Consider the following 115,343-nt stretch of genomic DNA (forward strand, 5'->3'; position numbering starts at 1 on the left):
CCGGCGGGAGCACGAGCACCGCCACGGGCACGGGCCTCGTGCCGTCGCCGCGCGTGACGGCCGGTGGCGGGCTGTTCTCCATGCCGCAGTAAGCTGTCAGAAAGACGACGAAAGAATCACCATGATGAAGATTGCGATTGCTGGCGCCTCTGGCCGTATGGGCCGGATGCTGATCGAAACCGTGCTTGCCGCCGACGACGCCAAACTGGTTGGCGCGCTCGACCGTGCGCAAAGCCCGGCGCTGGGCCACGATGCCGGAGCATTCCTCGGCCGCGAAACCGGGGTGAAGATCACGGACGATCTGGACGCCGCGCTCGCCAACGCCGAGTATCTGATCGACTTCACGCGCCCTGAAGGGACGCTCGCCCACCTGGCGGCCGCCGAGAAGCATGGCGTGAAGATGATCATCGGCACGACCGGTTTCTCCGAGGCGGACAAGGCGCGTCTGGCCAAGGCGGCTGAGCGCGTCGCCGTGGTGTTCGCGCCGAACATGAGCGTGGGCGTGAACGCGACGTTCAAGCTGCTCGAAGTGGCCGCGAAGATTCTGAACACCGGCTACGACATCGAAATCATCGAGGCACACCACCGCTACAAGGTCGATGCGCCTTCGGGTACGGCGTTGCGCATGGGCGAAGTGGTTGCCGAGGCGCTGGGGCGCGATCTGAAGGAGTGCGCGATCTACGGCCGTGAGGGGGTGACCGGGGAGCGCGATCCGTCGACGATCGGTTTCGCGACCGTGCGCGGCGGTGACATCGTGGGCGATCACACGGTGCTGTTCGCCGGTATCGGCGAGCGCATCGAGATCACGCACAAGTCGTCGAGCCGGTTGTCCTATGCCCAGGGCTCGCTGCGCGCGGCCCGCTTCCTCGCGAAACACAAGACCGGCCTGTTCGACATGCAGGACGTGCTGGGTCTGCGCTGATCCCATCGGACCCGCCGGCCCTGCCGGGGCGGCCAGTGCGCCGCACCGCTCGCACGGGTCGCCGCACGTCCGGGTGCCTTCACGGCGGGGAGTACTCCGCGCCCCGCCATCGAGACGGCGCCTCCCGCGCCGGGCGCCATGGTGCTTCCTTCGCGCCTCCCTCGCCGCCGTGACGCCGAATCGGCTCCCGGCGGCGTTATAATCATCGTTTTCCCCGGATTCACCCCGAAACACCTGCATGCCGCGCCTCGATCGCCGCGCGCCGGGCGGGAGCGAAGCCGAGCCGAATCCTATCCGCCGACCCATCATGCAAGAAAAATACGTTCCCGCCGACGTCGAAGCCTCCGCCCAGTCGCACTGGCAGGCGATCGACGCCTACAAGACCACCGAGCGCGAGGACAAACAGAAATTCTATTGCGTCTCGATGCTGCCGTATCCGTCGGGCAAGCTGCATATGGGGCACGTGCGCAATTACACCATCAACGATGTGATGTACCGCCAGATGCGCATGCGCGGGTACAACGTGCTGATGCCGATGGGCTGGGACGCTTTCGGCATGCCGGCGGAAAACGCGGCCATGGCCAACGGCGTGCCGCCGGCCAAGTGGACGTACGACAACATCGAGTACATGAAGAAGCAGATGCAGGCGATGGGCCTGGCGATCGACTGGTCGCGCGAAGTCGCCACCTGCAAGCCCGAGTACTACCGCTGGAACCAGTGGCTGTTCCTGAAGATGCTCGAGAAGGGCGTCGTCTACCTGAAGACCGGGACCGTGAACTGGGATCCAGTCGATCAGACCGTGCTCGCCAACGAGCAGGTGATCGACGGCCGCGGCTGGCGCTCGGGGGCGCTCGTCGAAAAGCGCGAAATCCCGATGTACTACATGCGTATCACCGAGTACGCCGACGAATTGCTCGGCGACCTGGACGACCTCGGCTGGCCCGAGCGCGTGAAGGTGATGCAGCAGAACTGGATCGGCAAGAGCTTCGGCGTGAACTTCGGCTTCCCGTACGAGCTCGACGGCGAGCGGAAGCTCCTGCGCGTGTTCACCACGCGTGCCGACACGATCATGGGCGTGACCTTCTGCGCCGTCGCGGCCGAGCATCCGCTTGCCACGCGTCTGGCCGAAGGCCGTGCCGATCTGCAGGCGTTCATCGCCGAGTGCAAGCAGGGCGGCGTGGCCGAGGCGGACATCGCCACGATGGAAAAGAAGGGCATGCCGACGGGCTTCTTCGTCACGCATCCGCTCACTGGCGACAAGGTCGAAGTGTGGATCGGCAACTACGTGCTGATGGGCTACGGCGAAGGCGCCGTGATGGGCGTGCCGGCGCACGACGAACGTGACTTCGCATTCGCGCGCAAGTACAACCTGCCGATCAGGCAGGTCGTCGCCGTCGAGGGCGAGACGTATTCGACCGAAGCGTGGCAAGCCTGGTACGGCGAGAAGGATGGCACGCTGATCAACAGCGGCAAGTACGATGGCCTGGGCTTCGCGGCCGCCGTCGACGCCATCGCGGCGGATCTGAAAGCACAGGGCGCGGGCGACAAGCAGGTCACGTTCCGCCTGCGCGACTGGGGGATCTCGCGCCAGCGTTACTGGGGTACGCCGATCCCGATCATCCATTGCGAATCGTGCGGTGCCGTGCCGGTGCCCGAGAAGGACCTGCCGGTGGTGCTGCCCGAAGACCTCGTGCCGGACGGCACCGGCAATCCGCTGGCCAAGTCCGAAGCGTTCCTGAAGTGCGATTGCCCGAAGTGCGGCAAGCCGGCGCGCCGCGAGACCGACACGATGGACACGTTCGTCGATTCGTCCTGGTACTTCTCGCGCTACGCCTGCCCGGACGCCGACACCATGGTCGACGCCCGCACCGATTACTGGATGCCGATGGACCAATACATCGGCGGTATCGAGCACGCGATCCTGCACTTGCTGTACTCGCGCTTCTGGACCAAGGTCATGCGCGACCTGGGCCTGGTGAGCTTCAAGGAACCGGCGCAGAACCTGCTCACGCAGGGCATGGTGCTCAACGAGACGTTCTATCGCGAAGACGCCACCGGCAAGAAGACGTGGTTCAACCCGCTCGACGTGCAGGTGCAGTTCGACGACAAGGGACGCCCGGTCGGCGCCACGTCGAAGGCAGACGGCGCCGATGTGGCGCTCGGCGGCATCGAGAAGATGTCGAAGTCGAAGAACAACGGGGTGGATCCGCAGTCGCTCATCGATCAGTACGGTGCCGACACCGCACGCCTGTTCGTGATGTTCGCGGCGCCGCCCGAGCAGCAGCTCGAATGGTCGGGGGCGGGGGTGGAGGGCGCAAGCCGCTTCCTGCGTCGCCTGTGGGGATTCGGCCAATCGCAGGCGGCGTTGCTGCGCCAGGCCGATGCGGTGATCGACACGTCGAGCGCAGCCGCGAAGGCGCTGCGTCTCGAGATCCACGGCGTGCTCAAGCAGGCCAATTACGACTATCAGCGTGTGCAGTACAACACGGTCGTGTCGGCGGCGATGAAGATGCTCAACGCCATCGAAAGCGACAAGGGTGCCGCTGGCGCCGGCGCGGTGCGCGAATGCTACGGAATTTTGCTGCGCGTGCTCTACCCGGTGGTGCCGCACGTCACGCACGGCCTGTGGGACGCATTGGGTTACGCCGCGCAGATGGGCGACCTGCTCGACGCACCGTGGCCGGAAGTCGACGAGGCGGCACTGGTGCAGGACGAGATCGAACTCGTACTCCAGGTGGCGGGCAAGGTGCGTGGTGCGGTACGCGTGGCGAAGGATGCATCGCGCGAAGCCATCGAGCAGGCCGCACTGGCGCATGAAATGACCGCCAAGTTCGGCGAAGGCAAGCCGGTGAAGAAAGTCATCGTCGTGCCGGGTCGACTGGTGAACGTGGTGGTGTGAGGCGGCGTGGATTGCCGCCGCTCGACGAATTGATGACGTTTGGTGACAAGAGGGCACATCACGTGCAAATGACATCCGGGCAACGAGGCGTCGGCATGACGCGCAGGATCTTCGGTTGGATGGCCTTGCTGGGCTGCGCGCTGGCATTGTCCGCCTGCGGGTTCCAGCTGCGCGGCGCCAGCGAATACGCGTTCAAGCGGCTGTACATCTCGGGCGGTGGCCTGATGGCCATCGACATCTCGCGTTACGTGCGCTACGGGAGCAAGGGCACCGTGGTGGTGACCGAACCCAAGGATGCCGACGCTCGCCTCGAGATTCTGAACACGACCTCGTCACGTACGGCGGTCAGTCTCGATGCCAACGGCCAGGCGCGCGAATACGAGATTCGCAACTCCTACACGTTCCAGCTGGTCACGCCTGACGGCCGGCCGATCATTCCGCTGAGCACCATTCGTCTGACGCGCAATCTGCCCTATAGCGACAGCGAAGCGACGGCGCGCGACACGGAAGCGGCACTGCTGGCCCGCGACATGCAGAAGGATGCGGTCGATCAGATCATCCGGCGCATGGAAGCGGTGAAGTCCATGCCGGCCCCGAAGCCGGAAGAATAACGCCCCCCGAATCCCGTTCATGCAACTGCGTCCCGACGCGCTCGACGCGCACCTTGCCAAGTCGCTCTCGCCGATCTATACGATCCACGGCGACGAGGGCCTGCTCGTGCAGGAGGCGGTCGATCGCGTGCGGGCAGCGGCGCGTGCGGGCGGTTTCACCGAACGCGACGTGCTCAGCGTTGAACGCAGCTTCGATTGGGGGGCGCTCGCGAACGCCGGCCAATCGATGTCGCTGTTCGGCGATCGCAAGCTCATCGAATTGCGCATTCCGGGCGGCAAGCCGGGCAAGGAGGGCGGCGCGGCGCTCAAGGCGCATGCCGAAGCCGCGAACGGCGACGTGCTGACCATCATCACGCTGCCCCGGCTCGATGCCGCGGCCGGCAAGTCCGACTGGTTCACGGCGCTCGATCGCGCCGGTGTGACTGTCAAGGTCGACCCGGTCGATCGGGCGCGTCTGCCGGACTGGATCGCCCAGCGTCTGGCTGCGCAGGGCCAGCGCGTCGAAGCCGGCGAGCCGGGTCGGCGCGTGCTCCAGTTCATTGCCGATCGCGTCGAGGGCAACCTGCTCGCCGCGCATCAGGAAATTCAGAAGCTCGGTCTGTTGTACCCCGAAGGTGTGCTCACCTTCGAACAGGTGCAGGATGCCGTGCTCAACGTGGCGCGCTACGACGTCTTCAAACTGAGCGAAGCCGTTCTCGCGGGCGATGCCGCCCGACTGGTCCGCATGCTCGACGGCTTGCGCGGCGAGGGTGAAGCGGCGCCGCTCGTGCTCTGGGCACTGACCGAGGAAGTCCGCACGCTCGCGAAGATCACGCGAGGCATGGCGGCGGGCAAGCCGCTTGCCGTGTTGCTGCGTGAGTTCCGCGTGTGGGGGCCGCGTGAGCGCTTGATGGAGCAGGCTGCGGGCCGCGCCACGCCGGCCATGCTGGCGCAGGCGCTGCAACTGGCCGCACGTCTGGACCGACAGGTCAAGGGCTTGCGCGCCGAAGGCCTGCCCGGCGATCCGTGGGACGGCATGCTGCAACTTGGCCTGCTGCTCGCGGGCGAGCGACCGCCGGGGGCGCGCTCCGCCCGCGCACCACGCCCGGTGCCCGCGTAGACCGCGCCCGACGCCGCTCAAGCCACGAACACCACGAAAGCCGCCAATGCCGGTATTGCGCCTCCCGGGGAACGGGAGCCGCAGCAGCAAGATCCCCGCAATTAACGGACAATCTGTCACATGACCGGCGAGCCTTCGCGGCAGCCAACCCGAATTCAAGGGCAACACAGCCGCCCATCGAAACCGCCGAACGACGATATGGATATCAAAGCCTACATGCAATCGCTGGGTCAGCGCGCCCGCGAGGCATCGCGCGCCATGGCGCGTGCCGACACCGCCGCCAAGAATCGCGCGCTGCTCACGATCGCCGACGCCATCGAGCGCCAGGGCGCGACGCTGCAGGACGTGAATCGCCGTGATCTTGAGCGCGCGCGCACCAACGGCCAGGATGCCGCGTTCATCGACCGGCTCACGCTGTCCGACAAGGCGTTGCGAACCATGATCGAAGGGTTGCGCCAGATTGCGGGGCTGTCCGATCCTATCGGGGAGATCAGCAACGTGCGCGTGCAGCCGAGTGGTATTCAGGTCGGCCAGATGCGCGTGCCGCTGGGCGTGATCGGCATCATTTACGAGTCGCGCCCGAACGTGACGATCGACGCGGCGGCGCTTTGCCTGAAGTCGGGAAATGCGACGATCCTGCGCGGCGGTTCGGAGGCTATCGAGAGCAACACGGCATTGGCGGCGCTGATCGCGGACGCGCTGGCGGCCAGCGGCTTGCCCGGCGATGCCGTTCAGGTCGTGAACACGCCTGATCGCGCCGCCGTGGGAGAACTCATCACGATGACCGACTATGTCGACGTGATCGTGCCGCGCGGTGGGAAGAGCCTGATCGCACGTCTGATGCAGGACGCGCGCGTCCCGATGATCAAGCATCTGGATGGCATCTGCCATGTCTACGTCGACGCTCGCGCAGACGCGTCGAAAGCGCTGGCGATTTGCGAGAACGCCAAGACGCACCGCTACGGCACCTGCAACACGATGGAGACGCTGCTCGTCGATCAGCGGGCCATCGATCAGTTGCCTGCCATCGCGCGCATGTTCCAGAGCAGGCAGGTCGAGCTGCGCGGCTGCGAACGTACGCTTGCGGCACTCGCCGAAGCCGGCGTTGACGGCGCCATCGCGGCGACCGAGGAAGACTGGTCGACAGAGTATCTGGCGCCCGTGCTGGCCGTGAAAGTCGTGGACGGCCTTGCGCCCGCCATCGCGCACATCAATCGATACGGTTCGCATCACACCGACGCCATCGTGACCGAGGACTACACCGCCGCCATGCAATTCCTGCGCGAGGTGGACTCGGCAAGTGTGATGATCAACGCGAGCACGCGATTCGCCGACGGCTTCGAATTCGGCCTGGGCGCGGAAATCGGTATCTCGAACGACAAGCTTCACGCGCGCGGTCCGGTGGGACTCGAGGGGCTGACGAGTCTGAAGTACGTCGTGTTCGGTCACGGCGAAGTTCGCAAGTAACGCCGCATTCCGATCGATCCTGCATTTTCGCCAACGTCTCACTCGCCTCGACAGTGCTCATGCAATTGCAAGTCCTCGGCCCGGCCGATTTCGTGAAGATGCCGTGGAAAAACGGTCAGGGTGTGACGACCGAACTCGCCGTGGCGCGACGCCCTGGCGAGGACGGATTCGATTGGCGCATTAGCACCGCGACGGTGGCGAACCCGGGGCCGTTTTCGGTCTTTGCCGGCATCGATCGGTCGTTGGCTATCGTGAGGGGCGGCGCGTTGACGCTCAATGTCGAAGGGCGTCCTGACGTGACGCTCACCCCGCGCACGCCCCCCTATGCCTTTGGCGGCGAACTGGCCGTGAGCTGCACGCCCGCGTTGGACGCGGCCAACGTGCCCATCGACGACTTCAACGTCATGACGCGCCGCGTCGGTTGGCAACACGCGCTCACGCAGCATCGTCTCGAGAGCGCGCCGTTGAGGTGGTCCCTGCCGGCGAACGATGGCGCGATCGGTTTTCTCTACTGCGCCGAGGGGCAAGTGACGACCGCCTTGCACGATGGCCAGACCGTGACGGTGCCGGCGGGCCATGCCCTGCGCATCGAAGGAATGGACGGAAAAGAGGGGGCCGACGGCGCGATGGCCAGCGTGATGTGTGAATTGCGCGCGAATGGCGGTCCGGCGGACGTGTTCCTGGCGTCGATCTCGCGTCGCTGATCGTCGAGGTTCCCGCCCGCCGAACCCTGGCCCTCGACGTCGTCAGGACCTCCACGCCGGCCTGCATTTCTGTCTGCACTTCGGCCGTATACCGAGTGTTTCGCGCCCGTCCCACCCACCGCCTCCCGGTATTTTCCCTAAGCGGAAGTCGATTCTTTTCCAGCCTGCGAAACGGCATACTGTGAATATTCATAGATAAATCGACGTTTCACATATGGAACATTTGCCGAGTTACGTCGAACCGGGCAGGGCGCCGTGGATCCGCTGAGCGATGTGCTTGGCGATCTGCGCGCGGACGCGGTCGTCACCGGACGATTCACCTTCGGTGCCCCATGGTCGCTGCGCAAGCCGGCGCTCGACGGCGCGCCCTTTCGCACGGCGATGGGGGAACCGTTCTGGCTCGTTGTGGCGGGCATGGCGCCGGTGCGCATCGAGCCCGGCGACTGCGTGCTGCTGCCGCACGGGCACGAGCATGTGATGTGCTCGTCACTGGACGAACCGCCGGTGTTGTTCGAGGACATGATGTCCGCGCAGGGCATCGAGCCCAAGCTGGATACACCACTCGCGTTTCGCGCGGGTGGGCCCGGCGCCGTAAGCGATCTCTACACCGGCGTGGTGATGTTCCGCGAGCGGGCGCGTAATCCGCTGCTCGCTGCGCTGCCGCCACTGATCCATATCCGCGCCGGCGACCCGGCCGTGCCGGCCTTGCTCACGACCACCATCGCGGGGTTCATCGAAGAGTCGATGCAGCGCGGCTCGGGATGGCGCGTGGCGGTGGCGCGTCTGGCCGACGTGCTGTTCGTGCAGATTCTGCGCGCGTATCTCGGCGCGCACGGCGGCGCGAGCACGCACTGGCTGCGCGGCATGTCGGACCCGCAACTGGGGCGTGCCATCGCGTCGATGCACGAAATGCCACAACGCGCGTGGACGGTCGAGCAACTGGCCGACATCGCCGGCATGTCCCGCTCGAAGTTCTGCCTGCGCTTTCGCGAACTGGTCGGCGAGTCGCCGATGTCGTATCTCACCGCGCATCGCATGTACCTCGCGGCCGACCGGCTCGCGGGCGCGGGCGCACGCGTCTCCGATGTGGCCGACGCCGTCGGCTACGCCTCGGAGAAGGCGTTCACGCGCGCCTTCCGTCGTTGTTACGGCCTGCCGCCGCGCGAATACCTCCGAAGCTGCGAGCCGGGCAACTGACGCCCGCCCCTCGCTCCCCTCGCTCGTCCAATCCTTCCTGAGGGTTTTCCCGTCTCTGGACGAACGGCATCCTTTTCGGGCCGCCCGGCCGTTGTTCGCCAATTTTCTCGTGGTGAGAATTCAATCGCCATCTGCCGGCCACCGTGAAGGTGTTCGCGCAGAGGGCAGCCAGTCACAACGGGAGAGTCAATGGAATTCCAACTCAACGGGCGCCCCTTCGTCTTCGACGGCGATGACGACACGCCTTTGCTGTGGGTCATCCGCGATGCGGCGGGACTGACCGGGACCAAGTACGGCTGCGGCATCGGGGCGTGCGGCGCCTGCACGGTGCACGTCGACGGCGAGGCCACGCGTACCTGCGTTCTGCCGGTTTCGGCCGTGGCAGGCAAGCGCATCACCACCGTGGAGGCGCTCTCGCCCACGCGCTCGCATCCGATTCAGCAAGCCTGGATCGCGAAGGACGTGCCGCAGTGCGGCTACTGCCAGTCCGGCATGGTCATGGCGGCGGCAGCGCTGCTGCGCAAGCATCCGCGGCCGACCGACGCCCAGATCGACGAGGCCATGACCAACCTGTGCCGTTGCGCGACCTATCACCGCATCCGGGAGGCGATCCATGACGCAGCAAAACGCTGAGCCGACGGTGCGTCCGGCGCATCCGCAAGATCCCGCCTGCGGCACCGCACCGCACGCGAACGCGCCGACCTCGCCCGCGCGACGCCACTGGCTCAAGGGCATGTCGCTTGCGGCGGGCAGCCTGCTGATTCCGGTCACGGCGACGTGGGTGGGCAGCCCGTCGGCGCGCGCGGCCGGCGCGAATCTCGTCGAGATCAACGACTGGATCCGTATCGACGCCGACGGCACCACGGTGCTCGGCCTGTCGCAATGCGAGGTGGGGCAGGGGGTGTACACCGGCCTGCCGCAGGTACTGGCCGACGAACTCGATGCCGACTGGCGCCGGGTGCGCGTCGAGTTCGTGACCGCTCGCGACGCCTATCGCACCGCCGCCGCCAACGAAGCCCTGCAGCAGTTCGTGGGCGCATCGATGTCGGCGACACTGTTCTACGAACGGCTTCGCGTCGCGGGGGCGCAGGCGCGTGAGGCGCTCGTCGCGGTCGGGGCAAAGCGACTCGGCGTGCGTACGTCGAATTGCGTGACGCGCGACGGCCGTGTCATCCACCCGCAGTCGGGCCGCTCGATCGGTTACGGCGAGCTGGTCGCCGACGCCGCGAAGCAACCGCTCAATCCGCATCCGCATCTGAAGAACGACGCGGCACACCGCCTGATCGGACAATCGCTGGCGCGTCTCGACACGCCTTCGAAGGTCGACGGCTCTGCCATCTTCGGCATCGACGTGAAGGTGCCCGACATGCTCGTGGGCGCCGTGCGCATGGCGCCCACGTCGGGCGGCGCGCCGCGCTCGGTGCGCAATCGCGACGCGATCAGGGCGCGCAAGGGCGTGCACGACGTCGTGCTGGCGAAAGACGCCGTGATCGTCGTGGCCGACGATTACTGGCGCGCGAAAACCGCGTGCGACGCGCTCGACGTCGAATGGAAGGCGGGTCCGGCCGCCGACAGCGCGACGATCCTCGCCGAGCGTCGCGCGGCCCTCGTCGGCGGCAAGGCGGGCGTGGCCACCGATATCGGCGACGCCACCGGGGTCATTGCCGCCGGGGGCAAGGTCGTCACGAGCGAGTATCACACCCCGTACATCGTCCACGCGACGATGGAGCCGGTGAACGCCACCGTGCACGTGCGCAAGGACAAGGGGGAAATCGAGGTCTGGGGACCGATTCAGGGGCAGGACAAGGTGCGTTGGGCGCTCGGTGGCATCTTCAAGCTGCCGCCCGAGAAGGTCACGGTGCACACGACGTTCCTTGGTGGCAGCTTCGGCCGCAAGTACGTGCCTGATTTCGTGATTCACGCGGCGGTGGCCTCGGCGGCCGTGGGGCGTCCCGTGAAAGTGATCCGCTCGCGCGAAGACGATATCCGTCATGGGTTCTACCGTCCGTGCGCCTCCGCGCGCTTCCAGGCCGCGCTGGGCAGCGACGGATTGCCGGTCGCCCTGCACATGCGGGTGGCGGGACAGTCGCTGTACAACGTCATCAAGAAGGATCACTTCGAGAAAGCGGGCTACGACGAGACGATGCTCGACGGGCTTTACGATCTGGCGTACGCGGTGCCGAACCTGCGCGTGGAAGGCGTCGATGTGCCACAGCCGAATATTCCCGTGAGCTTCATGCGCTCGGTCGGCTCGACATCAAGCGTATTTTTCCTCGAAAGCTTCATCGACGAGATGGCCGAGGTCGCGGGCATCGATCCGGTGGACTATCGCAAGCGCATGCTCCGGCACGACCCGCTCGCCACGCGCGTGATCGAGACGACGTTCGCCTCGGCCGGCTGGCAGCGCAAGGCGAAGCCCGACGTGCATCGCGGCTTCGGCTATTGCACGTACACGGGACGAGGCACGGCGTTTTCGACGTACGTGGCCGTGGCGGTGGAGCTGCGGGTCGTGAACGATCGCTTCAAGATCGAGCGCGTCGTCTGCGGCGTCGATTGCGGCCGCGCGATCAACCCGAACCTCATTCGCGCCAACATCGAGGGCGGAATCGGGTTCGCGCTCACCAACACGTTCAAGAGCCGCATCACCTTCGCCGACGGCGGCGTGGCGCAGAGCAACTTCGGTGACTATCCGCTGTTGTATCTGGTCGAGATGCCGAAGATCGAAACGGTGATCCTGCCGAGCGATCGTCCGCCACAGGGCTGCGGTGAAGTGTCGTTGCCACCGATGGCGCCGGCCGTGGCGCAGGCCATCCGGCGTGCGACGGGCGTGCGTGCGCGCACGATGCCGCTGCCGCAGACGGTCGCAGAGGCGCGTGCGCTGGTGCACGCCGGGACGCCGGGCGCAACGCCGGTGCCGGGAGCCGCTTGATGGACGGGGTCGACGCCGAAGTGCTCGAAGCGGTTGCGCGCTGGCAGGCACAGGGCGACGAAGTGTTGCTCGCCACGGTCGCCCGCACCTGGGGCTCGGCGCCGCGCCCCGTGGGCGCGATGATGGCGCTGGCGTCGCGCGGACGCGTTGCCGGCTCCGTGTCGGGGGGCTGTATCGAGGACGACCTGCTCGCCAAGGTCGCCGCGGGCTTTCGCCCCGGTTTGCGCCCGCATGTGCAGGTCTACGGTTTGAGCGCCGACGAGGCGCACCGTTTCGGCCTGCCGTGCGGCGGCACGCTGGAACTGGTCATCGAGCGCGTGACGCCACGCAGCGCGCTCGATGCCATGCGCGACGCCATCGACGGCGGCAGGCTCGGGGTGCGAGAACTCAACTTGCGTACCGGACTCGCCCGCGTGCGCACGGTGCGCCAACCCGAGGCGTTCGCCTATTCGCCGACACGCCTGGCGGTGCCTTTCGGGCCGCGCTGGCGAATCGTCGTGATCGGCGATGGCCAGCTCACGCGCCACCTCGTGAGCATGGCGGTGCCGCTGGGCTACCGGGTCGTGATCTGCGATCCGCGCGACATTCACGACAGCATGCACGACGGCGATCTCGCCGCGCACATCACCCGCACAAAGGAAATGCCCGACGACCTGATCGCGCGGCTGCGTCCCGACGGCAACACCGCCATCGTGGCGCTCACGCACGATCCGAAGCTCGACGACATGGCATTGCTCGAGGCGCTCAAGTCGGATGCCTTCTATGTCGGCGCGATCGGCTCGCACCGCAATCAGGCGGCCCGGCGCGAGCGGCTCGCCATGTTCGACCTGAGCGCCGCGCAGATCGGGCGTCTGCATGGCCCCGTGGGGCTCCCGCTGGGCGCGCGCACGCCGCCGGAAATCGCGCTGGCGATCCTCGCGGAGATGACCGCATTGCGCAATGGCGCGATGCCAGGCCTGACATCGGCGCGACCTTGTACTCCCCCGGGGGCGGCACCTCCCGCCATCCCGGGCGCCTCGCGCGCCGCCTGAGGAAGCGAGCGCACAGAACCTCCACGAAACACCGGTGGGCGGGTCGCTCGCATCGCCTCGGTGCGTGCGCATGCGCGACCCAAAACCACAATTAGTTTGTAGTCCAATATAAAATGGGGAATGTCATGAAACACAAGGTTTGGATGGCAATGGCGCTCACGGTGGCCGCAGGTTGCGCAAAGGCCGACGGGGTGCAGATTTACGGCATCGTGGACAACAGTCTGGAATACCTGAGCAATGCAGGCGCAGGCGCGAACGGCAGCAAGGCATCGCTCTTTCGCGTGAGCAACGGTTCACAGGCGCCCAATCGCTTCGGCTTCAAGGGATCGGAAGACCTTGGCGGCGGACTCAAGGCGATCATGCAGCTCGAAGCCGGCTTCAATCTGGATTCCGGCCAGTTGCAGCAGAACGGCCGGATGTTTGGTCGTCAGGCTTACGTGGGCCTGCAGAACGCCTGGGGTGCGGTGACCATCGGCCGTCAGAAGAACCTGATCTATGATGCGTTCCTCGAACTCGATCCGTTGTCGTACTACAGTTACTCGCTGCCGGCGCTGGATCCGCAGTTCGTCGGCAAGGCGGACAACTCGATCAAGTACGCCGGTAATTTCAGTGGCTTCAAGGTTGCCGGACTGTTCTCGACGGGCTACGACGCCACCATCGCCAACGGCGCGCAGGTGCCGGGGCAGTGGCGTGTGGGCAAGGAGTACAGCGTGTCGGTCGGATATGCGAACGGGCCGCTCAATGTGTCGCTCGTCTACGATCAGCAGCGCGGCACGGCCGTCGCGACTCAGGGCAACACGTCGCAGCGGGTTGCGGCCGGCGCAAGCTACGCACTTGGCAACTTCAAGCCATTCGTGGGCTATCAGTGGTATCTGAGCGATGTCCCGGGCGTGGCCGGCCGCAACGAACTGTATTTCGCCGGATTGCAGTATCGGCCCGTCACGGAGGTCATTCTGTCGGGCGCGATCTATTACAACAACATCACGTCGGCGAACCAGCATCCGTATCTGCTCGCGGCCAACGCGGCTTACCTGCTCTCGAAGCGCACGCAGTTGTTCGCGCAAGTCGGCTTTTCGCGCAACCAGAATCAGTCGAACCTGGGTGTCACGGGCTACGGCATGACCATCGCGCCGGGCAGCAATCAGTTGGGTGTGGCCGTGGGCTTCGCGCACTACTTCTGAAGCTCGCGGCTCGCGACGCGGGCGCCGGGCAAAAAGAAAGGACACCGTCGAGTGTCCTTTCGCGCTTTCATGCGGTCGCGCGGTCGCGCATTCACGACGCGCGCCGATGGCCCACCGGGCCATCGCGCCAGTCGGCTTAGTGACGGAAGTGACGCGTACCCGTCATCAGCATGGCGACATTGCGCTCGTCGGCCGCGGCAATGACTTCGTCATCGCGCATCGAGCCGCCCGGATGAATCACGCAGGTCGCACCGGCGTCGACGACCACGTCCAGGCCGTCGCGGAACGGGAAGAAGGCGTCCGATGCCACGGCCGAGCCGTTGAGCGACAGGCCGGCGTTCTGGGCCTTGATGCTGGCGATACGGGCCGAATCGACACGGCTCATCTGACCCGCGCCCACGCCGAGCGTCATGCCGCCGGCGCAGAACACGATCGCGTTCGACTTCACGTACTTGGCCACGCGCCAGGCGAAGAGCAGGTCTTCCATTTCCTTGGGCGTCGGATGACGCTTGGTCACCACGCGCAGTTCGTGCGGCGCCACGTTCTTGGCATCCGGCGACTGCACGAGCAGGCCGCCGCCCACGCGCTTGAAGTCATACTGGTTCACGCCGTTGCCCAGCGGCACTTCGAGCAGACGCACGTTCTGCTTGGCGGCGAAGACCTGCTTGGCGCCTTCGGTGAACGACGGTGCGAGCAGCACTTCCACGAACTGCTTGGCAACCGCTTGCGCGGCCGTCTCGTCGACTTCGCGGTTGAACGCGATGATGCCGCCGAAGGCCGACGTCGGATCGGTCTGGAAGGCCTTGGCGTAGGCCTCGGACGGCGACGCCGCCACGGCCACGCCGCACGGGTTGGCGTGCTTGATGATGACGCAGGCGGGCGCGTCGAACGTCTTCACGCACTCCCACGCCGCATCGGCGTCGGCGATGTTGTTGTACGACAGTTCCTTGCCCTGGAGCTGGCGATAGTTCGCGAGCGAACCCTCGGGCGTAACGATATCGCGATAGAACGCGGCGCTCTGATGCGGATTCTCGCCGTAGCGCATGTCCTGCACCTTCGTGTAAGCGAGATTCAGCGTGGCCGGGTACGGCGAGCGCTCGTCGTGGCGCAGCGACTCGCCCAGGCTCGTGAGGTAGTTCGTGATGGCGCCGTCGTACTGCGCCGTGTGGGCGAACACCTTCGTGGCCAGGCGGAAGTTCGTGGCGTAGCCCACGGTGTTGCCATTCGCCTTCATTTCGTCGAGCACCACGGCGTAGTCGGCCGGATCGACGATGACGGTGACGTCACGATGGTTCTTCGCGGCGGAGCGAAGCATCGTCGGGCCGCCGATGTCGATGTTCTCGATGGCGTCCTCGAGCGAGCACTGGTCCTTGGAAATCGTCTGCACGAACGGGTACAGGTTCACCACGAGCAGGTCGATGGTCGGAATGCCGTGCTGTTCGAGCGCGGCCATGTGCTCGGGCAGGTCGCGGCGGGCCAGGATGCCGCCGTGAACCTTCGGATGCAGCGTCTTCACGCGGCCGTCGAGCATTTCCGGGAAACCGGTGTAGTCGGCGACTTCGGTCACCTTCAGCCCGGCATCGGCCAGCAGCTTGGCGGTGCCGCCGGTGGAGAGGATCGACACGCCTTGCGCAGCGAGCGACTTGGCGAAGTCGACGATGCCGGTCTTGTCGGAGACGGAAATGAGAGCTTGCTTGATCATGACGGACGAAAGTGAAGCGGCAAAAACGGACGGATCGAACGAAGGGGGCGAACCTGACGGGCGCGCCGGCGTTTACAGCAGGCCGTGCTGCTGCAGTTTCTTGCGCAGCGTGTTGCGGTTGATCCCCAGATATTCGGCGGCGAGCGACTGGTTGCCGTCGGCCTTGCCGAGCACGAACTCGAGCAGCGGCTTTTCAACGACGGAGACGACCATATCGTAGACATCGTGTGGACGTGCGCCATCCAGATCGCGGAAATACGAATCCAGACTGTCGCGCACGGATTGTTCTATGTTTGCTTTGCTCATGCGGCTAATAGCTCCCTCGGAGATTCTTGTTCATAGCAGAGACGGTCCGAGTGCGCCTTCTGCTGTTCGAAAAACTCGTTGACCGCGGCCAACTGTTCCTGCGTGGTGTCGAGCGTATTCATACGCTGTCGGAACGTGGCTGCCCCCGGCAACCCCCGTGAATACCACGCGATATGCTTGCGTGCGGTCCGCACACCCGTGTATTCCCCGTAGAACTCGTAGTGGTCCACGAGGTGTTCGTTCATGATCTGCTGGATTTCGTCGACGCGCGGCGCCAGGGCGATCTCGCCCGTCGCGAGATACAGCTCGATGTCGCGGAACAGCCAGGGCCGTCCCTGCGCGGCGCGGCCGATCATGATGGCGTCGGCGCCGGTGACTTCCAGCACGTGCTTTGCCTTCGGCGCCGAATCGATGTCGCCGTTGGCGACGACCGGAATACGCGCCGCGGCCTTGACGGCGGCGATCGTTTCGTACTCGGCATCGCCGTGATACAGATCGGCGCGCGTGCGGCCGTGCACCGTGAGCATGCTGATGCCGCAGTCCTCGGCGATGCGCGCCACGGTGAGCGCGTTCTTGTGCTCGCGATCCCAGCCCGTGCGAATCTTGAGCGTGACCGGCACGACATCGCCGACCGCGCCGACGACGGCCGACACGATGCGCGCGACCAGCGGCTCGTTCTGCAGCAGCGCCGAGCCGGCCGCGACGTTGCAGACCTTCTTGGCCGGGCAACCCATGTTGATGTCGATGATCTGCGCGCCGCGCTCGACGTTGTAGCGGGCGGCCTCGGCCATCATGGCCGGATCCGCGCCCGCGATCTGCACCGAGATGGGCGCGACCTCGCCGGCATGGTTGGCGCGGCGCATCGTTTTTTCGCTCTTCCAGAGTTGGGCGTTCGACGCCACCATCTCTGAGACGGCGTAGCCCGCCCCCAGTCGTTTGCACAGCTGGCGGAACGGCCGATCCGTCACACCCGCCATGGGGGCGACGAACAGGTTATTGCGGAGTTCGTGGGGACCAATACGCACGATGAAGGGAAAAGCCGGGAAAAAGTTTGTATTTTACTGCGAAAACCCGTCCCCGTCGCCTAAAAAATGTGCAAATTGTCCGGCGGCCCAGCGGCCGGGCCCCGCCCTCAGCCGCGCTGGCCGAACATCATCTGACGCGCGAAGGCGGTTTTGAGTGGCGGCACGAGGTCGAGGCCCGCCAGGGCCATGCCGCGCAACAGGGCGACCGGCGTGGCGTCGATGCCGAACACGCGCGGGAGAAGGTCGGTGATGCGGATGGTGAGGCCACGGTCGGCGCGGCGACGGCGCGCAAAGGCCATGAGCGCAGCCGGACCGGGCGTGCCGTGGCGTGCGTCGCGCACCAGGGTCTCGGCCAGATCGAAGGCGTCTCTCAGGCCGAGATTCAGGCCTTGCCCGGCCACCGGGTGTAGGGTCTGCGCCGCGTTGCCGATGGCCGCGACGCGGCCGTCGACGACATGGCTTGCCGCATTCAGGCCCAGCGGGAAGCCGGCGCGTCCGGTGATCGCGGTGAAGCGTCCCATGCGATCGCCGAATGCGGCATGCAGCTCCGCGAGGAAGGCAACGTCGCCGAGCTCGCGGCGACGCCTGGCCTCGTCATGCGAGCAGCACCACACCAGCGCATACCCGTGTTCCTGCGGTAGCAGCGCGAGGGGGCCGTCCGGCGTGAACCGTTCCCAGGCCCAGCCGGCACGCGGCCGTTCGCAGGTCACGAAGCCGACCAGCGCGGTTTGCCCGTAATCGCGTGAGCGCGCACGGGCCGTCTGGCCCTCGAACAAGCCGCCTTCGGCATTGACGGCGAGCGTGGCGTGCAGCGTCTGGGCGTGATCGTCGATCGAGGTGCCGAGCGTGAGCGTGACCTCTCCGGCGTCCTGCCGCAGGGCGATCGCCCGGTAGGGGCGGAAATGATGCAGCCCTGCGGAGTCGTCGGCTTCCAACGATTCACGGGGCTCGTCGGTATGGCCGATCTCGCCGGGCGGCGCGTGCGCGATGCGAGACGGCAAGCGCGACATCGCGGCGTCGAGCGCGCGCATGAGCGCGCCGTATCGCACCACGTAGCCGAGCGCCGGCACCTGGTGATCGAGATAGTCGATTTCGGTGCTGCCGAAGCGGCGCGCCTGCGAGACGTGGATATGCCGGATCGGCGTGCAGTCCAGTCCTGCGCCCTGATGTGGCCAGGCGCCGGCACGGGCGAGAATCTCGCGGCTACCGTGCGAGAGCGCCAGCGTGCGCGGATCGTCGTAGCCGGCCTGCGGCCCGCGCCCATCGACCAACGCAATGCGCAATTGCGGAGCGCGCTGGGCCAGCAGCAATGCGAGCGCCGTGCCCACCGGGCCGGCACCAACAATGGCCACGTCGAAGCGCCGCGCAGTGCGAGGCGTTCCCTCGAGACGCGATCCCAGGATCGCGGCCGGCACGGCGGTGGGAGTGACTTGCGGCCCGGTCATCAGCCGCGCATCAAGGCTTCGATCTCGTCGGCATCGACGGGCACGTCGCGTGTGAGCAACGTGCAGCCGGTGGGCGTGACGACGGCGTCGTCCTCGATGCGAATGCCGATGTTCCAATAGCGCTCGTCGATGTCGGGGGCCGGCCGCACGTAAATGCCGGGCTCGATCGTCGTGACCATGTTGGCGCCGAGCGTGCGCCACGGGCGCTCGCCGTTCGGACCGTCCTCGCGGTATTCGCCGCAGTCGTGCACGTCCATGCCGATCCAGTGGCCGGTGCGGTGCATGTAGAAGCGGCTGAACGACTTGTTGGCGATCACGTCGTCGAGGCTCCCCACGGTGTCTCGCTTGAGCAGGCCGGTATCGAGCATGCCCTGCGCAAGCACACGTACGGCAGCGTTGTGCGGCGCGTCGAACGGCACCCCGGCGCGCGTGGCGTCGATGGCGGCTTGCTGCGAGGCGAGCACGATGTCGTACAGCTCGCGTTGCGCGGCGGTGAACTTGCCGTTGGCCGGGAACGTACGGGTGATGTCCGAAGCGTAGCCGTCGAGCTCGCACGCGGCGTCGATGAGCACCAGATCGCCGTCGCGCAGTTCGGCGTCGCCGGCACGGTAGTGCAACACGGTAGCGTTCGCCCCGGTGGCGACGATGGAGCCGTAGGCCGGGAACTGCGACCCGTGGCGACGGAATTCGTACAGCAGCTCCGCTTCGAGATGGTATTCGCGCAGTCCCGGACGCGACGCCTTCATCGCGCGCACGTGGGCATCGGCCGAAATCTTGCCGGCGCGGGCCATGATCGCCAGTTCGGTGCTGTCCTTGACCAGACGCATCTCGTCGAGCATCGCGCGGATGTCGTGCGCGGCGCTGGGTGCCGAGACGCCCGTGCGGCTTTGCGCACGCACGGCGCTGAGCCAGTGGCGCACCTGCCGGTCCTGCTGCGCGGACGCGCCGAGCGCATAAAAGAGGGCGGGCGCGTCGGCCAGCAACTGCGGCATGCGCGTATCGATTTCGTCGATGGCGTAGGCGGCGTCGAAGCCGAACGTCTCGCGCGCGGCTTCCGGGCCATAGCGATAGCCGTCCCAGATCTCGCGCTCTTCGTTCTTGGCGCGGCAGAACAGGATCGACTGGCCCGTGCGGCTGTCGAGCACCACGACGGCTTCGGGCTCCGTGAAGCCCGAGAGGTAATAGAAGTAGCTGTCGTGGCGATACGGGAAGTCGCTGTCGCGGTTGCGCGGCACTTCGGGGGCCGTGGGCACGACGGCGACGCCGCCACCGGCCTTGCGCATCTGTTCGATGACTCGCTCTCGGCGGGCACGGTACGGGGAATCAGACATCGCGGGCTCCATTTCGGGGATTCGGTGGGTGAGGGGCGTATTCAGGCGATTCTACTGCCGGGGACGCTGCCGTGCCCGGCGCGGATCTCGGCATCGAGCGCAGCCAGTTGCGCCGGCGTACCGACGTTTTCCCAGACGCCGTCGAAGCGCTCGCCGGTCGCGCGGCCGGCGGCGATCGATTCACGGTACATCGGCGTGAGCGCCATGCGCGTGCCGGGAGCGATCCCGTCGAACAGGCGCAGGTCGTAGAGCGCGATGCTGCCGAACGTCAACGCGGTGGCGCCGGCCGGCGCGCGATCGGGCAGGTGCAGTGCGCCCGCGGCGTCGAGCGAGAAATCGCCTTTCGGATGAAACGTCGGATTCGGCACCATCACAAGGTGCATGCCGGGCGCGGATTGCGCACGCATGCGCTCGGCGTGCGGGCGAAGGCTGGCGTAATCGAACGCGGTGAAGATGTCGCCCGCGATCGCCAGAAACAGGTTGCCGGCACCTTCGAGCAGGTCGCGCGCATAGGCGATGCCGCCGGCCGTCTCCAGCGCGTCCGTCTCGGACGAGTAGGCGAGCCGCACGCCGAACGCGCTGCCGTCGCCGAGCGCGGCCTCGATCCGCGCGCCCAGCCAGGCGTGATTGATGACGATGTCGGTGAAGCCCGCGCGCGCGAGCGCCTCGATCTGCCAGACGATGATGGGCTTGCCGCCCACGGGGAGCATCGGCTTGGGGGTCGTGTCCGTGAGCGGACGCATGCGCTCGCCGCGTCCGGCGGCGAAGATCATCGCCTTCATTCGGCTCATGCGGTGGACCTCAGAACGTGTAGCCGACGTCGACCTGCTGCCCGGTCAGCTCGTCGAGCAACTTCGCCAGCGGGCGCAGCGGCGCGTAGCGATCGGCCACCTTGCGGGCATAGCGGATGAAGCGCGGCGTGTCGGCAAGATAGCGCGGTTTGCCATCACGATAATTGATGCGCGCGAAGATGCCGAGGACCTTCAGATGCCGTTGCAGCCCCATCCATTCCGCCTGGCGGTAGAACTCGCCGAAGTCGGCGTCGACCGGCAGGCCGGCCTTGCGGGCCCGTTCCCAGTAGTACGCCAGCCAGTCGAGCTCGCGTTCTTCGTCCCAGCTCAGGAAGGCGTCGCGCATCAGGCAGATGACGTCGTAGGTGAGCGGGCCGTGGACGGCGTCCTGGAAGTCCAGAATGCCGGGGCCGGTCGTGCCGGGTTGGCCGGGCATCAGGTTGCGCGGCATGTAATCGCGGTGTACGAACACTTTCGGCTGCGCGAGGGCGTTGTCGATCAGCAACCGATTGATGCCCTCGAGCGTTGCCCGCTGATCCTCGCTCAACTCGACTTTCAGATGCTTGCCGACGTACCAGTCGGGGAAGAGATCGAGCTCGCGCCGCAGCAGCGCCGTGTCGTATTCGGGCAGCACGCCGGGCCGGGAGCTCTTTTGCCACACGATCAGCGCGTCGAGCGCATCGCGCATGAGGGCGCGGGCGTTGTCGTCGTTGAGGACGTCGAGGTACGTTTCGCGCCCCAGATCCGTGAGCAGCAAAAAGCCCTGGGTCAGGTCTTCGGCCAGCACCTTCGGGGCATGCAGACCCGCTTCGTCGAGCAGCTGCGCCACGTGCACGAACGGGCGGCAATCTTCCTGTGGCGGCGGGGCGTCCATCACGATGAGACTCGGATGCGCGGGATCGTGGCTGCCGATACGGAAGTAGCGCCGGAAGCTCGCGTCCGCCGAAGCGGGTGCCCACTGTGCGAGGTCGAGCGAGAACGGCTCTGCAACGCTGGCGAGCCATTCGCCGAGGGCCTGGAGGCGCGGATCGGCGGCGTTGGAGAGGGCGCCGGAAGCGCCGGAAATATGCGCGGAGGCGGTGGGTTGTGCGGTCATGATGGGGGCCGTAAACGTCTTGCCATATAATACCCGATCATGTTTTCCCGACGCCCTGTTTCTCGACCTCGATCGACCGTCCCGAATGTCCCGGCAATGCCTGGCAGACGTACGGGATTGGCTGCCCGCAAGCGGCGCCACGATTGTCTCGCTGTTTGCGTACATGCCGGATAAACAAGTCCATACGAATGATGTTTCGTCGCTGCGCCGCCTGATGCGCACGCGGCGCAAGCCGCTGGCCCTGCTGCTCTCCCTGCCGGGAGTGTGGTGCTCGCTCGCGGCCGCTCAGGAAGCTCCCCCACCCGATATTGCGAAGAGCGAAGGTCTCGAGCTGCGCACGGTGCCCGCGCTGGTCGACAACCCGCTGGCCGCCGGCGAAGACGTGCCGATGTACGTGCGCGGCATGCATCTCACCGGACGCACCAATGTCGACGCGACGGTCGACGGCGATGCCGAGGCGCGCAAGTACCGGTCGTTCGTGAAAGGCGATCGGCTGACTTACGATCAGGACACGGACGAAGTCGTGGCGCGCGGCAACGCGCGCCTGTCGCAGGGCGGCAATCTGTTCATCGGCCCCGAGGCGCATATGTATACGGGGGCGGGCGACGGTTACATGCTCACGCCCACGTACAAGCTCGTGTCGGGCGGCGGCGGCAAGTCGGAACGCGCGGACGTCGAGGCGAGCAACCTCGTGACCCTGAAGCGCGGCACGTACTCCGCCTGCGCGTGTACCGAGGACGGCAAGACGCCCGCCTGGTACATCAAGGCGTCGGAGTTCGAGTTCGATCAGGACCAGCAGGAGGGCACGGCCTACAACGGCGTGCTGTTCTTCCAGAATGTGCCGATCCTGGCCAGCCCGTACCTGTCGTTCCCGACGTCGAACGAGCGTCGTTCGGGCTTTCTCGCACCGACCTTCACGCAGTCGAGCCGTACCGGTTTCGAACTGGCCACACCGTACTATTTCAACATCGCGCCGAACCGCGATCTGACGATCACGCCCCGCTTCATGACCAAGCGCGGCGTGATGCTCATGGGCGACTTCCGCTACCTCGAGCCGACGTACGCGGGCCTGTTCCACCTCGAATATCTGCCGAAGGATCGTGTGACGGGCGACGCCCGGTACACGTTCACGTTCCAGCACAGCCAGTCGCTCGGCTACGGCGTGAACGCGTACGTCAACTTCACGAAGGTCTCGGACGACACCTATCCGGATGATTTCGGATCGGGAACCAACTTCCAGACCGGCGTGCAGCGTGTCTACAACCGCGAAGCCGGATTGACGTGGAATTACGGCGACTGGTCGTTCCTTGCCCGCGTACTGAAGTATCAGACGCTTGCGCCAAGTACGCCCCAGTACGAGTCGGTGCCCGAGCTGTCGGCAACGTACAACAAGTTCGATTTCCACGGCTTCGACTTCTCGATGCCGATCCGGTACAACCGGTTCCAGATCGCCAGCTCCACCGGCCAGCCGAACGGCGAGCGCCTCTATGCGCAGCCCACGTTGAGTTACCCGATTCTCACGCCGGGTTACTTCGTCGTTCCGAAGGTCATGTTCAACGCGGCTGCGTACAACGTCGACTATCCGAACGGATCGATGATGCAGTCGTCGATCACCCGCACGGTGCCGACCGTCAGTCTCGACACCGGGCTGACCTTCGAGCGCCCGGTGAACCTGTTCGGCACGTCCATGAAGCAGACGCTGGAGCCGCGCCTGTTCTACGTCTACACGCCGTACCGGAACCAGAGTTCGATCCCGATCTTCGACAGCGCCGTGTCGGACTTCAACCTCGCCGAAATCTTCAGCGAGAACTCGTTCATCGGGGAAGACCGCATTCAGGACGCCAACCGCGTCACCATGGCCCTGACGTCGCGCCTCATCGATGCGGAATCGGGCATCGAGCGCGCACGCATCTGGTACGCGCAGCGTTACAACATCACGCAATCGCGTGTGACGATGCCCGGTGGCGTGCCGGAAGATGCCGGCGTGTCCGACTTCCTCGTTGGCGGATCGGCGCTGCTGTACCAGAACATCACGTTCAGCACGGCTGTCCAGTACAGTCCGAGCACGTCGCAGTTCAACCGCTCGGACGTCGGCGTCACGTGGCGTCCCGGCGAGCGGCGCGTGTTCAACCTGTACTACCGCTACTTGCGTAACCCGCCGCCCGTCGTGGGGCAAACGACGCTAACCACGACGCCGATCAATCAGATCGAACTTTCGGGGCAATGGCCGATCACACCGCGGTTCGGGGTTGTCGGGCGCCTGAACTACAGCATCACGGACAAGACGTTCGTCGATGCCCTTGCGGGTTTCGAGTATGATGCCGACTGCTGGGCCTTCCGGGTCGGGCTGCAGCGCTACGCCACTAACGCCACGACGACAACTTCGCGTATCTTCGCGCAACTGGAGTTGAAGGGGCTGACCAAGTCCGGCAATAGCGCCACAGAAGCCTTCAAGGTCGGGGTACCGGGATATCAACCGCCACCGACGAACCAGATTCCTTCTCGATTCAGCAACTATGAATGACATGTTTGTGAAGCGTGCCTCGCTGCTGGCGAGCCTGTGTCTTGCTGCCGGGGTGGCGGTGGCGCAGCCCGCGCCGGTCGGCGCCAGGGCCGCGGGAGCGCCTGCGTCGTCCGTGCGTCCGGTGGATTCGATCGTTGCCGTGGTCAACGACAGCGTCATCACCCGCAAGGAGCTCGACACGCGCATCGAGGAGGCAAAGCATCAACTGACGCTCGCCAAGCGCCCGATTCCGGATGCCGACATGCTCCAGCGCCAGGTGCTCGAGCAGATGATCGTCACGCAGGTCCAGCTCCAGCGCGCCAAGGAAGACGGCATCGTCGTGAAGGACGCCGACGTCGAACAGGCATTGCAGCGCATTGCCGCCGACAATCGCCTGAGCGTCGACCAGTACAAGGCCCGTCTTTCGCAGGCCGGCGTGCCCTGGGATGCCTTCCGCAAGGAAGTGCGCGAGCAGATCATCATGGCGCGCCTGCGAGACCGCGAAGTCGACAGCCAGATTCAGGTGAGCGATTCGGAAATCAACACGTTCCTCGCCGCGCAGCGCGGCGCGTCGGCCACGCCGTCGGAGCCGGAATACCGCCTGAGCGAGATCATCGTGAAGCTGCCGGAAGGTGCCACGCCCGACCAGGTGAGCGCCGCGCAGAAGAAGGCGACCGAGGCGCTCGACAAGGCGAAGGCGGGCGGTGATTTCGCGGCCCTCGCCAAGGAATATTCGGACGCGTCGGACGCAGCGAACGGCGGCGACATGGGCTTTCGCATTCCCGAACGCATCCCCGACCTGTACCTCACGCAAATTCAGAAGCTTCAGCCGGGTACGGTCGTGCCGCAGGTGCTTCGCAGCAACAACGGCTTCCACGTCATCAAGCTGGTCGAAACCCGCAAGCAGGGCGGCGAGCAGGGCATGACGGTGCCGCAGATCCACGCGCGTCACATCCTCATTCGTGTGGGCGACGGTGTGTCGGAAGCCCAGGCACGCCAGAAGCTGCTCGACATCAAGGCACAGATCGAGGCAGGCAAGGGCGACTTCGCCGACTTCGCGCGTCAGTACTCTGTGGACGGTTCGGCGTCGCAAGGCGGCGATCTGGGCTGGATTTCCCCGGGGGAAACCGTGCCCGCGTTCGAGCGTGCCATGTCCGAACTCAAGGACGGCCAGATCAGCGATCCGGTGCGCTCCGAGTATGGCTATCACCTGATTCAGGTGCTGGGACATCGCGAGTCGCAGGTCTCCGGCGACCAGGAGCGCAACCTCGCCATGCAGGAACTGCGCGGCCGCAAGGCGGAGCAGCAGTATCGCGACTGGCTGCAACAACTGCGCGACAGCGCCTACGTCGACTATCGTCTGAACAACGCGCAGCAGTAAGCGCCGCGTGAGACGCATTCCGACACGACATTCTCTGCACGCATGACTACCGACCGGCCCTTCGTCCTCGCCATCACCACCGGTGAACCGGCGGGCGTTGGGCCGGAGTTGACGGTGCAGGCGCTCGTGAAGTGCCTGGCGCCGGCGACCACCGGCGGCATCGGCGCCGCCGCGGCGCTTCCCGAAGTCGACGCCTCCCTCCGCCCGCTCTCCCGATGTCGATTTGCCGTGATCGGCGACGCCTCGCTGTTGGCCTCGCGTGCGCAGGCCGTGGGTCTCGGCGACGCCTGGCAGGCGTTGCTCGCGGGCGATCGGGTACGTGTCGTGCACCATCCGCTGGCCGTCGCCGCGCAGGCGGGGCAGCTCGATGCCGCCAACGGTCGCTACGTGCTGGCGCTGCTCGACGATGCCATCGACGGCGCACTGGCGGGCACGTACGATGCCATCGTCACCGCGCCACTCCAAAAGAGCACCATCAACGATTGCGGCGTGGCTTTCACCGGGCATACCGAGTATCTCGCCGAGCGCACCGGCACACCCCGTGTCGTGATGATGCTCGCGGGCGGGGGGCTGCGCGTGGCGCTTGCCACGACGCACCTGCCGCTGGCGCAGGTGCCCGGTGCCATCCGTCGCGGCGATCTGCTCGAAACGCTGGTGATCCTCAACGCGGATCTGATGCGGCATTTCGGCGTGGCGCGACCGCGCATTCTCGTCACCGGCCTCAATCCGCACGCCGGTGAGTCGGGCTATCTGGGCCGCGAGGAAATCGATGTCATCACGCCGGCGCTCGACGATGCCCGCGCGGTCGGCATCGACGCCCGGGGGCCCTATCCGGCAGACACGCTGTTTCAGCCGAGACACCTCGAAGGCGCCGACGCCGTGCTGGCGATGTATCACGACCAGGGCCTGCCGGTGCTCAAGTACGCGAGCTTTGGCGCGGGCGTGAACATCACCCTGGGGCTGCCGATCATCCGGACATCCGTCGACCACGGCACGGCGCTCGACCTCGCGGGTACGGGCCGCGCCGAGAGCGGCAGTCTGCTCGAAGCCCTGCGTACCGCCGCGGCCATGGCGGGCAACGCCGCCGCACACGCAACATTGATCGCGGGCGTGGCCGGCGCACCGGGCGCATCGCAACCGCGTTCATAAGGAATTTCACATGAGTAGCGCATCCAAGCGCACGGGCGTCCAACAGGGCCACGTGGCGCGCAAACGTTTCGGCCAGAACTTTCTCGTCGACATGGGCGTGATCGACGCGATCATCAGCGCCATTTCTCCGCGCACCGACGACCTGATGGTGGAAATCGGGCCGGGGCTGGGTGCGCTGACGACGCCGCTGACCGAGTGGCTCGCGCATTTGCACGTGGTCGAACTCGACCGCGATCTGGTGGCGCGCCTGACGCGCAAGTTCGGCGATCGTGTGAGCGTGCATGCGGGCGATGCGCTGGACTTCGACTTCGGGTCGCTGGTGCCTGCCGATCGCCGCGACGAGGCCCCGCTGCGCATTGTCGGCAACCTGCCGTACAACATCTCCAGCCCGCTGCTCTTTCACCTCATGCGCTACGCGGCCCAGGTGCGCGATCAGCACTTCATGCTGCAGAACGAGGTCGTGGAGCGCATGGTGGCCCCGGCGGGGTCGAGCAACTACAGCCGTCTTTCCGTCATGCTCCAGTACCGCTACTGGATGGACAAGGTGCTCGACGTGCCGCCGCAGGCGTTCAATCCGCCGCCGAAGGTCGACTCGGCCGTGGTGCGCATGATCCCGCGCGCGGTGGCCGATCTGCCGGAGGTCGATCTGGACGTGTTCGAAGCGGTCGTCGCGCAGGCATTCTCGCAACGGCGCAAAATGCTGCGCAACACGTTGCACAGCTACCGTGACCGCGTGGACTTCGAGGCGATCGGCTTCGATCTCACGCGTCGCGCGGAAGATGTGCCGGTCGACGAATACGTTGCCCTGGCGCGCGCGATCAGCGCCGGCGGTTCACGAGGCTGATGCCCGCGAACACGAGCGCCACTGCGCCTGCAAAGCGCCAGCCGACCGATTCGCCCAGAATCAGCACGCCGAACGTCACGCCGAACAGCGGACTCAGGAACGAGAACGACGCGAGGCGGGCGGCGCTGTAGCGGGTCAGCATCCAGAACCAGATCAGATAGCTCGCGAACGCCACGCCCACGGATTGGTAAACGAGGCCGATCCATGCCGTGGCCGTCATCGCGCCGACGTGCGCGTGCCCCGTAAGCAGCGCCAGCGGGCACAGCAATACCGCCGACACCGCCAACTGATACAGCAGCGTCTTGGCCGGCGCGGCCGTCGCCAGACGCGAGGCGCGAACGATCACGGTCGTCATTCCCCAGAAAAATCCCGCGAGAATGCCGAGCAGGTCGCCCGGCCACGTCGTGGAGAGGTTGGCGCTGCTGCCGTCGGAAAACGCCACGACGATGCCGCAGAAGGCAACGGCCATGCCGAGCCATTGCAGCGGCCGAAGCCGCTCGCTCGGCACGGCCCAGTGCAGACCGATGGCGGTGAAGCACGGCGCCGAGTAGAGGAAGACCGCCATGCGCGAGGCCGTGGTGTACGTCAGTCCGACGAAGATGCAGTAGAACTCGACCGAGAACAACAGCCCGGTGAGAAGGCCGGCCGGCAACGTACCGTCGCCCGTGATCAGCTTCTGGCGGCGCCACAGCATCCACGCCCCCACGAGAATGGAGGCGATGAGCGAGCGCAGGCCCGCCTGAAGTACCGCCGGCACGGCCGGGATCGCGAGCTTGACGGCGACCTGCTGGCCACCCCAGACCATGCACAGGCCCAGCATGATGGCGAGCGCACCGGCGTCGATCGGGCGAGGTGTGGTTTTCATGAAATTGGTTCGGATGACGATGCATCGTGGACATCGGCGCACGACGCGCATTGGCGCCTATTGTCCCCGATCCTGACACGTCGGGCGGGATTCCGGTGCGGGCAGCGTGGGTAATGTGACGGACATTGTTGCGTCATGCGGCACAATGTGTCCCCGTTTCGCGGGTTTATTGCGTGCATGCGCGCCGATACAATGCTCCGCGCGGGGGCTTCGTCTCCGCACTTCCCCGCGACGACACGCCCCGGCACGCCGGTCAACGTGGGCGATTCGCATTCGCTTCGAACACCGCAGTATTCCGTATGTACAAGAAAGGCTCCGCCGTCGAATTGCAGTTTTCCCCGTCGCGACTCAACGATGGGGCGGGCGATCCCTACTGGGTCGATCTCACCCGGGAGGAAGCGCAGGCGTTGCTCGCCGCGCTGCAAACGCACCTCGAACGACCGCGGCAAGACGCCTCGGGCACCGAGTCGCCGTTGGTTTTCACGCTGCCCGACCCGGCGGGGGAGCACGCCCGCCCGCCCGCGAGCACGCCTGCGCCCGCGGCGCCGGCGCCGATGGCGTCACGCCAGTGGGTGTGTGTGATTTGCGGATGGATCTACGACGAGGCCGTCGGTTATCCGGAAGATGGCATTGCGCCGGGAACGCCTTGGGAAGACGTGCCGCAGGACTGGCGATGCCCGTTGTGCGACGTGGGCAAGGAAGACTTCGCGATGGTCGAGTTCTGAGGGCTGCGGCCCTTGGAACGGCCCGGCCCGTGATGGGCCGGGCGACGTCTTACAGATCGCCCTTCGACGAGTGCTTCTGGATCAATTCGATCTTGTAGCCGTCCGGATCTTCCACGAAGGCGATCACCGTTGTGCCGCCCTTGACGGGGCCGGCCTCGCGCGTGACCTTGCCGCCCGCGGCGCGGATCGTGTCGCAAGCCTGATAGGCATCGTCCACTTCGACGGCCAGATGCCCGAAGGCCGTGCCCATCTCGTACTTGTCCACGCCCCAGTTGTAGGTCAGCTCGAGCACGGTATTGCCCGACTCGGCGCCATAACCGACGAACGCCAGCGTGTACTTGTATTCGGGGTTCTCGCTCTGACGCAGCAGTTGCATGCCGAGCACGCGCGTGTAGAAGTCGATCGAGCGCTGCAGGTCGCCGACGCGCAGCATGGTATGGAGCATTCGCATGGTGTTTTCAGTGTGGGGACAACGAAAACCCGATTGTACCCGCGCTCACGGAAATGAGCAGGGTTCATGCTGCGTTGAGCCATTCTGACGGCCAGGCTATCCCAGCCATCCTGGTGACCCGGGGTATCCCGGTGATCCGGTGCGTCCCGCCGGTCAGAATTCGGGCAGCCACTCCGGGGCGTGCGATTTGAGCGTGTCGCGCGCGGCCTCGAATTCCGGGAAGATCGACGCCACGGCTTGCCAGAAGCGCGGGCCATGGTTCATTTCCTTCAGGTGCGCGAGTTCGTGCGCGACCACGTAGTCGATCACGCCGAGCGGGAAGTGGATCAGGCGCCAGTTCAGGCGAATGCGTCCGTCGGCGCTGCAACTGCCCCAACGCGTTGCGGCAGACGACAGGCCCAGTGCCGAGTGCCGCACACCCAGGCGCTCGCCATAGACTTCCAGGCGTGTGGTGAAGAGCTTGCGGGCTTCCTGCTGCAACCAGCCCTGCACGCGATCGCGCATCTGTTCGGCGGCGGCCTGGGGGGGCAGGTCGAGCCACAGGGTATGCGTGTGGATGTCGTACTGCGCGATACCGGCGCCTGCGCTCAGGCGCACTGTCAGCGTATGGCCGAGATACGGCAGCGTGGCGCCGTCGATCCAGTTCACACGCGGGATCACGCGGCGCGCCGCGCGTTCACGAAACTCGGCGATCTTGCTGAAGATCCAGCGTTTCTTCTCGACGATGGCGGCTTCCACGTCGGCGAGCGTGACCCATCGCGGCGCGGTCACCGCCAGTCCCGATTCGTCGATCATGAAGCCGATGGTGCGCCGCGACGAGCGTTTGAACCGATAGTAGAGCGCGTGACCGTCGAGCACGATCACGCGCTCGCCGTTGGCCGGTGTGCGGCGCGGCATCGTGGGTTGCAGGCCGTCGGTGTCGGTGGTGGCCTGATTCAGGGCTGCAGAGGCGCCCGGCACATCCGTGGCAACGCCGGTGACTTCCGCGGCGGGGCTGCCGAAAAGGTCGAGTTCCATCTGGGGAGCAGGCGTCTCATGCCGGGAGCGGATGTCGCGGGTGGCGGGTTGGACTTTCGACATGAGACGGTCTCGGCGTATGGTTCAGGCCCGTGGCGTGGCGTCGGGCGTGGCGCTTGCCTTCGGCCTCGACGTGTAGGCCGCCGGGTCGATGCGCACCATTTCCCGCTCGATCCATTCGGCCACGTCGGCGTTGACGGCCTCGGCCGTGCGTCCCGCCGTCTCGATCACGGGGCCGATCGAGACGACCACTTCCCCGGGGTATTTCACAAACGAATTGCGCGGCCACACGCGTCCGGCGTTGTGCGCGACCGGCACCACCGGCGTGCCCGTCGTTGCCGCCAGCCGGGCGCCGCCGGACTTGTACTTGTTGCGCGAACCGGTCCGGGTGCGCGTACCTTCCGGGAACATGATGATCCATGCGCCCTCGGCCAGGCGTTCACGGCCCTGTGCCACGACCGACTGGAACGCGTCGGTGCCTTTGCTGCGATTGATGTGGATCATGCTCAGCAGACCCAGCGCCCAACCGAAGAACGGCACGTACAGCAACTCGCGCTTGAACACGTAGCACAAAGGCTTCGGCATGAGGGCGGGCAGCGCGACCGTCTCCCATGCGGACTGATGCTTCGACAGGACGATCGCCGGCGTGTCGGGCAGATTCTCCCGTCCGATGACCCGGTAGCGAATGCCGCACAGCTTGTCGGCCACGCGAATCACGACGCGGCACCAGCCCACCGCGAACCAGTAGCGTTGCTCGCGCTTGAGGAACGGGAACGACACGATGCACGCGATGGCGTACGGGACCGTCCAGACGATCTGGAAGAGGAAAAAGAGAATCGAACGAAATTGCAGCATCGGGTCTTGGTGAAATGAGGGTGGCCGGAGCGATTGTCCTACAGGCATCGACGCGCGTCGCGCTGCGTGCATCGGAATGCACGGCGGGGCGGATGTCGCTCACGCATGTCGGCCGTCCTCGTCGGCGAGCAGGTCGTTGACGAACGCCTGCAGGCTGTCGTGGACCCGCGTGCCGTCGGGCAGGTCGCCGGCCGCGAGTGTCTTCCGACCCTTGCCGGTGAGTACCAGATGCGGGTGCGCGCCCACGGCGACTGCCGCCTGCAGATCGCGCAGCGAGTCGCCCACGGCCGGCACGCCGGTCAGGTCGATTTCGTAGCGCCGCGCGATTTCCTGAAACAGGCCGGGCTTCGGCTTGCGGCAGTCGCAGCCGTCGGCCGCCGTGTGCGGGCAGAAGAAAACCGCATCGACGCGCCCGCCGACGGCCGCGGCCAGCTTCGACAGCTTCGCGTGCATGGCACCGAGCGTGGCCATGTCGAACAGCCCGCGCCCCACTCCCGATTGATTGGTCGCCACGACGACGCGATACCCGGCCTGATTCAGGCGGCCAATGGCCTCCAGGCTACCGGGCAGCGGCACCCACTCGTCCGTCGACTTGATGAACTGGTCCGAGTCGGCGTTGATCACGCCGTCCCGATCCAGAATCACCAGCTTGCGGGCGGCGGGGCCGGGCGCGCGGTCCTTGCGCGAATCCAGGGGGGACGTGAGGGACTTGGGCAACTCAGTTCACCTTTCTCGGAACACCGCCGTCAGGCGGCGAGCTTGGACAGATCGGCCACGCGGTTCATCTGCACGTGCAGGCGCGTGAGCAGCGCGAGGCGGTTGTTGCGCAGTGCCTCGTCGTCGGCCATCACCATCACGTCGTTGAAGAAGGCGTCGACCGCATCGCGCAGCTGCGCCAGGGCCGAGAGCGCCTGCGCGTATTCGCGCGCCTCGAACTTGTGCTGCACCACCGGGGCCACCTGGTCGAGTTCGGCGGCCAGCGCCTTCTCGGCAGGCTCCATCAGCAGTTCGGCGCGCACCACGCTGTCCGCGGGCGCCGAGGTCTTCTTCAGGATGTTGCCGATACGCTTGTTGGCGGCGGCCAGCGCCTCGGCCTGCGGCAGCGCCGAGAACGCGCGCACCGCTTCCAGGCGCTCGATCAGGTCGCCCAGATATTTCGGCTGATCGGCCAGCACGGCTTCGATCTCATTCGCGGCGAAACCGCGCTCGCGCAGGTAGCCGCGCAGGCGATCGAGCACGAACAGGTAGACGTCGTTCAGGTAGGCGCTGTCGGCCACGCCCGAGGTGAAGCCGTCGTAGGCCGCGCGCAGCAGGTCGGGCAGCATGACCGGCAGGCGCTTCTCGATGAGCATGCGCACGATGCCCAGCGCGTGGCGGCGCAGTGCGAACGGGTCCTTCTCGCCGGTCGGCTGCAGACCGATGCCCCAGATGCCCACAAGCGTCTCGACCTTGTCGGCCAGCGCGACCGCCGTGCCGGTGGGGCTCGCGGGCAGGGCGTCGCCCGCGAAGCGCGGCTGATAGTGCTCCGAGCAGGCGAGGGCGACGTCGTTGGCCTCGTTGTCGTGGCGGGCGTAATACGTGCCCATCGTGCCTTGGAGTTCCGGGAATTCGCCGACCATGTCGGTCAGCAGGTCGGCCTTCGCGAGCAGGGCGCCGCGCTCGGCGAGCGCCACGTCCGCGCCGGTCATCTTCGCGATGGCACCGGCGAGTTTCACCAGACGCTGCGTGCGCTCGAGTTGCGAACCCAGTTTGTTGTGGTAGACCACGTTCGCGAGCAGTGGCACGCGATCGGCAAGCGCTTTCTTCTTGTCCTGCTCGAAGAAGAACTTCGCGTCGGCCAGACGCGGGCGCACCACACGCTCGTTACCCGTCACGATTTGCTCCGGCTTGCCGGTCTCGATGTTGGAGACGATCAGGAAGCGGTTCGTGAGGCGCCCGCCCTCGGCGAGCGGCTTGTCGGTCAGCGCGAAATACTTCTGGTTGGTCTGCATCGTGAGAATCAGACATTCCTGCGGCACCGACAGGAATTCCTTCTCGAAGTGGCAGGCGTAGATCGCGGGCCATTCCACGAGCGCGCTCACTTCGTCGAGCAGCGAATCGGGCATCACGACATGGTCGTCGCCGGCGGCGGCGAGCAGTCGCGCGCGAATCGCCTCGCGGCGGCCGGTGAAGCTGGCCAGCACCTTGCCTTCGGTCTCGAGCGTGGCGGCGTAGGCGTCGGCATTGGCGACAGTGACTTCCCCCTTCGAGAGGAAACGGTGACCCAGCGTCTTGTTGCACGACGCCAGGCCGATTGCCGTGGCGGGCACCAGCGTGTCGCCGTGCAGTGCGATCAGGCCGTGCACCGGGCGCACGAACTGCACCGTCTCGCCGTCCGGGCGCTGATAGCTCATGACCTTCGGAATCGGCAGCTTGCCGAGCGTCTCGTCGAGCGAGGCCTGCAATGCGTCGGCGAGTTGCGCGCCTGCGGCGGTGTAGGTGTGGAAGAAGGCTTCGGCCTTGCCGTCCATCGCGCGTTCGAGGCTGGCGACCGGCAGGTCGGCGAAGCCCATGGCGGCGAGCTTCTTGGCCAACGGGGGCGTGGGGTTGCCGTTCGCGTCGAGCGCGACGGACACCGGCAGCACCTTCGCACGGATGGTGGCGTCAGGCGCGCGCTCGAGCACGTGCGAGATCGTGACCGCCAGTCGGCGCGGTGTGGCATACGGCGTGACGACGCTCGCGTCGGTGGTCAGGCCGCGCGTGCGCAGGCCGTTGGCAATGCCGTCGGCGAACGCGTCGCCCAGACGCGCCAGTGCCTTCGGCGGCAATTCTTCGGTCAGCAGTTCGACCAGCAGGGTGCGTTGTGCGGTGCTCATCATGCGGCTTGCGTTGGGTGTTGGGCGGCGGAGGCGTTCAGCATCGGGAAGCCGAGCTTCTCGCGCGAGGCGTAGTAGGCCTGTGCGACCAGGCGCGACAGCGCACGGATGCGGCCGATGTACGCCGCGCGCTCGGTCACCGAGATGGCGCCGCGCGCGTCGAGCAGGTTGAAGGTGTGCGCGGCCTTGAGAATCATCTCGTAGGCAGGCAGTGCCAGCTCGGCTTCGATGAGGCGCTTCGCCTCGCTCTCGTAGTTGTCGAAGAAGCCGAACAGCATCGGCTGGTTCGAATGCTCGAAGTTGTACGTCGACTGTTCGACTTCGTTCTGATGGAACACGTCGCCGTAGGTCAGGCGACGCTTGACCGGACCGTCGGCGGTTTGCTCTTCCCACTCCGTCCACACCAGGTCGTAGACATTCTCGACCTGCTGCAGGTACATGGCCAGACGCTCGATACCGTAGGTGATCTCGCCGAGCACCGGCTTGCAGTCCAGACCGCCGACCTGCTGGAAGTAAGTGAACTGGGTCACTTCCATGCCGTTGAGCCACACTTCCCAGCCCAGGCCCCAGGCGCCGAGCGTGGGGTTCTCCCAGTCGTCCTCGACGAAGCGCACGTCGTTTTCGGTCAGATCCAGGCCGAGCGCGCGCAGCGAACCCAGGTACAGGTCGAGAATGTTCTCCGGCGCCGGCTTGAGCACCACCTGGTACTGGTAGTAGTGCTGCATGCGGTTCGGATTCTCGCCATAACGGCCATCCTTGGGACGTCGCGACGGCTGCACATAGGCGGCACGCCACGGCTCCGGGCCGATCGCGCGCAGGAACGTGGCGGTGTGCGAGGTACCGGCGCCGACCTCCATGTCGTAAGGCTGGAGCAACGCACAGCCTTGCTTGTCCCAGTAATCCTGCAACGTCAGGATGACTTGTTGAAAGGTAAGCATGATGAATTCGCGCGGACGAACAGGAAAAAATGCGGATTTTGCGCAGTCTCTCGGCCCGGCCGCGAGCGCGCCCGAAAGACTAAAACATTGAATTTTAGCGGGAATTCGACCCGAATGGGGCGCCGATGGCCAACGGTGGTGGCATGGGGGGATTTTCGCGTCCCCCCGCGCGTCACGTTCCTGCCGACGAGTTGCCGGCGCGGGTCTGGCCGATCAGCGTGCGCGGCGCGTCATGAGCAGTCCGAGACCCAGCGCCGCGAGCGCCAGCAGCAGCGCGGGCGCGTTGCCGAAGCGGATGTACGGCGTGAGTCCCGCGTACGGCTGCACGGTGCCGGTGAGCACGCCCGTCGTCATGGCCGGCAGACGGGCCTGCACACGGCCCTGTGCGTCGATGATCGCCGTGGTGCCCGTGTTCGTGGCGCGCAGCATCGGGCGTCCGGTCTCCAGCGAGCGCATGCGGGCGATCTGCAAATGCTGGTCGAGCGCAATGGTGTCGCCGAACCAGGCCAGGTTCGTCGAGTTCGCCAGCACGGTGGCGGGCTCCGGCATGCTGCGAAGCGTCTGCGCGATCTCTTCCCCGAACAAGTCCTCGTAGCAGATATCGAACGCCACCCGCTGGTCGCGCACCACGAACCCGGCGGGGGTGGCCGTGCCGCGCAGAAAGTCGCCCAGCGGAATGTGCATCATGTCGACGAACCAGCGAAAGCCCCACGGCACGAACTCGCCGAAAGGCACCAGATGGTGCTTGTCGTATCGGTAGAGCGTGCGATCGCGCGGCGTCACGCCGAACAGGCTGTTGGTCAGGTCCGTCGGCCCCCGGTCGGTGAGCGTGGCCCCCACGGCGCCGAGCGCCACGTGCGAGCCGGTGCGGTCCGCGAATTCGCGGATCGACGTGGCGATGTCGGGCGGAATGCCTTGCAGCAGCACCGGGAAGGCCGTCTCCGGCGTCATGATGAAGTCGGCCGGCGCCGCCACGATCATGTCGCGGTACAGCGTCATGGCGTGGTCGATCCCGGCGCGCTCGAACTTCATGTCCTGCGCGACATTGCCTTGCAGCAGGCGCACGGTGATCGGCTTGCCCGAAGGTGCGGTCCATGCGTGGCGCGATAGCCCCGCACCCGCGCCCAGCAGGGCGAGCACGCCGATGACCATGGCCAGACGCCGCCCGGGCCGCACGGTCGCGACGGCGGGCAGCACGGCCTGCGCGACGCCCGCGGCCGCCAGTGCGGCCAGACCGCCGATGCCATACACGCCGACGAGCGGTGCAAAGCCCGCGAGCGGGCCGTCGACATGGGCGTAGCCGGGCGAGAGCCACGGAAAGCCGGTGAAGACGGTGCCGCGCAGCCATTCCGCGAGGGTCCAGGCGCCGGCGAACGCCAGTGCGCGCCATGGGCCCGCCGGCCCCACCCAGCGGGTGGCCCAGGCAGCGAGCGCGGGGTACAGCGCGAGATAGATCGAGAACAGCACGACGGCGGCGCCGGCCATGATGCCGGGCATGCCGCCGTAAGTGTGCATGCTGATATAGAGCCACCAGATGCCGCAGACGAAAGACGCGACGCCGAAGCAGCCGCCGAGCCACGCGGCGTCGCGCCGCGAGGCGCTGCGCGCCACGAGCGCGAACAGGCCCGCCATGGCAAGCAGTTGCAGCCACCAGACGTCGCGCGGCGCGAAGGCCAGCATTTGCGCGATTCCGGCCAGACCGGCGAGCGCGCGCGCACGCCAGGCCGGCCACGTGCGCCGCTCGGGCGCGTGGACGGTCATTTCCTGCATGGATCGATCAAGGGGTTAATCGGGAGTCGGTCCAGGCCGGCTATTCGGCCTGAACGGCGGGCGCCGGTTCCACGCGCCGCAGGAGCAGCATGTGGACCTGACGGCCGTCGGCGCGCTGCACCTCGAACACGAGATTGCCGATACGCATGCGCTCGCCCCGGCGCGGCACGCGGCCGAACTGGTGCGTGATCATACCGCCGATCGTGTCGTTCTCGTCATCGTGGAACTGGGTGCCGAACGCTTCGTTGAATTGCTCGATCTCGGTGAGCGCACGAATGCGGTAAGTGCCATCCGGCGCCGCGATGATGTTGTCTTCCTCTTCATCGAAGTCGTATTCGTCCTCGATGTCACCGACGATCTGTTCGAGCACGTCCTCGATGGTGATGAGGCCCGCCACGCCGCCGTACTCGTCCACGACGATGGCGATGTGGTTGCGATTCACGCGAAAGTCGTGCAGCAGCACGTTGAGACGCTTCGACTCGGGAATGAACACCGCGGGGCGCAGCATGTCGCGCACGTCGAAGTCGTGATTGGCGTAGTAACGCAGCAGATCCTTCGCGAGCAGAATGCCGATGATGTTGTCGCGATTGCCTTCGTACACCGGATAGCGCGAGTGCGCCTGTTCCAATACGAAGGGCATGAATTCTTCAGGCGTCTGCTCGATATTGACGGCGTCCATTTGCGCGCGCGGCACCATGATGTCGCGTGCGCACAGATCGGCCACCTGGAATACGCCCTCGATCATCGCCAGCGAATCGGCGTCCATCAGGTTGCGGGCGTGAGCGTCTTGCAGAATTTCGAGCAACTCCGCACGCGACTCCGGTTCCGGGGAAATCAGATCGGTCAGGCGTTCGAGCAGAGAGCGAGGTTTGTCGGTGTTTTTTCGACCGGGTCGACTGGGATAAGGGTCGTTCATGACGGCGCGTCCAAGTTGGGCGGACGCCGAGCTGTTACAGGAACCCCAAGGATACACCAGATGTGTGGCAACGCCGCGTGAGCCGCGTGCGGCTGGCCTGCGCGAGATCGGGGCACCACCAGCGGCCATCCCGCGCGACGCCGGAGGAAAGGCGTGACGGGACGCTCAGTCGCCGTGATGCGCACCGCATCGGTGCAGTATTGCTTCGAGTGCGGGGTCGGCCATGCCTGCTTCGCGCAGCGCCTTGACGGTACGGGCGACGTAGTCGCGCGTAGTGCCGTAACGGCCCTGCGCGCAGTCGAACACCTCGCGGATGATGGCGTCGGGCAATCGGCCTGCGTAGCTTTTTACGTCGCGCCGCATCACGAATGCGAGCGCCGGCTGCGTGCGGCCGTCGGCGAGACGGCAGTTCAGCCATGCCGGGCGATACGACCCCATGGCCATCTCGCGATACCAGAGCGTTTCGAATTCCTCTCTAACCCTGGCCGCCGCGAGCCGCAGCGCGACCCCGGCGCAGGAGCCGCCCCGATCGAGCGCCAGCACGAGGCCCGGCTTTTCGGGGGTGCCGCGGTTCACGCGCGACCACAGGTATAGCCCGCGATGGTAGCCGTGCACGCGGGCATGAAGGCTTTCCTCGACCGGCATGCCGGGGTTCCAGATGAGCGAGCCGTAGGCAAAGATCCAGAGATCCTGGCGACCGTCCCAACCCTCGAGCGCGGCATCGAGCGAGCCGAGGAGTTCGTCGCGGCTCAGATGCCGCGACACGCCGAGATCCGGCGGGTAGCGGTCGCAGGCCGGCCCGCCCGTTGCGCCGGACATCGGGGCGTCCGGAGGTGTCGAGGCGTCGGGAGTGCGATCCATGGGCGAAGAAGGTTCGGGGATTCGGATGCGGGCTCAGGCGCGGCGCGGCCGCGCCGGGGCGGAGCGTGCTGTGCGTGGGGATTTCGGCGAAGCGGCTGCCCCGGCCGTGGCAGACGCCTTCGGCGTCCTGGTGGACTTCTCGGCGGCATAGGGATCCGCGTAACCCAGTCCGGCGAGAATTTCCGTCTCAAGGCTTTCCATTTCCACCGCCTCGTCGTCTTCCTCGTGGTCGTAGCCCTGCGCATGGAGCACGCCGTGCACGATCAGGTGCGCGTAGTGCGCTTCGAGCGCGATTCCCTGTTCGTTCGCTTCGCGCTCGACCACCGGGCAGCACAGCACGATGTCGCCCGACACCGGATCGCTCTCGTCCTGCGCGTAGGCAAACGTGAGTACGTTGGTCGCGTAGTCCTTACCGCGATAGCCGCGGTTAAGCGCCTGACCTTCCTCGGCGTCGACGAAACGCAACGTGAGTTCGGCATCGGCCAGCAGCGCGGCTTGCACCCAGCGGCGCAGGGCCGCGCGCGAGAGCAGCGCCTTGTGCGCGGCGAACGCCGGTCCCGCGACGAACTGACTCGTGAGCGTGAGCGCGTGGCGCGCGGTGCTCATGCGTTGCCTCGCGAGGACCGCGCGGCCGGCGCTTCAGGCAGGTCGAGACCGGCCTCGGCGTGCTGGGCGTGCGCGTCGTACGCCTCGACGATGCGCGCGACCAGCGGGTGACGCACCACGTCCACGCTCGTGAAGCGGGTCACGGCAATGCCGCGCACATTCTTCAGGATCACCTGGGCTTCCATCAGCCCGCTCTTCTGCCCGCGCGGCAGATCGACCTGCGTCGTGTCGCCGGTCACGACGGCCTTGCTGCCGAAGCCGATACGGGTGAGGAACATCTTCATCTGCTCGGGCGTGGTGTTCTGCGCCTCGTCCAGAATGATGAAGGCATGGTTGAGCGTACGCCCGCGCATGTACGCGAGCGGTGCGATCTCGATCATCTGCTTCTCGAAATACTTCTGGGTCTTGTCGAAACCCAGCAGGTCGTAGAGCGCATCGTAAAGCGGACGCAGGTACGGATCGACCTTCTGCGCCAGGTCGCCGGGCAAAAAGCCCAGTCGCTCGCCCGCCTCGACGGCCGGGCGCGTGAGCACGATGCGCTTGACGGCGTCGCGCTCGAGCGCATCCACGGCGCAGGCGACCGCCAGATAGGTCTTGCCCGTGCCCGCCGGGCCGATGCCGAACGTCACGTCGTGCGAGAGGATCTGCTTGAGGTACTCGCGCTGGGCGGGCGTGCGGCCATGCAGGTCGCTGCGGCGCGTGTGCAGCACGGGCGAGCCGTCCTGCGTTTCGCCCGCGGCGAAGGGGTTGTCGTCGCCATGGCGCACGGTCGGGGCCAGGCCCTGGCGCGTTTCCACAAGGCCGAGCTGGATGTCGTCGACGGACAGGGGTTCGGTCGCGCGGTTGTAAAAGCTCTCGAGGGCCTGCGCGGCGATCACGGCGCTCTTGCCGCGAACGGAGAAGCGATGCCCGCGGCGGGAAATCGCCACGTCGAGCGCCTGTTCGATCTGGCGCAGGTTTTCGTCGAGCGGGCCGCAAAGGTTGGCCAGACGGCGATTGTCGTCGCGCGGGGCGGTGAATTCTTGGACGGGTGCTTTCAAGATGATCCGGTCGGGTGCCTGTTCAGGTCGTTCGATGGTGTCGCCGGCGTGCGGCATCGGGCAGGCACCGCGTTTGGGTGGCGTGTCCGATGCGGCCGGGTCCGGTCATGGTCGCAAATTTCGCTCAGTGCGTGGTGACGAGTTCGCCGCGCAGCGAGTGCGGGTAGGCGAAGGTGATCACAACGTCGGTCATCTGGCCGATCAGGGCCGCGCGCTGCGCTTCCGGTACGGGGAAGTTCACCACGCGGTTGTTCTCCGTGCGGCCTTGCAGCTCGTTCGGGTCCTTGCGCGACACGCCTTCGACCAGAATGCGCTGGCGCGAACCGACCATGCGCTGGCTGATGCGCGCGGCGTTCTCCTCGATGACCGCCTGCAGGTGTTGCAGGCGCCGCAGCTTGACCTCGCGCGGCGTGTCGTCGGGCAGGTTGGCCGCCGGGGTACCGGGGCGCGGGCTGTAGATGAACGAGAAGCTCGTGTCGTAGCCGATCTCGTGAATCATCGCCATGAGCTTGTCGAAGTCTTCCTCCGTCTCGCCCGGGAAGCCGACGATGAAGTCTGACGACATCGACATGTCCGGTCGCACCTGGCGCAGGCGGCGAATGATCGACTTGTACTCGAGCACCGTGTAGCCACGCTTCATGGCCGACAGCACGCGGTCGGCGCCGTGCTGCACGGGCAGGTGCAAATGGCTCACGAGCTTGGGCACCCTGGCGTAGGTGTCGATCAGGCGCTGCGTGAATTCCTTCGGGTGGCTGGTCGTGTAGCGGATGCGTTCGATGCCCGGCACTTCCGCCACGTATTCGATGAGCAGCGCGAAGTCCGCGATCTCGCCGTCGGCCATCAGGCCGCGGTAGGCGTTCACGTTCTGGCCGAGCAGGGTGATTTCACGCACGCCTTGTTCGGCCAGACCGGCGATTTCGGTGAGCACGTCGTCGAACGGGCGCGAGACCTCGTCGCCGCGCGTGTACGGCACCACGCAGTAGCTGCAATACTTGGAGCAGCCCTCCATGATCGAGACGAAGGCGGTCGCGCCCTCGACCTTCGCCGGCGGCAGATGGTCGAACTTCTCGATTTCCGGGAACGAAATGTCGACCTGCGAGCGGCCGGTCGAGCGGCGCGCTTCGAGCATTTGCGGCAGGCGGTGCAGGGTTTGGGGGCCGAACACGACATCGACGTACGGCGCGCGCTGCACGATGGCCGCGCCTTCCTGACTGGCCACGCAACCGCCGACGCCGATCACCAGGTCGGGCTTGATTTCCTTGAGCGCGCGCATGCGGCCCAGATCCGAGAACACCTTCTCCTGCGCCTTCTCGCGCACCGAGCAGGTGTTGAACAGAATGACGTCGGCGTCTTCGGGGGTGTCGGTCTTTTCGAGGCCTTCGGCTGCGCCGAGCACGTCCGCCATCTTGTCGGAGTCGTACTCGTTCATCTGACAGCCGAACGTCTTGATGTAAATCTTCTTTGCCATTGAGTGTGCGCCGTTCGCAGTGGTTGACCTGGGGGCGTCCGTATTGATGTTTCAGGGGTTGGGCCCGCGCCGGCGGGCCGGGCCGCGGAACAAAAGCGGCGGCCCAAACGCAAAAGCCGGCGTGGCCGGCCTGTCCGGACCTCCGTGGCGGGGCCGGTGTGTGGTGCACGCATTATACCGCGTGCACCGTCGGGGACGTGCGAGGACTAGCGGTTGTCCTTCATCGCCGCGGCCAGCGCGCGAATGTTGTGCTGGAACAACTGAAGGTAGGTCGACGCTTCCGGATTCTGCGACAGGGCGTCGGAATACAGCTTGCCGTCGACCGTGACCCTGGCGTCTCGCGCGATGCGCTGCACCAGGCGCGGGTTCGAGATGTTTTCCATGAACACCGCCTTGATGCCGGTGCGGCGGATCACGCGAATCAGGTTGGCCACGTCCCGGGCGCTCGCTTCGCTCTCCGTCGACACCCCTTCCGGTGCGAGGAACCGGATGCCGAAGCGCTGGCCGAGGTAGCCGAAGGCGTCATGCGAGGTCAGCACCACGCGGCGCGACGCGGCGATCGGTGCCAGTTGCTTGTTCGCCCAGGTAATGAGGTCGTCGAGCGCGCCGCGATAGTTCCTGGCGCGATCGGCGTAATACGTGGCGCCGGCCGGATCGGCCTGCGACAGCGCCGCGGCGATGTTGTCGACCATCGTTTTCACGCGCTCCGGATCCTGGAACATGTGCGGGTCGGATACCGTGTGGCCCTCGTCGACCATCGTGCGGGGCTTGAGGCCCTTGGTCACGGTCACCAGCGTGCCGGGATAGTGGCTCGACTTCATCAGACGCGGCAGCCAGCCCTCGAAACCCAGGCCGTTGACGAAGAAGAGTTTCGTACCGGAGATTTTCGCCACGTCCGCCGGGGTGGGTTCGTAGACATGGGTGTCCTGATCCGGGCCGACGAGCGTCGTGACATCGACCCGGTCGCCGCCGACCACCTTCACGATGTCGGCCAGGATGCTGAAGCTCGCGCCCACGGGCAGGCGCGTATCCTGCGCGCGGGCCGGGCTGGCGAGGCTCAGCGCGAGGGCGACCATTGCGGCGAAGAACCCTGCGCCCAGCCACGATTTGCCGCCCGTTTTACCCAATCCGAACATGTTTTCCTCTCTTAAAGCGCCGGGGCCTTCGCAGCGGATGCGCCGCCCGACGAAATCAGCAGGGCGCCCAGGTAGGCGACTCCCGCCGTCAATACGATGGCCGGCCCGGAAGGGCAGGCCAGGTAATACGACATCAACAGGCCGATCACGCTCGACGCACTGGCTATCAGCCACGCCACGAGGAGCATGCCCGGCAACGTGCGGGCGACGAGCCGCGACGTGGCCGCCGGCAGCATCATCAGCCCGACGGCCATCAGCGTGCCCATGGCCTGAAAGCCCGCAACGAGGTTCATGACCGTGAGCACCGTGAAGCCGAGGTGATACCGCATCACGGTCTTGCCGCGGCTCTGGCCGAGGAACGTCGGGTCGGCGCTGTCGAGCACGAGACCGCGATAATGCCACCCGAACCACAACAACGTCACTGTCGCGATCGCGGCCACCAGGATCAGCGACGGGTCGTCGACCGCCAGCACCGAGCCGAAGAGCAGGTGCATCAGGTCCACGCTGTTGCCCCACTTCGACACGATGACCACACCGCCCGCGAGCGCGAGCAGGTAGAAGCCGGCGAACGAGGCGCCCTCGTCGAGCCGCGTGCGGCGACTCGACAGGCCGGCGAGCAGCGCGACGAGCAGACCCGCCACCATGCCGCCGCCGGCCATCCACGGCAGCGACAGGCCACCGATCAGATACCCCACGGCCGCCCCGGGCAGCACGGCATGCGAGAGCGAGTCGCCCATCAGGCTCATGCGGCGAAGCAACAGGAAGACGCCGACCGGCGTGCAGCCGATCGACAGCGCCAGGCTGCCGACGAGCGCGTGCCGCATGAAGTCGAATTCGGCGAACGGGCCGACCAGCCAATCGAGCAGTGCGCTCACTGTCGCCCCCCCGGCATTCTCATGACCGACACGCCCGGGGCCGCCGCGTGGGCCGCGCGCGCCGTGTACCCGCCTGCGACGGACAGACCGACGGCGGCGCTGCCGGCCGGGCGCTCGCCGTACGGAAAGGCACCGTGCAGGCACGTTGCCGGTGCACCCGACGCGACCAGCCGGCCGGCCATCACGGCCACGTGCGCAAAGCGCTCGAGCACCAGCGGCAGGTCATGCAGCACCGTCACCACCGTGCGACCTTCGTTGCGCCATTGATCCAGCAAGGCCAGCAACAGTTCCGCCGACGGTACGTCGATGCCGGTCAGCGGTTCGTCGAGCAAAACGATCGGTGCGTCCTCGACGATGAGGCGGGCGAAGCGCGCGCGCTGCCATTGGCCCCCGGACAGGACTTCCAGCGGCTGGGTGCGCCGGTCGGCGAGACCGACGCGCGTCAGCGCGTTGTGGGCACGCTCAAATTCATCGCGGCCGAGGCGGCGTGCGTCGCCGGTGCGCCGCCACGTGCCGGTCAGCACGTATTCCTCGACGCACATCGGAAACCGATGGTCCGTTTCCGGGCGTTGGGACAGATAGGCGACCGGCCCGTCGCACACGATCCTGCCCCGCGATGCCTTCTGCAGTCCCGCCAGCGCGCGCAGCAGGGTTGTCTTTCCCCCGCCGTTGGGGCCGACGACGGCCGAGAGGACGCCGGGCGCGAACGTGACGTTGACCCCGTCGAGCGCCGCATTGGGGCCGAAATGCACCGAGAGATCCTGGCAGCCGATCACGATGCGACTCCCAGCAGCGCCCAGTAGACGAGCGCCCACAGCGGCAGGAGCACGAGCAACGTCAATGCGGTGCGTTCCCAGCCGGCAAGACGGTATAGCCAAACGGAAAAACGAATCATGGAGGCGGCGGGCGATGCCCGGACACAGTTTGCAACTGTGTAATAAATGCAACAAAGTTGCATTATTGCACGAAATGAACCGGAAGCGGTGATGGCGCGGGAGTGCCGGGGCGACACAGGGCGTTACACAATCAACGCAGCACATTTCGGCGAACCGGCGTAACATGAGTTCACGCACGATCGACTGGCACGCTGTTCGCTTCATTCCAGAGATCGGCAATATGCAAGGTATCGATGCGACGGTGGCATGGTGCGGTGCCGCGGCCCGGCCGGAACCTCTGGCAGGCACGGGCGCGAAGCGCGACATCCATGGCCGATTCGTCCCGTCCGGTACGATTTCGCCGAGGAGGTTCGCCCGTTCAGACATCCGGCAATCGTCGACTTTCCGCCTGCGTCCGTCGGGTGCCGCACCCGCCGCCCGCACGACCTTCGCGACCTCGCGCCGTCGCGATGCTTCGTCAGGAACGCCCTCCGTCATGCGCCCACGTCTTCGCGTTCGTCGACGTCGTCGGGCCCCCCACTTTTTTCCGCAGAATACGATACGACGCTCATGGGAAAATCCGTCAAATACATAGGATTCCGTAATGAATTGCGCGTATGAAAAATCGGTGGTGCGTGCAGGCAAACCCGAGTGCGCAATGCGTGGGATGGTGCTTGAAAAAACGCTCGAATTTCGACGCAACGGCATGGCCGTGCGCAATGCGTAGATCGTGCCCGAACCCTTGTGGAATGCGGGTTATCGTGGAGGCCTAGAGATGCGGAAAATATCTAGCGACAGTTTTTTTGTTTTGAGCATATGATGAGTTAACGGTTGCAATTTTCGGTAGCGCGTTTAAAGTCAACCTAAACGGATTTTGAGTCGTTCATGTGAGGGAGGGGACAGTGCGAATGGTTTCGCAATCGTCGCTCCGGCATGCAGTGAGCCAGGTCGAAACCATTGCGCAGTCATCCGGGTCTTGGGTAACAGGGCGGGCATCGCGTTGTGATGCTTTCCGATGAAGCGGGGGTGAGGCATATGGATATTTTCAGCCACTACACGACACGTTTCGAAGCACGCAGGGAAGAGGAATACAGCATTCAGGAATACCTGGAGATCTGTAAGAAGGATGCGACGGCATATGCGACGGCCGCCGAGCGCATGCTGCGCGCCATCGGTGAGCCGGAGCTCATCGACACGCACCACGACCCGCGACTCTCGCGGCTGTTCTCCAACAAGATCATCAAGATCTATCCTGCCTTCCGTGACTTCTACGGCATGGAAGACACGATCGAGCAGATCGTCTCGTTCTTCAAGCACGCCGCGCAGGGCCTCGAGGAGCGCAAGCAGATCCTGTATCTGCTGGGGCCCCCGGGCGGGGGCAAGTCGTCGCTGGCCGAGAAGCTCAAGGCGCTGATGGAAGACGTGCCCATCTATTGCCTGAAGGGATCGCCGGTGCACGAGTCGCCTCTGGGTCTGTTCTCGCCCGAGGAAGACGGCAAGATTCTGGAAGAGGACTTCGGCATTCCGGTGCGGTATCTCAATACGATCCCGTCGCCGTGGGCCACCAAGCGCCTGAACGAATTCAACGGCGATATCACCAAGTTCCGCGTGGTGAAGGTGCGGCCGTCGGTGCTGCAACAGATCGCCATTGCCAAGACCGAACCGGGAGACGAAAACAACCAGGACATTTCGTCGCTGGTCGGCAAGGTCGACATTCGCAAGCTCGAGGAATATCCGCAGGACGACCCGGACGCGTACTCGTATTCCGGCGGCCTGTGCCTGGCCAACCGCGGCCTGCTCGAGTTCGTGGAAATGTTCAAGGCGCCGATCAAGGTGCTCCACCCGCTGCTCACCGCCACGCAGGAAGGCAACTACAAGGGCACGGAAGGGTTTGGTGCGATTCCGTTCGACGGCATCGTGCTAGCGCACTCGAACGAAGCGGAGTGGCAGAGCTTCAAGGGCAACCGGAACAACGAAGCTTTCCTCGACCGGATCTATATCGTGAAGGTGCCGTACTGCCTGCGCGTGACCGACGAGGTGAAGATCTACGAGAAGCTCGTGAAGAACAGCTCGCTCGCCAACGCGCCGCGCGCGCCGAACGTGCTCAAGATGCTGGCCCAGTTTGCCGTGCTCACGCGTTTGAAAGAGCCGGAGAACTCCAACATTTTCTCCAAGGTGCGCGTCTACGACGGCGAAAACCTCAAGGACATCGATCCGAAGGCCAAGTCGTATCAGGAATATCGCGACTACGCCGGCGTGGACGAGGGCATGACGGGCATGTCTACGCGTTTCGCCTTCAAGGTGCTCTCGAAGGTATTCAACTTCGACAACACCGAAGTGGCGGCCAACCCGGTGCACATGTTGTATGTGCTCGAACAGCAGATCGAGCGCGAACAGTATCCGGGCGAGGTCGAGAAGCGATACCTGGCTTATATCAAGGAATACCTGACGGCACCGTTCGTCGAGTTCATCGGCAAGGAAATCCAGACGGCCTATCTCGAGTCGTATTCCGAGTACGGCCAGAACATTTTCGATCGCTACGTGAACTTCGCCGATCTCTGGATTCAGGATCAGGAGTATCGCGATCCGAACACCGGCGAGATTCTCGATCGCACGGCGCTCAACGACGAACTGGAAAAGGTCGAGAAACCGGCCGGGATTACCAACCCGAAGGACTTCCGCAACGAGATCGTCAACTTTGTCCTGCGCGCGCGCGCCAACAACGCGGGCAAGAATCCGCTCTGGACGAGTTACGAGAAACTGCGCGCGGTCATCGAGAAGCGCATGTTCTCCACGACCGAGGACTTGCTGCCGGTGATCTCGTTCAACGCGAAGTCGTCCAAGGAGGATCAGGAAAAGCACGCGAACTTCGTCAACCGTATGGTGGAAAAGGGCTATACCCCGAAGCAGGTTCGCCTGCTCGTGGAATGGTATCTGCGCGTGCGCAAATCCTCGTAATCCATCGGGGCCACTATGTCAGCAATCATCGACAGACGGCAAAACGGCAAGAACAAAAGCGCCATCAACCAGCAGCGTTTCATCAAACGCTACCGCGAGCAGATTCGTCGCGCGGTCGCGAAGGCGGTGGGTGGGCGCAAGATTACCGATATCGATGGCAGCGGACAGGTCTCGATCCCGGTCAAGGACATTTCGGAACCGTTGTTCCACCACGGGCCCGGCGGGCGGCGGGAGATGGTGCATCCCGGCAACCGCGAGTTCGTGGTGGGCGACAACTTCGAGCGTCCGCCATCGGGCGCGGGTGGCGGCGGCAGCCGCGCCAGCGACTCGGGAGAGGGCGAGGACGATTTCGTCTTCAACCTCTCGCGCGAGGAGTTTCTGAAGTTCTTCTTCGAGGACATGGCCCTGCCGGACCTGGCCAAGCGGCGGCTCGCGCAGATTCCGGAGTTCCGCAAGGTTCGCGCCGGCTATTCGATTGACGGCACGCCGTCGAACCTCAACGTCATTCGAACGATGCGCAGCTCGCTCGGCCGCCGCATCGCGCTCACTGCGCCTTATCGCAAGCAGTTGCGCGAACTCGAAGCCGAGTACGCCGACGTGGTCTCGCGCGAGGGCGACACGTCGCCGCGCGCGCTGGCGCTGGCGCATGAAATCACACACCTGCGCACGCGCGTCGAAGCGATTCCGTACATCGAGAAGCTCGATCTGCGCTACTCGAACCGGATCATGCAGCCGCGACCGCAGGCGCAGGCCGTCATGTTCTGCCTGATGGACGTGTCGGGCTCGATGGACCAGAGCCGCAAGGATCTGGCCAAGCGTTTCTTCATGCTGCTCTATCTGTTTCTGCGGCACAACTACGAGCGCATCGACCTGGTGCTCATTCGCCATCACACCACCGCGAAGGAGGTCAACGAGGACGACTTCTTCTACGCGCGGGAATCGGGCGGCACGGTGGTGTCGAGCGCGCTCAAGCTGATGACGGAAATCATCGCCGATCGCTACTCGCCGAGCGACTGGAACATCTACGGGGCGCAGGTCTCCGACGGCGACAACTGGGACGGCGACTCGCCCATCTGCCGCGACATCCTCAACCAGACGATCATGCCGGCCGTGCAGTACTTCGCCTACGTGGAGGTGGCGAGCGCCGAGCCGCAGAATCTGTGGAACGAGTATCTGTCGGTCAAGCAGCAGCACCCGAATTTCGCGATGCAACGCATCATGGAAGCGGCCGAAATCTACCCCGTGCTGCACGACCTGTTCAAGAAGAAGGCGGCCTGAAGGCGGTCGCCGCGTCGACGACGCAATGCGGGCAACGAGGACGCATCATGGCCTATATATCCACCGGATCGGAATGGACGTTCGAGCTGATTCAGCGCTACGAGCACGAGATCGCACGCATTGCGAAGGATTTCAGGCTCGATACGTATCCGAATCAGATCGAGATCATCACCGCCGAGCAGATGCTCGACGCGTACGCGACCGTAGGGCTGCCCATCGGCTATCACCACTGGTCCTACGGCAAGCATTTCCTGTCGTCCGAGCGAGGCTACAAGCGCGGACAGATGGGGCTCGCTTATGAAATCGTCATCAACTCCAACCCCTGCATCGCGTATCTGATGGAGGAGAACAGCATGACCATGCAGGCGCTCACCATCGCGCACGCCAGCTACGGTCACAACTCGTTCTTCAAGGGCAATTACCTGTTCCGCACGTGGACCAGCGCCGACGCGATCGTCGATTACCTGCTGTTCGCGCGCAACTACATCACGGAGTGCGAGCAGCGTTACGGCGAGCAATCGGTGGAGTTGTTGCTCGACTCCTGTCACGCGCTCATGAATTACGGCGTGGACCGGTACAAGCGGCCGAAACGGCTGTCGCTCGCCCAGGAGCAGGCGCGCCAGAAGGAGCGCGAAAACTATCTGCAGATGCAGATCAACGACCTGTGGCGCACGCTGCCGAACCATGCGCTTCACGATGACGACGACGACGACGGCCTCGATCCCACGGAGTCGGAGGAGCCACCGTTCCCCGGCGAACCGCAGGAAAATCTGCTTTATTTCTTCGAGAAGAACGCCCCGAAGCTCGCTCCGTGGCAGCGTGAGATCGTGCGCATCGTACGCAAGCTCGCGCAGTATTTCTATCCGCAGCGCCAGACCAAGGTAATGAACGAAGGTTGGGCGACGTTCTGGCATTACACGATTCTCCAGCAGCTCTACAAGGAGAAGCTCGTCAACGACGCCTTCATGATGGAGTTCCTGCACGCACACACGAACGTGGTGTACCAGCCGTCGTTCGACAGTCCGTACTACAGCGGGCTCAACCCGTATGCGCTGGGCTTCGCGATGTTCCAGGACATCCGTCGCATCTGCGAGGCGCCGACCGACGAGGACCGTCGCTGGGCGCCGGATATCGCGGGCAGCGACTGGCTCACCACGCTCGACTTCGCCATGCGCAACTTCAAGGACGAGAGCTTCATCCAGCAGTTCCTCTCGCCCAAGGTCATCCGCGACCTGAAGCTCTTCTCGGTGCTCGACGATGATCGCGACAGTCGCCTGCGCGTGACGGCCATCCACAACGATTCGGGGTATCGCGAGATTCGCGAGATGCTCGCGCAGCAGTACAACCTGAGCCAGCTCGAGCCGAACATTCAGGTCGCGCATGTCGATCTGCATGGCGACCGTTCGCTTACGCTGCGCCACGTGCAGAGCGATCGCCGTCCGCTGGACGAAGGTTTCGAGGAAGTGCTCAAGCACGTGGCACGGCTTTGGGGCTTCACCGTACGGCTCGAGACGGTATTCGAGGATGGCCGAAGCGAAATGACGCACGAGACCAAGGTCGAGAAGCGGCGGCGCTACGCACTGAGCGCGTGATGAAGATTCCGTTCGTCGCGCTCGATCACGTGGTGCTGCGCACGAACGACGTCGCCCGCCTCGAGCACTTCTACATCGACGTGCTCGGCTGCACGCGGGAGAAGGTGCAGCCCGACATCGGCCTGGTGCAACTGCGAGCCGGCGACGCGCTGATCGATCTGGTCGACGTGAACGGCGCGATCGGACGTCAGGGCGGCGCGGCGCCCGGGCCGGAGGGGCGCAATCTCGATCACTTCTGTCTGCGCGTCGAGCCGTTCGATGCCGACGCAATCCGTCGTGGGCTCGCCACGCACGGGGTGACGCTGGGAGAGGTGGTGCAGCGCTACGGTGCGCACGGGGAAGGGCCGTCGTGTTACCTCAGCGATCCGGACGGCAACGTCGTCGAACTCAAGGGGCCGCCGTCGCCTCACCAGCGCTGACGCTCGGGTGCCATCGCCCCCACGGGAAATACGCTTCGCACGGGCCGCTCAAAGACTGGCGGGGTTGCGCCCCTCGTGCCCGCGTCCGTTGCTGCCGCAGCGCCCGTTGGCCCAGCGGTGATGGCTACGCCGCCATCTGCTGGCCCAACACACTCTGGTCGCGCCCCTTGTGCTTGGCCTGGTAGAGCGCTTTGTCGGCCTGCTCCAGCATGGCACTGATGACGAGCGGCTCGCCCGGCTGCCATGACGCAATGCCCACGCTGATGGTAATCGCCTCGCCTTCGTCGCGGGCCTTGGCGGGAAGCAGGTCGGTACTTGCCCGCTTGACCGACTCGCGAATGCGGTCGGCGACGCGCAGCGCCGCGTGCTGGTCGATTTCCGGCAGGACCACCGCGAATTCCTCGCCGCCAAGTCGCACCGCGAAATCGCTCGGCAGCCGGATGCAATGCTGAATCGTGGTGGCGATGCGCTGCAGGACGGTGTCGCCGAACGGGTGTCCGTAGCGATCGTTTACCTGCTTGAAGAAATCGATGTCGATCAGCAGGACGGACAGGGGGATTGCGCGTTGTTGCACGCGGTCGGCCACCAGCCGAATGCGGTTGTCGAAGTAACGACGGTTATAGATGTGTGTCAGCGGATCGATGAAGACCTTCTCGACGAGATCGGTGTTGGTGAGCGCGAGCGACTGGTACTGACGCGTGATTTCCCACACGAGCGCGAGCGTGGCCACACCAGGCGAAGCCAGCGCGAGCAACCGCGCGGCATACCATTGATACGACGCCTCGCTCGGCGCCGTGAGCGAGAGCAGCAACTGGCACAGCGAAATGGTGACGACCACCCATACGAGCAGGAAAAGCTTGTGGGACAGGCGTGTCACTGCCGCCACGCGCCACCACAGGGCCACATACGTCGCGAAGAGCGCACCGAGCGCCAGTGTTTCGACATCGATGCCCGCGGCAAGATGCGGCGTGACCAGCGTGCGTCCGGCGCCGACGAGCGACAACGACACCACTATCCAGATGACGAGGACCGTTGCTCCGTAACGCGCCGCCTCCGTGTAGCCGGGGCGCGTATGCGGATCGCCGCGGGTGCGCGTGTAGCTTCGTACGCTGAGCATGACGTAAGCCGCGAAGCTGGCTTCGGCCATCAACCACAGCCAGAACGGCGCGCGCGTGACATGCGAGGCGATGCCCGCGAGCTGGTTCGCCAGCAGCACGCCTTCGGTGAACATGAACAGGCCGCGTAGCAAAAACGCGCATCCGAATTGCGCGAAGTAACGCTTGCCGTTGTAGAGGTATTGCACGCCGAGCAGGCATGCTGTCGACAGATTGAGAATGCCGCCGGCCGAGACGAGGAAGAAGGTCAGCAGCGGATTGACCGTGCCTTCGAGCGCACGCGTGAGGAACCCCGCGAGGGTGAGTGCGGCGCATGCGACCAGAATGGTGGTCGCGGCAATGCGATTGCCCTGTTCGGTACGGCTGATGGTACTTTTCATAATTGTTATTCGCCAATCAACGACCTCGTGCCTCGCGCACGATCGCGCTTTCCCAGCCTTCAACCCGCTCGTCGCGACTGGCCGCAAGGTCGTTGCCTCGCGTTACCGCCGCGTTTCCCCGATTTGCGCTAAATAGTTGAAAACTAAGATAAACCTCGGAGAATACACGAGTTTTTCGGCGTCCGCATCCGTTTCGAACGGCGAGTGGCCCTTTCCCGTTTCGGCCTCGTGGTCATGCGGATTTCGGCGCATTTCGAGGCGTGTCGGAACCCGTCGGAAGTGCGTCGGCACCCTGTCGGAAAATAATTCGCTGCGGCACGGTGGACCGCTATGCGGAACCATGAAATTGAAGATTTCGGGACACAGGTGTGTCGCCGCGCGTCGATCCGCCCGAGGCCAGACATCACGGGGGATTCGAGCGTGCGTGATTAATTCGGTATCCGATTCATCTGTGAAGATGGGGCGTGTAAGCGTGTGTAAATGCACCGGATCCCTCGCGAAAAGCGTGCTACGGGTTGGCATCGACGCACTATCTGTACTAAAATAAAAAAAGCCAATCGCCGAGATTGGTCAATAGAAACAAAAGCGTTGCCGGTGTTCCTCGTTGCGCCGGCGACCCGTTCCATCACGCAATGAGCTTGTGCAGTAAAACATTCGCGCGCTTTCAATAAGTGTGCACCGAGAGGCCCAGGCGCCCACGGCGTCGAAAGCTCGTCTCTCATGTCGCATTCGCGACGCCTGGTTCGTCACCGTTGTCTTTCACAGACCTTCGGAGCGAACACTTCACAATTCGCAAGGCAGCTATCAGTTGTCATGCTTGTTTGACCGCGTTGTCACGCGGGGCGATTGCTATTGCCTCGCGCCAGCGCTGCCAACCCATTCAAAGGGAGCATGAACGTGGCGAAGCAGTATCGCATTCTCTATCTGGCCGGCTTCGGACTGCTGGGCGTCGTCGCAGCAGTCGCCGGTCTGGTGTATTGGCTGGGCGTGGACGCGCTCGTCAAATACCGGGGCGACCTGGTGTACTACACCCAACAGCACCTGAAGCTCGTGGCGATATCGATGACGATGGCCATCGTCGTCGGCGTGCCGGCGGGGGTTCTGATCTCGCGGCCGATGTTCGAGAAGCATGCCGAGCGCGCCGTGCAGATTTTCAACATCGGCAATACGCTGCCCTCGCTCGCCGTACTGGCGCTGTCGATGGCGGTGCTGGGCATCGGCGATCGCCCCGCCATTCTGGCGTTGTGGCTGGCCTCGCTGCTGCCCATCGTGCGCAATGCGTACGAAGGGCTGCGGCAGGTGCCGCCCGCCTTGCGGGAATCGGCGCGCGGCATGGGCATGACCCCCGCCCAGGTGCTGTTTCGCGTCGACTTGCCCAACGCCATGCCAGTCATCGTCGGCGGCATTCGCACCGCGCTCGCGATCAACGTCGGCACCGCGCCGCTCGCCTTCCTGATCGGCGCGGACAGTCTGGGACAACTGATCTTCCCGGGCATCTATCTGAACGACCAGACCAAGCTGCTCCTCGGCGCCGCCGGGACCGCCTTGCTCGCGCTTGTGCTCGACGGCATCGTCGCCTTCGCGAGCGGTCTCTGGTTCGCACGTCACGGTGCGCCCGCGCGCTGAGACAAAGGAGACCTACCCCTATGCAACAGTCGAATTCCCAAATGCGCACGGGCGCGCTCTCGCGTTTGTGCTCGCGCTGGATGCGCCGCCTCGGCATGGCCTGCGTCGGGCTCGGCGTCATGGCCGCAAGCGCGACCGCCGGTGCCGCCACGCTGACCATCGGCGGCAAGAACTTCACCGAACAGTTGATCCTCTCGGAGATGACGGCCCAGTACCTGCGTAGCAAGGGCTACGACGTCGAACTCAAGAACGGCCTGGGCAGCGTGGTCATGCGCCAGGGCATGGAGAGCCATCAGCTCGACATCGTCTGGGAGTACACGGGCACGTCGCTGATCGTCTACAACAAGGTCACCGAGAAACTTGACCCGCAGCAAACGTATGAACGCGTGAAGGCGCTCGACGGCAAGATCGGCCTCGTCTGGCTCAATCCGTCCACGCTGAACAACACTTACGCGTTCGCAATGCCGGGAAAGATCGCGCGCGAGGAAGGCGTGGAGACGGTGTCGCAGCTCGTTGAGAAGTTCCGTGCCGATCCGAAGATGCAGTTTGCGTTCGACATGGAGTTCGTCGGCCGCTCCGACGGACTGGAGCCGATGGAAAAGCTCTACGGCTTCCATCTCGAGCGCCGCAACATCAAGCAGATGGATCCGGGTCTGGTTTACACGGCGCTGAAGAACGAGCAGATCGACGCAGGTCTCGTTTATACGAGTGACGGCCGCAACAAGGGCTTCGATCTGAAGGTGCTTGCCGACGACAAGGGATTTTTCCCGGCATACGCCGCCACGCCCGTCGTGCGCCAGGAAGTGCTCGACGCCAACCCCAAACTCGCCGACGAACTCAACGCGCTGTCCGCGAAGATCAACGACGAGAACATGCGCGACATGAACGCGAAGGTCGACATCGACCATCAGGCCGTGTCGCGTGTGGCAAGCGACTTCCTCAAGCAGGAAGGCCTGGTGCAGTGACGCCGCACCGCATGCGCAACGACTGAGGAGTCCCATGATTGAATTTTTGACACATAACTGGCACCGCATCCTGACCCTCACGGGGCAGCATGCGTGGCTGGTGGCCGCTTCGGTAGGCGCGGCCATCGTGGTCGGCGTGCCGCTGGGCGTGCTGGTCACGCGCTTTCGCTGGCTCTCGGGCCTGGTGCTCGGGCTGGCGACGGTCGTGCTGACCATTCCCTCGATTGCCTTGTTCGGGCTCATGATCCCCGCACTGTCGGTCTACGGCATGGGCATCGGGCCGGCGCCGGCAGTCGCTGCCGTCTTCCTGTATTCGCTGCTGCCGATCATGCGCAACACGAGCCTCGCGCTGCGTCAGATCGAGCCGAGCATCCGCGAAGCGGGCATCGGCATCGGCATGACGTTCTGGCAGCGCCTGCGCCTGGTCGAACTGCCGCTGGCCGTGCCGGTGGTACTGGGCGGCGTGCGCACCGCCGTCGTGATGAATATCGGCGTGATGGCCATCGGCGCCATCGTCGGGGCCGGCGGTCTCGGGGTGTTGATCACCCAGGGGATCAGCCAGAGCGATACCCGACAGCTTGTCGTGGGTGCGGTCATGGTGAGTCTGCTCGCCATTGTCGCCGACACCTTGTTGCACCGCCTGCAGCGCGTGCTGACACCGAAAGGAATCCGAACCGTATGATTACACTCGACAATCTCACCAAAAGCTTCGTCCAGAAGGACGGTACGCCGGTCACGGCCGTGAATTCGGTCAGCCTCGAGGTGCCGCCGGGCGAGATCTGCGTCTTCCTTGGCCCGTCGGGCTGCGGCAAGACCACCACGCTCAAGATGATCAACCGGCTGATCAAGCCGACCTCCGGGCGCATTCTGCTCAACGGCGAAGACACGGGCAACATCAACGAAATCGAGCTGCGCCGTCACATCGGCTACGTGATTCAGCAGATCGGTCTGTTTCCGAACATGACCATCGAAGAGAACATCACTGTCGTCCCGCGTCTACTTGGCTGGGACAAGAAGCGCTGCCGCGAACGCGCGACCGAGCTCATGGGCATGGTCGCGCTCGATCCCAAGCGCTACCTGTCGCGCTATCCGCGCGAGCTCTCCGGCGGTCAGCAGCAGCGCATCGGCGTGATCCGCGCGCTTGCCGCAGACCCGCCCGTGCTGCTGATGGACGAGCCGTTCGGCGCCGTCGACCCGATCAACCGCGAATCGATCCAGAACGAGTTCCTGCAGATGCAGCGCCAGTTGGGCAAGACCGTCATCATGGTCAGCCACGATATCGACGAGGCGATCAAGCTGGCCGATCGCATCGCCATCTTCCGCCAGGGGCGACTCGTGCAATACGCGCAGCCCGACGCGTTGCTGGCCCGCCCGGTCGACGAGTTCGTCGCGAGTTTCGTGGGACATGACCGAATTCTCAAGCGCCTGCTACTGGTGCGCGCGGAAGATGCGGCCACGCCGCAGCCGACCGTCAAGCCGCAGACTCCGCTGTCGGAAGCCTACGGCATGATGGACGAGCTCGATACGCGCTCGCTGGTCGTGGTGGACGAGAATGCACGTGCGCTGGGTTACGTTGCCCGCAGGGACACGCGTCACGCACAGGGCACGTGCGGCGAGCGGGTGCGTGACTTCAAGGCCTCTGCCGTGGCCAATGACAACCTGCGCGTGTTGCTCTCGCGCATGTATGAGCACAATCTGGCATCGTTGCCGGTGCTCGGCGACGATAATCAGTACCTCGGCGAGGTGACGCAGGACTCGATCGCGGACTACCTGAGTTCCGGCAAGTCGCGCGGCAATGGCGGCGGCACGATCACGCCCCCGTCGCTGCCGGGCGCGCCGAACGTGATCGCGAGCGTACCGTTCGGTGCGTCGGTGTAAGCTAGCGCCCTCGATGAAGGACCGATGAAGCACCCGTTGCCGGTTGCAGGATTCGGCAGCGAGAGGGATGGATGTACCGGCGATGCGCCCGGCCAGGTGTCCGGGGGCACGTCGGCAGGTTTGTGAATGACGGCCCGATGCGGCCGTCATTTTGCGTTTGCCTGCCCGTCCGGGCGGGCGGTGGCAAGGCGTGGCAAGGAGTGCTGGAATGACGTGGGAAGGAATGTTGGCGTGGCTCGACAACGTACCGTGGGCACGGCTGGCGGTGGCGTTGACGATACTGTTGGTGGTGGCGTTGCTCGTGCAGGCCCTGGCGCAGTACCTGATCGTGCGCGTCGTGCGCCTCGTGGTGCAGCGCACGGCCAATCGCTGGGACGATGCGCTGCTCGCTCACCGCGTGTTCCAGCGGGCGGCGCACATCCTCCCGTACCTCGTGATCCAGTTCGGGATTGCGTGGGTCCCGGATCTGCCGCCCAAGGCTGTTCTGCTGATCAGCAACATTGCGCTGGCCACCACGCTCCTTTACGCGACATTGACCATTGCCGGAGCCCTCGATGCCGCGCAAACGGTCTATGCCCTGTCGGAACATGCGCGCACACGCTCGATCAAGGGGTACGTGCAGCTAGGCAAGATCGCGCTGTACGTGGTGGCGGCGATCGCCATCGTGGCCACGGTCATCGACCGCTCGCCGTGGCTGCTGCTCTCCGGCCTGGGCGCGATGTCGGCGGTGCTGCTGCTGGTGTTCAAGGACACGATCATGTCATTCGTGGCGAGCGTGCAGCTGACGTCGAACGACATGCTGCGCGTCGGTGACTGGATCGAGATGCCGCAGGTCGGCGCGGACGGCGACGTGGTCGACATCGCGTTGCATACGGTGAAGGTGCAGAACTGGGACAAGACGATCACCACGATTCCGACGTGGCGTCTGATTTCCGAGAGCTTCCGGAACTGGCGCGGAATGCAACAGGCGGGCGGCCGTCGCATCAAGCGGACGCTGTGCATCGACGCCGGCAGCGTCGGATTCCTCGACGACGCGGAGATCGCGCGACTGTCCCGGCTGCATCTGCTCGAGCCGTACCTGATCGAAAAGCGTCGCTCGATTGCCGACGCGAACGCTGCGCTGGGCGTGGCTGCCGGCGTACCGGCGAATACCCGTCGCTTGACGAACATCGGCACGTTTCGCGCGTATGCGCTGGCCTATCTGAAGGCGCACCCGAACATCCACGAGGGCATGACCTGCATGGTGCGCTCGCTGGAACCGTCGTCGACGGGTATCCCCGTCGAACTGTATTGCTTCACGAACACGACTGTCTGGGCAGAGTACGAACGCGTGCAGGGCGATGTGTTCGATCACCTGCTCGCGATCCTGCCCGAGTTCGGCCTGCGCATGTACCAGAACCCGGCCGGTGCCGATTTCGCGCGCTGGCAGGCGCAGCGCGCGGCGTGAGCGGCGCGGCGTCGGCGGTGCGTTGCCGACGCCTGCGCGGCATGACGGTTACACGCTTACACCGTTATGCCGCGGATTCGTCGAGGGTCGGATAGTCGACGTAGCCACGCGCGTCGCCACCGTAGAGCGTATCCCGATCCAGCGCATTGAACGGTCCGCCGCGCTTGAGCCGTTCCACCAGATCCGGGTTCGCGATGAACGGCTTGCCGAACGCGATCAGGTCGGCAAGGTTCTCCTTGCGTGCCTTGAGCGCAAGCGCGAGGTCATAGCCGTTGTTCGCCATGAAGGTGCCCTTGAAGAGGCGCCGCAGCTTCTGCAGATCGAAACCGTTCTCCACCTCGCGAGGGCCACCCGTTGCGCCTTCGACCACGTGCAGATACACGAGGCCGAAGCGGTTGAGCTGCTCGACGGCGTACGTAAACACCGGCTCGGGATGGCTGTCGCCGCAGTCGTTTGCCGGGCTGACCGGCGAGAGACGAATTCCCACGCGATCCGCGCCCCACACGTCGACCACGGCCTGCGTGACTTCCAGCGTCAGGCGCACGCGGTTTTCGATGCTGCCACCGTACTGATCGGTGCGATGGTTCGTCTTGTCGCGCATGAACTGATCGAGCAGATAGCCGTTAGCCGCGTGAATTTCCACGCCGTCAAACCCCGCGCGCTTCGCGCATTCGGCCGCATGGCGGTATTGCTCGATGATGCCCGGGATCTCGTCGGTCTCCAGCGCGCGCGGCGTTGGGTGCGGCTGGAAGCCGCTTTCCGTGAACGCCTTGCCGGCGGGCTGCACTGCCGAGGGCGCGACGGGCAGTGCGCCGCCCGGCTGCAGGGACGGATGCGAGATGCGTCCCACGTGCCACAACTGGCAGAAAATCTTGCCGCCCTTGGCGTGCAGTGCGTCCGTCACCTGTTTCCAGCCGGCGACCTGCGCTTCCGTGTAGATGCCCGGCGTGTAGGCGTAACCCTTGCCTTGCTGCGAGATGTTGGTGGCTTCGCTGATGATGAGTCCGGCCGATGCGCGTTGTGCGTAGTATTCGGCGACCATCGGTCCTGGCACGTCGCCCGCACCGGCGCGGCTGCGCGTGAGCGGCGCCATGACGATGCGATTGCTCAGTTCGAGCGGGCCGAGCGTGTACGGCGAAAAGAGATCCGTATCCAGCGCGGCGAGCGCGCCCGTGGGTGCATGTTGCGAGTCCGTCATTGCTGAAGGTCCTGTGAAAGTGGGGGGATGCTGTGCTGCACAAAACCTGCACAGGTTACGGGAAATCCGCCGGTCTTGCAGGCGGCGTCATCGTGACGCGTTGCACTGTCCGCCAGGCGTCGAGTCGCGCCTCGCGGGTGCCCCGCTGGCGCCGTGCGCCGCCGGGGCGTGGTGGGTTCGCGAGGCGGAATCCGGAATTGACCAGGCGGTTCAGGCACCCACCGGCGCCGGGTTGACCGGGGCGCGACGGGCAATGCGCAGCACCATGAACGCCCCGACGATACATACGCCGCCCGAGAGCATCGACGCCATGGTGTAGTTGCCGAGCGTGGCGCGCAGCGAGCCGGCCACCAGGGCCGCCGTTGCCGCACCGAGCTGGTGCCCGGCCACGATCCAGCCGAACACGATCGGCGCCATCGTCTTGCCGAACACGTCGGTCGTGAGGCGCACGGTGGGTGGCACCGTGGCAATCCAGTCGAGTCCGTAGAACAGCGCGAAGAGCGGCAGGCCGAAGAAGTCGAATCCGAAGGCGTACGGCAGGTAGATCAGCGACAGGCCGCGAAGACCGTAGTACCAGAAGAGCAGCACGCGGCTGTTGTAGCGATCGGAGAGCCAGCCCGACAGGGTTGTGCCCACGAGATCCAGCATGCCCATGGCGGCCAGAATGCCGGCGCCCTTGACTTCGGAGATGCCGTAATCGCCGCACATCGCAATGAAGTGGGTGCCGATATACCCGTTGGTGCTCGCGCCGCAGATGAAGAAGCTGAAGAACAACAGCCAGAAGTCGCGCTTGCCGGCGGCCATGCGCAATACCGACAACGCGTGGGCGAGCGGATTGCCCTGATTGAGCGGCGCGTCCGGAGTGTCTTCCGGCGCGCCGACCGGGCGCAGGCCCACCGAGCCGGGGCGCTCGGGCACGAGCAGCGCCACGAGCGGCAACACCAGCGCGGCGACCGCCGCCACGATCAGCACCACCGGGCGCCAGCCGTAGCGTTCGGTAATCGCCGCCATCATCGGCAGAAACACCATTTGTCCGGTTGCCGAGCTGGCGGTGAGAATCCCCATCGCCAGACCACGATGCGTGTGGAACCACCGATTCGAGACGGTCGCCGCCAACGTGACGGCGGCGACGCCGGTGCCGCCGCCGACCATCACGCCCCAGATCAGCACCATCTGCCATGGCGCGGTCATCAGCGAGGAGAGCGCCGTGCCGGAGGCGAGCAGCAGCAGCGCGACCATCACCGTCGGTCGAATGCCGAACCGCTGCATGGCGGCAGCGGCGAACGGACCGGTCAGGCCGTAGAGCGCCAGATTGACGGAAATGGCGAGCGAGACGGTGGCCCGACTCCAGCCGAAGTCATGTTCGAGCGGCACCATCATCACGCTCGGCGTCGCGCGGATGCCCGCCGACGCGAGCAGGACCAGAAAAATCACGCCGACCACGATCCACCCGTAGTGGAAGTGACCGTTGATGCGCCTTGCGAGTGCTGCCTTCATGGCGGAAATCCTTGGCGTCCGGCGGCGAACGGTGCGTGCCAGGCCGGGAACGATTGCGGGAGCCCGACTGTCTACGTTGATTCGTACATTTGTGACAGATCGGTAACATGAGGTTGCCATGTTATGAACCGATCGGTAACATGTCAAGTATTCCATTGTGGCGGCAGGGCTTTCCCGACGCCGCAGTTCACCGACCAGGGAGTGCCAGACGAATGGCCAAATCGACAACGCCGGGCATGCCGGGCAAGGCATCCGCCAAGGGCGAGGGCGCTGCGGCTACGACGCGACGTCGCAGCGCAGCGCCGCGCCCGGGCAAGGCGGGGCGGCATGTCACGCCCGCTCCCATTGCGCAGCAGCATCTGCTCGACGCCGCGGTCGAGTTGTTCCATACCGAGGGTGTGCGTGCCGTCGGGGTGGACGCCGTGGTCAAGCGCGCGGGCGTGAACAAGATGAGCCTGTATCGCCAGTTCGCCTCGAAGGACGATCTCATTCTGGCGTATCTCGATCACATGCAAACGGCAAGCCTGGCGCGGATCGACGCGAGCATCGCGAAGCGCGAGGGCGATCCGCGGGCGCAACTGTTGCAGATCTTCGTGGATCTCTCGGAGCGCGCGAGCCAGTGCGGCTATCGGGGATGTCCGTTCGTGAATGTGGCCGCGGAGTTTCCCGATCCCGAGCATGCGGCACGCAAGTCGGTCGTGAATTACAAGGCGGAGGTGGTGCGGCGCTTCACCGCGCTCGTGACGGCCGCCGGTTCCCGGCATCCGGCGCCGCTGGTCGATGCGCTGTCGCTGATTCTCGAGGGGGCCTATGCGGCGAGCCAGACGTTCGGCCCGGGCTCGGCGCCGCTGCGTATTCTGCCGACGGTTGCGCGGCAGATCATCGACGCCGGGCTCGCTGGCGCGCTTCAGGACGACTGAAGCCCGGCCCGGCGCTGGCCCGGGCCGGGTGCCGAAAGTCAGGCGGCGAGTCGCGCCCGCGCCACGCCGGCCGTGCCGCGCGTGACCGGGTGGTCGCCGCTCGGGGCGTCGTCCGACGTCATGCGAAAGGCCGCGACCGCCTGGTCGAGCATGTGCGCCTGGTCTTCCATCGACGCGGCCGCCGCGGCCGCCTGCTCAACGAGCGCCGCGTTCTGCTGCGTGACCTCATCCATCTGCGTGACCGCCCGGCCGACTTGTTCAATACCGTGGCTCTGCTCCTCGGACGCCGCCGAAATCTCGCCCATGATGTCGGTGACGCGACGCACGGCCTGTACCACGTCGTGCATCGTCTGGCCGGCCTGGGCGACGAGGGCCGAGCCGTCCTGGACGCGGCCGTTCGACGCTTCGATCAACTCCTTGATCTCCTTGGCTGCCGCCGCGCTGCGCTGCGCGAGCGTACGCACTTCGCCGGCCACCACCGCAAAACCTCGGCCCTGTTCGCCCGCGCGCGCCGCTTCCACGGCGGCGTTGAGCGCCAGAATGTTCGTCTGGAAAGCGATGCCGTCGATCACACTGATGATGTCGACCACCTTGCCCGAGCTTTGCGAAATGCCTTCCATCGTAGCCACGACCTGATCGACGACGTGCCCGCCGCGCACGGCGATGGCCGACGCGTTCTCGGCGAGCTGGCTGGCTTGACGCGCGTTGTCGGCGTTCTGTCGTACCGTGGAGGTGAGCTGCTCCATCGACGACGCCGTCTCTTCCAGTGCGGCGGCCTGCTGTTCGGTGCGAGCCGACAGATCGGTGTTGCCTTCGGCGATTTCCCGTGCCGAAAGCGTGATGGCGCGGGTGCCGCCGCGAATGCGTCCGATCATCTGCTGAAGGTTGGCCTGCATGCGCTGCATGGCGAACAGCAGGCTGGCGCTGTCGCCCTGGCGCAGACGGACCTGAGCGAGCAGGTCGCCGTCGGCGATGCGCGTGGCGATGTCGGCGGCGTACTCCGGCTCGCCGCCCAGACTGTGCTGCACGTTGCGGATGATGAGCAGCATGATTCCCGACACCGCCAGACCGACGATGGCCAGTATGGCGCCCCAGCGCAGCAACGCCCCCACGAACGCCGTGTTGATGTCATCGACGTAGACGCCGGTGGTCAGGTACCAGTCCCAGGGGGAATAGGCGCCCACGCGGCTGATCTTTTCGACGGGCTTATCCGAGCCGGGCTTCGGCCAGAGGTACGTAACGAAAGGATCGTCGGTGCGAGCCGCGGCAACGATGTCCGAGAACATGAGCTTGCCCGACGGATCTCGGAACTGGCTCATGTCCTTGCCTTCGAGCTTGGGGTTGACCGCGTTGAGCACGATGACGCGTTGCGAGTTGAGGATGCCGAAATAGTTGTCGCCGTCATAGCGGATGGCGCCGATCTGCTCGCGCGCGAGCTTCTGGGCTTCGGCGACGGTGATTTCGCCGCGCTGGGCACGCTCGGCGTAGTACTTGGCCAGACTCAGGCCCGCATCGACGACGTGGGTGAGCCCCTCGCGGCGCTCGGCAAGCATCGTGTCGCGCTGGGCCCACGCGCCCCAGACCGCCATGGCCAGCAGACTGACCCACATCAACGCAACGGCAGACCACAACTTCGCTTTCAAACTCAACTGCTGCATCACTTCGTCTTCCCCACTGGTTCCGCTTCGGTGTGACGGACTCGCTGCACGTTGGCGGCGGCCGCGCGAGACGTGTCGTCCGGGTCGCGCGGGCCGAATGTCGATCGAATGTCAGCGCCCTCGATGAGAAAGCACTGACCGAACGTGTGCTAACGGCAGTCCTGGCAAGGACTTGAGGTGCGCGTGGGGCGACGCGCGCGCGAGACAAAGGAAAACCGGGCTAACCGCGGGTGAAAAGTGCGCGAAAACCGGGTGACGACAACCGCTCAGCCGTGGATGACCACCATCAGGCCGCGCGCGACGGATTTGCCCACATTGCGGATCGCATGCGCCCGGTCGGCGGGGTAGCGGGCGGTCTCGCCCGGCCTGGCACGTCGCGCGATGTGATCGACCTCGATGTCGATCTGGCCGTCGAAGACCGTGAAATGCTCGCGCGTGCCCGGATCGTGGGGCTCGGACACCAGCGCGGCGCCGGGTTGCAGCGTCAGCTCGTACCACTCGAATTTCCCGGCCAGCTCCATCGGGCCGAGGATTTTCAGTTGATAGGCCTGTTCGGCGCCGGCCAGCGTCGGTGTTTCGTGCTTGCCGAAGATGCGCACCGGTTCCGGATCGCCGGCCGGGGCACCCAGCAACTGATCGAGCCGCACACCCAGCGCGTTCGCCAGTCGCCACGCCACGGCGATGGTCGGATTGGCCTTGTCGCGCTCGATCTGGGAGAGCATCGACTTCGATACCCCCGAGGCGCGGGAGAGCGTCTCGAGCGTCATGCCACGCTCCTTGCGCAGCTGCTGGATCATGTCGCCGACCGGCGGCGGGGCGCTCGGCGGCAGGGCGGCGGACGGCGTGCTTGCCATAAGGATTCCGGGATATTAAAATTTTTCAATATATTGAAACTTGTTCAATATAAAGTATAGTTTTCGATAAGGTGGATGGCGCCATGGTAGCAGAGCCCGCCGCACGGCCGATGCGCGTTCAGGCAACGCCGCACCGGGCTGGGTCGGGGCGTGATCGTGCGTTGTCGACCGACATCGCTGCCGGCTCACCCGATGCCGGCCGACCTATCCGGCGAGGCCGCACGACGGCACCGCTGTCCGCACAAAGGAGATGCGCACGATGACCGCACAACAACCGGAAGCCCGCGAAGGCTTCTACCGGCAACTGACCGAACGACTCGAAGACACGCGCCGCCAGGGCCTTTTCAAGCAGGAACGCGTGCTCATGTCGCGGCAGGGGCCGGAGGTCATGTGCGACGACGGGCAGACCCGCATCAACCTGTGCGCCAACAACTACCTCGGGCTTTCCGGTAGCGAAACGCTCGTCAAGGCGGGGCAGAAGGCGCTGGAAGACTTCGGCTTCGGCCTGTCGTCGGTGCGTTTCATCTGCGGCACCCAAGGCCCGCACAAGGCGCTCGAAGCCCGCATCGCCGCCTATCTGGGGACGGAAGACGCGATCCTCTACGCCGCGGCGTTCGATGCGAACGGCGGCGTTTTCGAGCCGCTTTTCGACGAGCAGGACGCGATCATCTCCGACGCGCTCAACCATGCCTCGATCATTGACGGGGTACGGCTTTGCAAGGCGCAGCGGTTGCGCTACGCCCACAACGACATGGACGACCTGGCGCGCCAGTTACAGGCGGCGGCCGGGGCGCGTCATCGCATCATCGTCACCGACGGCGTGTTCTCGATGGACGGCACGATCGCCCAGCTCGACCGCATCGTGGCGCTCGCCGAGCAATACGGCGCGCTCATCATGATCGACGAGTGCCACGCAACCGGCTTCATGGGGCCGACCGGGCGCGGCACGCACGAGCATCATGGCGTGCTCGGCAGGATCGACATCATCACCGGCACGCTGGGCAAGGCGCTGGGCGGCGCCATGGGCGGCTTCACCGCAGGCCGTCGGGAAGTGATCGAAACGCTGCGCCAGCGCTCGCGTCCCTATCTCTTCTCGAACAGCCTCGCGCCGGCGATCGTCGGCACGTCGCTCGCCGTCTTCGACGAGCTGGAGCATTCATCCGCGCGACGCGAGCAACTGCATGCCAACACGGCGTTTTTCCGTCAGGAGGTGGCGGCGCTGGGCTTCACGATCAAGCCGGGCACGCATCCCATCGTGCCCGTCATGCTGTTCGACGCCACGCTGGCGCAGCGCTTCGCGCAGCGGCTGTACGAACTGGGCGTGATCGCCACCGGCTTCTTCTATCCCGTGGTGCCGCAGGGGCAGGCGCGCGTGCGCGTTCAACTCTCGGCGGCGCACACCCGCGAACACCTCACGCGGGCGCTGGCGGCGTTCGCGCAGGCCGGCAACGAACTCGGCATTCTCAAACAAGGTTGAACATGGAACGCATCCTCATTATCGGCGCCAACGGACAGATCGGCAGCGAACTCGTCGAAGCTCTTGCCGCGCAGTACGGCAAGGAGAACGTGATTGCGTCGGACATCGCGCCTGGTCCGTCGCGTCACGCGGTCCACTACGAGACGCTCGACGTGCTCGACGCCGCACGACTCGCGGCGCTGGTCGAGCGTTTCGGCATCACGCAGATCTTCCATCTGGCGGCGCTGCTGTCGGCGACCGGCGAAACGCGCCCCCTGCAGGCCTGGACGCTCAACATGAATGGTTTGCTCAACGTGCTCGAACTCGCGCGCGAGCGCAAGCTGCGCGTGTTCTGGCCGTCGTCGATCGCCGCGTTCGGGCCGCATACCCCGGCGGTGGAGACGCCGCAACTGGCCATCATGGACCCGACCACGATGTACGGGATCAGCAAGCAGGCGGGCGAGCGCCTGTGCGAGTACTACTTCACGAAGTTCGGCGTGGACGTGCGCAGCCTGCGCTATCCGGGCGTGATCAGTTACAAGACGCCGCCGGGCGGCGGCACGACCGACTATGCCGTCGACATCTTCCAGGCCGCGCGCCGTGGCGAGACGTACACGTGCTTCCTGAAGGAAGACGCCACGCTGCCGATGATTCACATGCCGGACGCCGTGCGCGCCACGCTGGAACTGATGAACGCCGACGCCTCGCGGCTGCGCGTGCGTTCGTCGTATAACGTGGCGGGGGTCAGTTTCGATCCGGCGACGCTGGCCGCGGCGATCGCGCGCCGGGTGCCGGACTTCACGGTGACGTACGCACCGGACTTCCGTCAGGCGATCGCCGAGACGTGGCCGCACACGCTCGACGACACCCATGCACGCTACGACTGGGGCTGGAAGCCCGCCTACGATCTCGACGCCATGGTCGACGACATGCTCGCCAATGTCCCGTTGGACTGGAGCGCGCCTGCCTTGGGAAACGCAGCTTGAAGGGCGAGAGCGAAACTGGGCGAGCGTGAAACGAAGTGGAAAGACGATGACTGAAAGCGGCGACTGAAAAGCGAACGCGACAGTCCCGGCAAGGCGCGTGCGATGTCGAGTCGTACGCGCCTTGTGTTTTCAGACGCCCTGCCTGCCGTATCGCTTACTTCGGGTGATGGACGGCGTAGTAGGCGAGGGCGGCGAGGACCGCGCAGGTCACGGCAAATGCACGACGGCGCCAGCGATAGGCGGGGGTCATGCTCATGGCACGGCCACGGCCTTCTGCTTTCGAATGGTAATAGCTCATGATGCGTCTTCTCGGGTCTGATACACGGTCTGCGCCGCGGAAAGAACCTGCGCGATGAATTGTCGATGCGCCCCCCGGGGGCATCCGCCGCAGGTTCTGAATCGATTATGCGACCGCACAAAAACGACCGCGAATCAGTATCTTTACCGATAGGTGTCGCCTTTTTGACACGGTCCGTCGCATGGTGATGGTCGTTTCGACGAAGCCTTCGGAACCGGCAGCGTGCATGCGCCGCCCCGCCGCAGCCCGACGCCACGGCCCGGTGACGGCGGTTCCCCGGGCGATGTCTCGATTGGCGTGATTCTCGTATTGCGAAGGTTGCGCAGAATCCCCATTTGCCCGCTTGCGTGCCGCGTGTCGCGCTGAAACAATGCACGAAAACGGTGGCCATGCCGATGGCCGCTTCCAAATCGTCGTTGAGATCACGCCTGGGGAGGGTCGTGCCATGACGCCGAAAACGCGCCGCACCATCGCTTGCGGCCATCGCGGAGTCGCCGTCCGGCGCGCCGCCATTGTCATTGCCGCTGCGAGTCTATGCACGGCTCACGTCCATGCGCAGGAAGCCATGCTGCGCGCCAACAACCAGGTCTGGCTCGGCGTGGGCGCCCAACCGCTCAACTACCGGGAAGACATCGGGCCAGGCAAAAGCGATTCCGAACGTGGGACCACCGCGGCGTTCGCATTGGGTGCGGCCACCCAGCGCCAGCTGTTCGGCATCTCGAACCTTTATTTCAGCGGTTCGGTGCGCGTGTCGCACGGCAATGTCGATTACAGCGGCTATTTGCAGGACTTCGCGGGTCGGGTCGTGCAGCCGAATTACCAGATGACCACACGCTCCACGAACACCGACGTCACGCTCAAGGCGGGCAAGGCGATCCCGTTTCGTCTCGGCACGTGGAGCGCGCAAGTGGTGCCGTACCTGAGTTACAGCTATCACGACTGGATTCGCGACAGCAGCCGCGACCCCTACGGCTTCTACGAGCGCTATCGGCACCACGTGGTCGGCGGCGGGCTGATGGGGCAGCTGGAAGTCACGCCGAGGCTCGTGGCGACGGCCGATGTCCGGGCCGGGGCGATGGTCGGGGCCTCGATGACCCAGGCGGGATCGCAGAATACGTTCAGCCTGGGCAACAAGCCCGTGGTCGTGGCCGGGCTCGGCCTCGACTACGCCGTGGCCCGAAACTTCCACATCAACGCCTCGTACGAATGGTCGCGCTTCCAGTACGGCCGTTCGAGCGTGACACAGGTGGCACCGGGCACGGCCGCCTACGAGCCCGATTCGAGAACGATCACGCAGACCTGGATGATCGGCGCGGGCTACGCGTTCTGAGCCCAAGCCGTCCGCGTTTGGCCGGGGACGGCGACCGGGGCGGTCAGGTCGCGCCTTCGACGTCCTCGAGACTGAACGTTTCCGTGTGGTCGTTGTACGAGAAGATCTCTGCGTAGCGCCCCCAGTTGATGGCGGTGTCGAGCGTTTCCTGTGCGAGGTCGTCCGACATCGAATCCTCCAGCTCCTGTTCGAAGCGCACGCGCGGCGCGCGTTGGCCACGACGCTCCTGCAACACCGCGCGAATCTTCGCGGCAAGCGGCACATGGCGCAGCAGGTGCTCGGCAAACAGCACCTTGCGCTCCTGCGTGCTCACGTCCACGAACCGCTTGCCGGCGGCGGTCAGCAGAATGTCGCCTTCCTTGAGTTCCGCGAAACCGAGCTGATCGAGAATTTCCGCCACGGGGAACAGATCGTCGACTTCGAGCAGAAGCGTCTGGGCGATTTCCGGCAGGTCGGCGCGACCGTTGTACGGCGGCACGGCGAGCGCTTCGAGCAGACCGGCCATCAGGTTGGTCGAGACTTCGTGCAGCGGACTGGACAGCTCCAGTGGCATCTTCTGCGTGGTGTGCGCGTTGCGGCGCGAGGTCATCAGCGCATAGATGTCGTCGACCATCTTGCGGAAGGCGGGGTCGAGACGGTTGCGACGGTGCGCGAACGGCACCTTGATCTCGGCGACCACGCGACCCGGATTGGACGACAGCACCAGAATCCGGTCGCACATGAATACCGCTTCCTCGATGTTGTGCGTGACGATCAGGATCGACTTGATCGGCAACTGACGCTGGCTCCACAGATCGAGCAGATCGGTGCGCAGCGTTTCCGCCGTGAGCACGTCGAGCGCGGAAAAGGGCTCGTCCATGAGCAGCAGCGTGGGGTTGACCACGAGGGCCCGCGCAAAACCCACGCGCTGGCGCATGCCGCCCGACAGTTCGCGCGGATAAGCGTTTTCGAAACCGTCCAGGCCGATCAGGTCGATCGCCGCGAGCGCGCGGCGACGTCGCTCCTTGGGCTCGACGCCCAGCGCTTCGAGCCCGGCTTCCACGTTCTGCAGCACCGTCAGCCATGGGAACAGGGCAAAGGTCTGGAACACCATCGCCACCCCTTCGGGCGGGCCCGCGAGTGGCTGCCCCATGTAGCGGATATCGCCCGAGCTCGGCTGGATCAGGCCGGCAATGATGCGCAGCAGCGTCGACTTGCCCGAGCCGGAGCGGCCGAGCAGGCCGACGATTTCGCCTTCGTGCAGTTGCAGGTTCACGCCGTCGAGCACCTGGCGCTCGTCGCTGCCCTTGCGGAAGCCGCGGCTGACGTTGGCGAGCGAGAAGATCTCTTTTCCGGCAATCGTATGGGTATCGTTCGGCATCACGGCCCCTTCAATTCAGACGAAGCTTGTTTTCGGCGATGGCGTACATGGGGCGCCACAGCAAGCGGTTGAACAGCACCACGAACAGCGCCATCACGGCGATGCCGAGCAGAATACGCGGGTAGTCGCCGTCGGCGGTGGTCTGCGCGATGTACGCGCCCAGGCCGTGCGCGGCGACCTTGTCGTCGCCCCACTGCACCCATTCCGAGACGATGGACGCGTTCCAGGCGCCGCCCGACGCCGTGATCGCACCGGTCACGTAGTACGGGAAGATGCCGGGCAGCATCACCTGGCGCCACCACTGCCAGCCGCGAATGCGGAAGTTGGTGGCGGCCTCCTTGAAGTCGTTCGGGAAGGCGGTCGCGCCGGCGATCACGTTGAACAGGATGTACCACTGCGTGCCCAGCACGATGAGCGGCGAGAGCCAGATGTCCGGGTTCGCGTGGAAGTGGACGATCGCCATCACGAAGATCGGGAACAGCAGGTTCGCCGGGAATGCGGCGAGGAACTGCGCCAGCGGCTGGATGCGCTCGGCCAGTTTCGGACGCAGCCCGATCAGCACGCCCAGCGGCACCCAGATCGCCGACGCAATCGCGATGAGCACGACAACGCGCACCAGCGTGATCAGGCCGAGGCCGAAAACGCGCAGCACCTCGGAGAAGCCGACTTCGGAGAGCACGAAGTCGCAGATCTTCCATGCGGCCCATACCCCCATGACCACCAGCAGCAGCGCCCACAGCCAGTCGATGGCGCGCGAGAGCCGGGTGTTCGATTCCGAGTGAATGGCCGCGGGCAGCGACAGCGGCATGCGCATACGAGCAATCGTGCGCAGCAGCTTGCCGAACGGGCGCAGCAGGAACTGGATCGCGCGCGTGCGCTGGATCACGTTGAGCACCCACGATTCGGGCGTCGCTTGCGAGACGGTGTCTTCGAGACGGAACTTGTCCGCCCAGGCCACCATGGGGCGGAACAGGAACTGGTCGTAGATGACGATGACGACGATCATCGCCAGGATCACCCAGCCCACCGCATGCAGGTCGCGCTGCAGGATGGCCGTCGCGAGATACGCGCCGATGCCCGGCAGCGTGACCGTCTTGTCGCCCACCGTGATCGCTTCCGATGCCACCACGAAGAACCAGCCGCCCGACATGCTCATCATCATGTTCCAGATGAGGCCGGGCATCGAATAGGGCACGTCGAGCTTCCAGAACCGCTGCCAGGGCGACAGACGCAGATTCACCGCGACTTCGGACAGGTCGCGCGGCTGCGTTCGCATCGACTGATAGAACGAGAACGTCATGTTCCACGCCTGGCTCGTGAAGATCGCGAAGATGGCGGCGCATTCGGCGCCGAGCACGCGTCCCGGGAAAAGCGCGAGGAAGAAGGTGACCGTAAACGAGATATAACCCAGCACCGGCACTGACTGGAGGATGTCGAGCATCGGCACGAGCAGCTTCTCGGCGCGCCGGCTCTTGGCCGCGAGCGTGCCGTAGACCAGCGTGAAGAGCAACGATGCGACCATGGCCGCGAGCATGCGCAGCGTAGTGCGCAGGGCGTACTCGGGCAGGTTGGACGGGTCCAGCGATATGACTTCGGACTGCAGGTCGGCCAGCGGCGCCCAGGTCTGGCGAATGCCCGAAGAACTCACCATCAGGAACCCGATGATGAGCGGGAAGGCGATGAAATCCCAGCGGTTTGGCAGCAGGCGTCGCGCAGTGGCGGGGATGAACGGACGGGCTACGCGCGTCATCAGGACCTCGAGAGATTGAGGGGTCGGACGGTCAACAGGAGTTTGCGTCGCATTGCGGCACGGGCGGCCACGGGCACGTGTGCAGGGACGGCAGCGGATGCTACCAGATTGCCCTGCAAATTGATGTTAAAGCGCATGTCGCGGGCTGGCAAACCCGCTGCGCGGCGACTGACTGTGGTTTTTATGCTGCACCGCGTCAGGCGTCTCGTTTCGGTGGGTGATACATGGCGGTGCGGCGGTGCGCCTGATTCCTCGCGCGCGATTTCCGGAAGACGAGGCGAACGGTTTCGGGTAGGGAAAACGTTATTTTGAAGATGTGAACTTTATGGGCGCGCCACAGACCAATCCCCGCGGCTTGATTCGTGCCGTGCGGTCGTGTAGTGTGCACCGCTCGATCGGGCCACGGCGCCTGCTGCCATGGGGCAAGATGCCCTCTGCGGCCGTCGTGTGGCATGCCGGCCCGACCCCCTCCCATTCCCAGACAAGCAAGGATGCGCCGCATGACGACGCCATTGGACGCGCGTTGCGAGCGCGCACAACAACTGAGTGCCGCGGGCCGGCTCGACGAGGCGATTGCCGAGTTGCGCCAGGTGCTGAAGCAATCTCCCGAATTCGTCCCCGCCCTCGAGGGCCTGGCTTACGTCTCGCTGCGCATGCGCGCCTTCGAGGCGGCTGCCGACGCATTCGACCGTCTGCTCGCGCTCGTGCCGCAGCCCGGCGCGCAGCCCTGTTTCGACGCCGCGATGGCGAACTTGCAGGCGGGGCGTCAGATGCGAGCCGAAGCGTTGTTCGAGGCCACCGTGCAGCAGTCGCACGACGTCATCGGCACGATGCACACCGTGGGGCTCACGTGGGCGCAGGCAGGCGACAACGCCCGCGCACTCGTCTGGTTCGAGCGCACGGCGGCCAAGGCGCCGGCGCTTTGGCAGGCGCATTTCAACCGGGGTCGCGCGCTCGGCGCGCTGGGCCGGTATGACGAAGAGATCGACGCGTATCGTCTGGCGAACGCCATTGCGCCGCAGCAACCCGATCCCCTGGTGAACCTCGGTGTGGCGTTGCGAGAGCGACATGCGTTCGCCGACGCGCTGCAATGCCTGCACGAAGCGGTGAAGCGCTCGCCCGATCACGTGGGCGCGCGCACCAATCGCGCGCAGACCCACCTGCTGCTGGGCGACTACGAGCCGGGCTGGCATGACTACGAATGGCGCTGGCAGGAGGGCGTGCAGGAGCGGCGCTTTGCCGACCGGTTGTGGGACGGACATACGTCAGTCGAAGGCAAGACCGTGTTCGTCTACAGCGAGCCTGGCTACGGCGACACCCTGCAGTTCGTCCGGTTCCTGCCGCGCCTGGTGAAGATGGGCGCCAACGTAGTGCTGTCGGTGCAGGCGCCGCTCGTCACGTTGCTCGGCGGCGTGGCGCGCGGGGTGACGGTGCTCGGCGATCACATGCCGGTGCCGTCCTTCGACTGGCAGGTGCCGCTGCTCAGCCTGCCCCATCTGCTCAGGATCGGGGGCGACGTGGCCGTGCATTCGCCCTACCTGCGCTCCAGTGCGGGGCGCGAGATGGTCTGGCGCTCCGCGCTTGGCGCCAAGCCCGAGGGCGCGCTGCGCATCGGCTTCGTGTGGCGTGCGCGTGCGCTCCCGCCGCAACGGGATGTGCCGCTCGCGCACTGGGCGCCGGTGTTCGCGTCGGGCGCGCAATGCTACGCCCTGCAAGTCGATGCCACGGACGAAGAGCGTGCCGAACTCGCGCGGTATTCCAACGTGCACGACATCGGCGCCAAGCTCAGCGACTTTGCCGAGACCGCCGCCGTCATGGCCCAGATGGATCTCGTGATCTCGGTCGACACGGCGGCGCTGCATCTGGCCGGCGCCCTGGGCAAGCCGGTGTGGGGACTGATCCAGCACACGCCCAACTGGCGCTGGCAGCTCGATCGTCGCGACAGCGACTGGTACCCGTCGGTCACCCTGTACCGTCAGCCCGAGCGCGGCGACTGGGACGGCGCAATGGCGCAGGTAGTTCGTGACCTCGAGGTGTTGATGCGGGGCGGGCCGATGGCGCAGGTCGCCTGATCGGGCGGGGCCGATGACGACGTCGCTCCGGATCGTGCGGCGTCGGTCGTGCATGACGGCGATGCGGCCGCGTGCGACGCCCACCTGACGTCCCCTCTGGCCCGCCGGGATCAGCCGGCGTCGGCTTGGTCTTCCTCGACGTCGCGCAGCCGCGTATAGATGTTCCAGCTCGCGATGAACAGCGCGGCAATGAGCGGCCCGATCACGAAGCCGGTCAGGCCAAAGAGCGACATGCCGCCGAGTGTGGAGATGAGCACCACCCAGTCGGGCAGTTTGGTGTCCTTGCCCACGAGGATCGGGCGCAGCACGTTGTCGACGAGGCTCACGATGGTGCCGCAGAACGCGAACAGCACCACGCCTTTCCAGATCGCCCCCGAGAGCAGCAGCCAGACGCCCACCGGCACCCACACCACCGCCGCGCCGACCGCCGGCAGCAGCGACAGGAACGCCATCACCACGGCGGCGAGTACGTAGCCTTCGATGCCGAGCACCGCGAAGATGAATCCGCCGAGCATGCCCTGCGCGACGGCGACAGCGATGTTGCCCTTGACCGTGGCGCGCACAACCGTGGTGAATTGCCGGATCAACTGACCCTTGTGACGTTCGTCCAGCGGCAGCGCGCGGCGTACCATCGCGCCGAGCGCCACGCCATCGCGCAGCAGGAAGAACAGCATGTAGAGCATCACGCCGAAGCTCACGAGCAACTGCGCCGTGTTCTGGCCGATGCTCACGAGATAGACGGCCACGAGGCGCCCGATCTGCGCCGCGCCGTCACCGAGTTTCTGCTGGATGGCGTTGACGTCCTGCACGCCGGCGAGGTCCATGATGCGATGCACGCTCGCGGGCAGCCGGTCGAGCAATTGCTGAAAGGCAACGGTGAGCTGTGGCAGATCGGTGCGAAAGCGCACGAGCGCCGAACTGACTTCCTGCGTGAGCATGCCCACCACGACCGTGAGCGGCAGAATCACGATGAGCAGCACCAGCGCGAGGGTGGTGAGCGCGGCCAGGTTGGGGCGCCCGCGCATGCGGTGCAACACGCGGCGCTGCACCGGCTGGAACAGCAGGGCGAGGATCGTGCCCCAGAACACGGCGCCGAAGAGGGGGAACAGGATCCACCCGAACGCGACCGTCACCACGAACAGCATCAGGTGGAAGAATTTGCGCTGGTCGCTACGACTCGACATGAGGGTTCCTTGCAGATGGCGACGGCACGGGAGGTGCGTCAGAGGTTCTTATATCAGAATCGGACGCCTGCCCGATGGCCTCGATGATACGGAGCACGAGCGGATGTCCTTCGCCGCGTCGCGAGCGGATGGCGTGGATTTCCTCGTGAACGCCCTCGGGCCGCCCCAGCCAGCGCAGGCCGCGCAATATCGACACGTCGCCCGCGCCCGCCTCGCTCAGTGCGAAGACACCCATCCCGCGCGTGGCGAACACGGCCATGAGCGCGCTGTCTTCGAACTCGCCCACGACATTGGGCCGAATCCCCTGTGTCTCGAACCACAGATCGAGGCGTGCGCGCAGCGCGGAGTGCCCCGTGGGCAGCAGCACCGGCAACTCGGCGAGGCATTGCGGAAACGCGTCGCGCGAGGCGTTGCGCACGACCGATGCCGGGCCGTACCAGTCCACCGGCGATTCCGCGAGACGCTCGCTGGCCAGACGCAACGTCGGGTTATAGGGGGCGGGCTGGCTGGCGAGCACCAGATCGAGTTTGTGCAGCGCCAGCTCGGCGAGCAATTGCTCGTGCTCGCCCTCGTGGCAGACCAGTCTGAGGGCAGGCGTATCGAGTACCGGGGCGAGGATCGCATGTGCGGCCAGTTTGGAGATGCCGTCGGCCAGCCCCACGGACAGACGCGCCACCCGGCCGCTCGCCGCCTCGCGGACTTCGTCGGGAATCGACTGGCCGAGACGGAAAATCTCTTCGGCACGTCGAAACGCCGCCTGCCCCGGCTCCGTCATCGTCACGCCCCGCCCGGCGGGCTTGAGCAACTGATGCCCCAGTGACTTCTCGAGCTCGCGCACCTGGGCGCTGATCGTCTGCACGGCCATGTCCAGGCGTTGCGCTGCTCGGGCGAAGCCGCCTTCCTTGACGACGACCCAAAAATAGTAAAGATGTCGGTAGTTCAACATGTTCCTGTATCTTCGGAAAAACCGAACTTTCATGAAGTATATAGATGGTTTTTGCGAAGCGTGAGTTCGACGATGATGCGGTTCTGAACCCGCAAGCTACGTTTGGTGCGGGTTGCGAGGGAAGGACTGGGGCGCGGCGTCGGGAAGTGCGAGGCGGGCGCTCCGACAACCATACGGAAACTCTGACGCACATATGGACTATTTACTTGCTTTGGCGGCTGACCCGGCGGTGTGGGCGGCCCTTGTCACGTTGGTGGTCATGGAGGTCGTGCTTGGCATCGACAACCTGATCTTCATTTCGATTCTGACCAACAAGTTGCCGTTGGCGATGCGGGCGCGTACGCAACGCATGGGAATTGCGCTGGCCCTGGTCATGCGTCTGGCGCTGCTTGGAACGGTGGCGTGGATCGCGAAGCTCACGACGCCGCTTTTCGAGTTGTTCGGTCACGGGTTTTCGTGGCGCGACCTGATTCTGGTCGCGGGTGGTCTTTTCCTGGTGTGGAAGGCGACCAAGGAGATGCATCATCACGTGGCGCACGGCGCGGGCGAGGACGATGAGGCGGGGCATGGCGACGGGGCGTCGGGGGCCGGTACGCTGGCGACGATCACCGCACGCGCGGCGGTCATGCAGATTCTGCTGCTCGATCTCGTGTTCTCGATCGACAGTATCGTCACGGCCGTGGGCATGACGGAACACATCCCGATCATGTTCATTGCGGTGATTGCCGCGGTGACCGCGATGCTTTTCATGGCGGGGCCGCTTTCGCGGTTCATTGCCGCGAACCCCACGGTCGTGATGTTGGCGCTGGGCTTCCTGCTGGTGATCGGTATGACGCTGATCGCCGAGGGCTTCGGGTCGCATGTGCCGAAGGGATACATCTACGCGGCGATGGCGTTCTCGGCATTCGTCGAGGGGCTGAACATGCTCACGCGTCGTGCGAAGGCGCGCCGCAACGCCCAGAAGGCGCGGGTGGTGCACTAAACGGCGCCGGCACGGCGCACATGCCGGCGCGTCTTTGAGACGCGCGCGGCGCGCGCCGGGAACTGAGTTGCCCCCAAGGGTTGGCGTCAACGCCAACCCTTGGGGGTTTTTTCATGGTGGTGGGGAGTTCGTTTTTTTCGAAGTTGAGTGAATGAAAATGCAGGTTTTTTCGTTGCGCTGCGCCCGATACATTGAGGGCGTTGTCTTTTCAGTGACGGAGCGAAACGATGAAGTGTCCTGTGTGCGGTACCCCGGATTTGTTGATGACGGAGCGTCAGGGCGTGGAGATCGACTATTGTCCGACGTGTCGTGGCGTGTGGCTCGATCGCGGCGAACTGGACAAGTTGATCGAGCGCACCGATGGCGGTCCGGCGATGACGTCGCCGCAATCGGCGCGTCATCATGAGCGTTCGCAGCGGATGGAACGCGACACGCGAGAGCATCGCGACGATCGCCATTCGTACGACACGCACGACAGACATTATGGACACGACGATCGGCGACGGCATTACAGCCAGCCGCGCAAGAAGAAGTCGCTGTTCGAGATGTTCGATTTCGATTAATTGACGGCGTTGCGCAAATGCAAGGCGTCATGGTCGGCGCCTTGCGGGCGGCTATGAAGTGACGGGGGCCTGGCAATGTTCGGGGTGCGTGTTTCGCGCCCGTACGGACTGCGACCAATGTGGTCGGGGTCAGGGCGATATGACGCGCTCGCTGCTCAGACGAATCCCGATTTGACGTTGGCGTTCGGGGAATAAAAAAACGGCTTCCATCGCTGGAAGCCGTTTTCAAATTTGGTGGCGAATCAGGGACTCGAACCCCGGACCTGCGGATTATGATTCCGTCGCTCTAACCGACTGAGCTAATTCGCCGTAGAAGATAGATTATAGGTAGGCCCCCATAGGCTGTCAACATCTTTTTTGCGAAACGATAAAGATCGTTCGGTAGCCTTTTGCACGGCTCGCTCGTCCGTCGCGGCAGGGGTTGCCCGGACGCACCCCGAAAGCCCGCGCAATCCCCATGGCACAAATGAAAACGCCGGGACCCGAAGGCCCCGGCGCTCACCGATCGGTCGATCGGTCGATCGAGGACACCCGTCAGTCGTTGGCGTAGATATCGACGTCCTTGGTTTCCTTGATGAACAGCGTGCCGATCACGAAGGTCACGAGCGCGATCACGATCGGGTACCAGAGGCCGGAGTAGATGTCCCCCTTGGCGGCCACGATGGCGAAGGCGGTTGCCGGCAGGAAGCCGCCGAACCAGCCATTGCCGATGTGATACGGCAGCGACATCGACGTGTAGCGAATGCGCGTCGGGAACAGTTCCACCAGCATTGCCGCAATCGGACCGTACACCATCGTCACGAAGATCACCAGAATCGCCAGCAGGACCACGATCATCGGCTTGTTCATCTGGGCCGGGTCAGCCTTCGGCGGATAACCGTCGGCCTTGAGCGTGGCCGCCATGTTCGCCTCGAAAGCCTTGACCTGATCCTTGGCGTCCGCAGCCTTGCCATCCACCGACGCGATGACCTTGTCGCCGATCTTCACCGTCGCCATGGTGCCCGCCGGGGCGGTCTCGTTGTGATAGTTCAGGCCCGCGCGCGAAAGGAAGCTCTTCGCAATGTCGCACGAACTGGTGAACTTCGACGTACCCACCGGGTTGAACTGGAACGAGCACTCGTTCGGATCCGCGATCACCGTGATCGGCGAGCGCGCCGTCGCCGCTTCGAGGGCCGGGTTCGCATAGTGCGTCAGTGCCTTGAAGATCGGGAAGTACAGCAGTGCCGCGAGCAGGCAGCCGGCCATGATGATCGGCTTGCGACCGATCTTGTCCGACAGCGCCCCGAAGAACACGAAGAACGGGCTGCCGATCAACAGGCCCAGCGCCACCATGATGTTCGCGGTGTTGCCGTCGACCTTGAGGACCTGCGTCATGAAGAACAGCGCGTAGAACTGGCCCGTGTACCAGACCACGGCCTGACCGGCGGTCAGACCCACCAGCGCCAGAATCACGATCTTCAGGTTCTTCCACTCGCCGAACGACTCCTTGAGCGGCGCCTTCGACGCCTTGCCCTCGGCCTTCATGCGCTGGAATGCCGGCGACTCGCTCAATTGCAGACGAATCCACAGCGAGATCAACAAGAGCACGATCGACAGCACGAACGGCACGCGCCAGCCCCAGTCGGCAAACGCTTCCTCGCCCATGATCATGCGGGTGCCCAGAATCACGAGCAGCGACAGGAAGAGACCCAGCGTGGCCGTCGTCTGAATCCACGACGTGTAGAAGCCGCGACGGCCGTGCGGTGCGTGCTCCGCAACGTACGTGGCAGCACCACCATACTCGCCGCCGAGCGCAAGACCCTGCAGCAGGCGCATGGCGATGAAGATCACCGGAGCGGCGATGCCCCACGAGGCATAGCCCGGCAGCAGACCGACCACCAGCGTCGACAGACCCATCAGCGTGATGGTCACGAGGAACGTGTACTTACGCCCCACCAGATCGCCGATCCGGCCGAACACGATCGCGCCGAACGGACGCACCGCGAAACCTGCCGCAAACGACAGCAGCGTGAAAATGAACGCCGCCGTGGGGTTGATGCCGGAGAAGAATTGCTTGCTGATGAAGGCGGCCAACGAACCGGCCAGGTAAAAGTCGTACCACTCGAACACCGTGCCCAGCGACGACGCAAAGATGACCTTTCTTTCTTCTGCGGTCATCGGCGCGTGGGAGGTGGCTGTCGTTGCAGTAGCCATGCGGTTGTCTCCTGTAATGTAAGCACGCCCCTGGGACGCACCCGGGCCGTTGCAACTGATTATTGGAGCGCAACCTTACCGCCGTCTGACGCCAAACTGACTCGAAGCTTACGCCGCTAGGGAATTACCCTCGGCTTTCGCATGAAATTGAACGTATTTCGCGTGTTTTCGTCACGCATGAGGGTTTTCGATAGGCCCATCGGCGAGCGGTAACGTGACCCGGATGAGCGTGCCGGTCGCTTCGGGATGCTGCGCATCGACATGGTCGAGTACGCTCACGTCGCCGCGATGGATCTGCACGATCTCGCGCACGATCGCCAACCCCAGACCGCTGCCGTCACTGTCGCTGCCAAGAATTCGATAGAAGCGTTCGAACACGCGCGGGCGTTCCGTCGAAGGAATGCCGGGCCCCGTATCTTCGACCTCGAGATGAACGAAGCCATCGGACGCTTCATGCCGCAGACGCACCGTCACCTTGCCGCCAACGGGCGTATAGCGGATCGCGTTGTCGATCAGGTTGTTGAGCATCTCGCGCAGCATCACGGGCTGGCCCGACAGATGCACCGGGAACGGCGGCTCCTCGAAACCCAGATCGATGCGCTTGGCAAAGGCGGCCTGAAACCAGTCCTGCATCGCGCTGCGGGCCAGCAGGCTGAGGTTGACCGGCGTGAACGCGGCGGCGTCGTTCGCGCTGTTCTCCGCCCGCGCGAGCGCGAGCAACTGGTTGACGAGCCGCGCGGCCTGCTCGGAGCTCACCGCGATTTGCGAGAGAGAGCGACGCAGCTCATCCGGCGAGGTCTGGCGCAATGCCAGTTCGGCCTGCATGCGCAGCCCGGCGAGCGGTGTCTTGAGTTGATGCGCGGCGTCGGCAATGAAACGTTGCTGCAGCTTCATGTTCTGTTCGAGACGTTCGAGCAGATCGTTGAGCGAATTGACGAGGGGCGCGATCTCCGGGGGCGCCTGGCGTGCCTCGAGCGGCGACAGGTCGTCGGGGCGCCGGGCGCGAATGTGTTCCTGCAACGCATGCAACGGCGCGAGGCCGCGCGACAGGCCGAACCAGACGAGCACGATCGCCAGCGGCAGGATCACGAACTGCGGCAGGATCACGCCCTTGATGATTTCGTTGGCCAACTGACTCCGCTTGTCGAGCGTCTCCGCCACCTGTACGAGCGCCATGCTGCCGGGCGGCGCCATGCGCGGCAGGTCGACATAGGTAAAGGCCACGCGAATGTCGTTGCCTCCCACGGTTTCGTCGCGGAACTGGACCACGCCGGGTTGCGGACGGTCGTCTTCGTGCGGCAGCGGCAGCTCGGCGGTTCCGGCGACGAGTTCTCCCTTGGCACCGAGCACCTGGAAGTAGACGTTGTCCGTGGTGTCGGCGCGCAGCAGATCGCGCGCGGGCATGGGTAGCGTCAGCGTGACCTGGCCGCGATCGGTGTGCACCTGCTGGGCGAGGACGTAGGTATTGGTCTCGAGCGCCCGATCGAACGGGCCGTTGGCAATCGATTTCGCAACGAGATACGTCACGGCGATGCTCATCGGCCAGAGCAGCAGCAGCGGCGCGAGCATCCAGTCGAGAATTTCGCCGAACAGCGAGCGCGGCGGCGGCTCGGCTTCGCGCTCGAGCGGTGCGCCGAATCCCGGGCGCACGAAGGGATCGGCGTAGGGGTCGAAGGGATCGGCGGCCTCGGGCGCAGACACGTCGTGGTCGGGCGTTGCCTTGTCGCGGCGGGCGGATGCGCGCGGCGCGCCGTGGGACGTCGCGTCCGGGGTCGCTTGCGCGGTGCGATTGGAATGGCGGAAGCTCAGGCGCATCGGACAGGAGAACGAAAGGAGGCGAGACCGAAACCGGGGCCGAAACCGGAAAGGGGAGCCACACCGGGATCGCGGGGATTCGTCGCGGGCCCCGCCGCGCCGGGGACGCGGCAACGCCATACACGTCCTTTCCGTCGAGACCGCACCACGGTCGTCAGGCGGCGGTGGCGGGCGCGGTGGCCGGCTTCTCCAGACAATACCCCAGCCCGCGGATCGTGGCGATACGCACGCCGCTCGGCTCGATTTTCTTGCGCAGCCGGTGCATGTACACCTCGATGGCGTTGTTGCTCACCTCCTCACCCCAGCCGCAAAGGTGATCGACGAGTTGCTCCTTGGAGACGAGTCGGCCTGTACGCAGCAGCAATACCTCGAGCAATTCGAGCTCGCGCGCGGACAGGTCGAGCATCTGCTCATTGATATAGGCGGTGCGCCCGACCTGATCGAAACTGAGCGGCCCGTGACGGATGACGGTCGAGCCGCCGCCGGCACCGCGTCGCGTGAGCGCGCGCACGCGAGCTTCGAGCTCGGCCAGCGCGAACGGCTTCGCCATGTAGTCGTCGGCGCCGAGATCGAGACCTTTGACGCGCGCATCGACACTGTCGGATGCCGTCAGGATCAGCACGGGCAAATGGGAATTGCGGGCACGCAAGCGACGCAGCACTTCGTGACCGGGCAGGCGGGGCAGGCCGAGATCGAGAATCAGCAGATCGAACGTCTGGGCGGAGAGTGCGGAGTCGGCCTCGAGCCCGGTCTTGACGTGATCGACGGCGTAGCCCCCCTGGCGCAGTGAGCGGGTCAGGGCGTCGGCCAGAATGCTGTCATCCTCTGCGATGAGAATTCGCATGGGCGTGATAGGCTGGTTTAGGCACCGGCGCCTGACGGCAGCGGTGTGTCTCCTGTGATGTTGCGGCGCGTGGTTCGCGGCTTTTTTTGTCGTTTCGGCGTTTTCGGACAACAGGGGCTTGCAAATAGCACTGGTTTTTTATACAGTACCGGCAATCACGCGTCACTCGAGCCGTCTCGCTCATCATATCAAAGGACGATTCATGGAAGAAAGCAAGAAAGGGTCTGCCAATCTGTCGGCCGAGAAAGGCAAGGCGCTTGCCGCCGCCCTCGCGCAGATCGAGAAGCAATTCGGCAAGGGCTCGATCATGCGTCTGGGCGACGGCGAGGTCGAAGCGGACATCCAGGTCGTCTCGACCGGCTCGCTGGGGCTGGACATCGCGCTCGGCGTCGGCGGCCTGCCGCGCGGCCGCGTGATCGAAATCTACGGCCCGGAATCGTCGGGGAAAACCACGCTCACGCTGCAGGTCGTTGCCGAAATGCAGAAGATCGGCGGCACGTGCGCGTTCATCGACGCGGAGCACGCGCTCGACGTCGGCTACGCCAGCAAGCTGGGCGTCTCGGTGCCGGATCTGCTGATCTCGCAGCCGGACACGGGCGAGCAGGCACTGGAGATCGCCGACGCCCTGGTGCGTTCGGGCTCCATCGACCTCATCATCATCGACTCGGTGGCGGCACTGGTGCCCAAGGCCGAAATCGAAGGTGAAATGGGCGATTCGTTGCCGGGTCTGCAGGCGCGTCTGATGTCGCAGGCGCTGCGCAAGCTGACCGGCACGATCAAGCGCACGAACTGCACGGTGATCTTCATCAACCAGATTCGCATGAAGATCGGTGTGATGTTCGGCAACCCGGAAACGACCACGGGCGGTAACGCGCTGAAGTTCTACTCGTCGGTGCGTCTGGATATCCGCCGTATCGGTTCGATCAAGAAGGGTGACGAGGTGGTCGGCAACGAAACCCGCGTCAAGGTCGTGAAGAACAAGGTCTCGCCGCCGTTCCGCGAGGCAATTTTCGACATCCTCTACGGCCAGGGCATTTCGCGCGAAGGCGAGATCATCGATCTGGGCGTGAATGCAAAGATCGTCGAAAAGGCCGGTGCCTGGTACAGCTACAACGGCGAGAAGATCGGTCAGGGCAAGGACAACGCGCGCGAGTTCCTGCGCGAGAATCCGGATATCGCCCATGAGATCGAGAACAAGGTCCGCGCATCGCTTGGCGTGACCGCGATCAACGAGACCGGCGAGATCGAAGCAGACGAGGCCTAATCCTCCTCAGTCGAAACGGCAACGCGACGCCACATGGCTTCGCGTTGCCGTTTTTGTTTTCTGACTGCGTTCGCGCGATTTGCGCCACGATGAGCTCATGATTCAGCGACGTCCTCCCCGAGATCCGAACGCTGCGCCGCCGCCCGGCGACGAAGCCGTTGCGGCAAAGCCGTCGCGCAAACCCGTGCTGAGCCTCAAGGGGCGCGCGCTGTCTTACCTCGCGCGTCGCGAATACAGCCGTGCGGAGTTGCGTCGCAAGCTGGCGCCTTATGCCGATGCGGAAGATCCCGAAGCACTCGATCGCCTGCTCGACAGCCTCGAGCACGAGCGCTGGCTATCCAATGAGCGGTTCGCGGAAAGCGTGGTGAACCGACGCGCGTCGCGCCTGGGGACGACGCGTATCGTGGGCGAGCTCAAGCAACATCAGGTCGATCCCGAGACGGTCGCCACGCTCACCGAGCAGCTCCGCGCCACGGAACTCGCCCGCGCCCGCGCCGTATGGCAAAAAAAGTTCGGTGAAGTCGCCACCACCCCGGAAGCGCGGGCCAAGCAGATGCGGTTTCTGGCTGCACGGGGCTTTTCAAGTACCGTTATCAGCAAAATCGTGCGTGGCGCCGACGAGTTTTCGGACGACGCCTGACGCGCATACCTTCGCTTTCGTCATGAATCGATGGCGATTCATCGGCATTTATCGGCAACAGGCGCGTGCGGTGCATTGCTTCACAACCCGCATGAACGCTGACATGACGACGACATGAAACTCGCGTGACGCGTCGTGCCTCGCTTATCGCGATATGGCGTTGCACCATGCGTGCGTCTCCCCATCAATTTTGATAAACCGACCGACGGGTCGGCGAATTCCCCCTTATGCAGCGGGCGTCTGCTGCACTGCGGCAGGACACGCCGCTGCCTATGCTAGAATCAAGATCTTTCCGCGTTCATGCATTGCACACTCTCGCATGCCGCTCTCTGAGCCCGCCCCTCGTACCCTGCGTCACCGCCGCACGATCGCTGTCGAAGCGTATTCGCGCGACGACGGCCTATGGGACATTGAAGCCTGCCTGACCGACCACAAGGATCGGGACTTTGCATTGGCGACGGGGCTTCGCAAGGAGGGCACGCCGATTCACGAGCTCTGGCTGCGTGTCACGATCGACGAGAATTTCGAGGTGCGTGACGCCGAAGCCGTCTCCGATTGGGTGCCATATCCCGGCATTTGCGACCGGATCGGCCCGGATTACCGTCAGTTGATTGGCCTGAACCTGCGACGCGGCTTTCGCCATGCGGTTCGCGAGCGCCTTGGCGGCGCGGCGGGTTGTACGCATCTGACCGAACTTTGCAGTGTCCTGCCCACGGCAGCGATTCAGGCCTTTGCCGGCGTGGTGATTCACACGCCCGACACGGCGCTCAAGGCCGCCAATGACGCGCAGGCGTCGGCCCCTCCTTTCCAACTCGGACATTGTCACGCCCTTCGGTTTGATGGCGAGGCAGTGCGCCGGTTTTACCCGCGCTGGTTCAACGGCCGCGCAAACGATCGAGCGAACGAGCCCACGACGCCCGTCACAACAGAAGCGGTGCGCGATGGTGCCTCGACTCGCAAGCTCGAACCCAAACTTCCAACTCAGCAAGAAGGGAATCACGCATGAAGATTCATGAGTATCAAGGCAAGGAAATCCTCCGGAAATTCGGAGTCGCGGTGCCCCGCGGCATTCCGGCGTTTTCCGTGGACGAGGCCGTTAAGGCAGCCGAAGAACTCGGCGGTCCGGTTTGGGTGGTCAAGGCCCAGATTCACGCAGGCGGTCGCGGCAAGGGCGGCGGCGTGAAGGTTGCCAAGTCGATCGAGCAAGTGCGCGAATACGCCGGCCAGATCCTCGGCATGCAACTGGTCACGCATCAGACCGGTCCGGAAGGCCAGAAGGTCAATCGCCTGCTGATCGAAGAAGGCGCCGATATCAAGAATGAACTGTACGTCAGCCTGGTGGTCGACCGCGTCACGCAGAAGATCGTGCTGATGGGTTCGAGCGAAGGCGGCATGGACATCGAAGAAGTCGCCGAAAAGCACCCGGAACTGATCCACAAGGTCATCGTCGAGCCGTCGGTCGGCCTGACCGATGCCCAGGCCGACGACCTGGCCAAGAAGATCGGCATCCCCGACGCTTCGATCCCGCAAGCCCGCACGATCCTGCAGGGTCTGTACAAGGCCTTCTGGGAAACGGACGCCTCGCTGGCCGAAATCAACCCGCTGAACGTGAGCAGCAACGGCACGGTCACCGCGCTGGACGCCAAGTTCAACTTCGACTCGAACGCCCTGTACCGTCACCCGGAAATCGTGGCCTACCGCGATCTGGATGAAGAAGATCCGGCCGAAGTCGAAGCCTCGAAGTTCGACCTGGCCTACATCTCGCTCGACGGCAACATCGGCTGCCTGGTGAACGGCGCCGGCCTGGCCATGGCCACGATGGACACCATCAAGCTGTTCGGCGGCGAGCCGGCGAACTTCCTGGACGTGGGCGGTGGCGCCACGACGGAGAAGGTCACCGAAGCGTTCAAGATCATGCTGAAGAACCCGAACCTGACCGCCATTCTGGTCAACATCTTCGGCGGCATCATGCGTTGCGATGTGATCGCCGAAGGCGTGATCGCAGCCTCGAAGGCCGTCTCCCTGAAGGTGCCGCTGGTCGTGCGCATGAAGGGCACGAACGAGGACCTGGGCAAGAAGATGCTCGCCGAATCCGGCCTGCCGATCATTTCTGCGGACAGCATGGAAGAAGCTGCCCAGAAGGTTGTCGCGGCCGCCGCAGGCAAGTAACCAGAACAGTCGAAGCCTGACGCGGTGCGCCGCCCCGAGGGGTGAGCGTACGCCGGGCAACCAGACGAAGGAAATCAAGCAATGTCGATTCTGATCAACAAAGACACCAAGGTCATCACCCAGGGTATCACTGGCAAAACCGGCCAGTTCCATACCCGCATGTGCCGCGAATACGCGAACGGCAAGAACGCGTTCGTCGCCGGCGTGAACCCGAAGAAGGCCGGCGAAGACTTCGAAGGCATTCCCATTTTCGGTTCGGTCAAGGACGCCAAGGCGCAAACCGGCGCCACCGTGTCGGTGATTTACGTGCCGCCCGCGGGTGCCGCCGCCGCCATCTGGGAAGCCGTCGAGGCCGATCTGGACCTGGCGATCTGCATCACGGAAGGGATTCCCGTTCGCGACATGATCGAAGTGAAGGACCGCATGCGTCGCGAAGGTCGTAAGACCCTGCTCCTCGGCCCGAACTGCCCGGGCGTGATCACGCCGGACGAGCTGAAGATCGGCATCATGCCGGGTCACATCCACAAGAAGGGTCGCATCGGCGTGGTCTCGCGCTCGGGCACCCTGACGTACGAAGCCGTCGGTCAGTTGACCGCGCTGGGTCTGGGTCAGTCGAGCGCCGTCGGTATCGGTGGCGATCCGATCAACGGTCTGAAGCACATCGACGTCATGAAGATGTTCAACGACGATCCGGAAACGGACGCCGTGATCATGATCGGTGAAATCGGCGGTCCGGACGAAGCCAATGCCGCCGAGTGGATCAAGGACAACATGAAGAAGCCGGTCGTCGGCTTCATCGCAGGCGTGACGGCGCCTCCGGGCAAGCGCATGGGCCACGCTGGCGCGCTGATCTCGGGCGGCGCCGATACGGCCGAAGCCAAGCTGGAAATCATGGATGCCTGCGGTATCAAGGTGACCCGCAACCCGTCGGAAATGGGCCGTCTGCTCAAGTCGATCCTGTAATTTCCGCTGGATGACCGAAGCGCGCTTGCCGGAAACCGGCAGCCGCGCCGCCGGTCAGGAAAAAGGGAGCCCGGAGCATCGGGCTCCCTTTTTTGCTTTGGCGTTTTTCAGACGGCACGCGGAATTTACGTGAGCCGTTTGGCCGGCGCTGTGCGCCGCATGGGGCGCATCCGTTTTATTCGTTCCCGAGGAAAATCTCGCAATGCTTGAGTTTTTTGCCGAGCTGAACTGGGCCGCGGTCCTGCAGATCATCATGATCGACATCCTGCTGGGTGGCGACAACGCCGTGGTGATCGCGCTCGCCTGCCGCAACCTGCCGGCCAAACAACGACTGCAAGGCATTGTCTGGGGCACCGCCGGCGCGATCGTGCTGCGCGTGGTGCTGATCGCGTTCGCCGTGACACTGCTCGCCGTGCCGTATCTCAAGGCATTGGGGGGCCTGCTGCTGCTCTGGATCGGTATCAAGCTGCTGGTGCCCGACCCCGATGCCCATGACAGCGTGAAGCCCGCCGACAAGCTGTGGACGGCGGTGAAGACCATCATCGTCGCCGATCTCGTCATGAGCATCGACAACGTAATCGCCATTGCCGGTGCCGCCGAAGGCGCGGCGGGGCATCACCAGTTGCCGCTGGTCATCTTCGGGCTGCTCGTGAGCATTCCGCTCATCGTCTGGGGCTCGCAACTGGTGCTCAAGGCGCTCGACCGCTTTCCGTTCATCGTCCTCGTCGGCGCCGCGCTGCTCGGCTGGATCGCCGGCGGGTTGATCGTCTCCGACCCCGGCATCGGTCATCTGCTCCGCCTGTCGGGCGACGCCGGCGAATACACCCACTACGTGGGGGCCACCGTCGGCGCCGCGCTGGTGGTGATCGTGGGCCTCGCACTCAAACGTCGCAGCGAGGCTCGCCAGGCGCGTGCAACCTCTTCGGAATAATCGGGTCCATTTCGAATTCGCCGGTTCTTGTGGCGGATGTTCCGGGAGAATCTCGTCCGATCCAGACGACAATTCGGACGAATCGTCCTGTCTTTGGATAAGACGATTCTGACCGTCCACGCGGCGCCGCCCGATTTGATCTGTGGCAGGGCGCCGGCCGACGGGGGTATGGCATACTCCGCCCACTTCCCCCCCGAAGTCCCTTTTGTTTTCATTGCTTTCGCAGGGAGTTACACAATGCGTCGTTTCGGCCACCGGACCACCGGTCTCGCCAAATCCCGGGGATTCACCCTGATCGAGCTGATGATCGTGCTGGCGATCATCGGCGTGTTGGTCACGGCAGGGGTTCCGTATCTGCAAAACTATCTGGTGCGTGCGCGTGTCGTCGAGGGACTGGGCGCGGCCGCGTCGGCCAAGGCGCTCGTGAGCGAGAACGCCATGCACGGCGCCCCGTTCAATAGCGGTTGGCAAGCGCCGAGTGCGACCGACAACGTGAACGCCGTGACCATCGACTCGGTGAGCGGCAACGTCACGGTCGCCTACACCCAGCGCGCTGGCGACGGTGCTCTGGTGCTGGTGCCCACGAGCGCCGGTCCCGACGGCAAGCCCATGGCGCTGACGGTCGGCAAGGCGCCTGAAGGCCAGATCGTATGGACGTGTTACGCACAAGGTCGCGAGGGCGCACCCGGCGGTGCCACGCTGCCCGCGAAGCTCGCGCCTCCCGAGTGCCGTGGCGCGGCGACCCAGCGGGGCGCCTGACGAACGGGTAAATGGCTGCCCCCGGGCGGCCATTTTTCGTTATGCTTGCGCATCTTCCAACCGGTGCATCGCACGGCGGCGATCTTGTTTCCTCCTCTGCTTCTATCGTTGATCGGGCTCACGCTCGCCCTGATCTGGGCTTTGCCCTATAACCTCGTCAAGCACACGTACCCGATCTCCACTTTTTACTCGGAGTCGCTGGCCTTTTCGTTGTTTGCTTGCCTAGGCGTGCTGTCGATGATTGCCGTATGGCAACGCGACGCACGCGCCTTGCGCATGCCGCGCGTGAGCTGGATGCCGCTCGCGTTCGTGGCGGTGATTCTCGTGCAGCGCGCCATCATGCCGACCGAGCTGCCGCAATTGATGCTGACGGCGCTGCTCTATGGCGTGGGCATGATCGTCGCGGTCAGTACCGGATTCTGGCTGGCGCAGTTGGGTTGGCGCGGTGTGCTCATGCGCTGGAGTGCGGCCGCGCTCACGCTTGGCGGGTTGTACGCGGTGGGAGCGCAACTGGTGCAGGCGTTTCATCTCGAGGCGCATGTGCCGTGGCTGGTCGCCAGGTACACCGTGACGGTTGCGCGGCGCCTGTTCGGCAACATGTACCAGCCGAATCATCTGGCGACGTATCTGTCGCTCGCCAGCGCCGGCGCGTTCTACCTGTGGTATCAGCGCAAGTTGCCCGCATGGGCCTGGGTGCTCGTTTGCGCGGCGTTCGACATCGGTATCTGCCTGACCGGCTCGCGCACGCCGTGGCTGCAACTGACTTTGCTCTCGGCGTTCGGTGCGTGGATGGTATGGGCTGAGCGGACGGATCCGGCGCGCCCGATGCGCCGCTCCATGCGATGGTTCGTGCCGGTGGCGATCCTGCCGCTGCTCGCGCTTATGACGATGTTCGTCGGCTGGGCCAACGTGGCGTGGGGATGGCAGCTCGACGGCAGCGCCGTCGCACGCATGCATCAAGCGGGGCAGGTGACCGGGCGACTGAACCTCTGGGAATACGGATTCGCGATTTTCCGGGAGCACTGGTGGCTGGGGGCCGGTTGGTCGAACTATATCGATGCACAGTTCGCCCTGGTCGACAAGCTCGGTCCGGTGGAAATGGCGGACAACGCCCATAACGTGCTGCTCGACCTGCTCGCGAAGACCGGCATCGTCGGCACGCTGGCGGTGCTCGTGCCCCTCGCGTTCTGGTTCGCGCGCGCCGTGCGCGAGATCCGCAATGCGCCGATCGCGCTCGCATTCGTGCTGCTCGGCATGCTGGCCATCCACGCGATGCTCGAATATCCACAGCATTACGCGTTCTTCCTGCTGCCCGCGCTGTTCCTGCTGGGGCTGTGCGACACCCGGGCGATCGACAGTGTCTCGCCGACCGCGACGGCGGCCATCAACGGCGTGATCGTGCTTTTCGCGTGTGTGGCGATTCCGTGGCTGATCGGTGACTACCAGCGTGTCGAAGTCGCCTATCGGGCGGGCAAGATCGATACGTACCGCACCGATCCGGCGCTGTTCTTCGCGCCGTACGGCGACTATGCGGTCACCGGCGCGCTGTATCTCGATCGCGACCGTCTGGACGAGAAGCTGGCCGCGCACCGTGAGGCGCTGGCCTTGGGCGCGGGGCCCACGATGATCAAGCGCTACATCGTGTTGCTCGCGCTCGCGGGGCGCGATGACGAGGCGCTGCGCGACATTCAGCGGCTGAAGAACTACAACTCGGCGATCTTTCCGGGACAATATGCCGCGCTGATTCGCATGTTGCGCGAGCAGGGCGACGATCTGAAGCCGTTCGTCAAACGGGTGATCGAGGTGTGGGGACGCCCGAAGGGCCAGTCGGGCGACGCGAGCGACGATGCCTGAGCGCGATGCGGGATGCCCCCTGTCGTGATTCCCCCTGCGCCCAGGCCCTCAGGCCCTCAGGCGCCGGGTGCGGCGCCTTCTTCCGGTTCGTTCTCGTCGCCGCGCGCCCAGAAGAAGCGGTCGGGAAAGTGGCGTCCCATTCCGGGGCGGAACGCATTCTCGAGCACCTGTTGCAGATATTCCTGCGCTTCGCGCACGGCTTCCGGGACTGCCAGGCCGTTCGCAAGCATGGCGGTAACGGCGGCGGCGAGCGTGTCGATGGCGCCAGCCACGTTATGCGCAGGGCGGTCCCACGCGTCTTCGCGGATGATGCCGCCGTCCGAATATAGCGTGTGGGTGAATTGCGGCGCGTTGTTGTCGCTCACGAGCACGAACTCGCAGCCGTTTTCCAGCAGGACCGATACCGCTTCGTCGAGCGACAGACTCTCGTTTTCCGTGATCGTCTGCGCGAGCGACACCGCGCTGGCCGGATTCACGACCAGCACACTGGCTTGCGGCACGAGCAGGCTGGCCGTCGCCTCGCGCAGCTCGTCGGCCGAGAGCAGGTGCTCGCCGGCCAGCCCGAAGTCGGGCGCGACCACGAGCGGCGTCTCGTCGTAGTCGGCCACGATCTCGGCAATGGCCGCCACGTTTTCGGCGTTCACCGCGCTGCCGACCTTGAAGGCTGCCACCGGCATGTCTTCGAGCAGCATGCGCGCCTGGTCGGCGATCCAGTCCGGGTCGATCGGTTGCACTTCGTCGCAGGTGCGCGAGTCCTGCGACGAATAGCCGGTCAGCACCGAGACGCCATAGCCGCCCATGCTCGCAAAGGTGAGCAGGTCGGCTTGGACGCCGGTCGCCGAAGTGGGATCGGCCAGGCCGAAGGTCAGCAGAATGGGAGGGGATTCGATGTGCATGGAGGCAGGATAGACGGCGATCTGGTCAGGCTTGGGGTTCGTTGGTACCATCACGCCTTAAATGCCCGTTTCGGAGCGCTGGCAAGCGCCGTGGGCCTGACCCGCCGGACAATGCACCGGCAGGGTTCCCACAACACCGCGCGACCTCGTCGCCGGGACCCGAAGCGGTTGACAAGCCATTGTAACGGAACGCCCGTCGCTGAAGAAAGCATGGAATACAAGAGCTGGATGTGCCTCATTTGTGGTTGGATTTACGACGAAGAGGCCGGACTGCCCGACGAGGGCATCGCACCCGGAACGCGTTGGGAAGACGTGCCCATCAACTGGACCTGTCCCGAGTGCGGCGCGCGCAAGGAAGATTTCGAGATGGTGCAGATCTGAGGACGCACCGAGACCGGCCGCACGCCCAGGAGATGGCCCATGGTGACGCCGCAATCGCCGTCCGAAACGTCGGGTATGTCCGACAAGCCCGACACGTCTGACACGTCTGATACGTCTGATACGTCTGATACGTCGGACACGCCCGACCGCTTCGATACGTCTGATACCTTCGGCATGTCCGCCATGTCCCGTACACCGGACGTCGCCAACACGCCTGACGTTCCCGAGAACGCCGTCGTCGTCGCCGCCGCCGCCGGTTCGCCAGCGCGGGAGGCGCGCGACCTGCCGCTGTGGCGGCTGCCCGAGGTGGCTGACGCCCTGACCGAGGCGTCCGACGCCTGGTCGAACGGCCCCGCGGCGGCGCTCGGGCCGCTGCGGCGCGCCAACCGTTTGCTCCAGTCCAGCGGCCATGCCGACTGGGCGTTGCAGGGCGAGCGGCTCGTTCAGGCGATCGCGGAGGCGGCCTACGGGCAGCCGGGCGCGCAGGACTCCGCGCAGCGCAACGCATTGCGTCAGTTCGAGCGCGCTATCTGGCAGGCGGGCGTGGCGCCCGTAGTGTCTCCCGGCACGGGCGACGCTGGCGCCGTTGCCGAAACCTGGCCGGGTGCGCCCACACCCGGCGAGCTTCGCATGGCGGGCTGGGCGATCGCTCAGCCGCGATTGCACGGGCTGCCGGCGGGCACCGCGCCCCTGCGGGCGGACGTCGAGCGTGTGCTGCTGCGGCTGCTGCGTCCCGATGCGGACGTCGTCGATACCACGGCGGCGCTGGGCCAGTTGGCCGATCTGGCCGCCGATTTGCACCGCGCGGGTGCGACGGCGCCCCTCGATTACTGGCGGCTCGCCGCTGCATGGCTGCGTTTCGCGCGCGCTCCGCTCAGTCTGGCCGACAAGCGGCAGATCGGGCGCATGAACATGGCACTGCGCAAGCAGTTGGCGCGCCCTGCCGTCACGGGCGACACGTCGCCGGGCAGTGCCATCGCAGCGTCCGAGGCTCGCCAAGGCGGCAAGGCATCGGCCGATGCGATTCCCGGTCACGATCTGCTCGAGGCGCTGGCAACGTGGCACGCGCAGGCGCCCGACAGCTGGCTCGGCACGTTATTGGCCGATTTCGGCGTGCTGCGCCGTCCGGGTCATCTTCCCGAGCCGTTGGCCGATGCCGCGCAAGCGGCGCAAAAACAGGGCGTGGGCAACAGTTCGCGCGATTGGCTGCGTATCGGACCGCTCGCAGTGCGTCAGGACGTGTGCCAGACCTACCTGAGCTTGGCGGACGAGGCGCTTCCGAATCTGAACGATCCGGCGGTCGCGGCGAAGGTTGCCGAATACTCGGCAGCCATCGGGCTGGCGCCCGTTGCGCGGCTTGCGGCCGCGGTGGCCGCCACCGGCGAACGCCTGGCGGCGTCGCCCCCGGCGGAGCCGGGCGGCCCGGCGGCGCTGGCGATGACGGTCAAGGCGTTGCGCGGCATGCTGCATCAGTTTGCCGCGGATACCTACCCCGAAGCACGCCCCGATCTGATTGCCGAAATGGCGATGTGGCGCGAACGTGCGCTGGACGCCAGCGTGTTCGGACAGAGGCTCGTCACCGGGCGCGACGTTCCGTGATAAAGTCGGCGCAAAGGCTGCCGTTGGCGGCCGATGGCCGTACCACGATGCGGAAAAAGTTCGTCTGCTGACCCGCCGCGGCCCGCGGCACCGGACGGCAGACCGTCAAACAGGTTCCGACAAACTCTGGCCCTATGCCGAACGACCGTATCAATCTCACGAATCAGTTTCTCATCGCCATGCCGGGCATGGCCGATCCGACCTTTTCCGGCACTGTCGTCTATCTGTGCGAGCACAGCGAGAAGGGGGCGATCGGGCTGGTCATCAACCGTCCCACCGACATCGACCTGCAATCGCTCTTCGAGCGGCTCGACCTCAAGCTCGAAATCGATCCGCTGGCCCATCAGCCGGTGTTCTTCGGCGGCCCGGTGCAGACCGAGCGCGGCTTCGTGCTGCATGAGGCCACGGGCGCGTCGTACAGTTCGTCGCTGTCGGTGCCGGGCGGTCTGGAGATGACGACGTCCAAGGACGTGCTCGAAGCCGTGGCCAACGGGCAGGGGCCGAACCGTTTCCTGCTCACGCTGGGGCATTCGGGCTGGAGCGCCGGGCAACTGGAAGACGAAATCAGCCGCAACGGCTGGCTCACGGTGGCGGCCGATCCGGGCATCGTGTTCGACGTCCCGCCCGCCGAGCGCTTCGACGCCGCGCTGGCGTTGCTTGGCGTGACGTCGTCGATGCTCTCCGCCGACGCGGGTCACGCATGACGGCTGGCAGCGCCACGGTGCTCGCCTTCGATTACGGCGAGCGCCGGATCGGCGTGGCGATCGGCAATCTCCTGTTGCGCGAGGCCCGCGCGCTCACTGTCGTGGCCAATCTCAACCGCGAAGTCCGGTTTGCCGAGATGGGCAAACTCATTACCGAGTGGCAACCCGAGCGCATCGTGGTCGGGCTGCCATGCCATCCCGACGGCACTCCGCACGAAATGACGCAGCAGGCCAAACGCTTCGGCAATCAGCTCAACGGACGGTTCGGCGTGCCCGTATTCTGGGTCGACGAACGTTATTCCTCGGTGGCGGCCGCCGCGGCGCTGGCCGAAGCCGGCGTCAAGGTGTCGCAGAAGACATCGCTCGATGCCGAGGCCGCCCGCATCATCCTCCAACAGTATTTCGACGAGCATGTGCCTGCCTGATTCCCGCCTGGAGCGTGCGCATGGCTAACGGCATGCTCGGCCGACGCGGTCACCCGCAACTCAATCGAAACGGCGAACTGAAGCATCTGCTCACGGTCGAGGGCCTGCCCCGCGCCGTGCTCATGCATATCCTCGACACGGCCACGCAGTTCGTCGGCGTGAACGATGCCGACGTCAAGAAAGTGCCGCTGCTGCGCGGCAAATCGGTCTTCAACCTGTTCTTCGAAAACTCGACGCGTACGCGCACCACGTTCGAGATCGCGGCTGCGCGGCTCTCGGCGGATGTGCTGAATCTGAACATCAACGCGTCGTCGACGAGCAAGGGCGAGACGCTGCTCGACACCATCGGCAATCTGTCGGCCATGCATGCGGACCTGTTCGTCGTGCGTCACGCGCAATCGGGGGCACCGTACCTGATCGCCGAACACTGCGCGCCGCACGTACACGTGATCAACGCGGGCGACGGCCGTCACGCGCATCCGACGCAGGGCCTGCTCGACATGTACACGATTCGCCATCACAAGGGCGAATTCCAGAACCTGACGGTCGCGATCGTCGGCGACATCCTGCATTCGCGAGTGGCGCGATCGGATATTCATGCGCTCACCACCCTGGGCGTGCCCGAAGTCCGCGCCATCGGTCCGCGTACGCTGCTGCCCGAGGGGCTCGAGCAGCTTGGCGTGCGCGTGTTTCACGATATGGACGAAGGGCTGCGCGACGTGGACGTGATCATCATGCTGCGTTTGCAGAACGAGCGCATGAGCGGCGCGTTGCTGCCGTCCGCTGCCGAATATTTCCGTTACTACGGGCTGACGCCCGAGCGCCTGGCGCTGGCCAGGCCCGACGCCATCGTGATGCACCCGGGCCCAATGAACCGGGGCGTGGAGATCGATTCGGCGGTCGCCGACGGGCCGCAGTCGGTCATTCTCGAGCAAGTGTCGTTCGGCATCGCCGTGCGCATGGCGGTGATGAGCATCGTTGCCGCAAACCACGGGTGAACGCGCCATGAAACTGCATGTGAAGGGGGGCCGCGTCATCGATCCCGCGACGCGGACCGATCAGAAGCACGACATTTTCATCGCCGACGGAGCCGTCGCGTCGATGGGGGCGCCGCCAGCCGATTTCACGGCCGATCGCGTCATCGATGCGACGGGATGTGTCGTGATGCCCGGGCTGGTCGATCTGGCCGCACGGGGTGTCACCACGGCGCGCGAGGCCGTGGCGGCGCTCGCGGGCGGCGTCACGCGCACGGTCTGCCCGCCCGATACCGACCCGGTGCTCGACGAACCGGACCTCGTCGAAATGCTGCAACTGCGCACGGGCGCCGCCCATCGGTCGCACGCGCATCCGCGAGTGCATCCCTTGGGGGCGCTCACGATCGGGCTCGCCGGACGTGAGCTCACCGAGATGGCGCAACTCGCCCGGGCCGGGTGTATTGGCCTGTCACAGGCGAACGCGCCGGTCGCCGACAACCGGACCTTGCTGCGCGCATTGCAGTACGCGGGGACTTTCGGCCTGACAATCTGGCTGCGTGCGCAGGACGCGGCGCTGGCCGAGGGCGGCGTGGCCGCCAGCGGAGCGGTGGCGTCGCGGCTCGGCCTGGCGGGCATCCCTGTCGCGGCGGAGACGATCGCGCTTCATACCATTCTCGAACTCGTGCGGGTGACCGGCACGCGCGTGCATCTGTGCCGCCTGTCGTCCGCCGCCGGGATTGCACTCGTGCGCGCAGCCAAGGCCGAAGGGTTGCCGGTGACGTGCGACATTGCCGCCCATCATCTTCACCTGACGGACATGGACATCGGGTATTTCGACGCCCAGTACCGGCTCGATCCGCCGCTGCGCTCGCAACGCGATCGCGACGCGCTGCGCGACGCCGCGCGTGACGGTACCGTCGATGCCATTTGCTCGGACCACACGCCGCTTGGCGCCGACGCGCGTCTCGTGCCATTCGCGCAGGCGCTGCCCGGTGCGAGCGGGCTCGAGCTGCTACTGTCGCTGGTGGTGAAATGGGCGGACGAGGCACGCGTGCCGTGGGTCGATGCGTTGGCGCGAGTTACGCATGGGCCGGCACAGCGGCTGGCCGCGGTGGCCCCGGGCGCCGGACGGCTCGCTCCCGGTCTGCCGGCCGATCTGTGCGTCTTCGCCCCGTCGGAGCACTGGACCGTGTCCGCGCAGCAGATGCGCAGTCGCGGTCACAACACCCCATTCTTGGGATACGAATTGCCGGGGCGTGTACGCCTCACGCTGGTCGGTGGCCGCGTGGCGTACGAAAGTCCCACCGTCTAGGATGCGATTGCCGTGCTGTTGATCAAGAAACTACGTCTGGGGCTGCATCTTGCGCGTGGCCTGCTGGTGGCACTGCTGATCTTTCCGTTCCTGTCGGAAGCGGCGAAGCATCGCCGCATCCGCCTGTGGTCGCAAAAGCTGCTGAGACTGTGCGGCATGCGTCTCGAAGTCGAGCAGCACGCGCCCCTGCCCGAATCCGGGGTGATGCTGCTGTGCAATCACGTGTCGTGGATCGACATTTTCGCGATCAATGCGTGGCGTCCGGTTCGCTTCGTGGCCAAGGCGGAGATTCGCCACTGGCCGTTGGTGGGCTGGCTGTGCGTGCAGACGCGGACCATCTTTCTGCAGCGCGAACGCCGCGCGGACGCGCGCCGCATCATGCATTACCTCTCGGACTGTCTGCGCGACGGGGACATCATCACGGTGTTTCCGGAGGGCACGACCACCGACGGACGCAGCCTTCTACCGTTCCATGCCAATCTGCTTCAGGCGCCGGTCACGACCGGCAAGCCGGTGCAGCCGCTGTGCCTGTTCTATGCGGATGAGGCGAGTGGGCGTCACACCATGGCGCCGGCATATATTGGCGAGACGAGCCTGATCGAGTCGATCGACATGATTCTGCGCGCCCCGCCCATGACGGTGCGCCTTTCGGTGGGGGCGCCGCAATATCCGCAGGAAGGACAGCATCGGCGAGCGTTTGCGCTGGGTGCCCAGAAGGCGGTCGGCGAGGCGCTGCAGGCGTTTCTGCCCGAAGCCGTGCTGCCGGCCAACGGGTCGGTCGGATCGCGCGATGCGGCGTTCGACGGCGAAGCGGGTGACTCAGCCGAGGCAGTGCGCATCTGACGCGCTCAATCGCCCTTGCGTTTCGCGCCTTTGTCCGTCGCTTTGCCGATGGTCTTGGCGGACCGCTTTGCCGTCCCCTTGTTGATCGCCTTGCTCGCTGCTTTCCTCGCCGCCTTTCCGGGGAGCTTTTCCGCCTTGCGAGCACCGTTGCCGGGCTTCTCGGCCTTCTGGGCTTTTTCGCCTTTCTCGCCCTTCTCGCCTTTCTCGGCCCTCGCGGCCTTGAGCGCGTCTTCCGCCCCGTCCGCCTTTCTGATCTTGTTGCGCGACTTGCCATCGAGCGGGGCCAGGGGATCGCGGATCTGCGGGCAGTCGATCTGAACCAGTTCGCGCCCGGCAGGTACGTCGGCGAGCTTCACGGCCGTGAGTCGCCCGCCCCACACGCAGCCGGTATCCAGACCGAGCACGTTCTCGCGCATCACCAGACCCAGTGCCGACCAGTGACCGAACACCATCGTGACGTCGGAGGTGCGGCGCCCTGGCGCATCGAACCACGGCTTGAGCGCGCCCGTGGCCGCGTCGGCTCCTTCCTTGATCTTGAAGTCGATGCGCCCGTCGGCCGTGCAGAAGCGCATGCGGGTGAGGGCATTGATGGTCAGGCGTTGACGATCCTCGTCGCTCAGCGCGTCGTGCCATTGGTCGGGCTGATTGCCGAACATGCGTGAAAGGAACGTTTTCCAGTCGGGGCCGCGAAGCTGTGTCTCGACGTCGCGGGCCAGCGCGATGACTTGTGCCGCATCCCACTGTGGCAGCACCCCGGCGTGCACCATCAGGTACCCGCGCGCGAAATGCGCCAGCGGCTGACGGCGGACCCAGTCGATGAGGGTGTCGCGGTCGGGGGCGGTGAGAATGTCATCGAGGGTGTCGCTGCCGTGGGCCTGACGCACGCCGGCCGCGACAGCCAGCAGGTGGAGGTCGTGATTGCCGAGCACGGCGGTGGCGCGATCGCCCAGGGCGATGACCTGTCGCAGCGTGTCGAGCGAGCGCGGTCCGCGGTTGACGAGGTCGCCCGCGAGCCAGAGATCGGCGTCTTGCGGCAGGCGAGCGAGCAATTGTTCAAACGACGTTTGGCAACCCTGGAGGTCGCCGATGGCATAGATGTCACGCATCGCGTTGGTGGCGCTGTCTTGTCTCGTTGTCCCGATCAGGGGGCTTCCGTGTGCCGCGGCTGCGCATGTCGGTCGACCCTGCGCGGCGCCCCGTGGTCGTTCATTTTTTGTAGATCAGCCAGCGCGGCGCCTTGAAGCGGACAATGCGCAGATACAGCCAGACGTAAGTCACCATGAAGGCGACACAGCACAAGGCGAGTACCAGACTATGCCGCCAGAAGACCGTCGCCGGGATCACTGCCAGCAAGCATAGCAGCCAAAGGTACGGAGAGGTCAAGGAATTGCGCTGCGTGAGCGCACTGGCCGTTCGCGCGCCCGCGGCCCAGCGCAACAGCCGCTTGTAGACGAGCATGTGCAGGTGCACGCCGTCGGGAATGCCGGGCGAGATACCGCGCACGAAGCGCTTGCGATAGATCGAGAAGCACACCTCGAACGCCGGATAGATGACCATCAGCGCGGGATACCACGGCGACACCTGCGGGTTGCGCATGACCAGCAGCACGGCGATTTCGGCCAGCATGAAACCGAGGAAGTAGGCACCGCCGTCGCCGAGGAAGATCAGTCCGCCGGGAAAATTGAAGATGAAAAAGCCGAGAATGGCGCCGACCATGATCATCGACGTCGTGAGCACGACCGGGTCCTGCACCTGGAACCCGACATAGCCGAGCGAGGCGAACATGATCATCGCGACCATCGCGGCCAGGCCGTTGAAGCCGTCGATGATGTTGACTGCGTTGGCCATGCCGGCCACGCAAAGTACCGTGAGGGGCACCGACACCGCCGCGAACCCCAGCGCGCGGTCCGCCAGGCCGATGTCCACGCGGTTGATGTGGATGTCGAGCATCAGCCAGGCGAGCAGCGCGGCGACCATCGTGCAGAGCAGCCGAACCGTCGGTGTCACCCGTTTGGTCAGGTCTTCGATGAAGCCGGAAAGAAAGGCGGGCAGGCCGCAGGCCACGAGCAGGAGGATGTCGCGGGCCACCTTGGGGTAGGGGAAGCCCAGGGCGGTGGCGGCCACCACCAGTCCGGCCAGAATGCCCACGCCACCGATGCGCGGCACCGGCACCACGTGGAATTTCTGCACGCCCGCGACATCGCTGTCACCCGAAAAACGGGCATGGACGTGCGCGTAGCGAACGATCAACAGCGTCGCGATGAACGACACGACGAGAGCGATGGCGAGACTCAGCATGAGGCGGTGCGGCAGCCGGGATTTGGCTTGCTAAAGATGATTCTGACGGCGTCTTACTTCTTCTTATAAATCATCCATCGAGGCGAACGGAAGCGTACGATCCGTCGATACAGCCAGACATACACGACAATGAAGACAAGACAGCAAACAGCCAGAACCTTAGTGTGGCGCCAGAAAATTGTTGCCGGCAAGACCGCAGAAAGGCAAAGTACCCACAGATACGGCGACGTCATTGAGTTACGCCGTGCCAACTGTGCCGCAACCTTGGATCCGACGGCCCAACGCAGTACCCGCTTGTAAATCAGCATGTGCAGGTGCACGCCGTCAGGCATACTCGGCGAAACGCCTCGAACGAACCTGCGGCGATAAATGGAAAAACAAACTTCAAAAATCGGGTAAATCAACATCAGCGCGGGGTACCACGGCGATACCATCGGATTGCGCATCACCAGCAGGATAGCCAGTTCAGCAAGCATGAATCCAATAAAGTATGCGCCTCCGTCGCCGAGGAAAATCAGGCCGTTTGGGTAATTCAGTATAAAAAAACCGAGCACGGCACCGACCATAATCATGGCCGCCGAAAGCACAATATTGTCGCCCACATGAAATGCGACGTACCCGAGCGAAAGGAACATGAAAATGCTGACCATCGCCGCGAGACCGTTGAAACCGTCGATGATATTGACAGCGTTGGTCATGGCGGCAGTGCAAACCACGGTCAGTGCAACCGATGCCATCGGGAGTGCCAGCAATCGATCAAGCGGCGCGATATCCAATCGATTGATGTGGATGCCGAGTATCCAATATGCCACCAGTGCTGACACCATTGCACAAAGCAATCGCGCTCGCGGAGAAACGCGCTTTGTAATGTCTTCGATAAACCCACCGAGAAATACAGGGCCGGCACTCAGCGCAAGCAACAGAATATCCTCCGTGCGGCCGGGGTAGGCGAGCGTGGCGAAGGTGGCTGCCACAAGCAGCCCAAGCATGATGCCCAGGCCTCCAATGCGAGGCACGGGGTTGGCGTGGACTTTCTGAACCCCTCGGGTGTCGCTGTCGCTGGAAAAATGTGCGTGGACATGGGAGTAACGCACGATGAGCAGCGTAGTGACAAATGAAACCACGAATGCCAATGTCAGGTTCAGCATAATACGGACGCGTTAACCATATTGCCCAGTTATGATAGCGATTGGGGGACTTGCCAAGTTCACTTAACGGTCGATTTGGCGTGTCGAAGTTCCTTGACCGAGTTCGCCAAGTATTCTGAAATATTCGGCAATCACCAATCGCTCGTCGAAATTTTGCGCTACTTTAGCACGCCCCGCTCTGCCTACCGCAGCGAGTTCACACGCTGGCATATTGGCCACCTGTATCATTTGCTTCGTTAGTGCGGCAGTGTTTTGCGCTGGGACGATCCAGCCGGTGGCCCCTTCACTGACGACTTCACGGCAACCGTGAACGTCGGTGGTAATGACTGGGCGCGCCATAGCGCTCGCTTCCAGGAGTGTGCGCGACAACCCTTCCCGATACGACGGCAATACTACGCAGTGCGCTTGTGCGATGTAGGGCCGCACCTCCTGAGTCACTCCCAGATATTCGACAAGCCCCTCTCGCACCCAGGAATCGACCTGACTGCGCGAGATGGCAGTCGGGTTTTCGACGTCGGCCGGCCCCAATAGCTGAAATCTGATGTGCGGCATCTGCGCTCTTATCTGCCGAGCTGCTTCGACGAACTCCAGAACGCCCTTGTCGCGCAGCAATCGCGCAATCAGCAAAAAGCGGAATGTGCCATCCTGCGCAGGCCATGGTGCGCTGGCGAAGTGGTCGAGATCAACACCCTCGCCGGGCAGCAGACGTGCTTTACGTAAATCAACAAGGCCGCCCGCGACCATAGCCTCAAAGTCGGATTCGTTCAACAACCAGTTCTCCCATGTGTGGCGGAATGCATAGCGATACAACATCCGCACGATGTGAGTAATGATCGATTGGTTAATGAAAACGGTGCCCAGTCCTGTGGTTATCGAGACCGATTCGATTCCTGCCCAGTGGGCGGCGATGGCGCCGTAGATATTCGGTTTGATCGTGTAATGGAAGCAGACGGCAGGGCGAATATGTCGGTACAAACGATACATCCGCCACAGGAGTGCCAGGTCCTGCAATGGGTTGCGTCCCTTAGATGCCATTGGCAAAATGTGTACGGTGCAACCCATGTCGCGCAGCAACGGCGCGTAGTCGTCGTAGGGCGCGACCACATGTACTGGATGTCCGTTGCCTAACAGGGCGCGAATCGGTCCGCCACGAAAGTTGTGAATCGACCAGAATGTGTTCGAGCAAAAGAGGACGGGGGCTTGCATAGACGTCAATAATTAGAAGAACGCAGTGTCGCGCAGACGGGCATACACATCCAGCCAGCGTGTCACGACGGCGTCGAGCGAGTAATGGGAGACGATGCGGGCGCGATTCGCCGCGCCGACGGCATGCCGCGCGTCCTGCCCGGCGCGCAGCGTGCGCAGCAGCGCGTCGGCCAGTCGTTGCGCGTCGCCGACGGGCACCAGCGCGTTGCCAGGGGCGTCGTCCGGTGCGCCGCCGATCATTTCGCGCACGCCGCCGCAGTCGGTCGAGACGATTGGCAGACCGCAGGCCATTGCCTCGCCGATCACCAGCGGCAGGCCCTCCCATGCCGACGACATGGCGTACACGTCCGCCGCGCACATCCACCGCGCAACGTCGTCGCGACGGCCGAGCAGCGTAACGGCGTGTGCAAGGCCCAGTGAATCGATGCGCGCCTGCACCGTGCCGCGCATCGGCCCTTCGCCGGCGATGAACAGGCGGGCGTCGGGCATCTCGCGGACCACGCGCGAGAAGGCGTCGATCATCACCGGATAGTCCTTCGCCTCGACCATCCGACCGGCGGCGAACACGACGGGCGCGGCGAGCGCCCCGACACCGGGCATGACAGCCCGGCATTGCTGGCGCGCCAAGGGGTCGGGCCGATAGCGCGCGGTATCGATGCCGTTGGGCATGCTGACGATGCGCCCGGGCGGCGCGGCGCGTTGCGCGACGAACGCGGCCACGGCGTCGTCGCTGACGTTGGTCGTCAGATCCGTCAGCCGGTCGGTAAGCCGGTACGCGAGCATCCAGACACGCCCACCTTCGTTGCGACTGTGCGCGCTCGTCACGAGCACCGGCATCGGCGCGAGCACACGCGTGAGGCGCGCGAGCAGGTTGGCGTGCACCATATGGGCGTGGACGACGTCCGGTCGCCACGCCCGCAGGCGCGACGCGAGCTGGCGCATGGCGCACGCAAGCGACCAGGGTGTCTTGCTCGCCTTCAGTTCGACGAGCGTGAGACGTGGCGACATCGGCAGCGCGATCGTGCACGCGCCGGTCACCGACACGAGCATCACCTCATGCCCGCGAGACAGAAAGCCGCGCGCGAGGTCGGCTACCTGGGTCTCGGCGCCGCCCAGTTGGAGTCCGGTGGTGAGCAGGACGATCTTCATCGTGCTCCGCCCGGCAGGGAACCCGCGTCAGTCCACAACGTCTCCCAGCGCGCGGCGACAGCGTCGGCACGAAACGCCTGGGCATGGACATAGCCCGCCAGACCGAGCCGTCGCCGCAATGCGGGGTCGCCGATCAGGCGCAGCAGCGCGGCCGCCAGCGCGTCGATGTCGCCGTCTTCCACCACGAGGCTGTCGACCTCGTCATGCAGCAGCGCTCGTGGTCCGGCGTCCGCGGCAAAAGCCACGACGGGCACCGCGTAGGCTTTCGTCTCGATCAGCACCAGCCCGAAGCTCTCGCGCCGCGAGGGCAGGCAATACAGGGTCGCCTGCGCATAGTGTCGTGCGATGTCGGCCACGGCGGGCAGCACGTGCACGCTGTCGCCGACGCCCGCGTCGCGGGCTTGTGCGAGCAGCGTTTCGCGCAATGGGCCGTCACCGACGATTCGCACCTGCCAGCCGGGGGCGTGTCGGGAGACGCGCGCCCAGGCGTCGATAAGCCGGTCGAACCCTTTCTCCGGGACCAGACGCCCGACGGCGAGCACGCAGCGTGCATCGTCCTGGGCGGGCGGTGGCGAGTCGGGCATCGGAATGCCGAGCGGATTGGGCAGCGTGACGAATCTGGCGCGCGCATGCGGGTGGTGGGCTTGCCAGGCGTCGCGATCGGTCTCGGTGAGCACCACCACGGCGTCGTAGCGGCGTGCGGCCAGCGCCCGCGCCCAGCGGCGCGCACGGCGACCGAGGTCACTGGCGTAGGTGCTGTGTTCCCACGCGATGCGTTGCATGGGCACGCCGAGCGTTGCGGGCACCGTGTAGAGCGCGAGCATCGGGTCGACGTCGATCATGATCTCGATGGCGTTCGCGCGCACATAGCGCCGAAGCGCCCGCACGATGGACAGGTAGTGGCGCTTGAACGCCACGCGCTCGCCGAACATCGCATGATGCGAAACTTCCGGCGAGAGCGGGAAGACGGGCACGTGTCCCCACAGCGAGACCACATGCACGCGATGTCCGCGCGCCGCAAGCGCGTTGGCGAGCGTGGCCGTGGCACGCTCGGCACCGGCGAAAGCGGCGAGTGTGCCGGTGAACAGGCAGACGGTGCGGGCGTGCGCGGCGTCGCTGGCGGAGGCGAAGGTCGTCATGTCGCTCCCGTCAGTCGCGCTTGAGCAGCCAGATGCCCAGCATCAGCGCAGCCGCATATCCCGCGCCGTAGCCCAGTGCGCCGGCCAGGGCGCCGAGTTGTGGTGCGAGACCACGCACGACGACGAAGGCGACCATGGCGGCGCAGGCCCATTTGGCGATGACCCAGCGCCCGGCGCCGCGCCGCACGAGCACGAGGTTCAGGGCGGCGTCGGCGAACACGAGAATGCCCATGAGCGCCGAAACGCGCAGGATCTCGGCCGACTGCGCGAAGCCCGCGCCGTAGATCAGATGTACGATCCAGGGCGCCAGCAGCGCGACCGGCACGGCCAGGCATGCGCCGGCGCCGACCATCAGCCAGACGGCGCGCACGGTGTTGCGCCGCGCGACGGCGTTGTCGAGCGTCTGGAAGATCAACTGTGGCGCGAGCGAATTCGCGATGATCGGCGCCACGAGCACGAAGTTTTCCGTGACTTGCATGGCGGCGGCGTACGCCCCCAGTTCGGCGAGCGGGATGAGTGGCTTGAGCACCAGTTGATCGATGCGCTTGAACAGGATCATGAGCATCAGGCCGCCCCAGAAGCTCGTGCCGCTCGCCAGCAGGTCGAGCAGCAGCCGGCGTTGCCAGAGCACCGGGGTTTTCGGCGAGTGCTTGAAGTAGTAGCGCACGAGCAGCGCGGCGGCCACGATGGCTTCTACCGCATAGACGACGGCGAACGCGCTCACGCTTGCGTGCGTGACGAACAGGATCGCCACGAGCGCGAGTTTCACCCCCAGCGCACAGAGGTTGGCGCTCACGCTCGGCCGGTTGAAGGTGCGCGCCTGCAGCCAGGCGATCACGATGCCCGACGGCTCGCGAAACCACAGCGCCACGCCCAGCCAGAGCGTCACGGCGACGAGCGACGACTCGGCGAACACGATCACGTAAACGGCCAGCAGGGTGTAGGCGACGGCGGCGGCGGCCAGGCGCAGCACGAACGCGTGGGCGATGATCGTGCGTTGTTCGGCCTCGGGTTTGCCGACCAGGCGAGGCACCACCACTTCGCTACCGCACAGCAGCGTGAGCGACGCGGCGAGGAAGACGAGCGATTGCGCGTACTGAAACAGGCCGAATTGCGCGGCGCCCAGGCTGCGCGCCAGAAGCCCGGAGACCGCGATGCCGCCGGCGATCTGCGCGCCGCGCTCGGTCAGCATCCAGAGGATGTTGCGAATGATGGTCCGATAGGGCATGTGGCGCTCGCGCGGCTCACTCGTTCTCAAAATAAGCAAAACCGGCCTTGCGAGGCCGGTGCTGGAAGACGCCGTGCGACGTCATGTCCCTGTCTAGGTGGCGCGCGGTCGATTGTAGGCGCCCGCCGACAGGGTTTCGGGACATGCCGCGGTGCGGCGAAGTCCCGTATAATTTTAGCGTAATGCAGCCGTTCCCGGCCGGGCTTCCCGCCGGGATTTCCGTTTGCGGCGCAGCCGGCGTTCATGTGGCGCCCTCGCGGCGCTTCGTCGTGGCCATTGTCCGGCGCTGCAGCATGTGACATCGGGCCCGCACCGGGTCGGGGCAGGCATCGGGAGTGCCCCGGTCGTCCCCCCACCCGCCACGGACCCCCATTTCTTTCCCTCGTTTCCGAGAGACCCTATTCCATGACGCAAACCACGCAAGTTTCGCCTGCGATCTTCAAGGCTTACGATATCCGCGGCATCGTCGGCAAGACCCTCGACGCCAACGTCGCGCACCTCATCGGGCGCGCCTTCGGCACGGCCCTGCGTCGCGAAGGCGGCAACGCCGTCGTGGTCGGCCGCGACGGCCGCCTGTCCGGTCCCGAGCTTGTCGGCGCACTGTCGGACGGGCTTCGCGCGGCCGGCGTCGACGTGGTCGATATCGGCGTCGTCGTGACACCGATGGTGTACTTCGCCACCAACGTCACGCTGCACGGGCGCGTCGTCGACTCGGGCATCATGGTCACGGGCAGCCACAATCCGCCCGACTACAACGGTTTCAAGATGGTGCTGCGCGGCCGTGCAATCTATGGCGATGCCATTCAGGGCCTCGCGAAGCTCATCGAGCAGCAGGACTTCGAGACCGGGCAGGGCACTTATACGGCCGACGAAATCGGCGAGTCGTATCGCGCACGCATCGCCAACGACGTGCATCTGGCGCGGCCGATGAAGATCGCCGTGGACTGCGGTAATGGCGTGGCGGGGGCTTACGCGCCGGCGCTGTTTCAGGCGCTGGGTTGCGACGTGATCGAGCTGTTCTGCGACGTCGACGGCACCTTCCCGAATCACCACCCGGACCCGGCGCATCCCGAGAATCTTCAGGATCTGATCAGGACGCTGCAAACGACCGACGCCGAGATCGGCCTCGCGTTCGACGGCGACGGCGATCGCCTGGGCGTGGTCACCAAGGACGGCCAGATCATCTATCCGGATCGCCAACTGATGTTGTTCGCCGAGGAAGTGCTGAGTCGCAACCCGGGCGAGAAGATCATCTACGACGTGAAATGCACGCGCAACCTGGCGGACTGGGTGCGCAAGCACGGCGGCGAGCCGCTCATGTGGAAGACGGGCCACTCGCTGGTCAAGGCCAAGCTCAAGGAGACCGGCGCGCCGCTCGCGGGCGAGATGAGCGGTCACGTGTTCTTCAAGGACCGCTGGTACGGCTTCGACGACGGCCTTTACACGGGCGCGCGCCTGCTCGAGATTCTCTCGAAGTCGGCCGATCCGAGCGCCGTGCTCAACGCGCTGCCGAACTCGATTTCCACGCCTGAGCTGCAGATCCCGCTGGCCGAGGGCGAGAACTTCGCGCTGATCGACAAGCTGCGCGAGACGGCGAAGTTCGACGGTGCGCAGGACGTGATCAAGATCGATGGGGTGCGCGTCGAATACCCCGATGGGTTCGGTCTGGCGCGCTCGTCGAACACCACGCCAGTGGTGGTGCTGCGTTTCGAGGCCGACAGCGACGCGGCGATCCGCCGAATTCAGGAAGACTTCCGCCGCGCCATCCTCGCGGTCAAGCCGGACGCGAAGCTGCCGTTCTGATGCCGTGCGCGCGCACGTGGCGCGCCTTGCGCGATCCGGCAAGGCAGGCGTCGCGGCGCGCCCGGCAACAAACGGTGTCCGGCATGCCGGGTCGGGGTAAAATCGCGGTTTTGCTCACGAGGCCCGGCCGAACCGCCGGGGCGTTCGGTTGCAGGTTCTGATCGTCAAAGTCTCGTCGCTCGGCGACGTCGTCCATAACATGCCCGTGGTGCAGGATATCCTGCGCCGCTGTCCCGACGCCCGGATCGACTGGGTCGTGGAAGAGGGCTTCGTCGACCTCGTCAAACTCGTGCGCGGTGTGCGCCGGGTCATTCCCTTCGCGCTGCGCCGCTGGCGCAAGAAGCCGTTCGCCGCGGCCACCTGGCGGGAAATTGGCGCCTTTCGTCGCGCGTTGCGCGAAACCCCTTACGACTACGTGATCGACACGCAGGGGCTGGTCAAGACCGGCTGGATCGCGCGCACCGCGCGTGGCGCGGTGTGGGGGCTGGGCAATCGCACCGAAGGCGCGAGCTACGAATGGCCGGTGCGCTTTCTCTACCGGCACATGGTGCGCATCGAGCCGCACACGCATGTCGTGACACGCTCGCGCCTGCTTGTTGCCGAAGCCATGGGCTTCCAGATGCCGGCGGAAATCGACTTCGGCATCGCCACGGAGCGTGCGGATCACAGCCAGTGCCCGGACCGGCCGTATGCCGTATTCGTGCATGCCACCTCGCGCGACGACAAGACATGGCCCGAAGCCGACTGGATTGCGCTGGGGCGCGATCTGGCGGCGCAGGGCCTGTTGATCGTGCTGCCGTGGGGGAGTATGGCCGAGCGCGACGTGTCGCAGCGTCTGGCCGCCGCGCTGGGCGAGCACGCGTGGGTGCCGCCCCGAATGAACCTGTCGCAGGTGGTCGGCCTGATCGACCGCGGCGCGATCACCGTGGGTGTGGATACCGGCCTGGTGCATATTGCCGCAGCCCTGAACCGCCCGACCATCGAGCTATACAATTTCAGCACGGCGTGGCGCACCGGAGGATTCTGGTCGCCGCACATCGTCAATCTCGGCGATGCCGAACACAAACCCACGCTCGCCCAGGTGCGCGACGCCGTGCGCGACGCCGTGCGCCAGCTCGCGCCGTCGATGTCGCCGGCCACGGGTGGCGCCGCCGCGCCCAGCGAGGACCGAAGCGCATGAGCCAAATGAACCCACGGAACACAAGCGGGGCCGGCAAGGCCGGCAGCCAGATCGTCACGGTCGAATCGGGCGACTGGCAGGGCGCGCAGCTCTCCGTACCGCGCGAGACGCTGGTCGCCGATGTCGAGGCCGGCAAGGTGCTTTATTTCCCGCATCTGAATTTCGCCATCGATGCGTCCGAGCAGCGATTGCTCGACCCGGCGATCGCCGATCCCAAGCGCAAGAACATCAGTCTCGATCCGAAGTCGGACGTGCTCGTCGGCGTCGCTTCCGATGACGCCACGCAGCGCGCTGTGCATGCACTCGTCAAGCGCTACTACACGCAGGCGTGCAGCCTAATCGACGGCCTGCTGCCGGAGTATCGCGGCAAGCTGCGTGCGGCGCCCACGAGCCTGCGCCTGCATCAGGTGGAGACGCGCCAGACCTCGTGGCGCAAGGACGACAGTCGCCTGCACGTCGACGCCTTTCCATCGCGCCCGAACTACGGCGAGCGCATCCTGCGCGTGTTCACCAACATCAACCCGGCCGGCCAGCCGCGCGTGTGGCGCGTGGGCGAGCCGTTCGAAGACGTGGCCACACGATTCCTGCCCAAGGTGCCCAGGCAATGGCCCGGCTCCGCCTGGTTGCAGAACGCGGTGGGCATCACCAAGCGACCGCGCAGCGGCTACGATCACATCATGTTGCACCTGCACGACGGCATGAAAGCCGACATGGTCTATCAACGCGACGCCGATCAGCAGACGATGCCGTTCCCGCCGGGCAGCGTCTGGATCTGCTTCTCCGACCAGACCTCGCACGCCGTGATGTCGGGACAGTTCATGATGGAGCAGACCTTCTTCCTGCCCGCCGAGGCGATGGTGCACCCCGAGTGCTCGCCGCTGGCGGTCTTGCAACGTCTCACGCATCGAGCGCTGATCTGAATGCTGCTGCGCCTCATCTATCGCGCGCTCTGGTGGGTCGTTGCACCGCTGGCGGTGGTTCGCCTGTGGTGGCGTGGCCGCTTCGAGCCGGGCTATCGTCGTCACATCGGTGAGCGGTTCGGGTACTACGACACGCCGCCCTATACCGGCCGTCCCCTGATCTGGGTGCACGCGGTCTCGGTCGGTGAGACCCGTGCCGCGCAGCCGCTCATCGACGCGCTGCTCGAGCGCTATCCGTCGCACGGCATCCTGCTCACGCACATGACGCCCACCGGGCGAGCCACCGGCGAGAGCCTGTTCGGCGAACGCGTGCAGCGCTGCTACCTGCCGTACGACATGGTCGGGTCGATCCGGCGATTCCTGAAGCACTGGCGCCCGAGCGTCGGTGTGGTGATGGAGACCGAGGTCTGGCCGAACCTGATCTTCACGTGCCGCGAACGCGGTGTGCCGCTGGTGTTGACCAATGCGCGGATGTCGGCGCGTTCGTTCCGGCGCGCCGCGCGCTTCGGCGATGCCGCCAGGCCGGTCTTCGGTGGCTTCAGCCGCGTGTTCGCGCAGAGCGATGCCGACGCCGAGCGTCTGCGCATGCTCGGCGCGAGCGACGTCGATGTGATGGGCAACCTGAAGTTCGACATGACCCCGTCGCCCGCATTGCTCGCGCTCGGCGCGCGCTGGCGTGCGCGCTTCGGCGAGCGCAAGGTGTGGCTCGCGGCCAGCACGCGCGACGGCGAGGAGGCGTTGGTGCTCCAGGCGCGCGCCATGCTCGCGGCAGCCTCCGACGAGGGACGTCGCGCGTTGCTGGTGCTCGTGCCGCGTCATCCGCAGCGCTTCGACGAAGTGGCGGCCATGCTCCAGAAAGTGCGCCTGAACTATGTGCGCCGCAGCGCCTGGCCCGACGGCGATACGCCGCTGCCGGCCGACGTCGACGTAGTGCTCGGCGACTCCATGGGCGAGATGGCGGCCTACTTCTCGGCGGCTGACGTCGCGTTCATCGGCGGCAGCTTGCTGCCGCTGGGTGGTCAGAACCTGATCGAGGCGTGCGCGGCGGGAACACCGGTTGTCTTTGGCCCGCACATGTTCAACTTCACGCAGGCCAGCGAAAACGCGCTGGCGGCGGGTGCGGCGCGCCGGGTAAGCGACGCCGGCGAGCTGGCCGCCACGCTGGCCGACCTGTTGCTCAACGACGACCGGCGCCTGGCCATGCGCACGGCCGCCACGCTGTTCGCCCGGCAGCATCAGGGCGCGACGGCGCGCACCGTCACGGCATTGGGCCGCTGGCTCGATACCGGGCTGGTCGCGCCACAGGACTGAGGGTCTCCCAGCTCCAGGCGGGACGGCGTGCACCGCCGTTGGTGCTTCAGGCGGGCTTCAGGCGGGCTTCAGGCGGGCGTCCGGCCTTGCGGCCGCATGCGGCGAGCCCGGGAGGGCGTGTGGCCCTGGGCTCAGTAGGTCGGCATCGACGGATCGACCTGGAGCGCCCAGGCATCGATGCCGCCAGCCAGATTGAACAGCCGGGTAAAGCCTTGTTGTTCCAGAAACATCGCGGCGCGCGCGCTGCGCATGCCGTGATGGCAGATGCACACGATGGGCGCGTCGGCGTCGAGTTCGTTCAGACGGGAGGGCACATCGCCGAGCGGCACATGCTTGCTGTGGGCGATGCTGCAGGTCTGGACCTCCCAGTCCTCGCGCACGTCGAGGAGCGTGGGTTGGCCGCGATCCCCGTCCGCGAGCCACTGGGCCAATTCCGCCGGAGTGATGTTTTCCATGATGTTCGTTGTCTTATTATTCCGGGCCGGCGCCGTGCGTTGCCGGACGGTGCGCTGGCCCGGTCGCCGGCTTCAGAACTTGAAATGCGACGGTTGCGGTGCGACGAGATAGGGCACCTGCGTCTCGAACAGGTTTTCGCGGCGGTATTCGTTCTCGGACACGCGCGTGATGAGCACGGCTTCCATGACCGGCGCGCTTCCGACGAAGGCGGCGAGACGGCCGCCGACCTTCAACTGGTCGAGGAAGGTTTGCGGCAGGGCGGCCAGACCGCCCGAGATGGCGATCACATCGTACGGGGCGGCGGCGGTCCAGCCTTGTGCGCCGTCGGCGTTGATCACTTCGACGTTCGTCACGCCGTTGGCGCGCAGCGTTTGCTGGGCCGCCTGCGCGAGATTGGCGTCGAACTCCACGCTCGTGACGTGGTGCGCGTTATAAGCGAGCAACGCGGCCATGTAACCCGAGCCGGTGCCGATTTCCAGCACGTTTTCGTTCTTCTTCGGCGCGAGCGCTTGCAGAATGCGGGCTTCCACACGCGGGAACATCATGTGCTGGCTCTTGTTGGCGATGGCGGCGCCCGGCAGCGGCAGCTCGACGTCGGTGAATGCGCTGGCGCGGTACGCGGCCGGCACGAATGCCTCGCGCTTGACGACCTTGAGCAGATTGAGCACGTCCTGGTCGAGCACGTCCCAGGGACGGATCTGCTGCTCGATCATGTTAAAGCGGGCCTGTTCGTAATTCATTTCGATTACCGTGGGTAGTAGGCGAACACAACCCGGCATTTTACCAGTTCCGGGCGGTAGTCACGATGACGCGTGCACTTTTGCCGCACTCGAGGCCAAAGATCGGGACAGACAACCCTCAGGCCGCCCGTTTGGGCGAGATGGGGGAGCGGGGCGAGGTGGCCGGGGAAGCGGACGACGGCGCGACCGGAGCGCTGGCGGCATCGGGCATATCGAGCGTATTCGACGCATCCGACGCATCCGACGCTGCCGCGCGCAATGCCACGCGATTGAGATACGCCGCGCACATCGTCGCCATCTGATCGGCGATCTGGCCGGCCAGCGTCTCGGAGCAGGCGGCGGGCGCCCGGTTCTCCAGAATCGCCTTGATGGGACCGGTCATCGAATTCAGGAAGACGAAGGCCACGGTCTCCGGATCGTCGAAGCTCACGTTGCGCGCCGTCTTCAGCATGCCCACGACCGCGCCGTGCATGCGCGTGGCCGCGTCGGCAAACACCTTGCGTCCGTCGAGATCTTCCGAGAGCCGGTACAGCGCCTGCGCCTCTTCGATGTCCGTCATCTTCGCCCCGACGTACGCCTTCGCGAGCGAGTGCGCCATGACCTCGAGCGGTTCGCCGTGCGAGGCGAGGCAGGTGGACTCGACCGTGCAGACGATCCGGTCGATGTGCCGCCCGAGCACCGCATAGAGCAGCACCTGCTTGTTCTGGAAGTACTGGTACAGCGTGCCGACCGATACCCCCGCGCGCTCGGCCACCCGGGTGGTGGTCAACTGGCGCCCGCCGTCGAGCAGCAAAACCTGAAGCGCTGCTTCGAAAATGGCGTCGATGGTGACCCGCGAGCGCGCCTGTTGCGGCGTTTTACGGGGCGTTGCGGGCCCTCGGGTGTCCGGTTTCATATGCGAATGGAAAAGCTGAAGGATTCTTCATAAACTCGATGCTAACAAATTTGCGCGCGGTCGGGCGCATGACAACAAGGCATACGACGGGAGCAGTCATGAAACGGGACGCCATCGAGAGTATCGACAATGCGGCACGCGAGGACGCCGAGCGCCATCTGGGCCGCGTGGCACTGGTGACCGGTGCCACGCGGGGCATTGGACAGGAAGTCGCGAAAGCCCTTGCCGAGGCCGGCATGACGGTCCTCGTGGGCGCACGCGAGCAGGCAAAGGGCGACGACGTGGTCGAACCGCTGCGCAAGGCGGGATTTCAGGCGGAGGCGCTGGTGATCGATCTGTTGCGTCCGGAAACGCTGCATGCGGCTGCGTACCACATCGGTCGTTATTACGGCCGTCTCGACGTGCTGGTGAACAATGCCGGTGTGACCGATCCGCGCGACGATGTCCCGGAGAAGGCTTCCATCGAGGCCGTCGAGCGGGTGTTCGCGACCAACTTCTTCGGTACGTTGCGCGTCACGCAGGCGATGTTGCCGTGGCTGGCGCGTTCGGAGCGCGCGCGTATCGTGAACGTGTCGAGCGGCTTGGGGTCGCTCGCGCACAATAACGATCCGGCGTGGGAGCATGGCGCATTTCGTCAGATCGGCTTCAACGCGTCGAAGGCGGCGCTGAACATGTTGACGGTGCAGCTCTCGCATACGTTGCGCGAGACGTCGATCACGGTCAATTCGGTCGACCCGGGTGCGCCGGCCGACCTCGCGGTCGACGCCAGCGGCAAGCGTGTGCGGCAGGGCATGGCCGAGGGGGCGCGAAGCGTGCTGATGCTTGCGCTCGGCGAACGCGGTCCGGTCACGGGCGGCTTCTACGGTGGCGAGGGACCGTTGCCGTGGTAAGCGGCGCGTCCGCCGGTCCGCGGTGCCGCCCGCGGTAAAATGCGCGCCTTGAAATCGAAATGCGGCTGACGTCCTGCCGTCGCGTGTCGGGCACCCTGGGTTGCGCGCCGCGCGTCCTCCCGCAAGCGCCTGCCATCCCACGGTCTTTTCATGAACTGTCGCCCACACTGCGCGGCGTGCTGCATCGCGCCCTCCATCTCCACGCCCATTCCCGGCATGCCGAACGGCAAGCCGGCGAACACCCGCTGCGTGCAACTGGACGACGCCGACCGTTGCGCGATCTTCGGCAGTGCGCAGCGCCCGGCGGTCTGCGCCTCGTTGCAGCCGTCGGCCGAAATGTGTGGCCAGGACCGCGAGCAGGCGATCGCATGGCTTGCAAGTCTCGAGGTACTGACCGCGCCCGGCGTGGCGTAAGCCATGCTGCGCGCGCGGGCGCGGCGCCGGCGGAACGCCTGTTGGCGCGACGTTGGGCAGGGCGCCACCCGCGTCACATGCGGGTGATATAGTCGCGCCTATCGAAGATTGGCCGGGCCCTGTCCGGAAGTAGAACGCGACATGCAACGCAGTCTTTCTCTTGAACGACGGAATCGTCAGCAGTGCGAGGCACTGGCCGTGGCCGGGCGCGAGCGGCCGTCGTCGTCATCGCGCCGCCGTTGGCTGTCGCTCACCGGTGCCGCCGTATTTGCCGCCGGGTTGGCGGCATGTGCGGGATTGCCGTTCGGCAACGATTACACCTTCTCCGAAGCGCAACTGCAGCGCGCGCTCGATCGCAAGTTCCCGTTCGATCGCCATGTGCTGGCAGTGCTCGACGTCAACCTCTCGCACCCGCGCCTGAC

At 65.3% G+C, this 115,343-nt stretch carries 101 protein-coding genes, 1 tRNA gene and 1 pseudogene (1 of these 103 running past the window's edge); 54 read left to right on the forward strand and 49 right to left on the reverse strand.

The window, feature by feature from the left end; genetic code table 11:
* The first annotated feature begins 124 nt into the window (after positions 1 to 124).
* The 11 genes from dapB (at position 125) to W930_RS0113695 (ending at position 14,040) form a co-directional block, all read left to right on the forward strand.
* Positions 125 to 922, forward strand: coding sequence for a 4-hydroxy-tetrahydrodipicolinate reductase (dapB, locus tag W930_RS0113645; protein ID WP_023872336.1), 798 nt, complete (start codon positions 125 to 127; stop codon positions 920 to 922).
* Between the two features lie 307 nt (positions 923 to 1,229).
* Positions 1,230 to 3,821, forward strand: a complete 2,592-nt coding sequence (gene leuS, locus W930_RS0113650) for a leucine--tRNA ligase (protein WP_023872335.1) — start codon at positions 1,230 to 1,232, stop codon at positions 3,819 to 3,821.
* A gap of 95 nt (positions 3,822 to 3,916) precedes the next feature.
* Positions 3,917 to 4,432: an LPS assembly lipoprotein LptE gene (gene lptE, locus W930_RS0113655; protein WP_023872334.1), complete on the forward strand. Its 516-nt coding sequence runs from the start codon at positions 3,917 to 3,919 to the stop codon at positions 4,430 to 4,432.
* A 19-nt stretch (positions 4,433 to 4,451) separates the two neighbouring features.
* Positions 4,452 to 5,531, forward strand: a complete 1,080-nt coding sequence (gene holA, locus W930_RS27335; protein ID WP_023594198.1) for a DNA polymerase III subunit delta — start codon at positions 4,452 to 4,454, stop codon at positions 5,529 to 5,531.
* Between the two features lie 198 nt (positions 5,532 to 5,729).
* Positions 5,730 to 6,998: a glutamate-5-semialdehyde dehydrogenase gene (locus tag W930_RS0113665; RefSeq protein WP_023872333.1), complete on the forward strand. Its 1,269-nt coding sequence runs from the start codon at positions 5,730 to 5,732 to the stop codon at positions 6,996 to 6,998.
* Between the two features lie 59 nt (positions 6,999 to 7,057).
* Positions 7,058 to 7,702 carry a HutD family protein gene (locus W930_RS29175; RefSeq protein WP_051399223.1) on the forward strand — a complete coding sequence of 215 codons (645 nt, stop codon included), beginning with the start codon at positions 7,058 to 7,060 and terminating at the stop codon, positions 7,700 to 7,702.
* Positions 7,703 to 7,957: 255 nt separating this feature from the next.
* The gene (locus W930_RS0113675; protein ID WP_023872331.1) at positions 7,958 to 8,899 is read left to right on the forward strand and encodes an AraC family transcriptional regulator; all 942 of its coding nucleotides are present in this window, start codon (positions 7,958 to 7,960) and stop codon (positions 8,897 to 8,899) included.
* A 189-nt stretch (positions 8,900 to 9,088) separates the two neighbouring features.
* On the forward strand, positions 9,089 to 9,532 hold the full coding sequence (locus tag W930_RS0113680; protein WP_023594202.1) for a (2Fe-2S)-binding protein: 444 nt from the start codon (positions 9,089 to 9,091) through the stop codon (positions 9,530 to 9,532).
* A gap of 100 nt (positions 9,533 to 9,632) precedes the next feature.
* Positions 9,633 to 11,828 carry a molybdopterin cofactor-binding domain-containing protein gene (locus W930_RS27345; protein WP_162835269.1) on the forward strand — a complete coding sequence of 732 codons (2,196 nt, stop codon included), beginning with the start codon at positions 9,633 to 9,635 and terminating at the stop codon, positions 11,826 to 11,828.
* The gene (locus W930_RS27350; protein WP_023872329.1) at positions 11,828 to 12,859 is read left to right on the forward strand and encodes an XdhC family protein; all 1,032 of its coding nucleotides are present in this window, start codon (positions 11,828 to 11,830) and stop codon (positions 12,857 to 12,859) included. The genes W930_RS27345 and W930_RS27350 overlap by 1 nt, the downstream gene beginning before the upstream one ends.
* 125 nt (positions 12,860 to 12,984) lie before the next feature.
* A complete protein-coding gene (locus W930_RS0113695; RefSeq protein ID WP_023872328.1) occupies positions 12,985 to 14,040 on the forward strand; it encodes a porin in 1,056 nt (351 codons plus the stop codon).
* Between the two features lie 136 nt (positions 14,041 to 14,176).
* On the opposite strand, the gene purH is transcribed toward W930_RS0113695, so the two are convergent.
* The 7 genes from purH to W930_RS0113730 form a co-directional block, all read right to left on the reverse strand.
* A complete protein-coding gene (gene purH / locus W930_RS0113700) occupies positions 14,177 to 15,742 on the reverse strand; it encodes a bifunctional phosphoribosylaminoimidazolecarboxamide formyltransferase/IMP cyclohydrolase (RefSeq protein ID WP_023872327.1) in 1,566 nt (521 codons plus the stop codon).
* A gap of 72 nt (positions 15,743 to 15,814) precedes the next feature.
* A complete protein-coding gene (locus W930_RS0113705) occupies positions 15,815 to 16,048 on the reverse strand; it encodes a Fis family transcriptional regulator (protein ID WP_023594207.1) in 234 nt (77 codons plus the stop codon).
* Positions 16,045 to 17,073: a tRNA dihydrouridine synthase DusB gene (gene dusB / locus W930_RS0113710; protein WP_023594208.1), complete on the reverse strand. Its 1,029-nt coding sequence runs from the start codon at positions 17,071 to 17,073 to the stop codon at positions 16,045 to 16,047. The genes W930_RS0113705 and dusB overlap by 4 nt, the downstream gene beginning before the upstream one ends.
* A 107-nt stretch (positions 17,074 to 17,180) precedes the next feature.
* Positions 17,181 to 18,518 carry a UbiH/UbiF/VisC/COQ6 family ubiquinone biosynthesis hydroxylase gene (locus tag W930_RS0113715; protein WP_023872326.1) on the reverse strand — a complete coding sequence of 446 codons (1,338 nt, stop codon included), beginning with the start codon at positions 18,516 to 18,518 and terminating at the stop codon, positions 17,181 to 17,183.
* The gene (locus tag W930_RS0113720) at positions 18,518 to 19,849 is read right to left on the reverse strand and encodes an aminopeptidase P N-terminal domain-containing protein (protein ID WP_145864552.1); all 1,332 of its coding nucleotides are present in this window, start codon (positions 19,847 to 19,849) and stop codon (positions 18,518 to 18,520) included. The genes W930_RS0113715 and W930_RS0113720 overlap by 1 nt, the downstream gene beginning before the upstream one ends.
* Before the next feature lie 41 nt (positions 19,850 to 19,890).
* A complete protein-coding gene (gene murU / locus W930_RS0113725) occupies positions 19,891 to 20,631 on the reverse strand; it encodes an N-acetylmuramate alpha-1-phosphate uridylyltransferase MurU (RefSeq protein ID WP_023872324.1) in 741 nt (246 codons plus the stop codon).
* Between the two features lie 19 nt (positions 20,632 to 20,650).
* Positions 20,651 to 21,736, reverse strand: a complete 1,086-nt coding sequence (locus tag W930_RS0113730; RefSeq protein ID WP_023872323.1) for an aminoglycoside phosphotransferase family protein — start codon at positions 21,734 to 21,736, stop codon at positions 20,651 to 20,653.
* Positions 21,737 to 21,899: 163 nt separating this feature from the next.
* Between W930_RS0113730 and W930_RS0113735 the strand changes: the two genes are divergently transcribed.
* Genes W930_RS0113735 through rsmA form a run of 4 tightly spaced genes read left to right on the forward strand, consistent with a single transcriptional unit; the run spans position 21,900 to position 27,613 of the window.
* Complete coding sequence (locus W930_RS0113735; RefSeq protein WP_023872322.1) at positions 21,900 to 24,260, forward strand: LPS-assembly protein LptD; 2,361 nt, start codon at positions 21,900 to 21,902, stop codon at positions 24,258 to 24,260.
* A complete protein-coding gene (locus tag W930_RS0113740) occupies positions 24,253 to 25,620 on the forward strand; it encodes a peptidylprolyl isomerase (RefSeq protein ID WP_023594214.1) in 1,368 nt (455 codons plus the stop codon). The genes W930_RS0113735 and W930_RS0113740 overlap by 8 nt, the downstream gene beginning before the upstream one ends.
* A gap of 42 nt (positions 25,621 to 25,662) precedes the next feature.
* Complete coding sequence (gene pdxA / locus W930_RS27355) at positions 25,663 to 26,769, forward strand: 4-hydroxythreonine-4-phosphate dehydrogenase PdxA (protein WP_023872320.1); 1,107 nt, start codon at positions 25,663 to 25,665, stop codon at positions 26,767 to 26,769.
* A 10-nt stretch (positions 26,770 to 26,779) separates the two neighbouring features.
* Entirely contained in the window at positions 26,780 to 27,613 is an 834-nt protein-coding gene (rsmA, locus tag W930_RS0113750; RefSeq protein ID WP_023594216.1) for a 16S rRNA (adenine(1518)-N(6)/adenine(1519)-N(6))-dimethyltransferase RsmA, read from the forward strand.
* On the opposite strand, the gene W930_RS0113755 is transcribed toward rsmA, so the two are convergent.
* Positions 27,588 to 28,478 (reverse strand): DMT family transporter, encoded by an 891-nt coding sequence (locus W930_RS0113755; protein ID WP_023594217.1) that lies wholly within the window; start codon positions 28,476 to 28,478, stop codon positions 27,588 to 27,590. The genes rsmA and W930_RS0113755 overlap by 26 nt on opposite strands.
* Positions 28,479 to 28,777: 299 nt before the next feature.
* On the opposite strand from W930_RS0113755, the gene W930_RS31065 reads away from it, so the two are divergent.
* Positions 28,778 to 29,203: a rubredoxin gene (locus W930_RS31065; RefSeq protein ID WP_023872319.1), complete on the forward strand. Its 426-nt coding sequence runs from the start codon at positions 28,778 to 28,780 to the stop codon at positions 29,201 to 29,203.
* A gap of 49 nt (positions 29,204 to 29,252) precedes the next feature.
* Here W930_RS31065 and gloA read toward each other — a convergent pair whose 3' ends face one another.
* From gloA to W930_RS31005, 16 genes and pseudogenes are all read right to left on the reverse strand, one after another.
* Positions 29,253 to 29,654 carry a lactoylglutathione lyase gene (gene gloA / locus W930_RS0113765; RefSeq protein WP_023594219.1) on the reverse strand — a complete coding sequence of 134 codons (402 nt, stop codon included), beginning with the start codon at positions 29,652 to 29,654 and terminating at the stop codon, positions 29,253 to 29,255.
* A gap of 153 nt (positions 29,655 to 29,807) precedes the next feature.
* Complete coding sequence (locus tag W930_RS0113770) at positions 29,808 to 30,734, reverse strand: M48 family metallopeptidase (protein WP_304363891.1); 927 nt, start codon at positions 30,732 to 30,734, stop codon at positions 29,808 to 29,810.
* A gap of 21 nt (positions 30,735 to 30,755) precedes the next feature.
* On the reverse strand, positions 30,756 to 31,526 hold the full coding sequence (locus W930_RS0113775; protein ID WP_023594221.1) for a 1-acyl-sn-glycerol-3-phosphate acyltransferase: 771 nt from the start codon (positions 31,524 to 31,526) through the stop codon (positions 30,756 to 30,758).
* Between the two features lie 99 nt (positions 31,527 to 31,625).
* The gene (gene gmhB, locus W930_RS0113780; protein ID WP_048806746.1) at positions 31,626 to 32,219 is read right to left on the reverse strand and encodes a D-glycero-beta-D-manno-heptose 1,7-bisphosphate 7-phosphatase; all 594 of its coding nucleotides are present in this window, start codon (positions 32,217 to 32,219) and stop codon (positions 31,626 to 31,628) included.
* A gap of 53 nt (positions 32,220 to 32,272) precedes the next feature.
* Positions 32,273 to 34,384 carry a glycine--tRNA ligase subunit beta gene (gene glyS / locus W930_RS0113785; protein ID WP_023872317.1) on the reverse strand — a complete coding sequence of 704 codons (2,112 nt, stop codon included), beginning with the start codon at positions 34,382 to 34,384 and terminating at the stop codon, positions 32,273 to 32,275.
* Entirely contained in the window at positions 34,381 to 35,319 is a 939-nt protein-coding gene (gene glyQ / locus W930_RS0113790) for a glycine--tRNA ligase subunit alpha (RefSeq protein ID WP_023594224.1), read from the reverse strand. Before glyQ ends, glyS begins: the two co-directional genes overlap by 4 nt.
* Positions 35,320 to 35,532: 213 nt before the next feature.
* Positions 35,533 to 37,080, reverse strand: a complete 1,548-nt coding sequence (lnt, locus tag W930_RS27360) for an apolipoprotein N-acyltransferase (RefSeq protein WP_048806745.1) — start codon at positions 37,078 to 37,080, stop codon at positions 35,533 to 35,535.
* Positions 37,081 to 37,129: 49 nt separating this feature from the next.
* Positions 37,130 to 38,005: an HlyC/CorC family transporter gene (locus W930_RS0113800; RefSeq protein ID WP_023872316.1), complete on the reverse strand. Its 876-nt coding sequence runs from the start codon at positions 38,003 to 38,005 to the stop codon at positions 37,130 to 37,132.
* A 165-nt stretch (positions 38,006 to 38,170) separates the two neighbouring features.
* Complete coding sequence (locus W930_RS0113805) at positions 38,171 to 38,824, reverse strand: gamma-glutamylcyclotransferase (protein ID WP_028731047.1); 654 nt, start codon at positions 38,822 to 38,824, stop codon at positions 38,171 to 38,173.
* Between the two features lie 189 nt (positions 38,825 to 39,013).
* A pseudogene (ybeY, locus tag W930_RS27365) lies at positions 39,014 to 39,472 on the reverse strand (rRNA maturation RNase YbeY); the annotation flags it as partial.
* Positions 39,469 to 40,569 carry a PhoH family protein gene (locus W930_RS27370; protein WP_080685183.1) on the reverse strand — a complete coding sequence of 367 codons (1,101 nt, stop codon included), beginning with the start codon at positions 40,567 to 40,569 and terminating at the stop codon, positions 39,469 to 39,471. The gene W930_RS27370 and the pseudogene ybeY, both read right to left, overlap by 4 nt.
* 67 nt (positions 40,570 to 40,636) lie before the next feature.
* Positions 40,637 to 41,980 carry a tRNA (N6-isopentenyl adenosine(37)-C2)-methylthiotransferase MiaB gene (miaB, locus tag W930_RS0113820; RefSeq protein WP_023594229.1) on the reverse strand — a complete coding sequence of 448 codons (1,344 nt, stop codon included), beginning with the start codon at positions 41,978 to 41,980 and terminating at the stop codon, positions 40,637 to 40,639.
* A 206-nt stretch (positions 41,981 to 42,186) separates the two neighbouring features.
* Entirely contained in the window at positions 42,187 to 43,116 is a 930-nt protein-coding gene (locus W930_RS0113825) for a metal ABC transporter solute-binding protein, Zn/Mn family (protein WP_023594230.1), read from the reverse strand.
* 11 nt (positions 43,117 to 43,127) lie between these two features.
* Positions 43,128 to 43,991 (reverse strand): metal ABC transporter permease, encoded by an 864-nt coding sequence (locus W930_RS0113830; RefSeq protein ID WP_024788621.1) that lies wholly within the window; start codon positions 43,989 to 43,991, stop codon positions 43,128 to 43,130.
* Complete coding sequence (locus W930_RS30455) at positions 43,988 to 44,767, reverse strand: metal ABC transporter ATP-binding protein (RefSeq protein ID WP_051399221.1); 780 nt, start codon at positions 44,765 to 44,767, stop codon at positions 43,988 to 43,990. Before W930_RS30455 ends, W930_RS0113830 begins: the two co-directional genes overlap by 4 nt.
* A complete protein-coding gene (locus tag W930_RS31005) occupies positions 44,764 to 44,886 on the reverse strand; it encodes a hypothetical protein (protein WP_255343981.1) in 123 nt (40 codons plus the stop codon). Before W930_RS31005 ends, W930_RS30455 begins: the two co-directional genes overlap by 4 nt.
* A 1,015-nt stretch (positions 44,887 to 45,901) precedes the next feature.
* Here W930_RS31005 and W930_RS0113850 point away from each other — a divergent pair.
* Genes W930_RS0113850 through W930_RS0113865 form a run of 4 tightly spaced genes read left to right on the forward strand, consistent with a single transcriptional unit; the run spans position 45,902 to position 51,113 of the window.
* Positions 45,902 to 47,824 carry a PrkA family serine protein kinase gene (locus tag W930_RS0113850; RefSeq protein ID WP_023594235.1) on the forward strand — a complete coding sequence of 641 codons (1,923 nt, stop codon included), beginning with the start codon at positions 45,902 to 45,904 and terminating at the stop codon, positions 47,822 to 47,824.
* A 15-nt stretch (positions 47,825 to 47,839) separates the two neighbouring features.
* A complete protein-coding gene (locus W930_RS0113855) occupies positions 47,840 to 49,102 on the forward strand; it encodes a YeaH/YhbH family protein (RefSeq protein WP_023594236.1) in 1,263 nt (420 codons plus the stop codon).
* Between the two features lie 47 nt (positions 49,103 to 49,149).
* On the forward strand, positions 49,150 to 50,694 hold the full coding sequence (locus W930_RS0113860) for a SpoVR family protein (protein WP_023594237.1): 1,545 nt from the start codon (positions 49,150 to 49,152) through the stop codon (positions 50,692 to 50,694).
* The gene (locus W930_RS0113865) at positions 50,694 to 51,113 is read left to right on the forward strand and encodes a VOC family protein (protein ID WP_023872310.1); all 420 of its coding nucleotides are present in this window, start codon (positions 50,694 to 50,696) and stop codon (positions 51,111 to 51,113) included. Before W930_RS0113860 ends, W930_RS0113865 begins: the two co-directional genes overlap by 1 nt.
* A 124-nt stretch (positions 51,114 to 51,237) precedes the next feature.
* Here the strand turns inward: W930_RS0113865 and W930_RS0113870 are convergent, their stop codons facing one another.
* Positions 51,238 to 52,608 carry a diguanylate cyclase gene (locus W930_RS0113870; protein ID WP_023594239.1) on the reverse strand — a complete coding sequence of 457 codons (1,371 nt, stop codon included), beginning with the start codon at positions 52,606 to 52,608 and terminating at the stop codon, positions 51,238 to 51,240.
* Positions 52,609 to 53,499: 891 nt separating this feature from the next.
* Here W930_RS0113870 and W930_RS0113875 point away from each other — a divergent pair.
* From W930_RS0113875 to W930_RS0113895, 5 genes are all read left to right on the forward strand, one after another.
* On the forward strand, positions 53,500 to 54,234 hold the full coding sequence (locus tag W930_RS0113875) for an ABC transporter permease (protein WP_023872309.1): 735 nt from the start codon (positions 53,500 to 53,502) through the stop codon (positions 54,232 to 54,234).
* Between the two features lie 80 nt (positions 54,235 to 54,314).
* A complete protein-coding gene (locus tag W930_RS0113880; protein WP_023872308.1) occupies positions 54,315 to 55,199 on the forward strand; it encodes a glycine betaine ABC transporter substrate-binding protein in 885 nt (294 codons plus the stop codon).
* 34 nt (positions 55,200 to 55,233) lie between these two features.
* Positions 55,234 to 55,881: an ABC transporter permease gene (locus W930_RS0113885; RefSeq protein ID WP_023594242.1), complete on the forward strand. Its 648-nt coding sequence runs from the start codon at positions 55,234 to 55,236 to the stop codon at positions 55,879 to 55,881.
* Entirely contained in the window at positions 55,878 to 57,077 is a 1,200-nt protein-coding gene (locus W930_RS0113890) for a betaine/proline/choline family ABC transporter ATP-binding protein (protein ID WP_023594243.1), read from the forward strand. Before W930_RS0113885 ends, W930_RS0113890 begins: the two co-directional genes overlap by 4 nt.
* A gap of 208 nt (positions 57,078 to 57,285) precedes the next feature.
* The gene (locus tag W930_RS0113895; protein ID WP_024788623.1) at positions 57,286 to 58,524 is read left to right on the forward strand and encodes a mechanosensitive ion channel family protein; all 1,239 of its coding nucleotides are present in this window, start codon (positions 57,286 to 57,288) and stop codon (positions 58,522 to 58,524) included.
* 64 nt (positions 58,525 to 58,588) lie between these two features.
* Here the strand turns inward: W930_RS0113895 and W930_RS0113900 are convergent, their stop codons facing one another.
* On the reverse strand, positions 58,589 to 59,722 hold the full coding sequence (locus W930_RS0113900) for an alkene reductase (protein WP_023594245.1): 1,134 nt from the start codon (positions 59,720 to 59,722) through the stop codon (positions 58,589 to 58,591).
* Positions 59,723 to 59,932: 210 nt separating this feature from the next.
* Positions 59,933 to 61,219 carry an MFS transporter gene (locus W930_RS0113905; protein WP_023594246.1) on the reverse strand — a complete coding sequence of 429 codons (1,287 nt, stop codon included), beginning with the start codon at positions 61,217 to 61,219 and terminating at the stop codon, positions 59,933 to 59,935.
* Between the two features lie 236 nt (positions 61,220 to 61,455).
* On the opposite strand from W930_RS0113905, the gene W930_RS27380 reads away from it, so the two are divergent.
* Positions 61,456 to 62,139, forward strand: coding sequence for a TetR/AcrR family transcriptional regulator (locus W930_RS27380; RefSeq protein WP_048806743.1), 684 nt, complete (start codon positions 61,456 to 61,458; stop codon positions 62,137 to 62,139).
* Positions 62,140 to 62,177: 38 nt separating this feature from the next.
* On the opposite strand, the gene W930_RS27385 is transcribed toward W930_RS27380, so the two are convergent.
* On the reverse strand, positions 62,178 to 63,797 hold the full coding sequence (locus W930_RS27385) for a methyl-accepting chemotaxis protein (protein WP_023594248.1): 1,620 nt from the start codon (positions 63,795 to 63,797) through the stop codon (positions 62,178 to 62,180).
* Between the two features lie 266 nt (positions 63,798 to 64,063).
* A complete protein-coding gene (locus W930_RS0113920; protein WP_023594249.1) occupies positions 64,064 to 64,651 on the reverse strand; it encodes a helix-turn-helix domain-containing protein in 588 nt (195 codons plus the stop codon).
* A gap of 259 nt (positions 64,652 to 64,910) precedes the next feature.
* Between W930_RS0113920 and kbl the strand changes: the two genes are divergently transcribed.
* Entirely contained in the window at positions 64,911 to 66,128 is a 1,218-nt protein-coding gene (gene kbl / locus W930_RS0113925; RefSeq protein WP_023594250.1) for a glycine C-acetyltransferase, read from the forward strand.
* Between the two features lie 2 nt (positions 66,129 to 66,130).
* Positions 66,131 to 67,093: an NAD-dependent epimerase/dehydratase family protein gene (locus W930_RS27390; protein ID WP_023872306.1), complete on the forward strand. Its 963-nt coding sequence runs from the start codon at positions 66,131 to 66,133 to the stop codon at positions 67,091 to 67,093.
* 154 nt (positions 67,094 to 67,247) lie between these two features.
* Here the strand turns inward: W930_RS27390 and W930_RS30460 are convergent, their stop codons facing one another.
* Entirely contained in the window at positions 67,248 to 67,391 is a 144-nt protein-coding gene (locus W930_RS30460; protein WP_023594252.1) for a hypothetical protein, read from the reverse strand.
* A 445-nt stretch (positions 67,392 to 67,836) separates the two neighbouring features.
* On the opposite strand from W930_RS30460, the gene W930_RS0113940 reads away from it, so the two are divergent.
* Entirely contained in the window at positions 67,837 to 68,721 is an 885-nt protein-coding gene (locus W930_RS0113940; RefSeq protein ID WP_141572444.1) for an outer membrane protein, read from the forward strand.
* Between the two features lie 43 nt (positions 68,722 to 68,764).
* Here the strand turns inward: W930_RS0113940 and W930_RS0113945 are convergent, their stop codons facing one another.
* Positions 68,765 to 70,081 carry an AAA-associated domain-containing protein gene (locus W930_RS0113945; protein ID WP_023594254.1) on the reverse strand — a complete coding sequence of 439 codons (1,317 nt, stop codon included), beginning with the start codon at positions 70,079 to 70,081 and terminating at the stop codon, positions 68,765 to 68,767.
* A gap of 10 nt (positions 70,082 to 70,091) precedes the next feature.
* The gene (locus W930_RS0113950; RefSeq protein ID WP_023872304.1) at positions 70,092 to 71,831 is read right to left on the reverse strand and encodes an ABC transporter permease subunit; all 1,740 of its coding nucleotides are present in this window, start codon (positions 71,829 to 71,831) and stop codon (positions 70,092 to 70,094) included.
* 500 nt (positions 71,832 to 72,331) lie between these two features.
* Between W930_RS0113950 and W930_RS27395 the strand changes: the two genes are divergently transcribed.
* Positions 72,332 to 73,903, forward strand: coding sequence for a tetratricopeptide repeat protein (locus W930_RS27395; protein ID WP_024788625.1), 1,572 nt, complete (start codon positions 72,332 to 72,334; stop codon positions 73,901 to 73,903).
* A 110-nt stretch (positions 73,904 to 74,013) separates the two neighbouring features.
* Here W930_RS27395 and W930_RS0113960 read toward each other — a convergent pair whose 3' ends face one another.
* A complete protein-coding gene (locus tag W930_RS0113960; protein ID WP_023872302.1) occupies positions 74,014 to 75,087 on the reverse strand; it encodes an AI-2E family transporter in 1,074 nt (357 codons plus the stop codon).
* The gene (locus tag W930_RS0113965; protein WP_023594258.1) at positions 75,074 to 76,033 is read right to left on the reverse strand and encodes a LysR substrate-binding domain-containing protein; all 960 of its coding nucleotides are present in this window, start codon (positions 76,031 to 76,033) and stop codon (positions 75,074 to 75,076) included. The genes W930_RS0113960 and W930_RS0113965 overlap by 14 nt, the downstream gene beginning before the upstream one ends.
* 193 nt (positions 76,034 to 76,226) lie before the next feature.
* On the opposite strand from W930_RS0113965, the gene W930_RS0113970 reads away from it, so the two are divergent.
* Both W930_RS0113970 and W930_RS0113975 read left to right on the forward strand, forming a co-directional pair.
* Positions 76,227 to 77,015, forward strand: coding sequence for a TerC family protein (locus tag W930_RS0113970; protein ID WP_023594259.1), 789 nt, complete (start codon positions 76,227 to 76,229; stop codon positions 77,013 to 77,015).
* Positions 77,016 to 77,242: 227 nt separating this feature from the next.
* Entirely contained in the window at positions 77,243 to 77,578 is a 336-nt protein-coding gene (locus tag W930_RS0113975) for a zf-TFIIB domain-containing protein (protein WP_023594260.1), read from the forward strand.
* Between the two features lie 232 nt (positions 77,579 to 77,810).
* Here W930_RS0113975 and W930_RS0113980 read toward each other — a convergent pair.
* The 4 genes from W930_RS0113980 to W930_RS27400 all read right to left on the reverse strand — a co-directional run bounded on the left by W930_RS0113980 (position 77,811) and on the right by W930_RS27400 (position 82,430).
* Positions 77,811 to 77,887: transfer RNA gene (locus W930_RS0113980), tRNA-Met, on the reverse strand.
* 225 nt (positions 77,888 to 78,112) lie between these two features.
* Positions 78,113 to 79,771, reverse strand: coding sequence for an MFS transporter (locus tag W930_RS0113985; RefSeq protein ID WP_023594261.1), 1,659 nt, complete (start codon positions 79,769 to 79,771; stop codon positions 78,113 to 78,115).
* A gap of 171 nt (positions 79,772 to 79,942) precedes the next feature.
* On the reverse strand, positions 79,943 to 81,586 hold the full coding sequence (locus tag W930_RS0113990; RefSeq protein ID WP_023872301.1) for a sensor histidine kinase: 1,644 nt from the start codon (positions 81,584 to 81,586) through the stop codon (positions 79,943 to 79,945).
* Positions 81,587 to 81,740: 154 nt separating this feature from the next.
* Positions 81,741 to 82,430 carry a response regulator transcription factor gene (locus tag W930_RS27400; protein ID WP_023594262.1) on the reverse strand — a complete coding sequence of 230 codons (690 nt, stop codon included), beginning with the start codon at positions 82,428 to 82,430 and terminating at the stop codon, positions 81,741 to 81,743.
* A 202-nt stretch (positions 82,431 to 82,632) separates the two neighbouring features.
* On the opposite strand from W930_RS27400, the gene recA reads away from it, so the two are divergent.
* The 8 genes from recA (at position 82,633) to W930_RS0114040 (ending at position 91,010) form a co-directional block, all read left to right on the forward strand.
* Positions 82,633 to 83,694: a recombinase RecA gene (gene recA / locus W930_RS0114000; RefSeq protein WP_023594263.1), complete on the forward strand. Its 1,062-nt coding sequence runs from the start codon at positions 82,633 to 82,635 to the stop codon at positions 83,692 to 83,694.
* A 97-nt stretch (positions 83,695 to 83,791) separates the two neighbouring features.
* A complete protein-coding gene (gene recX / locus W930_RS0114005) occupies positions 83,792 to 84,334 on the forward strand; it encodes a recombination regulator RecX (RefSeq protein WP_023872300.1) in 543 nt (180 codons plus the stop codon).
* Between the two features lie 319 nt (positions 84,335 to 84,653).
* The gene (locus tag W930_RS0114015; RefSeq protein WP_023594265.1) at positions 84,654 to 85,340 is read left to right on the forward strand and encodes a DUF2889 domain-containing protein; all 687 of its coding nucleotides are present in this window, start codon (positions 84,654 to 84,656) and stop codon (positions 85,338 to 85,340) included.
* Positions 85,337 to 86,503 carry an ADP-forming succinate--CoA ligase subunit beta gene (gene sucC / locus W930_RS0114020; protein ID WP_023594266.1) on the forward strand — a complete coding sequence of 389 codons (1,167 nt, stop codon included), beginning with the start codon at positions 85,337 to 85,339 and terminating at the stop codon, positions 86,501 to 86,503. Before W930_RS0114015 ends, sucC begins: the two co-directional genes overlap by 4 nt.
* Positions 86,504 to 86,584: 81 nt before the next feature.
* Positions 86,585 to 87,466: a succinate--CoA ligase subunit alpha gene (gene sucD, locus W930_RS0114025; RefSeq protein ID WP_023594267.1), complete on the forward strand. Its 882-nt coding sequence runs from the start codon at positions 86,585 to 86,587 to the stop codon at positions 87,464 to 87,466.
* A 202-nt stretch (positions 87,467 to 87,668) separates the two neighbouring features.
* A complete protein-coding gene (locus W930_RS0114030) occupies positions 87,669 to 88,397 on the forward strand; it encodes a TerC family protein (protein ID WP_023872298.1) in 729 nt (242 codons plus the stop codon).
* 237 nt (positions 88,398 to 88,634) lie between these two features.
* Positions 88,635 to 89,156: a pilin gene (locus W930_RS0114035; RefSeq protein WP_023594269.1), complete on the forward strand. Its 522-nt coding sequence runs from the start codon at positions 88,635 to 88,637 to the stop codon at positions 89,154 to 89,156.
* A gap of 84 nt (positions 89,157 to 89,240) precedes the next feature.
* Positions 89,241 to 91,010 carry an O-antigen ligase family protein gene (locus W930_RS0114040; RefSeq protein ID WP_145864533.1) on the forward strand — a complete coding sequence of 590 codons (1,770 nt, stop codon included), beginning with the start codon at positions 89,241 to 89,243 and terminating at the stop codon, positions 91,008 to 91,010.
* 56 nt (positions 91,011 to 91,066) lie between these two features.
* Here the strand turns inward: W930_RS0114040 and W930_RS0114045 are convergent, their stop codons facing one another.
* Entirely contained in the window at positions 91,067 to 91,906 is an 840-nt protein-coding gene (locus tag W930_RS0114045; protein ID WP_023872296.1) for a bifunctional hydroxymethylpyrimidine kinase/phosphomethylpyrimidine kinase, read from the reverse strand.
* Positions 91,907 to 92,116: 210 nt separating this feature from the next.
* Between W930_RS0114045 and W930_RS0114050 the strand changes: the two genes are divergently transcribed.
* The 7 genes from W930_RS0114050 (at position 92,117) to W930_RS0114080 (ending at position 98,144) form a co-directional block, all read left to right on the forward strand.
* The gene (locus tag W930_RS0114050; protein ID WP_006400971.1) at positions 92,117 to 92,287 is read left to right on the forward strand and encodes a rubredoxin; all 171 of its coding nucleotides are present in this window, start codon (positions 92,117 to 92,119) and stop codon (positions 92,285 to 92,287) included.
* Positions 92,288 to 92,326: 39 nt separating this feature from the next.
* Positions 92,327 to 93,886 carry a hypothetical protein gene (locus tag W930_RS0114055; protein ID WP_023872295.1) on the forward strand — a complete coding sequence of 520 codons (1,560 nt, stop codon included), beginning with the start codon at positions 92,327 to 92,329 and terminating at the stop codon, positions 93,884 to 93,886.
* 134 nt (positions 93,887 to 94,020) lie between these two features.
* Entirely contained in the window at positions 94,021 to 94,590 is a 570-nt protein-coding gene (locus tag W930_RS0114060) for a YqgE/AlgH family protein (protein WP_023594273.1), read from the forward strand.
* Positions 94,587 to 95,015, forward strand: a complete 429-nt coding sequence (gene ruvX, locus W930_RS0114065) for a Holliday junction resolvase RuvX (protein ID WP_023594274.1) — start codon at positions 94,587 to 94,589, stop codon at positions 95,013 to 95,015. The genes W930_RS0114060 and ruvX overlap by 4 nt, the downstream gene beginning before the upstream one ends.
* Positions 95,016 to 95,035: 20 nt before the next feature.
* Positions 95,036 to 96,013: an aspartate carbamoyltransferase catalytic subunit gene (locus W930_RS0114070; RefSeq protein ID WP_023594275.1), complete on the forward strand. Its 978-nt coding sequence runs from the start codon at positions 95,036 to 95,038 to the stop codon at positions 96,011 to 96,013.
* A gap of 7 nt (positions 96,014 to 96,020) precedes the next feature.
* Positions 96,021 to 97,301 carry a dihydroorotase gene (locus tag W930_RS0114075; RefSeq protein ID WP_023872291.1) on the forward strand — a complete coding sequence of 427 codons (1,281 nt, stop codon included), beginning with the start codon at positions 96,021 to 96,023 and terminating at the stop codon, positions 97,299 to 97,301.
* A gap of 12 nt (positions 97,302 to 97,313) precedes the next feature.
* On the forward strand, positions 97,314 to 98,144 hold the full coding sequence (locus tag W930_RS0114080; RefSeq protein ID WP_023594277.1) for a 1-acyl-sn-glycerol-3-phosphate acyltransferase: 831 nt from the start codon (positions 97,314 to 97,316) through the stop codon (positions 98,142 to 98,144).
* Positions 98,145 to 98,149: 5 nt separating this feature from the next.
* Here W930_RS0114080 and W930_RS27405 read toward each other — a convergent pair whose 3' ends face one another.
* From W930_RS27405 to W930_RS0114115, 7 genes are all read right to left on the reverse strand, one after another.
* Positions 98,150 to 99,250, reverse strand: a complete 1,101-nt coding sequence (locus W930_RS27405; RefSeq protein WP_023872290.1) for a symmetrical bis(5'-nucleosyl)-tetraphosphatase — start codon at positions 99,248 to 99,250, stop codon at positions 98,150 to 98,152.
* A 100-nt stretch (positions 99,251 to 99,350) separates the two neighbouring features.
* Positions 99,351 to 100,442, reverse strand: a complete 1,092-nt coding sequence (locus W930_RS0114090) for a glycosyltransferase (RefSeq protein WP_023594279.1) — start codon at positions 100,440 to 100,442, stop codon at positions 99,351 to 99,353.
* 53 nt (positions 100,443 to 100,495) lie between these two features.
* Entirely contained in the window at positions 100,496 to 101,590 is a 1,095-nt protein-coding gene (locus W930_RS0114095; protein ID WP_023872289.1) for a glycosyltransferase, read from the reverse strand.
* A gap of 63 nt (positions 101,591 to 101,653) precedes the next feature.
* The gene (locus W930_RS0114100) at positions 101,654 to 102,796 is read right to left on the reverse strand and encodes a glycosyltransferase family 4 protein (protein WP_028731052.1); all 1,143 of its coding nucleotides are present in this window, start codon (positions 102,794 to 102,796) and stop codon (positions 101,654 to 101,656) included.
* 12 nt (positions 102,797 to 102,808) lie between these two features.
* On the reverse strand, positions 102,809 to 103,945 hold the full coding sequence (locus tag W930_RS0114105; protein ID WP_023872287.1) for a glycosyltransferase: 1,137 nt from the start codon (positions 103,943 to 103,945) through the stop codon (positions 102,809 to 102,811).
* Complete coding sequence (locus W930_RS0114110; RefSeq protein ID WP_023872286.1) at positions 103,942 to 105,084, reverse strand: glycosyltransferase; 1,143 nt, start codon at positions 105,082 to 105,084, stop codon at positions 103,942 to 103,944. Before W930_RS0114110 ends, W930_RS0114105 begins: the two co-directional genes overlap by 4 nt.
* Positions 105,085 to 105,094: 10 nt before the next feature.
* Positions 105,095 to 106,312 (reverse strand): oligosaccharide flippase family protein, encoded by a 1,218-nt coding sequence (locus W930_RS0114115; protein ID WP_024788626.1) that lies wholly within the window; start codon positions 106,310 to 106,312, stop codon positions 105,095 to 105,097.
* 405 nt (positions 106,313 to 106,717) lie between these two features.
* On the opposite strand from W930_RS0114115, the gene W930_RS0114120 reads away from it, so the two are divergent.
* From W930_RS0114120 to waaA, 4 genes are all read left to right on the forward strand, one after another.
* Positions 106,718 to 108,115: a phosphomannomutase/phosphoglucomutase gene (locus W930_RS0114120; protein WP_023594284.1), complete on the forward strand. Its 1,398-nt coding sequence runs from the start codon at positions 106,718 to 106,720 to the stop codon at positions 108,113 to 108,115.
* A gap of 199 nt (positions 108,116 to 108,314) precedes the next feature.
* Entirely contained in the window at positions 108,315 to 109,295 is a 981-nt protein-coding gene (waaC, locus tag W930_RS27410; protein ID WP_235195543.1) for a lipopolysaccharide heptosyltransferase I, read from the forward strand.
* A gap of 5 nt (positions 109,296 to 109,300) precedes the next feature.
* Positions 109,301 to 110,215: a Kdo hydroxylase family protein gene (locus tag W930_RS0114130; protein WP_023872283.1), complete on the forward strand. Its 915-nt coding sequence runs from the start codon at positions 109,301 to 109,303 to the stop codon at positions 110,213 to 110,215.
* Positions 110,216 to 110,218: 3 nt separating this feature from the next.
* Positions 110,219 to 111,526, forward strand: coding sequence for a lipid IV(A) 3-deoxy-D-manno-octulosonic acid transferase (gene waaA, locus W930_RS27415; protein ID WP_023872281.1), 1,308 nt, complete (start codon positions 110,219 to 110,221; stop codon positions 111,524 to 111,526).
* A gap of 131 nt (positions 111,527 to 111,657) precedes the next feature.
* Here the strand turns inward: waaA and W930_RS0114140 are convergent, their stop codons facing one another.
* The 3 genes from W930_RS0114140 to W930_RS27420 all read right to left on the reverse strand — a co-directional run bounded on the left by W930_RS0114140 (position 111,658) and on the right by W930_RS27420 (position 113,617).
* Positions 111,658 to 111,981, reverse strand: coding sequence for a rhodanese-like domain-containing protein (locus tag W930_RS0114140; RefSeq protein WP_023594288.1), 324 nt, complete (start codon positions 111,979 to 111,981; stop codon positions 111,658 to 111,660).
* 72 nt (positions 111,982 to 112,053) lie between these two features.
* Complete coding sequence (locus W930_RS0114145) at positions 112,054 to 112,722, reverse strand: protein-L-isoaspartate O-methyltransferase (RefSeq protein ID WP_023594289.1); 669 nt, start codon at positions 112,720 to 112,722, stop codon at positions 112,054 to 112,056.
* A 118-nt stretch (positions 112,723 to 112,840) separates the two neighbouring features.
* A complete protein-coding gene (locus tag W930_RS27420; protein ID WP_023594290.1) occupies positions 112,841 to 113,617 on the reverse strand; it encodes a TetR/AcrR family transcriptional regulator in 777 nt (258 codons plus the stop codon).
* Between the two features lie 98 nt (positions 113,618 to 113,715).
* On the opposite strand from W930_RS27420, the gene W930_RS0114155 reads away from it, so the two are divergent.
* The 3 genes from W930_RS0114155 to W930_RS0114165 all read left to right on the forward strand — a co-directional run.
* Entirely contained in the window at positions 113,716 to 114,507 is a 792-nt protein-coding gene (locus W930_RS0114155; protein WP_024788627.1) for an SDR family NAD(P)-dependent oxidoreductase, read from the forward strand.
* 150 nt (positions 114,508 to 114,657) lie between these two features.
* Complete coding sequence (locus tag W930_RS0114160) at positions 114,658 to 114,921, forward strand: YkgJ family cysteine cluster protein (protein ID WP_023594292.1); 264 nt, start codon at positions 114,658 to 114,660, stop codon at positions 114,919 to 114,921.
* Positions 114,922 to 115,062: 141 nt separating this feature from the next.
* On the forward strand, positions 115,063 to 115,343 hold the 5' portion of the coding sequence (locus tag W930_RS0114165) for a DUF1439 domain-containing protein (RefSeq protein WP_080685187.1). 358 nt of this gene lie beyond the right edge of the window; 281 of the gene's 639 nt are visible here — the first part of the coding sequence; it begins with the start codon at positions 115,063 to 115,065; its stop codon lies beyond the right edge, outside the window.

Source organism: Pandoraea sp. E26 (assembly GCF_000681415.1).
In the GTDB taxonomy this organism is placed as follows: domain Bacteria; phylum Pseudomonadota; class Gammaproteobacteria; order Burkholderiales; family Burkholderiaceae; genus Pandoraea; species Pandoraea pnomenusa.

Coding starts and splice junctions, on each gene's coding strand:
- W930_RS0113965 (WP_023594258.1), bottom strand. CDS start 76,033: ATGTTGAACTACCGACATCTTTACTATTTTTGGGTCGTCGTCAAGGAA.
- W930_RS0113960 (WP_023872302.1), bottom strand. CDS start 75,087: ATGTCGAGTCGTAGCGACCAGCGCAAATTCTTCCACCTGATGCTGTTC.
- W930_RS0114105 (WP_023872287.1), bottom strand. CDS start 103,945: ATGAAGATCGTCCTGCTCACCACCGGACTCCAACTGGGCGGCGCCGAG.
- gloA (WP_023594219.1), bottom strand. CDS start 29,654: ATGCGAATGCTCCATACCATGCTGCGCGTCGGCGACCTGCAGCGCTCG.
- W930_RS0113775 (WP_023594221.1), bottom strand. CDS start 31,526: ATGCTGCAATTTCGTTCGATTCTCTTTTTCCTCTTCCAGATCGTCTGG.
- W930_RS0114035 (WP_023594269.1), top strand. CDS start 88,635: ATGCGTCGTTTCGGCCACCGGACCACCGGTCTCGCCAAATCCCGGGGA.
- W930_RS0114100 (WP_028731052.1), bottom strand. CDS start 102,796: ATGCAAGCCCCCGTCCTCTTTTGCTCGAACACATTCTGGTCGATTCAC.
- W930_RS0113865 (WP_023872310.1), top strand. CDS start 50,694: ATGAAGATTCCGTTCGTCGCGCTCGATCACGTGGTGCTGCGCACGAAC.
- W930_RS0113860 (WP_023594237.1), top strand. CDS start 49,150: ATGGCCTATATATCCACCGGATCGGAATGGACGTTCGAGCTGATTCAG.
- W930_RS27400 (WP_023594262.1), bottom strand. CDS start 82,430: ATGCGAATTCTCATCGCAGAGGATGACAGCATTCTGGCCGACGCCCTG.
- waaC (WP_235195543.1), top strand. CDS start 108,315: ATGCCCGTGGTGCAGGATATCCTGCGCCGCTGTCCCGACGCCCGGATC.
- leuS (WP_023872335.1), top strand. CDS start 1,230: ATGCAAGAAAAATACGTTCCCGCCGACGTCGAAGCCTCCGCCCAGTCG.
- W930_RS0113770 (WP_304363891.1), bottom strand. CDS start 30,734: ATGTCGAAAGTCCAACCCGCCACCCGCGACATCCGCTCCCGGCATGAG.
- W930_RS0113720 (WP_145864552.1), bottom strand. CDS start 19,849: ATGTCTGATTCCCCGTACCGTGCCCGCCGAGAGCGAGTCATCGAACAG.
- W930_RS0113870 (WP_023594239.1), bottom strand. CDS start 52,608: ATGAAAAGTACCATCAGCCGTACCGAACAGGGCAATCGCATTGCCGCG.
- W930_RS0113905 (WP_023594246.1), bottom strand. CDS start 61,219: ATGAAGGCAGCACTCGCAAGGCGCATCAACGGTCACTTCCACTACGGG.
- murU (WP_023872324.1), bottom strand. CDS start 20,631: ATGAAGGCGATGATCTTCGCCGCCGGACGCGGCGAGCGCATGCGTCCG.
- W930_RS0114015 (WP_023594265.1), top strand. CDS start 84,654: ATGCCGCTCTCTGAGCCCGCCCCTCGTACCCTGCGTCACCGCCGCACG.
- W930_RS0114075 (WP_023872291.1), top strand. CDS start 96,021: ATGAAACTGCATGTGAAGGGGGGCCGCGTCATCGATCCCGCGACGCGG.
- pdxA (WP_023872320.1), top strand. CDS start 25,663: ATGACTACCGACCGGCCCTTCGTCCTCGCCATCACCACCGGTGAACCG.
- W930_RS29175 (WP_051399223.1), top strand. CDS start 7,058: ATGCAATTGCAAGTCCTCGGCCCGGCCGATTTCGTGAAGATGCCGTGG.
- W930_RS0114045 (WP_023872296.1), bottom strand. CDS start 91,906: ATGCACATCGAATCCCCTCCCATTCTGCTGACCTTCGGCCTGGCCGAT.
- rsmA (WP_023594216.1), top strand. CDS start 26,780: ATGAGTAGCGCATCCAAGCGCACGGGCGTCCAACAGGGCCACGTGGCG.
- W930_RS0114160 (WP_023594292.1), top strand. CDS start 114,658: ATGAACTGTCGCCCACACTGCGCGGCGTGCTGCATCGCGCCCTCCATC.
- W930_RS0113800 (WP_023872316.1), bottom strand. CDS start 38,005: ATGAACGACCCTTATCCCAGTCGACCCGGTCGAAAAAACACCGACAAA.
- W930_RS27345 (WP_162835269.1), top strand. CDS start 9,633: ATGTCGCTTGCGGCGGGCAGCCTGCTGATTCCGGTCACGGCGACGTGG.
- dapB (WP_023872336.1), top strand. CDS start 125: ATGAAGATTGCGATTGCTGGCGCCTCTGGCCGTATGGGCCGGATGCTG.
- W930_RS31005 (WP_255343981.1), bottom strand. CDS start 44,886: ATGATTCGTTTTTCCGTTTGGCTATACCGTCTTGCCGGCTGGGAACGC.
- W930_RS27390 (WP_023872306.1), top strand. CDS start 66,131: ATGGAACGCATCCTCATTATCGGCGCCAACGGACAGATCGGCAGCGAA.
- W930_RS0113880 (WP_023872308.1), top strand. CDS start 54,315: ATGCGCCGCCTCGGCATGGCCTGCGTCGGGCTCGGCGTCATGGCCGCA.
- W930_RS0114120 (WP_023594284.1), top strand. CDS start 106,718: ATGACGCAAACCACGCAAGTTTCGCCTGCGATCTTCAAGGCTTACGAT.
- miaB (WP_023594229.1), bottom strand. CDS start 41,980: ATGGCAAAGAAGATTTACATCAAGACGTTCGGCTGTCAGATGAACGAG.
- W930_RS31065 (WP_023872319.1), top strand. CDS start 28,778: ATGTACAAGAAAGGCTCCGCCGTCGAATTGCAGTTTTCCCCGTCGCGA.
- W930_RS0113705 (WP_023594207.1), bottom strand. CDS start 16,048: ATGAGCAAAGCAAACATAGAACAATCCGTGCGCGACAGTCTGGATTCG.
- W930_RS0113940 (WP_141572444.1), top strand. CDS start 67,837: ATGACGCCGAAAACGCGCCGCACCATCGCTTGCGGCCATCGCGGAGTC.
- W930_RS0113970 (WP_023594259.1), top strand. CDS start 76,227: ATGGACTATTTACTTGCTTTGGCGGCTGACCCGGCGGTGTGGGCGGCC.
- W930_RS27385 (WP_023594248.1), bottom strand. CDS start 63,797: ATGCAGCAGTTGAGTTTGAAAGCGAAGTTGTGGTCTGCCGTTGCGTTG.
- W930_RS0114155 (WP_024788627.1), top strand. CDS start 113,716: ATGAAACGGGACGCCATCGAGAGTATCGACAATGCGGCACGCGAGGAC.
- W930_RS0113890 (WP_023594243.1), top strand. CDS start 55,878: ATGATTACACTCGACAATCTCACCAAAAGCTTCGTCCAGAAGGACGGT.
- W930_RS27405 (WP_023872290.1), bottom strand. CDS start 99,250: ATGCGTGACATCTATGCCATCGGCGACCTCCAGGGTTGCCAAACGTCG.
- glyS (WP_023872317.1), bottom strand. CDS start 34,384: ATGATGAGCACCGCACAACGCACCCTGCTGGTCGAACTGCTGACCGAA.
- purH (WP_023872327.1), bottom strand. CDS start 15,742: ATGATCAAGCAAGCTCTCATTTCCGTCTCCGACAAGACCGGCATCGTC.
- W930_RS0114060 (WP_023594273.1), top strand. CDS start 94,021: ATGCCGAACGACCGTATCAATCTCACGAATCAGTTTCTCATCGCCATG.
- W930_RS0113740 (WP_023594214.1), top strand. CDS start 24,253: ATGAATGACATGTTTGTGAAGCGTGCCTCGCTGCTGGCGAGCCTGTGT.
- W930_RS0114050 (WP_006400971.1), top strand. CDS start 92,117: ATGGAATACAAGAGCTGGATGTGCCTCATTTGTGGTTGGATTTACGAC.
- W930_RS0113990 (WP_023872301.1), bottom strand. CDS start 81,586: ATGCGCCTGAGCTTCCGCCATTCCAATCGCACCGCGCAAGCGACCCCG.
- glyQ (WP_023594224.1), bottom strand. CDS start 35,319: ATGCTTACCTTTCAACAAGTCATCCTGACGTTGCAGGATTACTGGGAC.
- W930_RS0114110 (WP_023872286.1), bottom strand. CDS start 105,084: ATGACGACCTTCGCCTCCGCCAGCGACGCCGCGCACGCCCGCACCGTC.
- W930_RS0113755 (WP_023594217.1), bottom strand. CDS start 28,478: ATGAAAACCACACCTCGCCCGATCGACGCCGGTGCGCTCGCCATCATG.
- W930_RS0113855 (WP_023594236.1), top strand. CDS start 47,840: ATGTCAGCAATCATCGACAGACGGCAAAACGGCAAGAACAAAAGCGCC.
- W930_RS0114140 (WP_023594288.1), bottom strand. CDS start 111,981: ATGGAAAACATCACTCCGGCGGAATTGGCCCAGTGGCTCGCGGACGGG.
- W930_RS30460 (WP_023594252.1), bottom strand. CDS start 67,391: ATGAGCTATTACCATTCGAAAGCAGAAGGCCGTGGCCGTGCCATGAGC.
- W930_RS0113900 (WP_023594245.1), bottom strand. CDS start 59,722: ATGACGGACTCGCAACATGCACCCACGGGCGCGCTCGCCGCGCTGGAT.
- W930_RS0113975 (WP_023594260.1), top strand. CDS start 77,243: ATGAAGTGTCCTGTGTGCGGTACCCCGGATTTGTTGATGACGGAGCGT.
- W930_RS0113985 (WP_023594261.1), bottom strand. CDS start 79,771: ATGGCTACTGCAACGACAGCCACCTCCCACGCGCCGATGACCGCAGAA.
- W930_RS27395 (WP_024788625.1), top strand. CDS start 72,332: ATGACGACGCCATTGGACGCGCGTTGCGAGCGCGCACAACAACTGAGT.
- W930_RS0114130 (WP_023872283.1), top strand. CDS start 109,301: ATGAACCCACGGAACACAAGCGGGGCCGGCAAGGCCGGCAGCCAGATC.
- W930_RS0113950 (WP_023872304.1), bottom strand. CDS start 71,831: ATGACGCGCGTAGCCCGTCCGTTCATCCCCGCCACTGCGCGACGCCTG.
- recA (WP_023594263.1), top strand. CDS start 82,633: ATGGAAGAAAGCAAGAAAGGGTCTGCCAATCTGTCGGCCGAGAAAGGC.
- ruvX (WP_023594274.1), top strand. CDS start 94,587: ATGACGGCTGGCAGCGCCACGGTGCTCGCCTTCGATTACGGCGAGCGC.
- W930_RS27370 (WP_080685183.1), bottom strand. CDS start 40,569: ATGCCGCACGCCGGCGACACCATCGAACGACCTGAACAGGCACCCGAC.
- W930_RS0113850 (WP_023594235.1), top strand. CDS start 45,902: ATGGATATTTTCAGCCACTACACGACACGTTTCGAAGCACGCAGGGAA.
- W930_RS0113730 (WP_023872323.1), bottom strand. CDS start 21,736: ATGACCGCACAACCCACCGCCTCCGCGCATATTTCCGGCGCTTCCGGC.
- W930_RS0113920 (WP_023594249.1), bottom strand. CDS start 64,651: ATGGCAAGCACGCCGTCCGCCGCCCTGCCGCCGAGCGCCCCGCCGCCG.
- W930_RS0114145 (WP_023594289.1), bottom strand. CDS start 112,722: ATGAATTACGAACAGGCCCGCTTTAACATGATCGAGCAGCAGATCCGT.
- W930_RS0113805 (WP_028731047.1), bottom strand. CDS start 38,824: ATGTCCGGCGCAACGGGCGGGCCGGCCTGCGACCGCTACCCGCCGGAT.
- lnt (WP_048806745.1), bottom strand. CDS start 37,080: ATGACCGTCCACGCGCCCGAGCGGCGCACGTGGCCGGCCTGGCGTGCG.
- W930_RS0114030 (WP_023872298.1), top strand. CDS start 87,669: ATGCTTGAGTTTTTTGCCGAGCTGAACTGGGCCGCGGTCCTGCAGATC.
- W930_RS0113825 (WP_023594230.1), bottom strand. CDS start 43,116: ATGTTCGGATTGGGTAAAACGGGCGGCAAATCGTGGCTGGGCGCAGGG.
- W930_RS0113735 (WP_023872322.1), top strand. CDS start 21,900: ATGCCGGATAAACAAGTCCATACGAATGATGTTTCGTCGCTGCGCCGC.
- W930_RS27380 (WP_048806743.1), top strand. CDS start 61,456: ATGCCGGGCAAGGCATCCGCCAAGGGCGAGGGCGCTGCGGCTACGACG.
- W930_RS0113665 (WP_023872333.1), top strand. CDS start 5,730: ATGGATATCAAAGCCTACATGCAATCGCTGGGTCAGCGCGCCCGCGAG.
- W930_RS0114055 (WP_023872295.1), top strand. CDS start 92,327: ATGGTGACGCCGCAATCGCCGTCCGAAACGTCGGGTATGTCCGACAAG.
- W930_RS0113945 (WP_023594254.1), bottom strand. CDS start 70,081: ATGCCGAACGATACCCATACGATTGCCGGAAAAGAGATCTTCTCGCTC.
- W930_RS0113885 (WP_023594242.1), top strand. CDS start 55,234: ATGATTGAATTTTTGACACATAACTGGCACCGCATCCTGACCCTCACG.
- W930_RS27420 (WP_023594290.1), bottom strand. CDS start 113,617: ATGAAACCGGACACCCGAGGGCCCGCAACGCCCCGTAAAACGCCGCAA.
- W930_RS0113895 (WP_024788623.1), top strand. CDS start 57,286: ATGACGTGGGAAGGAATGTTGGCGTGGCTCGACAACGTACCGTGGGCA.
- W930_RS0113715 (WP_023872326.1), bottom strand. CDS start 18,518: ATGACCGGGCCGCAAGTCACTCCCACCGCCGTGCCGGCCGCGATCCTG.
- recX (WP_023872300.1), top strand. CDS start 83,792: ATGATTCAGCGACGTCCTCCCCGAGATCCGAACGCTGCGCCGCCGCCC.
- lptE (WP_023872334.1), top strand. CDS start 3,917: ATGACGCGCAGGATCTTCGGTTGGATGGCCTTGCTGGGCTGCGCGCTG.
- sucD (WP_023594267.1), top strand. CDS start 86,585: ATGTCGATTCTGATCAACAAAGACACCAAGGTCATCACCCAGGGTATC.
- holA (WP_023594198.1), top strand. CDS start 4,452: ATGCAACTGCGTCCCGACGCGCTCGACGCGCACCTTGCCAAGTCGCTC.
- W930_RS0114095 (WP_023872289.1), bottom strand. CDS start 101,590: ATGCTGAACCTGACATTGGCATTCGTGGTTTCATTTGTCACTACGCTG.
- W930_RS0113875 (WP_023872309.1), top strand. CDS start 53,500: ATGAACGTGGCGAAGCAGTATCGCATTCTCTATCTGGCCGGCTTCGGA.
- W930_RS27350 (WP_023872329.1), top strand. CDS start 11,828: ATGGACGGGGTCGACGCCGAAGTGCTCGAAGCGGTTGCGCGCTGGCAG.
- W930_RS0114090 (WP_023594279.1), bottom strand. CDS start 100,442: ATGCTGAGTCTCGCCATCGCTCTCGTCGTGTCGTTCATCGCGACGCTG.
- W930_RS0113680 (WP_023594202.1), top strand. CDS start 9,089: ATGGAATTCCAACTCAACGGGCGCCCCTTCGTCTTCGACGGCGATGAC.
- W930_RS0114070 (WP_023594275.1), top strand. CDS start 95,036: ATGGCTAACGGCATGCTCGGCCGACGCGGTCACCCGCAACTCAATCGA.
- W930_RS0114115 (WP_024788626.1), bottom strand. CDS start 106,312: ATGCCCTATCGGACCATCATTCGCAACATCCTCTGGATGCTGACCGAG.
- kbl (WP_023594250.1), top strand. CDS start 64,911: ATGACCGCACAACAACCGGAAGCCCGCGAAGGCTTCTACCGGCAACTG.
- sucC (WP_023594266.1), top strand. CDS start 85,337: ATGAAGATTCATGAGTATCAAGGCAAGGAAATCCTCCGGAAATTCGGA.
- W930_RS0113695 (WP_023872328.1), top strand. CDS start 12,985: ATGAAACACAAGGTTTGGATGGCAATGGCGCTCACGGTGGCCGCAGGT.